This is a genomic window from bacterium, from assembly GCA_021108215.1.
Classification (GTDB): Bacteria; Oederibacteriota; JAAXVQ01; order JAAXVQ01; family JAUVAV01; genus JAIORK01.
The window spans coordinates 173,015-270,488 of sequence record JAIORK010000049.1; the positions used below are offsets into that span (position 1 = coordinate 173,015).

Consider the following 97,474-nt stretch of genomic DNA (forward strand, 5'->3'; position numbering starts at 1 on the left):
TCCGCTGAAAGCGGACTGTGCGGATATTTCTTCACAAATCGACGCGATGCCTCAATCGCTTTTTTATGCTCTCCCAATTGATAATAGGACCATTGAATCCCATACAGGGCATCCGGCACCAAAGGATCTGAAGAATATTTATTCACAAAAGCCTTATACTGAGTTATGGCCTTTTTATATTTTTTGTCATTATAATAACTAATCCCGACGCGTAAGTAAGCATCGGTCGCAAGATGGCTCTTGGGGTATTTTTCCTGCATGGCCGCAAAAAGTTTTCGCGACTCCGCAAAAAATCCTTGTCTGAATTTCGCCCACCCCGTCCAGTAGAGCGCCTCCCCGGCCAGCGCATGTTGGGACTGCTCTGCTTGCAAGCGTTCCCACCGAGCAATCGCCCGCGAAAATTTCTCCATTCGGTAAGCACTCCACCCACTTTGAAAAAGCGCTTCATTATATTCCACTTTTCCCGGATAGCGGCTGATGACGCGCGTATAATATTCATCCGCTTTTTCATAGGCTTTGCGATTAAAGGCAATATCACCCAAACGCATCAGGGCATCCGCCTGGACCGGTCCTGCCGGATAAAGCAAAATAATGCTTTTGTAAACCGGCTCTGCTTGCGCATACTCTTCCGCACGAAAATGAGTCCAGGCAATCCCGGATTGGGCAAGTGCCGCTTCCCGCCCCAGAGGATACTCCTGCAAAACCTTGGAATATTGATTACGGGCTTTTACGTCCTTTTGCAGTTTAAAATAGACATCTCCCAGACGCAGACAGGCCTCAGATACAATGGCATGGCCCGGAAACCCGGCAATCACGCGCTCGAATTCATCTCCGGCGTTTTCATAGCGCCCCAAAGCAAATTCACTCCACCCCGCCCAAAACATCGCCAGCGGCGCCCAAACCGACCGGGGATAATGATGATAGACATCCTGATAGACTTTGGAAGATGAATCAAAGCGTTCCATTTTATAGAATGCATTGGCCATCAGATACAGTCCCTGTGCGGCAAGTTCTCCACTCGGTTGGGTCGTCATCATTCTTTGAAACAAATTGATGGCAGGATTATATTTTTTCTGCTGCACCCGGCACCATCCGGCAGTATACAGTGCACGCGGGACCACGGTATTGCCCGGATAGCGAACCGCCACACTTATAAATTGTCTGACCGCCTCATCATATTTTTCCTGCTTGGCCAGTGCCATGCCCAAACGCAGATTGGCCAAAGGCGCAACCGCATGCTTGGGTTGTTTTTCCAACAATTGGCGCAGCGTCGCTTCCGCTTTTTCAGGTTGCTGATTAAGTAATTGCGCAACCGCGCTTCCATACCAGGCATACACAAACAGTGTTCGTTCCGGAAATTGCCGCATGCATTGGCGGTAACTCTCCCGGGCCGCTTTATATTTCCCCAGCGCGGCAAACGATTCCGCCCGGTAGTACAACGCCTGACAGCGCAACGTAATTGGCTGATCCTCGGTCACCAGCTGTGCAAAGCTCTTTTCAGCCATCCGGTAGTGTGCCTGACCTGCCGCGGTAGCGGTGGCGCCGGCGGCTTCAATCCGTGCTATTTCATAATGCGTCCAACCTTGCGAATAAATGGCATACGGCATCAAACGATGTTCCGGAAATTTGTTTCGAAATACGGCAAAATCCAGTGCTGCTTTTTCGAGTTGTTTGCTGCGATACCTCGCCTCAGCCAGCCAGTAATGCGCTTCGGCGGAAAGATAATTGGAAGGAAATTCCTTGAGAAAGATTTCCAGTTCATACACGGCTTCATGATGCCGTCCCAGTTCAATTTTACATCTGGCCAGGCGATACCGGGCTTCATCCCGGTATTGACTCAGGGTGTAGTATTCCAACACGCGCTGAAAACCAATCTCCGCGCGGTAAAATCCCCCCTCCTTATACCAGCTTTCCGCCAAAAGGTACTGCACATCACCGGCGCGCGGATGCTGGGGATAGCGCTCTAAAAAAGAATTAAACTGTGAACGCGCCAACTGAAAAGTACGGCTCTGAAATAATTTCACCGCAAAAGAAAAATGCTGTTCCGCCGGCATCATGGCAGACACCAAGGCCGGCCAGGCAAGCATTGCAACGAGGAGCACCAGGAGGCAGCGCAGACGCTGTTTAAAAGTCATGAAAATAATCCCATTTTCGTTTTTTACACCCATCCCCGTGACGCGAACGTTCTTAGCGCGCTTGCTGTGCTTTAAGCTTTTTTCCAACCGCCCATTTCATCAAAGGCGGCATCAGCAAGGTTGTTGCCATACACATGGCCACAATAATCGCATAAACATCCTGAGAAAACAGATTCATCTTGGCGCCGATGGAGGCAATAATCAGTCCAACTTCACCTCGCGGCACCATACCAATACCAATAATCATGCTCGAATGAATCCCGTCTTTGAACACGGCGGCGCCGCAACCGATCAGTTTGGTCGCAATCGCCATCAGGGTGACAATCACAGCCGTGGTGATAATAGAGACGGAACCAAAAAGGAAAACATTAACCTGTGACCCCATTACCACGAAAAAGATCGGAACAAATAAATCCGCCATAGGTTCCATTTTCTTCTCCAATTCATATTCTTCCCTGATTTCAGCAAAAATCATTCCTGCCAAAAACGCCCCGATAATTGCGGCCAAACCGATCATTTGCGCCAGCGCGGCCAGCCCAAAACATACCACAAGGGGAATAATAAAAGACATATTGCGGGTTTTCATTTTTTTGACCGGATGGAATATCTTATTCACCAGCCATGTACCAAGTACCAAAACAACCACCACAAATGCGACTGCCATAAAAGAAATTTTAATTAAGGCCCCCAGGGAAAACTCACCCTTACCGAGACCGGCCACAACTGCCAGCACAATCATGCCCAGAACATCATCAATCACGGCGGCACCTAAAATAATCCTGCTCTCGGTGGTTTTTAAAAATTTAAGATCCGCCAGTACACGGGCCGTGATCCCCACTGAGGTCGCCACCATGGCGGCCCCCAAAAACAGCGCCGTTTTATAATCATGGTTCAATGCGGCAAAATATGCATACCCGGCCATAAACGGCAGTACCACGCCCATTAAAGCGACCAAAGCCGACTTCTTTCCTACTTTGAGCATCTCGGATAATTTGGTTTCCAACCCGACTTGGAACAGGAGAAAAATCACGGCCAATTCAGAAATAATCATGAGAATTTCGCCTTCATGAATCCATCCCAGCGCATGCGGGCCGATCAGCATACCCACCATGAGTTCACCCACAACGGCGGGCTGCTTAATCTTCTCAAATATTTCCCCCACCAGCTTGGCAGCCACAATAATAATAAACAATTCCAACAATATTTTCACCAAGGCATCATGCATTATTTTTTCTCCTTATTTTCAAATACAATATCGTCAACGCTGTTACTTAAATAGTTGTCATCCCTCGAGCTGTCTTAGGTATTCAGAATAATCATGACTGGATCGTTTTGAGTGACATATTAATGCGCCGCACCGGATGTCTTAATCCTGGAAACGTTTTGTGAAAGCCAGGTCAGGAAACGGCTGACCTCCGCCCGGTTTTTCAATTGATAACCCGCCTTGGATCGGGCAGCGCGCGCGGTACCGCCCATGACAATGCCCATGCCCTCCCGACCCATTTGAGAAAAAATTTCTTCATCATTTTCATCCGCACCCATATACATAACAAACGGCCGGCGCCGCGGTGAAGAAAATTTATTCCATATAAACATCACTGCCCGGTTCTTGCCCCACCCCAGACGAGGACGCATAATCAATTCATGTCTTGCTTCATAGAGTGTAAAAGAATCCATCACCGGCGTCCATACCTGTTCTAAGAGCAGCCGGGTTTTTCTCTGAATAGGTGGTTTTGCCTTGGCAATATTCACCGAGAGTGAGTAAATCCGGTTATCCATGATGACTCCCGGCAACGCTTTCAAATCACCCTCTAATTTTTTTATCAGCGGAGTTAATTCCTGACGTACCCGTTTGGCTTCGCCATGGACCACATTAAGATCCGGTCCCGCTATCTCCATACCATTATTTGCTAAAAAATAAATCCCGGAAAAACCAACCATTTTTTTCAAATCTTGCTGAGAACGGTTGCTGACAACCGCCAGCGTGAGCGCATTTTTTTCCGAAAGCTCGCGCAATTGTTCGCGGTCCTCCGGTTCGAGCGCCATGGGCGCACCGACCGCACTGGCTGGAATTAAAATACTGTCATAATCAATAAACAATAACAAGCGGGTGGCTGCTTCCAGACGGTGTTTAAGAATTTCCAAAGTTGCCTTATTGATAAGTGCCTTCATGGTGCTCCTGAACCTTCGTATTTTATTACTAAATGATTCTACTGCAAAACTCAAAAAAGTCATTGCAAGCAGTTTGCCCCGCGTATGCGGGGTGCCCGCGACAATCTAATTTTATTCTTATAAAATCAAGATTGCGACCACAGGGAGTCCCGGACGATTTCCCAACTGGTCGGGACTTCGTCGCTACCGCTCCTCGCAAGGACAGCAACCAGAGTTTTGCAGTAGAAATATTAAATTACCATAAAACCCCAAAAATTTAAAGGTTTTTTCATCTTCTCACAAATTGACACTCTTGGCCACGGCATCCAGTTGACTTAATTTTTGGTCAACTTTTTCTAAAAATTCAACATCTTCCCGATTGTAATGCAGCAACAAATCAAGTGCCGGTTGATCCTGCTTTTCAATCCAGGCAGCCCACAAGGACATGGCCTGCATCCCATCCACACCCTCGGTTTCCCGCACAAATCCCAATTGCCGTTCAACCGACTTCAATCCGCCTTTTAAACGATGTTTCCAGCAGCGAAACATAATATCTTCATGCCGGTAGAGTGATTTTAAGTCCAGACCCAAGCGGCGTTTAATCACCGGCAAGTCAAACCGGTCGCCATTGTAGGTTTTAATGACCCCTACCTCAGCTACAATTTCCAAAACATTGGCAGATGTCACTTCACTGCCAACCAACTGCCGGGTGCCTTCTCCAGGGACATAGACACCCACAATGGTAATGCTGCCCTGATAGGATGTCTCGATATCCAGATACCCTATTTTCACCTGTCCCGCCATAGTTCTTAATTCCTTTTCCCGGTTGCCGTTAGATCATACGGCGGGTAATCCAGCGCTGAAAAAACATATCCTGAACAATATACTGATCACCCTGACGATCAATCACCTGCCTGATTAACAGACGGTTCAAAGATTTTTGCACTGTTGAAAAACTGCCCAATCCAAACCGCGCCACAAAATCCTGCGAAAATATTTTCTGACCGCCGCCTTGACAAATGGCGGCAATGAGATTTTTCTGATGAAGTGAAAGATCGGACCAGATATTTGAATAGTATTCCGCATTGACCTCTAAAATCGCCTCAATGGCTTGGGCCAAATTTTTATTGGTAATAATCTTGCCGCTATGTCCCTGGTTCCATAATTGACGGCATACCAGTTGGGTATAATTTGGATGTCCGCCTGACACTTCCAGAATTTCATCAATGATGCCTTCAACAATTCTAAAGCCGGTATTTTCAAAGCGGGTTTTAATGTAAGCTTTCATATACCGTTCTTCGATTTTCTCCAGAGTCAGGTAACCAAATGCTTTCAATTCCTCTTTTTTAGCGGGTTTTAAGCTCAGCAAGAGATATCCCACACCCTCATGCTCAGCAGCAATTTCCCGTAAACGACGCCGAAACTTCTCACTCAAATTCCCCCCCGCAGTGACCTCATCAAAACAAACCACACAGGGACGTTTTTTATAATTCACCGTATACTGCGCAAGCTCCAAAACCGAATTGGCAATACTCTCAATATCCCCGCCCTCTTCCAGATCAAGAATCAACTCATCATTTTCTTCCAGTTTCAACGGCAAGTTCTGTTTAATCGCGGGGTCCAATTCCTGGATAAAAGTTCGCAACTCTTTGGGTTGACGGAATGCGGCGCGCAACAACTCTGCTAAATATATTTCAATAAAGCGGGACGGTGAATACGCTCTTTCCAAATCAACATAAACCGTTATCACACCGCGATGTTCCATTTCACTGAGCGCCTTGCGCGCCAAGGACGACTTGCCATACTGAGGCGGTCCATAGACGATAACATTCTTTAAACCCGACAATTCTGAAATAAGATATTCCCGCTCACGATAACGATCTGTAAAAAAATCTCCGGTTACCGATTCGCCATATCGAAAAGGATTGCGATTCACTGTCTCAGCTCCCATTACTCTATTTAGTGTATGTTACGCTTTTAAGCATAAATATACACGATCTTTTTGTCAAGCACATTTCATCATTTTTTTAATATCAACCTGCTGTGCCGAGTGACCTTCTAAAAAAAAAGCGGCTGCTGTTATAAACAGCAGCCGCTTCAAAACATCAGGTTGCTTATTTCGCACCTAATACGTTGTCTTTCAAATCTTTACCAACTCTAAACTTAACAACGGTCTTTGCAGGAACCTTAACCATTTCACTGGTCTGAGGATTGCGAGCCATACGGGCATTACGTTTTTTAACTGTAAAAATACCAAGACCCGGCACTTTATATTTTTTCTCTTTCTTCAATACTTTGTAAAGCAGTGTGTTCTGAGCGTCGAGGAATTCCTGGACTTCTTTTTTCTTCATTCCAGTCACTTCCACTAATTTGTTTAACATCTCGGTTTTTGTCAGCACCCTTGTTCCTCCTTAAAATTTAGTTGACTTTCGGAAGGCCTTATTTATAAGGCTTTCCATATCACCTAGTGAGCAAATTATAGAATACCACCATATTTAGTGCAAGCTTTTTTTATACTAAACTTCATGTAGTACCCTTTATTTAGGGGTCTCATCGAATGCCGGATACATTATAGGCTATATTCCAGAGGATAAATTAGAGGTTACTGCTCAGAAACCATTATTTTAAAAGGGTTAATCAAATAATACTTCAAAACGAATATTTACGCCTGATCTTAAAAACAGGCAGTAAATTATTTCGTAAAAAGTAGAAAAAAATACATTTTTTTTACTTTTTTTCACTATCAACCGTGCTCAGGCTCTTTTTATCTACCTAATCTCCCCAAACAACGATTAAAATAATGAATTTTTGTAGAGACACACGGACGTACATCTCTATTGTAATTCTATCGCGAACCGGACTCTATCCGTCTTGATGGCAATTAAATGCCGGCCATAATCCGGGCGTTGATTAGCTCCTTCACTCCCGCTTGCCTGCGGATTTTTTGAGTTCCTGGAAAGCCGCTTCAACTGATTCCCAGCGCTTGTTCAAATTTTCACGATAGTCTATCCAGCTCGCCTGGTTCTGCGTACTGACCGTTTCTAATTGTGTCCGGAAAGCATCTTGGGTCTTCTCAAAAAGATCACTGCTCTCCAGCCATTTTTCTTTGGCCTGATCGGATAGTTTCAAGCCGCGCCCCTGGAGCATTTCCAAGCGCATTTCCAGATCCTGTAGTTGCGCCCGCATATCCGCCTCAAATACCCTTATTTTTTCTTGAAACCGCACTTCTGAAACTCTGTTGGTCTGCGGAGCAGGTCCGCAGCCTGCACCTAGTATCAAACCAACACACAAAAGTATCGTAACTGTTTGAGCCGCCTTTTTCATGATTTCCGCCTCCTGTAATCGGGGCAATTCCGCTGCCCCATACTTTCCTATTATGGCTTTGCGCTACTTCACTACCACTTTCAGTACTTCCTTTTCCTCGCCATTAATCATAAATACCCGGTGCAACTGCGGCGCACTGCCACGTCAAACACTGCCCATTGTCTTAGGTTAGTTAAATTATACTGCCGTGTATTATTAGTGTCAATCAGGGATGCCACACATGGAAAATAAATTATTAGTTTATACGCCTCAAATCAAGCTGACGTACTGGTTAATTTTTGCTTCCACTGTTTTTTAGGTACAAAAAATTTAATGTCAATTTTCACACCCTGCCCGGAAAGCAATTCCGTAATCCTGGCCAACCGGCGATTGCGCACCACATTGGCCGCAGGTTGTACAACCGGGGTGGCTTGCGCAAACAGACCGCTGCCTGGTTTGAATTCGACTTTCATCGGCATGCCCAAGGCAGACATGCAATCTTCCAATAAATAGCTTATACGCTCTTCCCTGATCTCCACCGGCAAATTCTCATCGGCTGCAGTATTCACGGCTGCCCGGAAGATTTCATCCATCAGCACGGTCGCCGCATGTCCGTACATCCAGGTCCGAGAGTGTGATTGCGCCAATTCATTCAAACTTTGGTACATACGATCTGTCATGAGTTGCCGCTGGAAATCCCTGCCTGGAGCTTGTGCCAGTACGCTTTGGAGCAAATACTCCGGTTCAATGCGTTGCAGGATAGCTGTCGATTGGGAATGCATGAACACCATGCCGGTTAAACCCACCAGTGCCGCACCGCCTGCTAAAACCGCAACAACCGGCAATGCACCGATACTCACCAGCAGCACGGCCGCGCCGGCTGCCAAGCCGCTTAATACACAACCTTGCTGTATCGTACGGTAAAGTGTTCGCGCGGACAGTTGTTTCCGCTGATCCTTCGGTACGATCCGTTTCAACAAACGCAAACCCAGGGGTTGACGCAGCATCTGTTTAAAATCCCTTATGGATACACCGTATTTATCCTGAAATTGCCAGGCCATTTGACGCTGTTTCCAGCCGCTCGCTTCCTGATGCGCCTGCAAGCGCTCCAGCATATTATTTTTTACTTCCGATTGCCTTTCACTTAAGGCTTTGGCAATACGGTCCCGATCATTTACATTAAATTCTCCGTCAAACGCCTTTTGTACCAGACCATAAACCGCAGCGGAAAGCTTCGCGGTTTTCTGCAATTTCGATTTTTCCACGGCGGAAGCCTCTTGGGCGCGCGTTTCCCATTCCCCGACCCGAATCCGAAGTTCACCGCCTTTCCAAATATAGGCCTGTAAATAGGCGCGCAGACGGTTGGCAGGTGATACATCGCGCAAGGAAGGTTCCAGCTCGGCCAGGCGGTCCAGTTTCCCCTCCAACAAAGTCTTTTCCTGCGCGCTCCACAGGTGATCAATCGCAATATCCAAAAGTTGTGCTACGAGCATTTCCGGAATTTGATTATCATAGACATGATCTGTGGCAGGTAGAATGACCTGGCCGACCTTGCGGTCTCCGACCTCAATCTGCTGTAACAATTCGGATTGGAGTACCTTATCCGGCAGCATGGACAGACCGGCTGCCAGCATGCGCATCCAACCCGTGGTGGCTGCTCCCTGTGAGAGAATCAATTCTTTGCCAACACCGTACTTTTTCCACACTTCCCTAAAAGCAGCCACTGCCTCGGCATCTGAAACCTGCCCCTGCTCATCACCCTTGGCTTCCATGAGGTCTTCCCATTGTGTATAAAAATCACTCTTTTCCTGATGCTTCGACCTGACGAAGGAACCCGCCGGATCAGTCTCTTCCTCTGAAATTCTTTTGACCACCACGTCTCTGGGATCCAGCCATCTTTTCTTGTTGGGTTCCGCACGGTAACTGCGGAAAACCGCAAGCACTTCAGAGAACATCGTTCCCAGCAAGGAGCCGGCTGCCAAACCCGGATTGCCTTTTAAAACACCCGGCACCACTGCCAATGCGGTCGACATCCAGGCATTGGGCGCTCCGGCTGCTTTCTTGCTGCCGGGGACAACTTGATATTTTTCCAACAGCGGCAGCAATAGTTTGGACCCGAGTGCCAGAACCACACCAATTCCCAGCGTTGGCAAATTCATACCGGCAATCCCGAAAATACCGGTGATGGCTACTGTCCCGGCAAAAGCACCCAGGAAGGTATTACTTTTTAACAAGCCGGACATGACAGGCAAATGCGGTTCCAGGCGGGACATGACCAGGCGAACCGCTTCGGAAATTTGATGACCTAGTAATAATTTTTTTTCGAATCCATATTGTGCTTCATACTCCATGGATAATCGCTGGTGATAATTCATAAATGACCGGGCTTGCAAATAATTGTATTCTTCTCCCTGATATTTAAAAACATATCCTTCATCCCTATTCGCGAGAGCTTTCTTCATGCGAATGGTGTTGTTATGCGCACGATAATATTCCTGTCCGGCATGACCAGGTTGGCGCCACATAGTCACCGTTGCAGCAATACTACCGAATAGAGATATGAGCTTGCTGGTAGAATTGACCATGCCGGCATATTTTCCCATCGTTTGATAATATCCGTGGTCTGGACCAAATTTTTCAAGCATGGCATATTGTATAAAATCATTGCCAGCTTCTTTATACGCCTGCTGCGTCTCATTAATAAAACTGCTGTTCTTATTTATCCAATTGCCAAATGCTTCTGGTCTTGCATAAGTTAGCCATGCTGTTTCACCATGCGTCGTTTTCAATTCTCCTGCCTTTTTTGGATTGCGTTTAGCCCAAGTATGCACAAAATCATCATCCATTAGAGCATTGGCCATTGCATACGCAAACCAGTTGTTGTCCCCGTAATCTTTTTTCAATTTCGCTATTTGATCCTGAGACGTCCCCAACCAGTCTGACATTTTTTGCCAAGTGGTCGTGTAAGCATGTATCAGCCCAATAATTTGACCATCCGCCTTGAATGCACTGCGCAAGTTGGCTGCCTGATTGGCAAACCATCCAAACAACGGCATGTTGCTTGCCTTGGTTATACGCGCCATTGTTTTTTCAGCCAGCACGGTTGCGGATACACGATTGGATGTCAAATCGGCAATCCCTTGAAATTCACGTAAACGCCCAGGCAATTCCTGCTTTACCTTTTTGGCCATATACTGCATGTATTCATCGCTACCTTTTTCCACACTTACTTTTTCTGTGGTTGGTACTTCACCGGCTTGCGTGCGTCGTACTTCTCCGGCTTTGTTGGTGTCAATCTCAACCAGATAATCCCGCATGATGTTATCAAAAAGACTGAAAAATTTCTTCTGCAGTTCAATGCCGTCTTTAAACTTTCCCGATTTATCATTATCCAGATCATCAAAGAATTTTTGGAAAACCGCACGTTCTGAATCTGTGATATTGCTGATACGATTGATGTCCAGATCCAAACCCGTATTGGAAAAAACACGTTTCCCCTCAACATTGCCACGTTTCATGGCCTGGGCAAAAACATCTGAGGGCGAAAGATCCAATTTATACAAAGCAGCCTTGAATTGCAAATCCTTAATCCCATGCGGCATCGTCGCAAAAATATTCAATCCCTCGCCAATGGCAGGCGCAAAGAAATATCGCTTTTGCGTACAACCTACCTGGTCAACAATCGCCTCGTAGAATTCCTTTACAATCCCCGGACTGGTTTCATGGGTCTCCGCCATCCACTTGGCCACACTGTCCTGATTCAAGGTTCCTTGTTTCGTAATAAAACGATCAAGTGAGGTACGACATTCCTTGCTCAGTACAAGTTTGTCAAAACCATGCACATCTCCAAATGATTTAGGCATAGTATGAATAGCATCTTTGATAGCATCCACTGCCACGGAATACGTGGCTGGTGTCATGCCGTCAATGAGAACCACCTGCGGTTTTTCAGTCCGGACACTGAGTATATCTGAAACAACAATCCGAATAACTTCGCTGTTGTCAACATTTGCACCTTCCCGCCATTCTAAATCAGCCACGCGTTTATCCGTCGCTTCCACCAGTTTTTCAAAATGCTGGCGTACCATCTTATCGGAAAGCTTAATTACCTCCGTACCAATATCTTGGGCTGTAAGTTTAGCCATCCGATCAAGTTGTTTGTTGTCATTACTGGTATAACCCTGCTGAGTCCGACCATGTTCCATCAACACAGCCGCACGCTCTACAAGATACTGATCATAAGACTTTCCTTCCAGCAGACGTAATTGCACATCATCCTCAACCTTATCCAGCACCACGATCCGGTCCCCTATGCGTGCGGAAAAATGAATTTCACCACTCGCAACACTGGAATGATCACCCATCAAAGTGATTTTAGGTTCACCTGATATTTCCACCACTTGTTTACCCAATTGCTTCATGGTTGCTTCCAGACCCTTCAGGGTTCCGGAATAACCAACCACCTTGTCCATACCCAAGAAATTCATAGCCTCCAGCATGGTCACCCGTTCAGTGGTGAAATGCGCCAAAGCTTCACCGACACTACGCGCATGCTGAGAATTTTTCTCAACATAGCTGCGCGCGTTAAACTCTTTGAAAGAAAATTCTATTCCCGCATCCTCGGCCTTTTTCATTTCATAACGCATGATATTTTCAATATGCGTAAGCGCAGACTGCATGTGGTCACCGTAAATGGTATTTAGCTTGCCAAGACCATTGGTGGCGGTTCCATAGTGAGAAACACCGTTTTCATCCACCCAGGCTTTATATTCCCGACCATTGGTGTTGTACATAACCTGGGCTATTTTTTCCAAAAATCGCGCATCGCCTGTGCTACGCACGCTTATTTTTTGAACTTCAAGTGCTTGCCTGATGGTTTTCCCTTGGAACTCCCCATTTATAATTTCATAGTCAAGATTGAATCGAAATTGGCTACGAATTTCCTGACCAGGCTGAAATTCCTGGTTACGAAAAATTTCACGGGCTGTATCTGACCTATCAAGATCTTGCCACAAAATGTCCATCACTTTGGTATATTGATCCATTAAATTAATGGTGGTTTCCGTCAGCTGTTTTTGTAAGGTCGTGGAGAGATAATCCCAAACCCCGGAAGACCCTAAAATGGTGTCAGTGGTATGAAATGCTGAATGTATTTCATCCCAGGCTGCTGTCCCAATTTTCTCAAATCGCGCGGTAATTTGCGCATCCGTGAATCCCTGACCGCGCATTTCCAACACAATTTTTTTCAAACCCTCATTGGACATGGTATAGACCTTGCCCTGCTCAAACCCGTTTGCAATGACATCCTTGACCGTATCTTCGTTAATCACCACGAGACGCTTCTTATTTTTCCATGTCTCCATAGCAGGTTGCTCCTGAATCTGGGTAACCAGAGTTTCATTAGCAGTAAGATACAAAACCGGTGGCGGTTCTTTTTTATATTCAGCACGATACACATCCATGGCCAATTCCAAAGACATCACAGCTGCTGACTTGCCACCGCCCATGGATAAAAGCAGGGCCTCCCCTGCAATTTGTTTGACAATACTGTCATCCTTGCCTGCCACTTTCAATTCCAGATTCAAAAGATGCAACTCAAAAGCGCGAGTGAGCAAACGCATCTGCATATTATTTGCTTCCCATCCTTTGGCGGCACCGTACTGCTTACGCCACTCCACGGGGATTTTAATCAAGGTATCACGAACTTGTTTCAATGCTTCTGAATCACCCGCATAGGTTTTGATGGCGTCATCCACAATCTTATCAATTATTTTACTATCAAGTTCCTGAACACTGCTGTTTACTTCTGCCTCGCTGGACTTAAGTTTTTCAACGATGTCAGTCAAGACATCACCCAATTTTTCGGATTCTATTTCCATACGGTCAATAAGCGTACTGCGCACTCCTTCTGCTTCCATGATCATGCGTTTAGCGCCGCCCTTCTGTATCTTGGCGATCACATCCGCTCGCTCTACTTGCAAATCTTGTGTAGTCATTACTTCACGCCCCAGTAAACGATCCCAAAAACTGCGCTCTCCTGCCTCAATCTTGGCAATACTGTCATTCACATCCAGCAACTCGCTCACAAGTTTCACCGCTTCGCCAGAATTCTCCATATCTTCCAATTTCGGGATTATTCCCCTTTGGCTGGGACTAAAACCCGCGCGTTGTATTTTATTTTTTGCTCGACCCAAGACCTTTTCCAACTTCTTTATTTTTGCCTGATCACCCTGGTTGCGTGCCATGTCCAATTTGTTCTCTAATAAATTGATCTCCATTTCAATTTTGATGAGTTTTTGCTGAGATTGTAAATTCTTGTCAGTGATGAATTTTTCCAACATAAAATCATCTATACGCTCAACTCCCGACTCATTCAAAGCTCGCGCAAATTCTTCCTGTGCTTTTGTATTGAGCATCTCTTTGTACGCATCCAATGATCCATCCGATTTTTTGTCTTTAAATTCCCGAAAATCATCAAGTTGCTTATACAACGCCTCACTGACGACAATTTTTCCCTGCAGTGCCAACGCGCTCTTGAGCGCACGAGACTCGCTGAACTCAACAGCACGTTTGTAGTCAGGATTTTTCAGAGCTTCGACGCTGTCTATACGTCCTGCCAGAAGCTCTCCGGCAACAGCAAGAATGCGAATTTCTTTTAAATTGAATTCAGCAACCACAGCATGCGCTCTTTCAAGCTGTAATGTCCGTAATTCCTTTTTCCGCGTTTCCAAAGCCCTGAATTCCATGCGCGCAATTTCAGAACGACCACTGTCTCTAGTCGCTAAAACTTCCTTCTTATCAATAAGTTTTTCTAAATCCTGAATTTTAGTATCCAGTTTTCTTACTGTTTCGCTTCCGGCACCTTCTTTGACCAATAACAAAGATTCATTAAATGCTATTTGTTCCGCCGCCCTGAGCTCCATGCTGCGGAGTCCACTATGCATTTTATGATCCTGTTCAAATTTCCGGTGTCTGGTCAACGTCTGCTCAAGAGGCGTTACTCTTTCCGACACAATTTTCGCCTCTTGGATACGCGCTTCCACCAATCGCGCGACTTCTGTATTAACCATACGCTCGGATATCAAACGCAATTGTTCGGTAGGCACTTTTTCGAGAATATTCGAAAGCCGAGTTGGTACTTTCTCTTCAATCATTTTAAAAATTGCCGGTTGTGTATTCTCCGGTGCACGTTCCATCACCGCTGCCACCAGACGATCTGTCCCGGGATGTTTCAACAATTCTCCGGCCAGCGCCAGGTGTTGACCGGTAATATCCACAGCATTAAAAGGTTCCGCTATCAATTTGCGGATCGTCTGCTGGGTACTTATTATTTTCTGCTCCAACGCCTTCTCTTTAGTTCGCAATTTCTCCAATTGCGCTTCCTCGTTTTTCAATTGACTGCGCAAAGAATCTGTATCCCCAGCCTTCAATTCAAGTACAGACTTGCTGAGCGCGTCAATTTCCGTGCTCAGGTTCGCGCGTTGGTTATAATCTTTTTCCAGTGGTTTTTCCAAAACCCGGGTATTCTCTTCGACTGAGCGCAATTGTTCCGCTGCCAAACGCGCAACTGCCAAACGCGCAACTTCCGAACTCCCGCCGCCGCGCGTCTGCAGGATTTCCCGCACTTGATCCCGGATGGTAACGAATGCTTTTTCAGCATGAATCACTTCAGCTGCGGTCCGGGCGAGTATCTCCGGAGCAGCACTTGCCGTGCTTTGTTCCTCATATTTTTCAATCGCCGTCTGCAAATTTTCACTGCGCTCAATGAATTTCTCTCCTGCCCGATGCAGGTTCTCTACTATGGCTTTGGCCAGCTCGGGCCCCACACTATAATCACTTTGCCGGGCAGCGATCACCTGTGCCCGTCCCTTGGATTGTTCGGTGGCGGATGCCAGTTCCTGCCGGGCATTGGAAAGGTTTGTTCGCGTTTCCATGGCAGACATCATTTTATTTTGAGACCGTTTCATGCGCATGGTATTCCAGGTATTGCCAAAACGCTGCTCGAGATTGCCAAAACGCTGACCGAGATTGCCAAAACGCTGACCGAGATTGCCAAAACGCTGACCGAGATGACTATCACCTTGCTTCCTGACTTCTAAATGTTGGTCCGCCAGGCGGGAATACTGATCCGCTGCCTGCCCCATCCGCGTTTCCGCACGTTCCAGGCGCGTGTTCAGCTTCCCAAAAGCGTCAGATACTTTTTCCGGATTGGTCAAATTTTTGGTACGCCGTGCGGACAGCCGGTTACCCACCAGGCGAGCCCCTGCCTCAAGCACCGACTGACCGGTCAGAATTCCCGCGATTTGCCCGGCACGCTGCCTGACTTTTTGCATGGGGCCGGTTTCTTTGCCAACTTCAGAACTGCCTGCTTTGGCAGTCGCCGGATCAACCGATTTAGGTCCCATCGCGTTTATCATGTTAACTGCAAAGCGTTGGATGAAAACCTGGCCGGAAATAATTTGCAAACTGGTCTCGAATCCGCGCACCAGCGTCCCGGCCGGATCTTTGTCCCAGGACATCATTAACTGCTCCCTGGCATTTGGCTTCGTATCAAAAGGACGTGCCCCTTCAGGGGATCCACCCTTGGCATCGGCGCCATCTGCCTGACCGGTCTTTACATCCTGACCACCGGCAAGATTTTTCATTTCCTGCGGATCCACATGTCTGAGCAAGCTATCGATAGCTGCATCATGAAAGCGCGAGCGTCCGGTCAGGCCCACGTCAGCTTTTTCTATCCCTTGCCGCGTCTCGGTTTTCATACCTTCAGCACCAGCACGCTGTGTGCCTGCCTGATCCATGACATCACGGTAGTGCTGCTGTACATCCGTTAATTTGACTGTTTCAGCCTTCGGCGCAAACATACGGTTCATAAGGCTGCTCGTACCGCCCAAAATACCGTTTTTCATACTCTTGAGCATACCGCCCCAATTTTTCGGCGCAAATCCCTGCAGCATACCGCGTGCCGCGTCTGCCGCATCGCCGGCCCATTGCCCGGCTTTCTGCGCCGGTGTATGGTGATGCGCGCTTCCGGAATCAGTCTCTGTCTGTCGTGTATTTTCGCCTTTTTCAGTCTGTTCGGATTTGCCGCCTTCAGCCGCATTGCCCTCCGTGCCGCCACCCTCTGCGGCAGCAGTGGTCACGTCTTTTTCAGCTTTTGGCACATCCCCATCCAGACGTTTGATACCTGAAAAGAGATTTTTAATCATATCCCTACCTGCGCCGGTTTTTGCAATATCCTTGATGGAAACTTCCAATCCGCGAATTTGTTGCAAAGGGGCATTCCGGAGCATATCCGGAATATGCTCCTGCATACGCAGTTCAAAAGGCTTGTTGTTCATACCGTCCAGAATCTTCTCCACACCCTGGGCATTCTCCGGTAAAACCCGGGTAAGCTCCCGGGCCAAACCATCCATGACTTTTGAATCCAGTTTGCCGTCATTTTGCATACGACTGACGGTTTCTCCGAACTGGCTCGCGGATTTTTCAGAACTGCTCGCAACGCGCGCCAAATCCTTCATGCTGCCATTACTTGCGGCTGCTTCCACAAAATGTTCCATGGACTGACCCGTCTTATCTTTTGCAATCGCATCTGCCAAAACACTACGCCCTGCCTCAGTTTTTTCGGCTGCCCGCAGCATTGTGTCGGCAGCACTTTTGCGTGTTCCCGAATCCATTTTATCCAACGCCCGGACCATGCCATCCACATTGGCATTCATCATGGTTTTCATAGACAGCATGCGTATATTTTGAGTCAACCCTTTACCATTGGCAATCTCCATGGCAACATTCTGAATTCTGGATGTCAAAGCAGTGTCTTTGCCATCTACGCCGGCAATGATATCCATCGCCTTTTGCCCACTCTCTCCTGATGCCAAATCAGCTACAAAAGTTGCACGATTTGTATTGGTCGCATCCGTACCGGCTTTCACAGTTTCCCGGATCATGGTATCAGACAATATATCGCGTGCCATATAATCACGCACCGTCATACCGTCTTTGGCAAGTGTCGAGGCAACTGTTTTCAATACGCCCCCGTCTTTGGGCAGGGATTCCGAGATGTGCCGGCTAAAAGAGTCCACACCTGCGACCCTTACATTGTTGCCGTCAATACGGATCATGGTTTCCAAAACCCGCGCGGCCTCTCCCGTGGCGAGTCCTTCCGTACTGGTTTTAAAAGCCGCGTCCGCCACGCGGGCATCCCCGAGCTGCGCCAGACCGGTCGCCATGCGATCCAGGGCCAGGCTCATCTTCTCTCCGCCTTGAAGCATCCCTCGGGTTGTTCCTGATTCCATTTTCGTACGCGCAAGATTGATTTCCGCACCAATGGCTTTAAAAACCTTGTCGAACTTGGGTAATAATTCAAAATTTTTAGTATCAAGATTCACAGATTTCAAAACATCCATACCCACGCCAAATTTACTCAGTACTGTACTCACAACTGCCGATTTACCCGATAATTCATGGAATGCCTCATACTTTTCGATGCTGGAAAGATCTGTCCGTGTGGCAATATATTCTGCGGCAACTTTGGCATTTTCGACTTTAAAATTCAATTCCGATCCCCGGACCATATTTTTCAAGCCTTCCCCCGCGCGTAATACCATGCTACCTTCACGCACTGTTGCCGCGTCAAAGCCTCTTGAAAAATCCATCCCCCTGATTTTTAGATTATTAGCCGTCTTTTTTACAAAGCTGGTGAAAGCCACACTCATTTCCTTGTACTCATTCCACTGGAACAAGGCCAGTAAGGCGGCGCCCGCCACCATGGCAACAGCATCCGCAATTTCAAAAAGATCATCCGGTACCTGGATGCCGTCTGAGAGCAGCTTCCCAAGATTTATGAAAGTATCTTTCAGATCAAAAAAATCACGAATATAAAAATCATAAAACCACATGGTGAATCCGGTTAAGCCTCGGTTTAAAGATGCCATCCCTGCGCCGTATAAAAATGATTTTCCCACAACACTGACAATAGTAGAAAGCGTGGCAGCCAGCACCTTGCCAATTTTTGCAATAATCACAGGATTTTGTAATAAAATACCGGCAGTGACCATGACCAAAATAATAAAATTATTCGCAACAAATTTGCTAATCCCGTACCATTTGGCCGCAGTGACCGCAACATAAATATCGATTTTTTCAGTCAACCAGGTTTCCTGACCGTCTGTCTTTTCCATCATCCAATTATGTATAGCATCCGGCGCCTCACGGAGCACATTATTTGCCAGCCAGTTAAACCCAGCCACAAAAGGAGAAGCAATCACCTGGATGGGCACCAATATGGCCGTACCCACTATCGCAACCCAAGAAGCAAACAACTTTGTACTTGTGTCCAAACGCGTCCAAAAATTTGATGAAAGCGATGTTTTATATGTCTCCCAATTTTCTCCGGCAATATTCAGGGAATCCGATACTGTAACCACCTGTGTATTCCAGGCATTTTCGACTTGTTGCCACCATCCGGTTTTTTGCTGACCCCGATAGTTGTATTGCTCATGCGAATTCATTTGGGTATTAAAGACCACAATATGTTCCTCAGCTTGATCAACACCCCAAACCAGGCGCCCTTCTTTCGACTGATCCACTTGTCCTAACACTTCACCATTCAATATCATATTCGTAATACCCTGGGTATCCGCATACCCATGCAGCGGTCCATCAATACCAACCGGCGGGTTCAGTACTGAAAAATGTATGGCGCGATTATTATTGGCATCCTGACTAAAAGAATACACACCATCTTGCGAATATACGACCTCCATGTCATCAATCACAGAAGACATGTTCCCACTTTCCACAGCACCAAGTATCTCTTCACCAATACCCGTGGCATGAATCGCCTCCGCTGTTCCGGAAAAAGCGGTTATAATAAATTGACTATCCATATTGAGAAAACCATGTTTTTGCACACCCGCAATGATGGTCATTTTTTGATCACCAACCACCACCGAGCCAACCAGTTGAGCATCATCATCCGCTTCGACGCCCATTTGCAAGGTGACATTGCCTTCCGGATCTAAATAGTTAACAGTATGTACAAGCAACTTCCCTTCCTGGTCTTGAAAGTCTTTGGCAATAAAACCGGCCTGGTTTTCCATATAAAAGGTGATGGTTTTTCCGCCGATACCATGTAACTGTAATACCTCCGGCGGGCCGATAACGGTATTGATGAGAAACTTCCCTTCCTCTGCATTCACGCCTGACACAACCGTCACATAATGCCCATCAATAGTGGTGTGTCCAACCAGGTTGAAAACCGATTGACCCTCACTTTGGCCGATACTGACAGTAAACTTCTCATTTTCTTGATAGGTCACATCAAATGACTCATACGGTGAGACCGCTTCAGTATTGGTCGCACCAAATGTTCCGTATGGTAAAACCGCTTCAGTATCGGTCGCAACAAATGCTCCATATGGCGAAACCGCTTCATCTGTCGGGCTTGACAACCTATACTGGGCAGGAATATACGGACGCATTCCACCTCCCAATACGGTCCCTTCGCCGTTTTGTACCCGGTTCATCTCATCCACAGCTATATTGGCGGCTCGCAAGGCTGCTTCCGTGCCGATGGCGCTGACAGCCTGCAGATTTTCACCTGTGGTGTCCAACGCTGCACTGACACGCACCAGACCTTTCGCTGTGACCATCACACCGGCCAGACTGTACATAGTCACACCGGTGACACTATCTTGCTGCACACCTACTGTGTAAACACTGCCGGGATTGTAGATAACTTCACCAATGGTACCCTCGATCTGACCTTGACCGGCTTGTTCAAAAATAATTTCATTGGACGCGATATTCATGGCTTGCAAGGCTTCGCCTGTGCCGCTATAGGACGTGGCTTCAAAACCAATTTGTTTATCCGTGTTGTCGGACATAACGGTAATCACACCCTGGCTGGTATGGATCATACCGATCAGGGAGTGGTTAATCCGGCCATCCGCATGCCGTCCAAAAGCCACGGTCATATTGCCATGGCCGTCCACAAAATCAACCTTACGACCTAACGACACTTTTTCAACGATGGTGCCGCCGTCTTCGCCTACGCTGATATTTTTTTTCACAGCGATTACGTCTGCATACCCGTTCTCATCCACATCACCCGCAATCAGGAGACCCAACGCGTACAGGACATCCGGCGGTCCTGAAGCTGAAGTAATGTGCATGCCCCGCAGCAGCACACCTTCCGCATTTCGCATATCGCCGGCCACGATGGTGATGCGCGGATCATCCTGTAAATGTCCGATTAAAGCGGTCGTGGTTACTCCGGTCTCGGTATCCAATCCCAATGACACGGTATACTGATTGTTCTCATCCGCAAACACCACCACGCCCTGATTACCGGCCTCATCCAAAACCATATCCGGTCCCAATACATTCAGCTGCGCAAACCGGGCTCCGGCAATCCCCAGCGCGATCAGTGATTCCTGAGAACCAACCGCCGTATTAATCACCAAACCGGCCAGATATCTCCCTGCCGCATCTTGCTGCCGGCCGGACACGAGGGTCACACCGGGATCAGCTACCGCGTGGCCTACCAGGCTGAAAGTCGTTTCACCGGTATGCTGATTTGTCCCGAAGGATGCTGTCACCGACCCTGTCTGATCGGTATACTTCACTTCGATATCCTCAACCGAACCATCTTCCTTCACAATGGTCGAAACCGCGGTGCCATCCCCTGCCAGTTCATCAATTTCATCAACCGCAATACCGTTCGCACGCAATGCTTCACACGGACCAACGGCGGTAGACACCATGAGTTCATCTTCAAGATTACCCTCGTGGTCCAGACGCCGCTCTACCATCATGGTCACACGCCGGTCATCTGCCAGGCGTGCAATTAAAGTATAGGTAGACTCACCCGTGGTGCTGTCCGTATTGAAATTAATCGTGAAATCGCCGTCTCCGTTTAAAAAATCAACCGCATAACCATCGACCGATGCCTGGCCGTCCATACCCACGCGTACCACTTCCTCAGCAGCAATGCCCGCACCAATCAAGTCTGCATAGGCGCCGGTGACTGTGGAGATCTGCATACCCGACACCCCTGTGCCGCTCTCATTTTGAACAGGTACGGCCACAACCGTCACTGCCGGATAATCCACCAAGCTGCCTTCCAAACTATACGTCACGGTCCCGGCTGCATTCTCACTCAGATTCATTGTGTAGAAACCATGGGTATCCTGATAGTTCACCTGGTGCGTCGTTGTGGTACCATCCCCATGCTTCACAACCGAAGCGGCCACACCCTGGGTCATCGCTGAAAATACTGTGGCATCCGCGTAACCGCGCGCAATAATTTCCGCTTCCGCCCCCCGTACCCGCTGTACGGTCCAAACCGGCTCACTGCCTAAGGATGCAATATCCAGGGTGGACGTCGTTTGGAATACCACCTCCCCAAACACATTGATCTCTGTTTCAATCTCCGTGACCTGACCATCTTCTCCCAACTGCACCACGACCGTACGCTTGCTTATCTCGCTGTAGGAAATCACCTGGCCGTGACGATTGTCATACTGGGCAATGTTCAGGGTAATCTGCTGCAAAACATCAAGTTCCAATACTTGCTGCTGCCCGCCGCCTTCTTCTCCCTCACCGCCCTCGCCGCCCTCGCTCGGTAAGGAGCGTCTGCCCGTGGCCGTATATTCCTCCCGCACACCCTCTGCGGAGATCAAAACGAATCCCCCTGACGACGAGTCTTCAAACGTAAAGCCCTCACTCCCGGCGGCTTGCAGGCTCTGCATACATGAATTTGTGATATTGCCGTCTGCGTCATATTGGAGTACCACACCGCCCATGTTATTCAAGGTGACCTCAGTCCCCAACAACTGGCCGGCATCATTATAAAAAGCCTGTGCCACACGCATACCATCCGTGCTGACCTGCCGGACCGAGAAAGCATACGCAATGCTTTCTCCATTCATTTGCAGCAGTTGATCGTTGGCATCCGTGGTGACAAACTCAAAAACCTTTTCCACACCGCCGTCCGCCGTGTCATCCAAAAGTATGCTGACGATTTCTCCATTTTCATAGTGAGCCAAATAAGAAACTTGCCGGGAATCGCCTGATGCATCTTCCGCAGTCAGGGTATTGTTGCCAAACACAAAATAACTACCGCTTTCAAAATCACTTTGTGTGCCAATAAAAACGGTCCCGGTCTCGGTTACATAAACAGGTTTATCTGCGAGATCATATTCCTGCAGCATCGCTTCCGGTATCATGGCCAATATCGCAGCGTCAATATCTAAAACCGGGGTAATCTTCTCCCCGCTTTCGAGGGAAATAGCTTCACCCGCCTCATTAAAACTGAAGCTGGTTCCCGGTTCGCCTGCGGCCGTCAACTCCGGCAGCGAACCACCCGACGGAACAATTTCCTGCACTGCCATAGCCTGTTGCGTCAGAATATCGACTTCCACCACATACAGGGTTCCCTCAAGATTCATAACGATGGTTTGTACAGGATCGCTTCCCGGTTGAATCATCATGACAGTTGAGATAACCGTATCCTCGACGCCATTCACACCCGGGACAGTGACCCTAATATCCACCTGTTTGGATGTCATAACCATCAATCCATCCTGGTTTTCATATATCTGGAGAATTTCCTGGGTCTCTGCTTTCGTGACCAGAACGTGTGCAACAGATAAGTCTCCGAATTCATTTACCGCTAGGGAGATTGTGAGCGACTGACTGCCGGAAGCAATTTGGATTGTATAACCGCTGTCCGCAGCGGGCATGATCACCGCCCCGGTATCCGGGTCCACAAAATACTGGGCGCCGCCGGCAAACGCGGCATCCAGCGCTGTCTGATCCAGGTTGGCAACCAACGGATCAAGTATGGGTGTGATATCTACATCCGGTAATTCGGTCAACGCGTTTAAGCGCACACGCAAAACCAGTGCCCCTGCCAGGTCACCTTGTTCAACCAAAGCGGCAATGCCGTCCTGCACCAAATGCACGGCCTGCACTTCACCCAGCAAACACACGTTCGCAATCGAAGGGGGAGCATTGGGCATGGAGGTAATGAGATTATAATTTTGCAAAGCACGCATGCCCACTCCGGCATGGATGCCGTTATTCTCCGTCAGCATTTGCATCGTATTGTCTAATATTTCAATGGCTTGAACCGGCTGACCACCGGCAGTAAGTATTTCGGCGCGGGTAATACTTGCTTGCGCGAATACCTCAACAGCACCTGATTGAAGCGCAAAATTCAGGGCTATATCGGAACAAACCATCGCAGTCGGCATGTCACCGGCAATCATGGTAAGCAAAGCCAGACCATTGTAGGCACGCGCCGCCACGTCAAACAAACCGGCTTCCGCCGCATTGACCGCAATGTCCTCTATCTGAGGAATAATAGATACGATGTCCAGTGCTTTAATTTCGGATACAGTCAAGGGCTGGTTTTCCGCATTCAACACCGACATCTGTCCGGAAGCTGTAAAAGCGAGATCATAGCCAAAGCCGCCCAGATCAATCATGACGGCCCCGGTTTCGTATAAAGTAATCGTATCCTCATTCCGAACCAGAGTAACCACCTGTTGGCCATTGACGTCATTTCCCTCAACATGAAAACCATTGATTCCGGCTTCCAGCGCTTCTGAAAATAAAGCCGCGCTGAAACCTTCGGGTGTTGACATGTCCGGGAGGGTTTGAAAATCCGGCGGGCCCGCAACTTCCATCGTCGCGGCAACCAAATCCGTTTCCAGTAAATAATCTGCCAGCGTCGATGAGATAGTGACCGCTGATACCGGTGTCGATAAAATTTCTGCAGTTCCCACGACCGCTATTTGCAATCCCGGCAAGTAAGTCTCGTATTCCGACAGCACATTTTGCGGAGTCCCCCCGGAACCGGGCTCAGCAGTATAACCATAATAGGCACTCTGTGCCCATAAGGGGATGGCATCCACCAGTGCCGCTACCGGAGATTCCGGCGGCGGCGCATAGACGTTCCAGTTTGAAGTCTCTTGCCCCATCGCATTATACTCAATCGCGGCAAAATGTTGACCCTGTGTACCATTATCATTTAGATGATACAATTGCTTAACCACGCTGCCATCTTCCCCGTAAGCAATCGTCCACGAGATGCCCTGCATACCATTCCCGGCACCGGCATAGGCATCCCAACCGGAAATCTCCCGGCCCTCACGATCATAGGTCAGGCTATGAAACAGCTCTCCGGCAGTCCGGTTCTCGTCCATGTGATGATAGTTCATAGCATAGGTGCCGTTCGGATTTTCTACACGTTCCCAGACCATCCCGACCGCACCTGTCGCGGTTTCCTGATAAAGGTTCCATCCCGAGATCACAGTAGCGTCCGCGCCGGTGCCGGAATAGGTAATACTCTGATACAACTCACCTTCCTTATTGGATTCCGCACTAGCATAAAAACTCATCGTATTGCCTTCACGTACTGAATACACGCCGTGTGTACCGTTGCCTGAAGCCTGATATTGGTTAAAACTCGCGACGACCCCCGATGATGAATACTGGACCCAGGAATACACAGCCGCTTGCACCGCAACCTCATAGGACTGGCCATTATTGGTTGCTGCCACCACAGCCATAAGATCGGACTGCTGCACCATCATACCGCTTCCGGTTTGCACATAGTGCGTCAACACACCATAATTTCCATTCCCAACCGGTGCCCCAAAATCGCAACCGGCTGCTATCTGTCCCCGGTTGTTATAGCTGATCCATTTCACAATGTTGCCTTCGGCATTGGAAAAATAAACAATGCGCTTGTCAGCATCCCGCACCCAGTGCTGTCCGCCGGTTTCATACCCTTCCGCAGTATAGTCCCAGCCTTCCAGTGGAACACCATCGACCCGGTGGAGGGACACTTGCAGCAGACTGCCGGTATCATCACTCCCTGCATATGTGGAGTACGTTATCGTGCCATCACCATTGCTTATGCCTTCGGTATAACTATTGGTAGCAGGATCATAGCCTTCTGACATTCTACTTTCCCACGGTTTTAAATCCGCATAGGGATTCACCCCGGAGTTCATCGCAGCTGCTTCCGGTGCATTGAGCTGAATTTCCATTGCAGTTTGAATGAGCTGGACCTGGTTTTGGTTTGGCATGGCAGCCAGTATCTCTGCAACTGCGACACTATCATACTGCCGCAAAATAGCCGCAGCCTGATGTACTGCCATCTGCTGGAGCAAGGAGACCTGTTCGGTGAGCGGCAAGCTGCTCAGCAACTCCATGGCCTCTCTTGAATCCAACGCCCCGAATGAAGACATAATATTTTCATAGCCGTTTTCTTTGTCTGCGTCGGCAATCTGACTAAACGCTTCTGTGGAGATATTTTGCAGGGTCTCCGCCGCATTGTCCGGATGCATGGCACCGATAATATTTACGGCCTGTGCAGGATCCATGGCCGTAAGAATCTGGACCGCTGTTTCCGGTGACTGGGTTTCAAGGTAGTCCCCGGCTGTCTGTGGTTCCATACTTGTAAGCAGGGTTGACACTTGCTCTGTGCCGATAACATTCAAAACGGCTGTGGTTTGCTCTGGTGCACATTGGGTAATAATCCGGTTTGCAACTTCCGGTTCAAGTTGCACCAATATATTCGCAGCTGCCTGAGGTTCCAGATTTCCTATAAATGCGGCGGCCGCTTCCGGCGCGACTTGTGCCAAAACTTGCGCCGCCTCGTCGGGTGATACATTTGCCACAATACTTCGGAATTGCTCAGTGGTGGCGCCATTCACAACAGCCAGCTTCTCTGTGGTCGACATCTCCGAGAGAATAACCTGCTGATTGGTTGACGGTAACTGACTGAGCAGTTCTGCCGCCACTTGTCCGGCTTCTGAAGTATTTATTTGTTGCGGCAAAGCAGCACCATTCTGGTTTTGCTGGGCCATGGTTAAAAGCAACTCCGCAGCTTTGCCGGTTTCTATATTCTGCAGGACCTGCCCGGCTGCATCCGGCTGCATTCCCGTAAGCAACCGGGCTGCATCCGACGGCTCCATAACATCACACGCATCTGCCATCGCCGGGGGTTGCATCAAATTGGCCACATCAACAGCTGTGTCCGGCGGCAAATTAACGAGCACCGCTGCGACCAAATTCGAATCCAAATTTTCCTGTGATAAAGTCGCCGCCAAATCCTTAGCACTGAAATCATTTGCCAACGCATCAATGACATCGGCATCCTCAAAGGGATTTGGACCCGTACCGTTGAGAAATGCATTGATCATACTGGATACTTCACCGACCTGCTCAGTGATCGTCTCCATGTCAATCGCACCGGGGTCTTCTATAAGCTGTGTACCTGCCACTGATTCCAGGTCATTGACCACCACAGCCAAATCCACCTCCGGAAAAGCCATATTTTCCGGCCCTACCTCCCAGGCCGTTTGAATGAATTCAGGTGATTCACCACCATTCTGCATGCCAAACGCAGCGGCTTCTGTAGTCAAATCCATGGACTGCAGGCTCATATCCTCTGCCAGCGGTTCAGTAAACGCAGTGAGACAAAAATCAGATACTGTATTCAGGGCACCTGTATTCATTTCAAAGTATAAAAAATTCATTTGACTCATGCTGCCAAAATTCTGGGGCGAGGGAATATTAACTTGTATGCGTGGAGCAGTATAAACGGGAATTATAACTTGAGGAATTTCAATTGGTTTCGGCGGGGAAGAAGTACTACCACTGCTGCCACCGCCGCCGTATCCTGGATCATAATAAGCATACACACTGCCTGTATTCGAGATAATAAAACTAATCATAATTAGGAAGCTGACAATAGCACGGCTTCTACGTTGAAGGTTTTTGGCAAACAATCGCCACCAACACCTGATGGTTTTCACAATATCCATAATATGACCCTTCATATTATCCAGTGATACTATAGTTAGGCATATCATAGAAATAGTAGGATGTCAAATTCCCCCATCACCCAAAAATCGTTATTTTAAAAAGGTTTTTTAAATTTTGCCGCCTTTAATGGGGCATAACTATATAACCTGGGGGAAGTCCAGATTATGTATGATTCCAAAGTGGAAATTGATGTAATTATGAACCGAACGACTGTTCGCGGCATACCTTAACGCTTTTATTTTATAAGCCGCAAATTAAGCGGATACCGGTATTGTTTTCCATCACTCGCAGAAATAGACGCAGCGATTGTAACAATGATATCAAAAACAACCAAAACCAGCATTATCAGCAATCCAATTAGAATTAAGGACAAAACTGCGGAAACTAAAAAATAGATCACAATGCTGATCTGAAAGTTGAGGGCTTCTTTTCCCTGGTCATCCACCAGGGCATAATCATATTTCTGCAAGGACCATAGGATCAATGGTGCAACAACGTTCCCCAGGGGAATAAAAAATCCGGAAAAAGTACTTAAATGACAGAGCATGGCCCAGGTATTTTCCGTTTTTTCGTCCTGCACCGGCAGCTTAACTTTTTTTACGACTTTTTTCTTCACAGGCATGTTTGCTCTCCTTTGGGTTTCACGGACAAATACGTTTGGCAATGGAAATAATCCAGTGATGATATTTTCCAATCACGCCGGAATGCGTTTCCAAGGTGGTATCATACTGATCATAGGGCGACTCAGACGCCACCGGTTTAATCCCCCATTTTTTTCTCGGAAAAGGCGCCGTGGCGCCATCCACAGCAGATCCGATGGGTTTTTCCAATATATGGTTAAACGCCAAAAAAGATTTCCTCTGGAAAACATTGTAACAGACAACACCGGGATTTCTGACAATCGGGAAAGAATCCCCGCTCAAGTGAATCCCGGGAATCTTTTCTTTCCAAATGATTTTCCATTTTTTTCCTTTTTTCACACTCCAGCCGGCGCAAAGACTGTCTGCCTCAGCCAATTCGGATATAACAGGGTCCAAGGTGACCAATCCCCGAATTTTAACCCATCCTTTAAGCTGCTCAACCAAACGAATGGCAAAAATTCCGCCACGGCTATACCCGGCGATAAAAGCATCCGGCAACTGCCGGCGCGCCTGCATGATCTCCTGAAATATCCCCTGGAGCATGAACATAATATTATCCACCGCTTTGATATTTTCAACTGAAAAATTCTGCCACTCATACTTAGGATTTAAAATATTCAGTATCAGACAATCATCCTTATACAAATCAAACAGCATGGCAGCTGTATTGGGAAACTTGCTGGCATTGGTATAAACCTTGCATTTTCCCAACCAGATATTTTTTTCAATAATCCGATGAATACCTGTTAATTGCTCCCCGAAAAGTTTATCGCGTTCGGGATTGGAATCTAATGTCGGAATTTGTTGACCATTAATGATGATGAATAAATATTTAATTTGTTTTTTTTGAACAAGTCTTTTTATTGTGGAGAGTCCATAGCCTTTTTTAGTGCTTAAAAATGAAAAAGTAGGCCACTCGGTATCCTTAAGCGTATCATAATAAATTTTCGAACTGAAAAACTCCCGAGGTTTGTCCATACCATTCCACTCTTATCCATTTTTAAGTATATTATCGGACAGATGATACACAGATGCAATTGAAATAAGGCAGGAATGTAGTCCCCTTCCGGTTGACGTCTGATCGTGGCCAAACGACCCTTACCAACTATACAAAGGCATCCTTGAACCATTCCGGCGATTGACCTGCAAGCAACGCAACAACATCAAACCGGCATGCCGGCAATAGGGGTGAGGTAATCTTTCCCCCGCTTTTATGATGTTTCTGAAGATACAGTTGTGCGGTCTTAATGATTTTTTTTTGTTTGATTTTATCGACAGTTGCCTGCGGTGTGCCAAAATCAGCATGCGTACGGCTTCTCACCTCAACAAAACAGAGGGTCTCACCGTCACGGGCAATAATATCAATTTCTCCGCAAACACAGCGATAATTGCGTGTGATAATTTCCAATCCCTGATCTTCCAGAAACAGCACTGCCTGCTCTTCGCCGCAGTCACCTTTTGATTTCATTTTTTTATTGAGAAAAATCCATCTGAAGAATCGGCGCAAAAGTTTTGCGGTGAAGTTCACAGATCCCATGTTCACGAATGGCTGTGATATGTGCCGCAGTACCATAGCCTTTGTGCTGTGCAAATCCCCAAGACGGATAAAGGTGATCATAATCTTTCATAATACGGTCACGGGTCTCTTTGGCAATAATGGATGCCGCAGCAATGGAGAGTGAATGGTCTTCACCGGACACAACGGTTTTGGCATTTCCGGCCCAGGCGGGCATGCGGTTTCCATCGATTAACAAAAAATCCGGTTTGTTGGCAATACTATTGACGGCCCGCTGCATGGCCAAAAAGGTTGCCTGCAAAATATTTACTTTATCAATAGTTTGCGCATCCACAATACCGACACCAATATCGCAGGCACGCTCGTGGAGCAGCATGAAAAGGTTTCTTCTTTTTACAGGAGATACTTTTTTTGAATCCCGGACATCTTCCAGACCTTGAATATTTTCCGGCAATATCACGCAAGCCGCCACAACCGGGCCGGCCAAAGGACCGCGGCCGGCTTCATCAATGCCGGCCACGTTCTGATGTCCTGCTTGTTTTGCCTGTTTTTCCAGTGCAAAACGGTCTAATAAATTAACCTCATCCAGCAGAGATTGATTCCCCACATTTATGCCTCGATTTTTTCTTCCGGTTTTGTTTCATTTTCCTGCTTGGCGGCCTCTTGCGCCTGGACCTGAGCAGCTGCTTCCAGAGCTGATGCTGCTTGTTCAGCCTCAATCGCTTTTTGTTCCGCCGCCTGGATTTGCATAAGTTTGTCACGACGCATTTGTTTAATCTTGGCACTCTTACCGGTCTTACCGCGTAGATAAAAAAGTTTCGCCCTTGCCACTTCACCGCGTTTGACAACTTTAATCTCGTTGATCATGGGTGAATTAATCAAAAAGGTACGTTCCACGCCGACACTCGAAGCAATCCTGCGCACTTTGATGGTTTCATTGATGCCGGCACCCTTGCGCCCGATCACGGTCCCCTCAAAAACCTGAATACGTTCTTTCTCACCTTCTTTAATCTTCAGGAAAACTTTGATAACATCTCCCGGATTAAAACCAGGCATGCGCTTTTTCCTCAAATGCTCTTTTTCAATACCTTTAATTGTTGCTCCAATATTCATGTCTTGGACCTCCTACCAGTCCTTCGCCGTCTTTTGGTTTCCTTCAATTTCCCAATAACCTCGAGATCGGCGGAATTCAATTCAACATTTTCAAGCAAATCAGGCCGGTGCATATATGTTTGCCTCAGCTGCTGCTCACGACGCCATGCACTTAGCTTCCTGTGATTCCCGGAAAAAAGAACTTCCGGAACTTTCCACGACCGGTACTTCGCAGGCCGGGTAAAATGCGGGTAATCCAGCAATCCATCTGAAAACGAATCAAATGCCGCTGAATCATCCGCGCCTAAAACTTCCGGAAGCAACCGCACCACGGCATCCACAACCACCACCGCCGCCGGTTCGCCCCCGGTCAATACATAATCACCAATTGAGATCACACCATCACACAACCGGTCTTCGACACGCTGATCAACACCCTCATAACGACCACAAATCAGTGTGAATTTTTTCTCCTGCGCCAGTTGTTCCGCCATTTTTTGGTCAAAACGTCTGCCGGTCGGCGAGAGTAGATAGACACTCCCGGTCCCGCCGTTTTTCTCCACTTTGCCCAAGGCACGTGCGATGGGTTCAACTTTCATCACCATACCACATCCGCCGCCATAGGGTTTATCATCAACAATTCGGTGTTTATTCCTTGAAAAATCACGAATATTAATCAGGCGTGATTCAAAAAGGCCCTTCATTCTTGCACGCTTCAAAATTGATTGAGAAAAAGATGCTTCTAAAAGTTCCGGAAACAATGTAAGAATATTCACGGTCAAAGACCGTTTCCGCATCATCATCAATACCCTTCCGGGATTTTCACAATCATCTTTTTTTGTTCAAGATCAATTTTCAGTATAATCTCTTTACGGGCCGGCAGCATCATTTCTTTTTTCCCGCTGCCTCTGATTTCGTAAACATCATTCGACCCTGTCTGATAAACATCGACAACATTTCCCAGAACCCGCCCTTGTTGATCTTCCACCGTAAGCCCGATGATATCATCAATAAAATAATTATCCGGTGAAAGTGTTCCCCGCTGGACTTTCGGCAATGCCAACCAACCGTTGGTTAACCCTGCCGCCTGATTCCGGTCCTGAATTTCTTGAAATCTCAGTATAATAAAACGCTCACAGGGTCTGCTGGATACCACTGTGAGTCGTTGCGCCTTTTTTTGTTTCCCGATCCAGTGCACACACCTAAGATTTTCAAAGCGCCCGGAAACATCGCTGAGTGAAAATATTTTAACCTCGCCACTCACACCATGAGGCGCGCCGACTTTGGCGATCATCACCCATTCTTCATCCGGCGACACTGCGATGGTTTCCTTAGTCATTCTTGAATGACTAAGGAAACCTTACTTTTAGTTTTAGTGGCTGCTGCTGTTAATAATTGCCGGAGTGCTTTGACGGTCTGGCCTTTTTGACCAATAATTCTGCCAAGATCCTCATTTGCCACTTTCAATTCTAAAACGGTCCCGTCGCCACTCGTTTGCTCAGTTACGTGTACTGCATCAGGATTATCCACCAACGATTTTGCGATATACTCAATCAGTTGTTTCACGCTTTCTTCTCAGCCGCTGCCAATTCTTCAGCCTTTTTCAAAACACCTTGCTTATGAAAAATCCTGTGCACCGTATCAGTTGGTTTGGCCCCACGGGATACCCACCACGCAGCCTTTTCTTCATCCAGCGTTAATTTAATTGGTTTTTTCAAATTATCATAGGTACCAAGTTGTTCAACGCATCCCTTGGGTTTTCTGGAATCAGTTACAACAATATGCCAAAAAGGTCTGTGAACTGCTCCTCTGCGTTGAAGTTTTATAATAGTTGCCATTTTTCTTAACCCACCTCTATATTAATATGTTGCATTAAATCTTCTGGAGCCGATGACCAGAGTCGAACTGGTGACCCACGGTTTACGAAACCGTTGCTCTACCACCTGAGCTACACCGGCCAAAAACCCATATATAAAAGGATTTCTCATCCTGTTATTTGTATGGTGCCGCAAGACAGAATCGAACTGTCGACACAAGGATTTTCAGTCCTCTGCTCTACCGACTGAGCTATCGCGGCATGTGATTTTCACAATGCCGAAGGATTGGAAAATCAGGTTCAAAATATTAGCAAATCAAGTTTTGAATGTCAACTCAATTTCATTTTCCCACTAACGAAAACATAATCCGGCCTGGCCTATTGTCCATGGCATTTCTTATATTTTTTCCCGGAACCACAAGGACAGGGATCATTTCTCCCGACTTTGGGTGTCTGGCGCCGAATCGGTTCAGTTTTAACCATGCCTCCGGCTGGAATAGCCTGACTCATATCCCGGGGACCACCTGGCATTGACGGCATAACGCCAGGCACATCGGATTGTTGATACCCTGATTTTTGTGTCGGAACAATTTCTTCCCTGGATTCTGTCCAGCGTGAAGGCATAGAAGCCCTCGGTCCTTGATCCGGATTCTGAAATGCTTGAATCTTCAACAAAAGTTGGATCAATTCCTGCTTAATCTGAAGAATCATGTCGGCAAACATATTAAAACCCTCGCGTTTGTACTCCAGGAGAGGATCTTTTTGCCCGTATGCCCTCAGTCCAATCCCTTCTTTAAGTTTATCCATATCATAAAGGTGTTCCTTCCAGCGCTGGTCCACAATCTGCAGCAGTAAGGCACGCTCCAACTGGCGCATCACGTCAGCTCCAAAAGATGTTTCCTGATCTGAAAAACCTTTCAAAACCTGCTTTTTAAACTCTTCAGCAACAATTTCCCGATTAACACCGGGGATATCTTCCTCACTCCAGGTGAATACAGCTTTATACTGCTGACCCCAGGTATGGATGGATTCCCAGTTCCATTCTTCCGGATAGATCTTTTCCGGGGTCATTTCAGGCAGTGCGTCATCGTGAATATCATCAATCATGCCCAGGATATGTTCATGCAAATCCGCGCCTTCCAGCACACGGGTCCTTTCGCCATAAATCACGGTCCTCTGCTTATTCATGACATCATCGTACTCCAACAAGTGTTTCCGAATATCAAAATTATGCCCTTCCACAGTCCGTTGAGCCCGTTCCAAAGCTTTTGTGATCCAGGGATGCTCAATAACCTCACCTTCCTGCAATCCCAATTTTTCCAACATCCCTCCCACCCGTTCGGACCCAAAAATCCTCATTAAATCATCCTGCAAAGAAACATAAAAACAGGATGATCCCGGATCACCTTGCCGTCCGGCACGTCCGCGAAGCTGATTGTCAATCCGCCGGCTCTCATGCCGCTCCGTACCGATAATATGCAATCCACCCAATTCACGGACACCTTCACCCAATACAATATCCGTTCCGCGTCCTGCCATGTTGGTCGCAATGGTCACAGAACCTTTTTGACCGGCCTGTGCAATAATTTCAGCTTCCCGCTCGTGCTGCTTGGCATTTAAAACTTGGTGCGGCACACCTTTTCTTTTAAGCAATGCGGAAAGTTTTTCGTTTTTCTCAATGGAGATCGTTCCGACCAAAACGGGTTGACCCAGTTGATTAAATTCTTTGATCGCCAAAGCGACCGCCTCAAACTTTTCACGTTCTGAGCGGTAAATCTGGTCCCCCCGATCCTTGCGCACCATAGGACGATTGGTCGGAATCACAATAACATCCAATTTATAAATATGATTGAATTCTTCCGCTTCCGTATCCGCCGTACCGGTCATGCCGCTAAGTTTGTTATAAATTCTAAAATAATTCTGAAACGTAATCGAAGCCAGCGTCTGGTTTTCCCGCTGGATACGGACATTCTCTTTGGCTTCCAGCGCTTGATGCAATCCTTCCGAGAAACGCCTGCCCGGCATCAGCCGCCCGGTAAATTCATCTACAATAATAACCTGATTATCCTGAACAACATAATCCCGATCACGGACAAAAATAACATGCGCCTTTAAACCCTGATTGATATGGTGAAGAATTTCTACATTTTTCGAATCATAAAGGTTGCCTACATTCATAAGTTTCTCGGCATGCGCAACGCCCTCTTCAGTCATCACTACCGTGCGGGATTTCTCATCCTTGGTGTAATCGGTTTGAGCACTTAACCGCGGGATAATTTTATCAATCCGGTAATACTTATCCGTCGACTCTTCGGTGGGCCCTGAAATAATCAACGGTGTCCGCGCTTCATCAATCAAAATCGAATCCACTTCATCGACGATACAAAAATTCAATTTGCGTTGAACACGTTCCTCCGGATGAATGGCCATATTGTCCCGCAGGTAATCAAATCCAAATTCATTGTTGGTCCCATAGGTGATATCACAAGCGTAGGCAGCCTTGCGTTCCTGCGAATCCAGTCCGTGCTTGATACATCCAACTGTCATCCCCAAAAAACGGTAAATCTCACCCATCCCGCGAAAATTACCCGTCCCCAACGAATCGCGTTCCGCCAGATAATCATTCACCGTAATCACGTGAACGCCATCGCCGCTCAGCGCATTGAGATAAACCGGCAATGTTGCCACCAGGGTTTTTCCTTCCCCGGTTTTCATCTCGGAAATTTTCCCCTCGTGGAGTACAATGCCGCCTTTCAGCTGCATGTCAAAATGGCGCATCCCCATACTGCGCACGGAAGCTTCACGTACAACCGCAAAAACCTCTATCAACAAGTCATCCAGGGTCTCGTCAGCCTGTAACCGTTTCCGAAATTCATCGGTTTTGGATCTCAGCTGTTCATCCGTTAATTTCTGCATCTCCGGTTCCAGGCCATTGATTTGTTCAACCAATGGCATCAGACGCTTTATATCCCGCGACGATTTAGTACCAAAAAATTTAGTCAAAATTTGATTTAACATCATAAACTCCCTTGATTATCCTGCCAGGGTAACGTGCTCCCTCAACAACAGGTTAAAAACACCCTCGAAAACAAGTGCTGAAAAACGACGGTTCTTTCCTGCCGGATAAGCCTGTTGATTTTTATTTAAGCTTGCTTCCGGCCAATGCTTTGGCAATTCTATCCAATCCTTTTTTAAGATTATCGAGAGAGGTTGCATAAGAAATACGCAGAAATTCATCCGCACCGAAACCATCTCCCGGCACAACCGCCACTTGCGCATTTTCCAAAAGATGATCCGCCAGTTGCATGCTGGTACTGATTGTTTTGTTCCCCAGTTTTTTACCCAGTAACCCGCCGATATTCGGAAAAACATAAAAAGCCCCTTGCGGCATTTCACAAGTAACACCGGGAATCGCATTTAATTTCCCGACCACAAATTCCCGTCTTTCTTCAAAAGACTTCTTCATTTCGCCAAATGCCGACATGGGTTTAGTCAATGCAGCCAGTGCGGCTTTCATGGAAATACTCGCAGGGTTGGAGGTGGAGTGACTTTGCAGCTTGGCAATCGTGGCAATCACCTCTTCAGGTGCCGCGATATAACCAATCCGCCAACCTGTCATCGAAAAAGCCTTAGAGACGCCATTGACCACAATTGTCCAGTCTTTGGCTTTTGGCAGGACGGCTGCCGGCGATACATGTTTTTCATTGTCATAAATCAAGTGCTCATAAATTTCATCTGAAAGCACAATGATTTTTTTAACAATCGCCACACGCATAATATCTTTGAGTTCTTCCTCGTTATAAACCGCGCCGGTAGGATTACTCGGCGAATTAAGAATCAGCATTTTTGTTTTGGGTTTAATGCGGCGGCGCAACGTAGCTGCCGTAATTTTAAAACCGTTTTTTTCCGTTGTTTTCATAACAACCGGCTTGGCGCCGGCAAGTTTCACCGCTTCAGGATAGCTGACCCAATACGGCGCCGGAATAATCACTTCATCGCCGGGATCCAGGACAGCCTGGCAAATATTATAAATCGAATGCTTGGCACCGCAATTAATAACCACTTGTTTCACGGAATAATCCAACCCATTCTCACGGCTTAATTTTTCGCAAACCGCTTCTTTTAATTCCATCGAACCGGAAGCTGGAGTATATTTTGTATACCCGGCTTGAATGGCTTCAATACCGGCTTTTTTAATGTAATCCGGCGTATCAAAATCCGGTTCACCTGCCCCAAAATTAATAATGTCCATTCCGGACGCTTTAAGCTGTTTGGCTTTGGAATCAATGGCCAATGTTGGTGAAGGTGATACCCGTTTCATCCTTTTAGCGATTTGCATACACGCCTCCTTCAATCTGGCTAACTATATGATTCAATAGTGCGAAAAATATTATCATAATCATCCTGACAAGTAAAGATTCCATTCCTTATACAACTGCATTGAAAAACAAGGTTTTTATGCTAGTGATCCCCTAGAAGCCCACAGGTTGGTATTGTGAAAAAAACCGGACATGCAATAATTAGATGCCGGCAGGTTGCAAATATTTATCCGCCAAAACTGCGGCAGCGGCACCTTCTCCGGCGGCGACAATGATCTGTTTGACGATATTGTCCCGGCAATCTCCGACTGCGAAAATTCCGGGTTGAGTTGTCATGAACCGCTGATCCGTTTTTATATAACCACCCTTATCCAGCGAAACCGTTTCTTTCACAAATCCCGTTTGGGGGGTAAGTCCGGTAAAAATAAAAACACCTTTTACCTCAATCACCTTTTCCTCTTTACCGTCGCGCGGCCCAATTGCAATACCTTGTACGCCCTGCTCGCCGCCTACAATGCGAAAAGGCACTTTGGGGGTCACCGTCTCAATCTTAGACATTTTCAATACATGGTCCTGAATAATCTGATCCGCACGAAAAGCGTCCCGCCGATGGATCAAATAGACTTTTGAGGCAAACCGGGTAAGAAATTCCGCCTCTTCCAGCGCGGTATTCCCACCGCCGACCACGGCCACCGGAACATCCTTAAAAAAAGCACCATCACAGGTTGCACAGTAAGAGACACCCCGTCCACGAAAAGCATCTTCACCCGGAACGCCTAATTTCTTTGGAATCGCACCGGTAGCAATAATAACCGTCCGCGCGGAATAATCCGCACCCGCGCAATGAACCGTATGAACATCCCCCGGGGTAACCTGGATCACTTGATCCAGCACAATGGGAACATTAAATTCCTGTATCTGCGTATTCATTTTCATCATTAATTCCGCGCCATTCACATGCGGCAGACCTGGATAGTTATCCACCTGCCATGTGGTGACTGCTTGACCACCCGGCGCGAGTTGTTCCAGCACCAATACGCTCCGTCCCGCCCGGATTGCGTACAACCCGGCAGTTAATCCCGCCGGACCTGCACCGATAATCACATTATCGTAAATTCGCTTCTCTTTTTCGCTCACACTTCCTCCCATACGTTGCCGGCAACAGAAATAATCTTTGATTTTGTACAGGCGCCGACGATCTGGTCAACCAAGCGGCCTTGCTTAAAAAACAATAATGAAGGGATTGAAAAAATCGCAAAGCGACCGGCAATGTTCGGATTGGCATCAACATCCAGTCGCAGGACCCGAATCTTTCCCTTGTATTCCAATGAAAATTCTTCAACCACCGGCGAGAGCATACGACACGGGGTACACCATGCAGCCCAAAAATCCACGATCACCGGAGTTTCCGATTTCAAGACTTCCGACTCAAATGTCTGGTCTGTCACATCCATATTCATCCCCTGCCTTTCACCGCAATCTGTGCATGTTGGTTGGCCCAACCAACATGCTTAAATAAACAGCTTCAAAACTATATAAACAATCATTAATAACCCATAAATAATCCCCAGGACTGTCAAATGCCATTGGGGGGAGAAGTGAATTTCCCCGCACTGTTCACGATCACTTTGTTTATCAATCATAACCGTCTTATTCACGTCAAATTGGAAAGCTTGAATTTGTCATGAATTGCCTGCAACGCTTCTTCAACACGCTCTTCTTTTAAAATGACTGAAATTTTAATTTCCGAGGTGGAGATCATCTCAATATTAATCCCTTTTTCAGACAACGCCTGAAACATAGCCGCCGCGACACCGCTGTGGGTTTTCATGCCGACACCTACCACACTGACCTTTCCTATATGTTCGTCCGCCTCAAACCCCTTTGCACCGAGTTCCTGCACCAATTGTTCCACAATGCCTTTGGCTCGAGTCAGCTCATCCTGATGAATGGTAAAGGAAATATTTGTCGTTCCTTCTTCTGAAACGTCCTGAACAATCACATCAACATTCAAATCCTCTCCGGCCAAACGTCCGAATATTTTCGCAGCAATTCCCGGCTGATCCGGAACCCAGAGAATGGTGATTTTCGCTTCTTTTTTCGTATGGGTGACACCTGATACCAATACGCCTTCCATCTGTTCAACCTCCTCCATAATGAGAGTGCCGGAATCAGGTTTGACACTTGACCGGACATGTAAAACAATACCGTTTTTTTTGGCAAATTCAATTGACCGGTTATACAGTACTTGCGCCCCTAAACTTGCCATTTCCAGCATTTCATCATAGGAAAGCCTCGCAAGCTTGGATGCATCCCGCACAATTCTCGGATCTGCTGTAAAAACGCCGTCAACATCTTTGTAAAATTCACAAATATCAGAATCCAAGGCAGCCGCCAAAGCAACCGCCGTTAAATCAGAACCACCCCTGCCCAGCGTTGTGATTTCTTCTTCTGCTGTTTCACCCTGAAATCCGGCAACAATCACGACTTTCCCTAAGTGCAGCGCTTTATGAATTTTCTCTCCGCCCATTTTAACAATCCGCGCCTTATTATGAACATCATCCGTTACAATGCCAACTTGCGGCCCGGTAAAGGAAATAGCATCGCATCCCAGCGATTTGAGTGCAATCGCCATGAGTGCGATGGATTGCTGTTCACCGGTAGCCAACAGCATGTCCATTTCCCTTTCATCGGGATACGCTGTAATCGCTCTGGCTTTGGCAATCAATTCATCCGTCATATCACCGGGCGCCGAAACAACCACCACCACATTGCGCCCCTTTTTTTTCACTTCAACAATTCTCTGCGCAACACCTTTCATCAGTTCGGCCGATGCCAAGGTGGCACCGCCGAATTTCATGACTGTAATATTCCCTGCCAATTCCCTAAGCCTCCTTGGCCTTATCCGGCTCAGATGATTCGCCTTGCCCGGCACCTGCCACATCGTCTACCGGAGTGGGCAGACCTTGCTTATCACTGTTTTCCGGCCATTTCCCAGTAATAAAAATATCCATCAAATGCCAACCCTCTTCAATATGCAACCCGGTTGCTTTGGCTTGTTCTTCATCATAGCCGTTTTGGCCATGGGTTATTTCCCGGCCGGGTTGATAAATAATAAACGGTACAGATTCATTGGTGTGCGTCCGTACATCCAACGGTGTGGGATGATCGGGCATCACCATTACTTTATAGTCTTGCCGGCCTTCCAGACCCTTGAGAATCGTCCCAATAACTTTGACATCAAAATCTTCAATCGCTTTGACTTTCCCCTGCACGTCCCCATTGTGGCCGCATTCATCCGGCGCCTCAACATGCACAAAAACAAAATCATGTTTTTTCAACACCTTCAACGCAGCTTCCGCTTTGCCGACATAATTGGTATCCAAATACCCGGTAACACCGGAAACTTTAATTACCTCCAAACCGGCATACAATCCAATTCCTTTAATAAGATCAACTGCCGAAATAACCCCGCCGGTGAGATGATATTTATCCGTCATTGTCGGCATGTTCGGTTTTGTCCCCTGCCCCCACAGCCAAATCATATTCGCCGGTGGTTTACCGTCATGCCGTCTTTCGCGGTTCACTTCATGTCCTTCCAAAAGAAACCGGGAATCCTCCATCAGCCGGCTGACATCCTTTTGACCTGTGCCTTTAGGCATATGCTCCGTGATTTCCTTACCGCTAATATCATGCGGCGGGGTACAATTTATTTTTAAAGGACCACTGCGCCATACCAGCAGATGACGGTAGCTGGTGCCCAAGTAAAATTTAATTTTGTCTGAACCTAATTTCTGTCCCAACATTTTAATCAACGGTTTTGCATCTTCCGTTGAAATATGTCCGCTGGAAAAATCTTCCATAATATTCTTTTTGATATTAACCAGATTGCAACGAAACGCAACATCTTTGGGCCCTAAATCAACGCCGATATTAGCAGCTTCCAAAGGGGCGCGGCCTGAGAAGTACTTCCGCGGATCATATCCCATCAGCACCAAATTTGCCACATCCGACCCCAACGGATACCCATCCACCAATGTATGCGTGGTCCCCAAGGTACCCTTTTGGGCAAGAAAATCCATATTCGGTGTCTTGGCTGCTTGCAGGGGTGTTTTCCCTCCCAAATCGGGATGCGGATGATCCGCCATGCCATCGCCAACTAATAGTATATACTTCATAATAATTACTTCCTCTTAATCGTTTTTTTCAAACCCATTAATTTTATAACCTCCGCCATTTTAGGTTTGCAGGTTTTAAACTGACTGGACTGATCAATGGCCCGATCCGGATCCTTCAAACCATGTCCGGTTAAAATGCAAACCGCCACAGAATCCTGAGAAGCATTTTGCTTGAAATAGCCCGATTTGGCTATTTTCATAAAACCGGCAACCGAGGCCGCTGAGGCAGGTTCACAGAAAACCCCTTCCACTCGGGCCAGATGCCGATAGGCAGCTAAAATCTGATTATCCGTAACCATACCAATCATACCCTTGGATTCATCCCTGGCTTCTTCCGCTGATTGCCATGAAGCTGGATTGCCGATTTTTATCGCAGTCGCGATGGTTATCGGATCTTTGATGGGCTTGCCTTTTACGATGGGTGCCGACAATGCTGCCTGCCATCCCATCATACGGGGCAAACGTGAAATTCGACCGCTTCGCTTATATTCTTTATAGCCCTTCCAATACGCTGTGATATTACCCGCATTTCCCACCGGAATAAAATGAAAATCAGGGCCACGTCCGCCAAGTTGATCGACAATCTCAAAAGCACTCGTTTTCTGACCTTCTATGCGATATGGATTTATTGAATTTACAAGAGTTACGTTGTGTTTTTCAGAAATTTCTTTAACAATGTCCAGGGCTTGGTCAAAATTTCCTTCAATTGCAATAACTTTCGCACCGTGCATCATAGCCTGGGCAAGCTTTCCCAATGCAATGGCACCTTTGGGCAAAACCACATAACAATCCAATCCGGCACGCGCAGAATACGCAGCAGCAGAAGCTGAGGTATTTCCTGTTGAAGCACATATAACAGCTTTTGAGCCTGCTTCTTTGGCCTTAGAAATCGCCATAGTCATTCCCCGGTCTTTAAACGATCCGGTTGGATTTGCCCCTTCAAACTTCAAATACACTGCCATCCCTGTAACTTGCGATAATTTCCCCAACGATGGTGCCGGCACAAGCGGTGTGTCCCCCTCATGTAGCGACACAATGGGTGTGTTACCTGTCACGGGTAAAAATCTTCTATATTTTGATATAAGTCCTCTATTAATCAATGGTCTCTACCCTTATCTTAAGCGTTGGCTGAACAGAAAATGACAATTTATCAATCGTCTCCAAAGCATCACAAACATCCTTTTCCTTGGCCGTATGCGTCATAAAAACAATTGGAACGCTGTTTTCTTTATTCGTGTCCTTTTGAATGACCGATTCAATCGAAATACCCTTCTCACTTAAAATACCGGCAATTTTAGCGATAACGCCAATTTCTTCTTTCACTGTAAACCGCAGATAGTATTGCGATTGAATTTCTGTAATCGGTTCAATAACGAGTTTCCCACTATTATTCTGAGGTAAATAATACACTGCCGGCACCTTATCCGCCACACCCATATGAATATTTCTGGCAATGAATATCACGTCCGACATCACTGCCGAGGCAGTCGGCATCTCACCGGCACCTTTACCGTAAAACATTGTCGGCCCGACTGAATCCCCAATGACATAAATACCATTGTAAACCCCATGCACAGAAGCCAATAAATGTTTTTCCGGAATCAAGGTGGGATGTACCCGCACTTGAACTTTCCCATTTTCATCTTGCTTGGCAATTCCCAGAAGCTTTATCTCCTGTTCCAATTCCTCACGTGCATACAGAATATCCTGTGCCGTAAGCTCTGTGATCCCTTCCAAATAGACATCTTTGGGTTCAATCCGTTTCCCAAATGCCAGCGAGGCCAAAATAACCAATTTATGCATGGTATCACCGCCGCCGACATCCAGTGTCGGATCAGCTTCAGCATAACCTTTTTCCTGCGCTGCTTGCAACACCTCATGATAATTATGCCCTTTTCCCATCTCAGTCAGGATATAATTCGCTGTTCCATTAATGATTCCGTAAATAGCCTTTACATGATTGGCCGCCAACCCATCATTCAACCCCTGCACCACAGGAATACCGCCGCCCACTGCCGCCTCAAAATAAATAGCTGCTTTTGATTCCCGGGCGGTCTGCTGGAGCTCGTCCCAATGCTCTGAAAGTAATGCTTTATTGGCTGTCACAACATGCTTCCCGGCTTTCAAAGCCCTAAGCACAAATGTTTTTGCCGGTTCAATACCTCCGACCAGCTCAACAACAATATGGATATCCGGGTCATTAATGACATCATCCACCTGTGTGGTTAATAATTCCGGATCAACGCGAATCCCACGGTCGCGGGTAATATCCAAATCCACAATTTTTTTCAATTTCAAATCAACACCAGCGCGTAATTTTAACAGATCAGGACTTTCAAGTAATATCTTGGTGACACCCGTACCGACCGTCCCCCAACCAAGCAAGCCTACATTGATTGATTGCGTCATCATTTAAAAACAGCTCCTTCCCAGAGTACCAAATTCAATCCCGGCATTATACTGATGTCCATAACGACCTGTCAAGTGCCAAGTCCTGCCAACTTTACATTTTTTCCTTTGTTTTAAGGGTCTTTTGGGTTATCAACAAAACCGGCAACCATCACGTGATGATTGCCGGTTTTGTTGATAAAAAAAACGATAGGATAAAATTCCAGCCGCTATTTTGATAAACCCATTGCTTTAAACAACCCGGAAATAGAGGTATAGTAATCCGCCAATGCCTGAACATAATTAACCCGTTCTTCGCCCAACTGAAGCTCAGAGGTCAAAACCTGCGAAAGTGGAATTTCATTCATCATCTGCTTGGCACGATTGATCTCCAAATCCTTTTCCCGAAATTTAATTTTTGATAAAGATGCCGTGACCATGGTCATGGCCTTTTGATAATTAAAGTAATTCTCTTCAACCTCATTGGCAACATTGCCGCGCAGCTCAATAAGATCAGCTTCGGAGGTCGCTTTTTCCACCCGGCTTTTGGCCAGATTGGAAAAATTCTCCAGTTTATCAAACAATCCCATGGTAACACTTTGCGTTTTGGAATCCTTGGTATTATCCTGCTGACCAAACTCCGTGGGAACACTCTTCTTGTTCTCCCATGAATATTGCGCTGAATTGGCTCCCAGAATCCAGGATAATTGGAGTTTCATCGACCATTCATCACTGAGTTCAAGGCCTTCCCCTTTTTGGCTCTGACCGTTTTTTCCCACCTGACCAACAAACTCCAGTTTCGGCATATCCTCTGCCATGGATATCTTGATACCGTATAGATCCGCCAGCGTCGTGTACTCATTCACCGCAAGATCCGGCCGGTTCTTAAAACTCAGACCAAGGCACTCATCAAGTGAATAATTAAAATCAAAATCAGTGAATGTCAATACTGCATTAATCTGAATGCCGATCGAAGCGTCTACATTGCAGGCCTGACGCAATTCCAGTTCAGACAATGCAATATCCTGCTGAGAGGAAAGCAGCTGATAATAGGTCTGGTCCGTCTGTGATTGAACATTCAAAAATTCCTGATAGGAATTAAGTCCTTGCCGGTATGCTTCACGGGAAAATGAAAGCGCAGACTCGGCGGCTTTTGATAAATCAGCCTGAATTTCAAAAACCATCTGAGTTTTTACCAATTCATAATAAGCTTTTTCCACTTTGTAGATGGTTTCCTGTCTGGCTTGTTCATGTTTTTTCTTAGCAACCACCAAATTGGTCTTATTTTGCTTCAATTCATAGATAAGTTTTCCGCCATTAAATATAATTTGTGTTGTTTCCAGACCATATTTCAAACCGGAAAAATCATCGTCGCCGCCTTCGCCGCCTTCACCGCCTGAACTGCCTTCCTGTTTTTCCCAATTCGCTTTGACGGCCGGCAAAAATTCCCTTTCCGATTCAAGCACTTTGTATCTTTCATACTCATGTTCCCGCAGTGCCACCTGCACACGCGGATCATTCAGAAGCGCGACACGTTTACAATCTTCCAAATTAGTCAAAATTGTCGGAATTTTCTGCGATTCCTCCCAGGCACTTTCTATTTCCTCAAGCTCCGCCAAGTCTTCGTCAGCATATTCATCTTCCCAATACTCATCCTCGTATTCCTCAACAACCTCTTCATAGTCATCCTCATACTCTTCATCCTCCCCGCCACTATCTTCTTCAAGTTCACCCAATTCACCGGTTTCAATTTCAAATTCTTCTTCCTCTTCAATAACTGCCGGCAACAATTCCTCATCAGATAATTGTTCACCTTCCAATATTTCTTCTTCAAACTCCGGTTCCGGAAAATACTCTTCAGCACCCTGCTCGATGTCCTCAGTCGATTCAGTTGGCACCTCGCCTTCACCAACATCGTCTTCCACCACCACTTCTTCATACTCAAATTCTTCGCCTTCCGGCGCGAATTCAGCCCAATCTTCTTCATCCTGGTCTTCATAAATAACTTCGTATTCTTCCTGATCATCCGCTTCCTGTGCCGGACTCTGAACAGGTTGCAGCATGATACCGCCCAAAACGACCATCATGATCAAGAGAAATAACTTATACTTCTTCCACATAATCTTCTCCCTATAAAGGATAGTTAAATTTCCCCGCTTCAAAAACTGAAAAACCGCTATAAGCTGTTACAAATTATACTTGCCATCCCGCTGCCTTCCCGGCTTCCCAGCCAAAATGCAATGGGTTTCTTATTCAGTTTCCCCGCACCGGGGAATTCGCGGTTAACCTATTAAACCGATTCTTCCTGTGTTGGTTGCACACGCGGCGCACCAAATAATTTTCGGCTGATCCATGCAAGTACTTTTTGAGAGCTGGATTTAATGTCTTCAAAAATCACATAGACACAAGGAATGAATAGTAAGGTTAATACCGTACTGGTAATCAATCCACCCACTACCGTGATTGCCAGGGGCGACCATAAATTCGAGCCCTCGCTGCGATCAAGTGCCATGGGCAGCAATCCCAACACTGCGGTTGAAACTGTCATGAAGATCGGTCGCAGACGGCTTTGCGAAGCCGCTAGAATCGCGCTAAACATACGTTTTCCCCGGGATACCAGCAGATTAATCGTATCCACCAAAATAATCGCCGGATTGACCACCATGCCGGCTAACATCAGCATACCAATAAAAACCCCCACACTTTTCGGCTTGCCGGTAATGTATAGAGCAACGACCACCCCAATAATCGCCATGACCACGGAAAACATAATAATAAACGGTTGGTAATAAGATTCAAAAAAAGCGGCCAATACCATATACACCAATATGACGGTAAGAATCACCGCCAGACTTAACTGCCGGGCACTCTCGATCATTTTATCGTAGTTACCGCCAAAACGGTAATAATAACCCTTGGGAAAATCGATCCCGGTTAAAGCGTCACGGACTTTTTCAACTGCCGAACCAAGATCCGTTGATACACTGGCTGAAGTCTGAATCATGCGTGATTTGTTTTTACGCCATATTTCCGACGGACCCAAACCGGCGTAAGGTAAACTTGATCACCGTTGGGTGCCGTAACCGTCAATTTGTTAATATCATCAAGCGTCTTGCGGAATTTCTCCTGCAAACGTACGATGGTCTCAATCTCAATTCCGGCATTCGTGTGAAAATCAGTCCCGATAACCCCACGCATTTGCGTATTGATTTCTTCCGCCATGGTCTTGACATTTATATCAAACTGCGCCGCTTTGGCTTTGTCCACATGGAAACGCATTTCAGGACGCCCTTCTTTCATCCGAATACGGACATCTGTCATGCCTGGCAGGGTCTCCAGCTTGTTCGCAATCGAGATCGCAAGCTGTTTCAATATGACGTAATCATATCCAAATAAATCCAGCACCAACGTCTTCGTGCCCACTTCCTGTTTTTCTTCAAAATAAACGTAGGCAGGTCTAAACTGGACCAATTGAGGACGCAGATCATCCAAAATTTCTTTGGTAGACCGTTTACGCTGATAGGCAGGTTTGAATTCAACATGGATTTCCGAACGGTTTTGTTCCACCAATGAAGATAAATTTTTCACTTCCGGAACTTTTGCCAGGAACCGTTCCACCCGTTTAACAATATCATTGGAAATATCCAGTTTGGTACCGGCCGGCAGTGTCAAATTCACAGTCACCTTATTTTGCTCCACACTCCCCATGAATTCCGATCCCAGCTTGGTGTTTAAGTAAACCGCCAGACCGAGCAAAATCAGGAGAACCAGGGAAAAAAGATACCGATAACGGATGGCCAGGGTAAGCAGCCGGCGATAAATCCCTGCGAAAGTTTTCCCCAAAGGAACCCGTGCGCCCTCCACCCATTTTTTCTCTTCCACCTTGACCTCTTTCAGCATTCGGCTGGCCATAACCGGCAGCAATGTCTGGGCAACAAACAGTGATGCCGTGAGCGAAAAAATAACTGTCATGGCCAGTCCTTCATACAGCATGCGAATTTCCTTATTCACAAAAATAATCGGAATAAAAACCACTACTGTCGTAATCGTGGATGCAATAATGGCAAAACCTACTTCTTCACTGCCAACCACTGCAGCTTCGCGTACCGGCATGCCCTCCTGGTTTTTCTTAAAAATATTATCTAAAACAACAATACTGGCATCCACCAGACTTCCCGAAGCCAGTGCCAATCCGGAAAGCGTCATGGTGTTGAGGGTGATATCCAAAAAATACATAGCTGTAAAAGTTGCAATAATTGCTAAAGGAATCGAGAGTGCAATAATCAACGGGCTGCGTAAATTCCGCAAAGTAATGACCAATATAAGCGAAGCCAATATCGCACCGCTAAACAAAGCACTTTTCACGGTTGATATGGCCGTTTTAATGCTGACTGATTGATCCATCACGGTTACAAAACGGATCCCTTTTTTCATTTTTGGTTTCATTTCTTCCAGTGATTTTTTAATCCCTTCGCAGACCTCGATGGTATTGGCCTGACGCTCTTTATGCACATAGATCGAGACCGTGGGCGCGGTATCATAACGCGCATAGCCGGCAGCTTCCAGGAAGGAATCCCTTACGCTGGCCACATCTCCGACTCTAATAATCATGCCTTCCGGAGAGGCTGCCAGACCTATTTTTTTAATACCTTCCACGGTTTTAAACTGACCAATCGCCCGCACCAAATAACGGTAATCACCTTTTTCATAGTTTCCCGCCAACAAGTTCACATTGTTGTCATGCAGTACTTTTACAATATGTTCAATGGAAAGACCGTATGATTGCAAGCGGCTCTGATTTATCTCGCATAATATTTTACGCTCCCGTCCACCGGAAACTTCTACATTGGAAACACCCGCCACCCGGTTCAAGGGCTCTTTAAGCTCCTTATCCGCCACTTCCCGCATATACTCCGTCGGAATGGTTTCCGAGAGCATGGCCACAATCATAACCGGCGCATCCGCCACATCATATTTTCCCAAAATCGGTTTGCGAATGCCTTTGGGAAGTTTATTACGAACTTTGGAAAATTTTTCCCGAACTTCCAACGCAGCAAAATTCATATCAATCCCGGGTTCAAATTCCAGGATCGTCTCGGATTTTCCATCCTCGGACGAAGATTCAATATTTTTCAGATGGGCGCAGGTGGAAACGGATTCTTCCACTTTCTTGGTCACCATATTTTCAACTTCGGTGGGCGGAACGCCCGGATAACTGATATTGATGGTCACAACCGGATAACTTGTATTGGGCATTAATTCAACCGGTAGCTGTGACAATGAAACAGCACCCAAAATACTGATGCCGGTAAAAATCATAATAATCGTAACCGGTTTTTTAATAAAATATGCCGGTAATCCCATATCAGGAAACCTCCTCCACCGGCTTTTTCAGCAGTACTGCCATACGATGCTGAGCATTGTCCACCAGCAAATAAATCACCGGAATAACCACTATCGTCAGAAAGGTGGAAGATGCCAGTCCGCCGATAACCGTAACCGCTAAAGGTGCCATCAATTCTCCACCCATTGACAATGGAAACAGGGCAATGATGGTGGAAAAAGCAGTCATCAGAATCGGACGCATCCGCACCCGGCTGGCCCGAATAATCGCATCCTCTGCCTGCACACCTTGTTCACGTAACAAATTGGTATAATCAATTAAAATAATCCCATTGGACACAACAATCCCGATCAGCATAATCATACCGATAATAACCACCAGTGAAACCGGGGTTCCGGTCATAAAAAGAATAACCGTCACACCGATCAGAGAAAGAGGTACGGTAAACATAATAATGAACGGCTGGATCAGGGACTCAAACTGTGAGGCCATAATCATGTAGACCAGCACCACGGCAAGAATCAGGGCAAATGCCAGACTCTGGAAAGATTCATTCATTTGTTCGCTCTCGCCTCCCAGATAAATAAAATATTCATCCGGTACCGGGTACTTGGCCAGTCGCCCCCTTATTTCATTGATGACTTCATTTAAACTGCGTTTATAAATATTCGCCGTCACCATGATATAACGTTGTCTGTCCTGCCGCTTGATTTCCGAAGGTCCGACGCCCACACCAATATAGGCAACTTCATTTAAAGGCACCTGAAGTTCAAGCGGTGAATGGATATATAAATTGCGTAAATCAGTTACGTTTTTCCTGTCCTCCGGACGCATACGAAGTCTAATGTCGACCTCATCTTTTCCCGGTTCCTTATATTTCGTATCCACAGCACCTTTAATCGCAATTTTAGCTGTCCGTGAAATATCATCTACAGATAAATTATATAAGGCCGCTTTATCGCGCTGGATATACACTTTGGTTTCAGGTGCTTCCTCCACCATTGTATTTTTGATTCCATAGAGACCTTTTATCTCCAGTAGGAGTTCTTCCACATCTTTGGTCATTTTTGCCATCAAACTAAGATCAGTCCCCTTAATGATCACAGCTATCGGTGCCCCGCCGGTAAAGGCTGAGACCTTCAAAGCACTGTCCTGTACCAGATACTCAAATCGGGCCGGCCCGGTATCCAGTTTTTCCACCTTATCCTTGACTTCCTGCACCACATCGCTGGTTGAACGTTTCCGCTTCTTTTTCAAATTGATCATCAGGGTCGCCTGGTGCGATCCCATTGCATCCGCCACCTGCCCGGCATCCTCATCCTTGGAAGATCCAATATTGAGAGTCACATTATATATTTCCTGAATAGCCAGCAGGATATCCTCCACCTGCCGGGAAACCCTATCCGTCACATCAATCAACGCCCCGGTGGGAAGATTAATTTTAATGACAAATTGTCCTTGGTCAACTTTGGGCATAAATTCTTTTTTGAGTGGAATAAATAAAACCATCGCAGCAATAAAAAGAAATACAACCAACCCCATACTTACGCGTTTATTTTTCATAAACCAATCAAGCGTTTTCATAAAAAACATTTCAAATGCTTTAAGATGTTTTTCAAAATAACGAAGAAATTTCACTTCATCCAGCTGGCTCTCGCCGCCCTGCGAGACCAACATCGGAATCAACAACATGGCACCCATGGTGGATGCGAGCAGGGAGAAAGTCACTGTCAAAGCCAGATGTGAAAAAAGCTGTCCGGCAACCCCTTTCACAAACACCATTGGCAAAAACACAACAATCGTCGTCAATGTCGAAGCGACAACTGCGGTAGACACTTCACTTGCACCGATCACAGCCGCTTCCTTGGGTTTCAAGCCCAATTGACAATGACGATAAATATTTTCAATAACGACAATCGCATCATCCACCAAACGACCAATGCCCAGCGCCAAGCCACCCAATGACATCATATTCAAGGTAATATCCGAAAAATACATCAAAGAAAATGTGGCCAAAATCGCGATCGGAATAGAGGTAACCACGATGATGGAAGCGCGCAAATTCCGGAGAAAAATCAAAATAACTATAAAGGCTAAAATCCCTCCAACCGCCGCATCCTTAAATACACCGTTGATGGATTTTTTTACAAAAACAGACTGATCATAAACCGTGATGATCCGGATATTACGCCCGCGGGGCAAATCAGCTTTTAATTTTGTTAACGCCTTTTTAACATTATCAACTGCTTCCAGCGTGTTACCGCCGGCCTGTTTTTGAATGGTAATTGAAATGTTTTCCCTGCCATTGTAACGGGAAATCGAGGTTTTCTCCTTAAACGTATCGTATACTTTTCCAATATCTGAAAGCAATATCACCCGGTTATCTTTATATCGCTTCACATCATCCGCCGGCTGCGTCAGCGGCATCTGGTTGAGTTGCAGCAACTGCTGTTCCTGTGCCTCATATTCTTCGCTTTTATCAAGACCTACCGGCGATTTTTCAATTTCATCCAACGAGGTATACTCACCCATCGTACGGATCAGATAATCATAAAAATGCCCATGAATCGTACCTGCCGGATAATTCACATTTGAATTTTTAATCGCCTCCATCACCGAAAGTGATGAAATTTTGGCGGCATTCAAACGTCCCAGATCCAGGTCAACCAAAATTTCCCTGTCCAAGCCGCCTGTGATCTGAACAGAAGCAACCCCTTCTGATTTTTCAATCTGATTTTTGATGATTTTTTTGGAAATTTCCCGAACCTCATGCAACGGCATATCAGCAGAAACCGACAAAGTCATCACCGGCAGTTCAAAAGGATTATATTTCATGACAATGGGATCTTCTGATTCACGCGGTAATTTTTCTTTGACCAAATCGATTTTTTCGCGGACATTCAATGCGGCAAAATCCATGGACGTTCCCCAGGCAAATTCAAGCATGACCAGCGAAACACCCTCGCGCGATGTCGAATTGATCCGTTTGACATTATTTACAGAACTACAGGCGTCTTCAATCGGTTTGGTTATCAAAACCTCAATTTCTTCCGGCGCAGCATTCTCATAATTCGTCAGTACAGTGAGTTGCGGAAAGGTAATCGGCGGAAACAATTCACGCGGAAGCCGCAAATAGGAAATAACGCCCAATAATATGACTGCCGTAAAAATCATCGCCACGAAAACAGGCCGGCGAACAGCAAATTTCGGTGCATTTTCAATCAATTTCTTATCCTCGCTGTTGTTTTGTTCATTTGCCTGATCCTAAAACGCGGCGCTTTGATACTCCATGATTTGAACCTTGGCACCATCTTTTAATTCTTCCATCCCTTCAACAACCACCAATTCCCCTTCATTGAGTCCCTCGGTAATCTGAACATTATCAGTGGTCACATAACCCAATTTGACGGTTTTGAATTCAGCTTTATTATTTTGGTTCACCGCAAACACATGATAAGCGCCCTTGACTTTCTTCAAAGCCGGACGCGGTATAATAATTGCATTTTTGGTTTCAAATATCTTAATCCGGACACGAACAAACATGCCCGGCAACAAAAGACGATACGGATTGGCAATTTGAACCTTAACATTGAGTGTTTTGCTCTTCCCCTTCACCATAGGAGCAACATTGGTCACTGTGCCGCCAAAATCAAGATCAGGATAGGCATCAACACTAATTTTTACTGATTGACCCAGAACAACTTTGTTGATTTCCCTTTCCATAATTCCAACTTCTGCAAAAACATCATCAATATCAAGAAATGTCCCGATTTTCATATTTGGATTTATTGCGCTGCCTATTTCAACATCCCGGCTCCCCAAAATTCCGTCCGAAGGGGCAATAATTGCGGTCTTACCCAATTCTGTTTCAGCCAATTCAACATTAATCCGTGCTTCTTCAAGTTTAGAGGGAATAATGGCGCCCAAATCATAAAGAGATTGCGCATTGGAATAATTCACCTTGGCTTGTTCATATTTCAGCAATTGCTCCTGCGGATCCAACTGAGAAATAATCTGGCCTGCCTTGATTTCATCTCCTTCACGAAAATAATAAGCTGATACGTTTCCAGCAAGCTGAAAGCCGAGATTGACTTGAGCAAACCCTTTAATATTTCCCATGGCTAAAATAGAGTCCGAAAAATCGGTTTTGCTTATTTTTAAAACATTAACACGTGTTCCAACATCCGCAACTGCAACACCTGTGGTTTCAGCCGCCTGTTTTTTCTCCTTGAACAGAAGTTTGGAAACTCCCCATGCCAAAAACATCCCCACAACAACAATACTGATGATGGCAACCAGTTTATGTTCCTTAAACCAGCCAACCAAACCGGAAACATTCCCTTCTTGCTGTTCGCGAATGGCCTCAACCTGTCCTTTGACATCCACTTTTTTAAATTGCGTGGCCAGGCGGGAAAAACGAGTGGCAGCCTTTTTCTTATCCGGCTCAGCTGTTTTTGCCGCATCGGATTTTATTTCCTCGGCCGTCTTTTCCTCTTTAGAACCACCCATTTCCTGTTTCTTAATCTGATCATATGTCAGATTATAAGAAGATACTAATTTTGATTCTTTCCGCTCCTCATCCGGAGATTTTTTATCCGGATCTTTATCCTCGTCTTTTTTACCTTTACCAAACAATGGGCTCATTACACCCTCCAGAATTCAATTTCCCCGCTCGCTTGTCCGGCGGACTTGCCCAGCTTGCCCCGCGTATGCGGGGCAAATGCCGGTGCCGAATCAGCACAGGGATTTGGCTATAATCTATAAAAACGCATTATGCCGCTCCCGCTTCATTCCCGTGATATTATCCAGGAAAAACCCGGACTAAAGCGACTAAGCGATCAAATACTTTACAGCTCATCTTTTTGTACATAATCAATTTCCTGATTTAATCAAACGTATGCGCACCCTGCGATTTTTTGCACGTTTTTTCTTATTACTATTGCTGACAACAGGATTTTTATCACCAAAGCCTTTAACCGAAATTTTATTACTGGGAATACTTTTTATTTGTACCAAATATTTCTTAACTGCCTTGGCCCGTTTCAAAGACAAGGCTTTGCTGCTTTTTTCATCTGATGATGTATACCCATGTACCAATACCGTCCGTTGTGGATAGCGATCAAAAGATAGTGCAATTTTATCCAGAGCAAATAAATAACGATCATTTAGTTTACTACTGTTACGCGTGAAATAGACGGTAGTTTTCGTGACCAACCTCGCGGACTTTTTCTCCCCGCCGCGCACCTCTTTCTTGGCTGCCGCTTCGACATCATCCATCGCTTTATTTTTCATTTCCGTTTCACGACGCGCTTGTCGAATCACATCTTCCTTTGAACGGCGAACATATTTCGTGCGCGTACGGCTGCTGCCTTGTCGATCTTTTCCACGCGCAATTTTTGCAATTAACGCGCTATCAATCATCTTCGATTTTTTCAAAACCTGGCTGCCGACACTCCGTTTGGATTTCCCAACTTTAATATTGGCACCCAGTGTCTTTGATTCCTTCGCAACTTCCTGATCTTCCGGTTTTTTTGCCTCCACGGTCGTCATGGAACGCTTGGCATCCTTGGATTTTTGAATCACGACCTTACCTTCCATGGACCGCTTGGATTTCATCATTTTTTTCGCCCGTTCATTCAGCGAACGCTCGGAAGCTGTTAACTTTTTCTTCACAATGCGTTTACGCTTCGATGCTGTTTTATCTTTAAGCATTTCACCCCAGGAAAATTTCAAAGAAATCCTATGCGTATCCCCTAAATCGCCAAACGGCATATACACATAATCCAACCCCAGTGATGAATATCGTACCCCGGCACCAAAAGAGAATCCCGGTGCTGCGGTGGAATCATACCCGGTACGAAAACCGGCACGCACAGCCACATCCAGCGTTTGATTGGGTGCGCTGCGAATACCGGTATGAATCCAGTATTCAGCCCCCGCATTGATCGACATCATGGCTTCCACAGTTTGATAGTTAAAATCAAGTGCTGCAGATAGATCATCATCCAAAAGTTTGTAGGCCAAACCGATACCTGCAGAAAGCGGGAGTGGATCGTTTTGATAAAAAAACTTGACCGGTGTTCCCAGATTTTTTACGGAAATCCCGATCGTACTGGGAATGAAATAGGCAGCTGGATTTTCTTTGGCGAGATTGCGATACCAGCGGGTTTGTGAAAGCAAAAACTGATTGCCGATATCCAGTCCGAAACTAAATGATTGATTATCATCTATGCTTTCACTGATGATCTTCACACCCACACCAATCTTATGCTCGCGCAGCCCTAAATTACCCGCCCAGGCAAAATTCATAAGCAAATCCGACGCCCCAAAGGTGCCTCCGCTATTAAGTTCGTCATAATCCCCGGATGCCGACTCCACTGTTTTGGGTATCTCCCCTAAATAAAGAAACCCCACACTGATTCCAACTGCACCAATATAATCATACTTATCAGCGTATGAAATATATTCATAACGAATATCTTCAAACCATTCCAAGTGAGTCAATCCAATACCGCTCCGTTTCAATTGCATGAGTCCGGCAGGGTTCCAATAGGTCGCATCAACATCATCCACCACTGCTATATACGCGCTTCCCATGGCTTCAGCTCTGGAGGATGTCCCGATTTTTAAAAACGGTGCACCGGAAGTTCCTTCCCCTTCCGCCCAGACTTGTGACAATCCCAAAAGCAACATCATTACCATGCCCAAGGACAGAAGCAGTCCTTTTTTCAGAATTCCCCTTTTCGTCTCAGTCATCATCTTTTCCTCCCTCTCGGAACACACTTAAAATTAACAAAAATTCGTAAGTTTTCCAGTTTTCCATTCTTCATTGTCGTTATTATCACCCAATCCGTTGTCTCAATCCGATGCGCCCCAGATTCATCCAATCCCGCGATAACGGTTGATTTCCCGAGCGCTGCTATTAAACTTTTACACCTTTTTCCAAACAAACTCTATCTATCAAAATTTGCTAATATCATTTGATAAGGGTCCGTAATGCAGAATCAGGCTTAAGCGGTGGACACCACCTAAATCAGCATATGGAACATAGGCATAATCCAGTTGTAAATCCGCCCACTTAATGCTCGCGCCCGCTGTCAGCCGCTGAATGACATTATCTGATTGAAGATCATTTCCGCCTAATTGCTGCCGATAGCCAATGCGTGCTGAAAACGTTTTAACGTACCAGTATTCAACCCCTAATTGCAGATTGAGCTTATTATCCAGGGGTTGGTTTATTTCCAAGGCAGCATTTAACCCATGTTCTTTTTCCTCACCATAGGTTTCTTTAAATGCAAAACCACCTCGGATATTGAGTGGCAAAGAATCACTTTTAATATCCGGACCTAAATTTTGGATTGACAAACCTACTACCAGTTTGTTTTCCATAAAATTAACCAGCATTCCCAAATCTGCCGCCTCACCGGTTAATTGTTCCGTCCCCAGCTGACTCAACACAAATTTCAAGTTAATACCTACGGAAAAATTAGAAATTTGCAATCCGTACCCTATAATGCCTGCGAAATCATATACTTGCAGGGGCTTTTCATCGCTTAAGTCATTATCAATATCCGGCATGTGACGATACCACAACTGGAGTCCGGCTCCATAGGTATCACCTAAATTTTGTGCAAATGTAAAAATTTCATATTCCACATCATCAAACCAAAAAACATGTTCAAAACCCGCATCGAAATAATCAGGTTGTAAGGTTGATAATCCGGCAGGATTCCATTCAATACAATTGATATCATCTGCCAAGGCGACAAATGCGCCTCCCATGCCGTTCGGCCGGGCTCCCTGACCAATCTTTAAAAAATTGGCAGCAGATGTTCCGACTCCGCGGGCAAATGAATAGCCAACCGGCATCAGCAACATGCATAAAAGCAGAATGAAAATCTTGCGCATAAGTATCTCCTTTATTATTAATACACGCCATAAACGCGTTTACTGTTTAAATACAACTACTTTTCTTGTTTTATGGGTATTACCCGAATTATACTGAATAATATAAACACCATTTGCTACAATTTCACTATTTTCATTGGTACCATCCCAAATCCATGACCCGGTTGCAGGTAAATTAACCCCGGCCGGGATATCAATATCCTGTCTTTTGATCAATTCCCCTTCGAGGTTGTAAACTCGAATAATTATGTTAGCCACTGAATGATCCCGGGTTTTATAGGTAATCAATAATTGATCAATTTGGGGATCAAATTTATTGTGATTAATTTGAAAACTATCATTACCAATTCGCTTGGATTCCGCATAATCAACATACACCCGGTTAATTGAAGGTGAGCGGGCAATACCGGTACGATCATTGGTTCTGGTTTCATAAAAAACCTTGTAATGAATATAGCGTGCAAACTGCTGAACCGTAAAAGGCCCAATCGCTTGGGGTATTGTCCAGTCAGACCAGCATCCTTTTTCAATCGCATACCGGCATTTCATATCCATAATTTCCATATTTTCATTGCCATCCCAACCGACCATCTCAATAAGTTGGTCACGGTCAAGATCAATAAACCGCTCATAGGTTCCCTGCCAGGCATAGACAATATCCTGATCCTGGAACATATCAATAATACTGGTCATATACGCGCTCGATGTGTGCGGATCCACCATATTGTAGCGTCCGCCTAAGACGTATAAAAATCCATTGTCCCCGACTGAGGAATGCCCGGCGACCGCATATTCTAATGTTGTATTAGAAAGCGCCCATGACCCGGGGTTGGGAAACGCGGGAATTCGACCTGTGGTTGGATCAAGTGTGCAATAGTAGACAGTGTTTCGCAAAGTCCCACTATTATTAACACCCCCGATAACATAGAATTTACCATTCATAAAGACCACTTGATGTTCTGCCAAAGCTTCCGGCAAGGGGGATAATGTCATTTCTTCCCAATCATTTAACGTAGCATCTGAATTAATTTGCGCATAAAATATCTGGTCTTGCGGCACACCGGCAGCATCACGGCCGCCAAAGAGATAAACTCTGTTATACGCCACGCAGGCTGCCATATCATAGCGAGAACTGATACTTGGGGCTGCCGAGGGCGGATTACTCAAAGGCGCTGTTTCCGTCCATCCTCCGGCACCTCCGACTTCATTGATCGTACCACCGGGATTGGGCCGGCAAAACCACACCCGGTCTTCAAAAACCGGGGTGCTTTCTCCTGCAGGCTCACCCGCTGCATTCCAGCCGTTGTTTTGACGCGAGATCCCCCCCATAACATAAATATTGCCATTATGCGCCACTGTCGTATGTCGAATAAGCGGTTGATAAATCGGCAATGCCGTGTTGGATGTATAACCGCTGGCACCACCTGCCTCCCAGGCAGGATCATAAATGGGTAAAGAGGCCGTAAATTCAAATGATCCAACACCACTACTGGCACTTCCCTGGCCAACCTCTTCATACATAACGACTGTCCTACCCGCTTGAGTGGGCCGTCCTAAACTGTCACCGACTCCCGCCGCTGTTACTGAACGAGATGCCGCACCAGCCCAAATCCAGGCGTTCATAGAATTGGCGCCACCCACAACATAGATTGCGCCATTGGCAATTGTTGAAGCGTGTAAAATCGAGGCCATAGGTATAGACCCGCCGGTATCCGGTGCCGCCCATGTCTGTAGCGAACCATTGGTATCCACTTCAGAATTATAGACCGTTGAATAGGCGGATGGTTGAGTATCAGTTGTATAATGAATGCCACCGGCATAAGCGGAAAATGTATTGGGTCCGCCACCGATAACAAAAACCATGGGTGAACTGCTTGAGGTCCCTACATCATCACCTGGAAGCGGAACGCGCAGCACACCTGAATGCCCTCCCCAGGTATCATAAATATTGCCGCCATAAGCCGATCTAAACAGCGGAGTCGTCGGAACCCAACGGGAAATATTGGTCTTGGGCGTTGCCAATGTGGATGTATAGACCATATTTTGAATACCTGTACTGTTATAGCCGCCTATTAAAAACAAATGTCCATTAAAAGAAACCAGATTGTGGTTATAAACCTCAATCGGCAAATCCGTTGAACGGCTCCAGGTATCACGCGCTCCGGGACCGGGAATAAGCCCATTGGGAGGCTCAAGCCGCGCGTAAAAAACATCTGCCCTGGCATTGCCGGATGTCTGACCACCGGCAACCCATATTTTCCCGGCAGAAATCGTTGCAGAAGCGGCATACATCGGTTCCGGCAAGCTGGTGGTTTGCGTCCAGCCGGCTATATCACCTGTGGTAATGTCAATCGCACCCACATAAACATCTGCAGTCGTATCTAAGGGTTCACCTGTTGTCGACCCGCCCAAAACATAAATATTCCCATTCGAAATCGTTGCACAATGCCCGGAAATATTAATCGGCAGCGGTGCCGTAGTTGTCCGCCATGACCAAATATCACCACTTGGCTGGACATCCGCATAATAAACCGTATTCTGAGCAATATTTGATCCGTCCTGACCGCCAATAACATAAATTCTACCCTCAAAATAGGCTGACTTGGCCCTAAAGATAGCTTGCGGCAAGGATGCCACAGCGGTCCATGTATTGGACTTGTAGTGAGCTTTGATCGTCCCATCATGGCCAAGAATACGGGCCCAGTAAACTGCTGATAAAGTGGTATCCGCTGTGGACCTTCCACCAATAATATAGTAACGGCCATTCACTACTGTCGATGTGTGCCCATAGGTCGGCTGCGGAAGCACCGAAGTATCATCAGCTTCCTTCCACTCATCGACCGACCCGTCACTAAAAACTGTTCCATACCAAATTTTATTAAGCGAATTTGCTACAGTAGGACCGCCAAAAGAAGTGCTGTCGTCACTGCCATAACCACCACTCAAATAAATTTTTCCATTATAAGTCGTTGCCGAGGAAAGATAGAGCGATGTATTGGACGGACCGCTTACCGTAGCCCAATTTCCCAACATCGCATAGGGCGCCAATTTCAGATCACCATCAAGATTTTGGCCAATCTGTATATTGTCATCTTTCCCAGCATAGAAATCTGTTGAGAGATTATCTACAAATTGCTTGGCTGATACATGACCCGGAGCCGACAGCAGACTCAAACAAAAGATCAAAAAAAACATTTTAACAGCGTAACCAAAAAGAGGGATAATGGACTTTTGCTCAATAGGACTAACCGACATTTTTTTCATAAAAAAGAACCCCTCCTGAAATTGAGTATAATAAAATTAGCGAATATCTCGTTTCGTTGACTGAACACTGCTTTCAATTATTTGCAATCGTTGATCAACGGAAATAAACAAACGAATAATTTCAGCTGCCAGATATAAAATCAAAAAATAAATACCCCCAATAAAAAGAACCCCCAGACTGGCTAATTTTCCGGATCCAGGGGTTTTACCAAATAAAATTATCAATGCGCCTGCCAATCCAAGACCACCTAAAATATAAGAAAGAACCTTAAGAACCGAGATAGAAATCCTGAGAAAAGAATATTGACTTTGCAAGAGTGTCTCCTGTTTTTAGTATTAGATTTGTCAAGGCAATACTTAATGCCTATATCTTACAAAATATATATAAATATACCATTTTCACGCGCACGTGTCAACATCCGTGAACATTTTACTACTTCTTTTTTAATGTATTGGCTGCTTCATCCCTGTTTTTAGAATAAAGCGGGAGAATAATAATGATCTTTTACAGATCATATTTCTACCAAACGGATAGATATTTGAAGAACGGGACTTCCATAGATCGCCGGATCAGAGCGGAAAAATTTGATTATAGTCTAATAAATTCATGCAATAGAAATGCCAATAACAAAACAGTAATCACTGTTAAAATAAATTTTATGCTTCTCTTTAGCGCGGCAACTCTTTTCCATTTTATATTAAGCAGCAAAGGAATACTGAAAAATGCGTACCCCAAAAACACATAAGTGAAAAATACGACCCCTTGCATTCCCGGATATTTCCCCATGACCAAAAAGCATGCAATCCATAGGGGCGCAATTAAAATCACAGTTGAGAGCAAACCCATCAAAAACAGCGGTATACTTAAATGTCTGGGATTGATGGTCTCTGCCAAGGGTAATTCAGGAGAATGATTTGTGAAAAAAAATAACAGCACAAACAGAAGTAAAATACAGGATACGGCAAACAGTAAACGCTGAATCAGAGAATTATCCAGTATGCTCCCCAGCCACCCACAAAAAAACCCCAACAGACAATATCCAACCCACCGGCCTGCCAGGTAATGTGCGATCCTTACAAACGTAGGTCTAACTGCAAACAGTCCGTCAATATTCGGAAAAGTGAAACCAATTGCACGAGAATGTAAATACATGTATCCGGCAATTATCATCCCGATGAGGAAACCCACCATCATGAACAACACCTCTTTGGATTAACCCTACATTCACTGCTCCAAAAACGGTTACTATTTTCAAGTTCAATTGCTCTGCATTGGGGCGTGATTATGCTGTCGGTTGCTGCTGCGCAATGACCCGATGAGCAAGCAAAATTCCACACTATTATTTTTTCCCCGGTGCCGCCTGTTCAAAGGTGAGTACGCGAAAAACAAAAAGTTCGGTCCGCTTATCCCGCCAACTATCCATCGGAAGCCTGGCTTTTTGCGAACACAAATTGTTCAGGAATTCCTCTTTGCTCCATCCTGTATCCGTGGCAACTTGCGGAAGAAACAAACCCGTACGGTCTCCCCGTTTTACCATCACACCATGAACTCCCAAAATAATTTCAGAAGGATCAGCAATTTTTTCCAATGGCGACAACACAGAAATTTCGATATCCGTAAAAGGCAGTTCTGCAACCTCAAGTGCCTGAAACCGCGGATCTTCAAAAGCCGCAGCACATGCCATTTGAGAAACCGCTTGATAAAGCGGTAAACGTGATTCCGTCATTCCGACGCAGCCCTGCAACATGCCATTGCGCTTCAATGTTACATAAACAGGATAACGCTTCAACAGTGATTTTTGTGAAGTTGTTGGCATCAATTGATTGCCGGTCGCCAACCCCTCAGTGATGGCAGCCCGCGCTATATTCAACAACTCTCTTTTTTCCTGCTGCGCTAACTGAATCTCCGCCGAGTCCTTAATTTTATTAATTAGCTTATCGGGTTTTGCGGGATTTGCCACCATTGCCATCGCCGCATATCCAACAACTCTTTTTTTATCCTTTGTGACATCCCCGGAATTGGCATAATGTAAAAGTTGACTTTGATTGGCGCCATTGATATTTGCCGCAATCATTGTTGTTTTCAATGCAGACAGCCCGCAAACCGTACATACTAAATCTGAAATACCGCGTGATAAAACTTCGCGATCAAACCGATCCAACTGGTAGGGGTCCATTTTTTCTACCGCGCCCAGCATTTTTTTATCAATCACCTTCGCATCCGCCCAGGTGGGATAATGCGATAGATCCGTCGAACAAATAATCACGGCATTGCGCATACTTGCCTGCGCGGCAATCGCTTCTGCAACCGACCAGCATTCGTCCCAGGTTGAGGTCCCCATAAGAATCGGAACCATCTTTGCACGGGGTGCAATTTTTTGCAAAAAAGGAACCTGCACTTCGACCGAATGTTCTTTCACCCATGCCCGCGGTAACAAGTGGACATCAGGACAACTTTTTAGTAATTCACGCACCGCTTGCAAATCAACCGGGTAGTCTCCCAGCGGCGTATGAAAAGCCTTGCCTTGCCAGACAATGGCCCCACCCACATCTGCATAATGAGACGTGCCGATAATGTAGATGGTATCGATCTTTACCTTCGCAAGTGCTTTCATCGCCATCGCCGTGATAACTCCGGAATAGACATAACCGGCGTGCGGGACCACCAATGCTTTCAACTCCCCTTGCAATTTGGGTGGCGGTGCATTATAAAACGCTTTTTTTAACAACGCCGTCAACTCCTTTGCAGAATCAGGATAAAAGCTCCCGGCAACCGCCGGTTGACGTATTTGTCTCACCTGGTTCCCCGCCGAATTGCACCCCGTTATGACAGGCGCTAAAAAAATCATCATCACAAATAAAAGCATCGGCCGAAAAACGGATATGTGACTTCTTAATACCCATAACATCGCAACACCCTCCTTGATCTACCTACTACAATCTTCTTACTTATTTACACACGTAACTGTATTCCCGTTTTTTCATTCTCTTTAAAATAGCACAACTTGATTATTTTTTTATATATATTTCTTCCTCTCAAAGGAAAATCAATTGCGATAAAAATCCACGGGCTTACCCGGCATACGCCTCCGCATACGCCGGGCAAGCTGGGCAGGCTGCCCGTGGTATTTTTGTCGGGAGATGTTCGCCTGCGGCGATATTTTTACTCGCTTCACCGATGGACTTACCCGGCATTCGCCCCCGCATACGCCGGGCAGGCTGGGCAGGCTGTCCATCGTGTTCGCGCCGGCACGATAAAAAACTTTGCATTTGTCATTGCGGGCGAAGCGAAGCCCCGACCGGATGGGGGATCGTATGGGACTTCCGTTGGTCGCAATCCCGTTTGTATCATCATTTTGCAATCAAAACAGATTGCTTTGTCGCAAAAAACGCTCCTCGCAATGATAAATGCAAAAAAGTGTTGGACGCACGACACTGCCTGACAAAGCAATAACTGATTAATCACATGTGTTCATCCACTTTTTTACTTTTCCGGAATTTACTCGCAAATAGGTTTGCCGTCTTTGAGTAACTTGTAGACCACCCTGAGTCGGCCTTCGCGTTCCTGACAAATAGCGATAAACTGATCTACTGTATTTTTCAGTTCTTTGCCGGCCTGCGAGTCTCCGGGTTCGTATTGATAAGCTGGTGTTTTCCCAACTTTTTTTTCTTTTAAAAACATGCTTTCCTCGAGTTCCTGCATTTCATTTTTAAGTGATTTTAATGAACGATTCAAACCTTTGACAAGTTCATCCAATCGATACCAGGTATCAGGATGATCATGATAAAACTGAATGACTTCCCACTTAACAAACGAATTGGCATAGCGTTCGACAAAACTCTCGATGGCTTCATCCATTTTCATGATATCAGCTATATTTTCATCCATATCTTTTCCTGTGCCTCCCAGGGAACCCCTTTAGGCACCGCTGAACAATCGCGAATCGCATACCCATTTGGCAGGGGAAATTCTTACCGCAGTATTTTTTCGAAATTATTATTAATCTACAAACTTTAAATGTCAAGTATTCCTGAATTTATTATTGAACCGTATCGAAAATCACCGTATAATCTCAACGTTTTCGATGGCGGCTATCCTTGTTTTATTACTATTCCCGCCTTTGCTTTTATCAACAGCATTCAGGAGCACACGATGCCGGCCTCTCTACGAAACCTCAATACTGCCATTTCTGAAATCCACGCGAGTCTTTCCCCGCGCCACGTTATTGACATTGCACTTAAATGGTCAAAAACACTGCTTCATTGCAAAGCCGGCGCTATTTTTCTCCCACATCATTCCAGTGAAGGATTAAAAGTTTACTTTCACCTGCCAACCTGCGAACCGGAACAACTCAAAACATCGGTGGCAACAAACTCACAAAGTCTTGAAAATTGGATAATTTCATCTGGAAAACCGCAAATCATACATAACAATTTTCAAAAAAATCTTTTAAAAAAAACCGAAATTCCGGCACTGGAACCCATCCACAATTTGATGGCCCTGCCTTTGAAACACAAGACCAAACCAATCGGTGTTCTGGAAGTCATGAACCACCGAACGCATTCGCCTTTTTCCCCCAAGCAGCTCCACTTTTTAGAGATGCTTGGCCAACAAATCGCCACCGCCCTCCACAACGCCCAAGTGTACAGTGCACAGCAAGCTTTCGCAAAAGAACAAAAACGCCAAATCAGTTCCACAACCGAACAGTTACGCAGCGCCAATGAAAAACTCCGCGAAACCGACAAAACAAAATCCGAGAGTATTTCCATGATCGCCCACGAACTCAGGAGTCCCATTACTTCCATAGCCGGTTTCGCTAAAATACTTTATTCCGGCAACACGGGACCCTTAACCCGCGACCAAAAAGAATTCTGCGGCATTATCCAAAAAAACACCGAAAACATTGACCGGCTTGTTGGAGATCTATTGGATATGACCAAGCTGGAATTGGGTAAACTTGTTTTACATTTCGATATACTCGCATGCCGCGAATTGCTCAAAGAAGCATTTTTTTCCATCCGCGGAATTTCAGAAAAAGACAACGAAAGAATCCACCTTAGACTCCCGGAAGAAAAAATGTTTGTTTCCGGTGACCGGCTGCGTCTTGTCCAGGTATTGGTTAATCTTTTGACCAATGCTCTAAAATATTCCCCGACAGATAAACCGATTCGCGCCTATTATTTTTCTGATGAAACCCATATCACTTTTGCCATTGAGGACCAAGGAACCCCGTTGTCCGCCGAGCAGCAACAAAAAGTTTTCGAAAAATTTTACAGAGTTAAAAACAGCACCATCAAAACGACCGGCAGCGGTTTAGGCTTGGCAATCTCCAAAATCATCCTCGAAAAACATGACGGAAAAATATGGGCGGAAACACTTCCCGGACCCGGCAATCGTTTCTGTTTCCGTTTAAAAAAAATTGCAGGTCCTGTTGTTCCTCCGTTGTAGCGGCCTTCTCCCAGGACTTGCTTACCACCCTGCCTGCGCGCCACTCCAGCCGGCATGGCGGTCTACCGTACCAGCGGCCAGGTGACTGCAAAAAAAACAACATATAAAATAGCAGCCAGACTTCCGCCCAAACCCATCACGGAATGTCTGGAAAAAATAAGAAACACTGACGCTAAAATACCTACTGAAAAAGAAATCAATGCATACGAACCAGCAGACGTAGACGCTATCGGCATGACAAACATCACCCAAATATACGAAAGTAAATAAATCCCCATAAAAATCGCCAATCCCAATATAAATTGTTTTCGTTCGCCCGTTGCCCGAATTTTAATCTTTCTTCCCATCGTCGCTACACTCCTTTTCGTAAATTACTCTTTTTTTCGCACAAAACCGGCAGACTCAATTACCGATCATTATTTCGATCCTCAGGTAATCGGGCCTGCTAAAATTCCGCTTACTTTTTCCTGCAATGTTTTCAAACTAAAAATTTTCGGAATCCTGTCTACTTCCTGATAAATTTTTTCATGTTCCGCGACGGCAGTCACCACCAGAATTGGAATGACAATGTTTTCTTCCTTCAACGCTTGTCCAAGTTGCTTCCCGTCGATATACGGCATTTTAATATCCAATATAATAAGATCATATCCATTCAAACGCAAATAATTAAGCGCCTCAATACCGTTTTCAGCCGCTTCAACGGCATAACCCAGATATTCCAGGTACTCCACAACCGGTTCCCGAATCACAGTTTCGTCGTCCACAACCAATATGCGTTTTTTTTTCATCCCCATTTAGGTCTCACCCTCTTGGACTGGAAGTAAAATCGTAAAAATCGTCCCAACACCTTCACGGCTCTCCACCTCGACAGAACCGCCGTGTTCATTCACGATACCGTAACTGGTCGCCAACCCCAATCCGGTCCCATGCCCTCTTTCCTTGGTGGTAAAAAAGGGTGTAAAAATATTTTGAAGATCCTCTTTTTTTATCCCGATCCCATTATCTTCAAATTTCACAACAATCTTATTCTCTTTTACGGATGTGATGATTTTAAGATAACCGTCTTTTTGTGCCATGGCATCACAAGAATTATTCAGTAAGTTGATAAATACTTGTTCCAGCCGATAACGATCGGCGGAGATTTTCGGGATATCTTTTGCAAAAAAAGTCTCTATGTGTACACGGTGAAATTGCTTAAAATTAACCGCCATGGTCAACGTCTCCTGCAAAACTGCATGAATATCCACTGTCTGTTTCTTCGGTTGGTCTTGACGTGCAAAGGATAAAAAGCTCTTAATAATACGATCAATACGCGTCACACCCTCCGAGAGTGCATAAAAAACCTGTTCACGTTTATCCGGACGGGCCAAACCATATTCTAAAAGTTCCAAATTTAACTTAATACCTGTCAGTGGATTATTAACCTCGTGGACAAGACTGGCCGCCATTTTACCCATACCGGCCAAATGGTTGGTCTGGACAAGTTTATTCCGGATATTTTCCTCCCGGGTGATATCTTCTGTGATCAACACCAACCGGGTTATATCACCTGGTTCATCCGTCAACTTAACACAGACATACGAGTAACGAATAATTTTTTTTGTTCCCTCCAGCGTCGTATACTCCATCCGCAGCCCGATTAAATCCTCACCTTTTTCAAGCAGCATCGCTGCCTTGGGTCGAATAAACTGCTCGGTCAACATTTCCAAAGGAAGTTCGCTGCCGGGTTGTTCCTTCAGCGTCCCTGCCAAAAAAGCAAACCGAAAATGTACGCCATTGCTATAAAGCAATTTAAGACTCTCATCAATGATAACGACACCTACCGGAATATTTCTCAGGATACTTTCCAGTTGTACTTGCGACTGCCGGGCAGCCAAATTTGCCTGCTTGTACTCTTCGATCTTCTCTTTCACCCGTTTGTTCAAGGTCAAATTCAAATCCCTTAATTGATTCTCCGTCCTTCGTTTGACAACAATCATCCCTGTGCCCAAAATAATAATCATCGCGAAATAAATCAAAATTGCGGATATGGTAAAGGAAGCATCCAATCCCTGACTCTCCAGGGATTTCAAAAACCCACTTTGCGGAATGTATACAATTCCCAATGCCGCAATAAAAATCAATGCATCCAAAATTGCCACGGCAGGCCATGCAACCAAAATTACATTGAATATTATTATGAATGTATATGTAATGACAAAGGTTGCCATAAGATATTGCGGTGCATGCACCACAACGGCAACCGAATCCGCCGCCAGATGACAAAGAATAAAAATATAGGCACACAGCTGACATTTTTTTTGTCGAATGTTCAGAAAAAGCGCCACGCTATAGACCAACGAAAATAGGATTACGCCATAAATGAGAAAACGCTTTTCGACCGGCACAAAAAACGCTTCCAAAGGCCAAACACTAAGCGCTGCCAAAAATGTAACCAGCAGACTAATTTTCAATAGTTTAAATTCCTGCGTCAATGACTTATCCACAATCATCCATTCCAAACTACCGTGTTTTTCAGACAGTTAGTTTTATGCAGTATTTTCCGGTTGCCAATAACGAACCATCCAGGGAAAGGCCAGAGAAAAAAACAAAATCGCAACCACACCCTCCAGCGGATAGTGAAGCACAGGCAGTATTGTGTTCCACCGCAGGTTTTCATTATATTGCCAGACCTTTAAAACATGCAAGCCAATTAATTCACTCCCCAAAAAGTACGGTACGCCTATGAGTACATCGGTTAAAAAAAGGCGTTTGTCACCCCGCATTCCAGCATGTTTTCCAAAAAAGATGCTGCATAATTTTTCCGAAAGCAACACAACCCAGGTAAGATTGATTCCCCAGCCTATCACCACAAACGGCGAGATATCCCGCCAAATATAAAATTGCATGAAATAGGTCCATGCCGGTTCTGTCATGTATTCCACGCACAGACCGGTTAGCATGCCGGCAAAAACCAAAGACCAAAAAGGCTTGTGCCATAGTCTGCTGATGGCAACCCACGAAACAGCAAAAATAACCCCAGTTAATAATTCAGCGCGCCATGCAACCAGCCAGTCCCAAATCACCGCTTTGCCACGCCCAATTTATCCAGCAATAATTGGAACCAACTCTGAAAAACCACCAACGAAGGCACTACCAGAAAATACAGCAAAAATTCTTCCAGCGGAATCAAACCAATTTTCACGCCCCAAATTTGATTTTCGTTCCATATCCACCAACCCCAATGAAGTGCAATCGTTTCAGAGATAGTCATAATCACAAGAAAAACAAGCGTAGTCCACAAAAGTGATTTCCATTGTATTTTCTTCAAACAAAACGGAAGACCCGCGATTACTTGAATTAATACTCCCAATAACCACCAAACGAGATAAAGGCGCCTTTGACCATGACGGTAGGAGAAGGAGCCTGGTTTTCCATCCACATTATTTTCAGGCATTTCGCCTCCTTGACATATCCAATTTGGCGGACAATCCTGAATAAAGAAAGGTAATCATCCAGGCAAATGGAAACCAAAAAAGATATTCTTCCAGGGGGGCTCCCCATACATTCACACCGATTAAGCTGCTGTATTGTTCAGAAAATTCCCATGCCTTAAAAATATGCAGACTCAATAATTCATTCAAAACCTGTAGAATCATAACTGTAATGGCTGTCAACAAAGCACTCCAACGCCAATAGCGATTCATTTTCGGCCACGCCCAATAAACTGCTGCAATTGCCATGCCGCATAACATCAAGTCCATGATCATATACCAGGGCAGCTTCATTTCATTGCCGCTTCCGGTTGAAACACTCATACAGCGACATTGCCGCCAAGGGGGCGAAAATAAAAAAATTCCAATCATCCACAGGAACCCCGGGTGGAAACATCCATCCCAGCGTGGCATGATAGGACCACCATGTTTGAGTAAAAGCAATCCAGTTCCAGAAAAAACCAATCACTGTCATCACCACAACTGTTAACCATGCTGCTTTTAGAATGACTCGTCTTTTTTGAAAAAACCATATCCCGATACTCAATCCATTGAACAATACAAGTTGGCTGATAATATAAAATGGATTTTTTTGAAATTGAACATAACTGATTAAAACCGCAATCATAGCCCCGACAGTTATTCCCGCAATTGACAGCAAATATCCTTTTCCAGCTCGCGAAGTGAAGTGGAAATACTGTCCCAGTGCCAAATACACGAGAATGCTTAGTGCTCCGCCTAATGGATAAAATAAAATTTCCTCCAGCGGCAAATGCGGCAGCACCTCAAATCCCAACATAGTATCAGGATTAAAAACCCACCAGCCGCTTAAGGTAACCAAAAAACTCCAGGAATAGCCAAGAAGCATTACCAGACCCACTGACTTAAAAAAAGCGGCATAGTCTATATTTTTAGTGTATTTAATCAGAAAAATAATCGGAAACACAAAAAACGAAAGGATTGTCAGAAAATACCATGGTACTTGGCGGGCATTGCTATCAGGACAATTCGGCATACGACCGGTCATTTCCCCACCCCCCCCCGTTATTACTCTTACTTGTCAGATCACCTCTTCATTCCATTAGACGCATAAAAGTCAATTTTTATAATAATATTATACACTATTTTTTTTTATATATTTTTAGCAATTTTTCGGTAATTTTTTAGTTAGGTATCGTTGCTTTTTCTTTTTTCCGCCTTTTTTTTTATTCTTTTCTCAATAATATCTCTAAAGTCCCCCTCCCACCCCAGTTCACCAGGCTCAAAAAATCTCATTGTCCTAATTTTATCTGGCAAATAGTCATCCGCAACCCAGTGCCCCTCATAATCATGAGCATATTTATACCCTTTTCCATAACCCAGCGTTCGCATTAATTTTGTCGGAGCATTTCGTATGTGCAACGGAACCTCCAGTTCGCCTTCATCTCGAATTGCTTTCTGTACTAAAAAATATCCTGATTCCAAAGCATTGCTCTTCGGAGCAAGACTTAAATAAACCGCTAGTTCAATCAGAGCCAATTTCCCCTCAGGCAAACCTACAAAATTAAAAGCTTGCTGGGCACTCACCGCCATCATGAGCGCACGCGGATCAGCCAACCCAACATCTTCACTCGCCATGCGCGTCATGCGCCTCAATAAATATTTAGGATCTTCGCCGGCTTCCAACATTCTCGCCAGCCAATAAACCGCCGCATCCGGATCCGAACCACGAATACTTTTGTGTAAAGCGGAAATAAGATTATAATGCTCATCACCTTTTTTATCATAACGCAGTGCTTTACGCTGCATGGCCTCTTCCGCAATTGCCAGCGTAATACAGGTATTCTTTTCCTCCCCGGCCAAAGCAACCGCCTGCTCAAGCACATTCAATGCAGCTCTTGCATCCCCATGGGATTTTTGCGCAATGTGCTGCAACGCGCTTTCCTCCGCGCTCACGGCCTGCGCCTCCGTGCCCCGGCCGGCTTCGACCAGACCTTTTTTCAGAATACCGATTAAAGACTCTGCGGAAATAGCATTCAACACATACACTTGGCAGCGGGACAATAATGCAGCATTCACTTCAAAAGATGGATTTTCCGTCGTGGCACCAACCAAAACAATATCACCTTGTTCGACAAAAGGTAAAAAAGCATCCTGCTGAGCCTTGTTAAAACGGTGAATCTCATCAACAAATAAAATCGTCTTACGCTGATGATACCGCATCAAATCCTTCGCAACCGCCAAAACTTCCTTCAACTCTTTTATCCCGGAGGTGACTGCCGAATAGGACCGAAATTCCGCTTTAGAATATTTCGCAATAATCATGGCCAGAGTTGTTTTCCCGGAACCCGGCGGTCCCCATAAAATCATCGACGGAATCGTGTCCTTTTCAATTGCTTTTCGCAAGACACGTCCTGATCCCAAAATATGTTCCTGGCCGACAACATCATCAATCACATGCGGACGCATCCGATCCGCCAAAGGGACCAGCCCCATATTCCGGTTGTGTGCTGTGTCAAAAAGATCCATTTTCCCAACCTCGAAAATTAATTTATTTTCACTGTAGGATACCATGGTAAGCGGGAAATGCCATAGACGGAATTTTTTACTCAAACTGATTTGGCAAACTGGTATTTTGTCTATGTTTACTGGATATAGACAACCCCGAGTACTTCTCGCATATCGTCAATGCCCATTTCTTTTTTCAATACTTCATTAACCAGGATATCTATTTTTCTTGGCGGAATAATCCGGCTCTCAGACGCGGTCACATTGCCTGATTGAATTATTTCGATAACTTGCCTGCCAACATCACCAAAGTCAACTGTAAAAGCCAACATAGCACCACTCTTCACATGAAACCGGGATAGCCCCACAAGCGGAATTTTATTCTTTCTTGTGTAGTCGGCAATAATTTTTAACGATGCAGGATGAATAACGGTTGGATCGGCAACCAATAAAAGCAAGTCAACCGCATTGCTGGTAAAACGCCGGCAAGCTGTCTGGATTTCATCACGCGAGCCGACCGGTACCGCCATAAGCTGAAACTGATGGCTGCCGCCTATTTTCCTGACATGATTCACCAGGGATCCTGTCAATCCGGGATTAAAAATAACTCCAATACGGTTCCGCTCCGGAAACAACTCACGCAACAGCTTAATTTGTTGCTCGATTTTTATTCCCACAAGAATCCCGGAAGCGCCGCGCTTTTTAAAATGAACCTGATCATAAACCAAAGAATAATATACCGGAATATCCAAATGTATGTTTTTTGCTAATCCAACAGCTTTTTTTCCCATGGCAATCACCAAATCCGTCTTCTCCGGTATAAGACCCAATACTTTCGAGGACGCGATGTTGTGATTTTTAGATAAAATTATTTCTTCCAGATCTTCTCCCAGTACTTTTACAATCGGGGCTCGAACTTCCTGGTACGGCCCTTTATCATGGCTGAGCACCATGACAACCTTCCCGGCTTCCACCGGGCCTCCCAAAAAAACGATTTGACCCATCATCATCGTGACAGTGAAACCCATCCAAAGCGCTTTATGCAATTGCTTCCCCAGCATTCGTCACCTCATGGCAGACTAAATTTTCTTTTAAAAACGATATTTAATTTGTCCAAAGAAATTTGTCCCGCCGTCCCCGGGGACCACATCGATATTTCTCCGTACATGTTCCGGATACAATACTTCCTGTCCAAGAATATTTGTAATTACAAGACTAATCTCAAGGTTTTGAAATATCTGATATGTGGTTTTCCAATTGAGCAACACATGTGCGGGAACGACCACTTCCTGACCGGGTGTGAAATCCGGCGATAAGCTGCCGTCAGAAATCGTCCCCTTGCGTTCCCCAATATAGTTTATAGTGAGTACATTGGTGAATCCGCTGATCCGATTTTCCAGGGAAGCATTAACAACGACCTGATCAAGATACTGGATGGGACTCCAATCTGATTTTTCCTTTCCTTCTTTATATGAACAATTCATTATGTATCCGAGCAGTTTTTCACCTAAAATTTCTCCCCGAATATCAAATTCCACACCATAAATTCTTTGGCCCTCCGCATTTCCATAACCCGGCGTAGCCCGCGATGGTGTGGTATCGCTTTCCCGATCTTCTAATTCTGTAATTGCCGGAATATCGCCTGATTGATAGGTTACAATACGTCCGATCATATCGTCGGTTTTCAAACCAAAAAGCGTCAACCTCAGTCCCTGCTTGGCAACACTCCAATCCGCACTCAACTCCAGGGTAGCGATCCTTTCAGGGTTCAAATCAGGATCACCATATAAAACGTTACGCGTATTCACATACTTTTCAAAAAATGTCGGATTACGAAAAGCCGATCCGTAAAGTAATTTAACAAACAATTTTTCTGTGGCTGAATACACCATACTCACGCGCGGCACATAAGTCCCGCCATATTCACTGTTATTGTTATAACGAACGCCGCCCACTACTTTAAGCTTTTCCAGCATGCCAAACTCCACCTGTGAATAAACAGAAATATCATCCGCAGTATAATCACTTAAAAATGCTGATGCCCAGTGGGATTCATTTAACGCCAGATCATAAAATTCATACGGATCGGTTGCTTGTCTTTCATAGGAAATTCCCGCGCTTACAAATGCCGCCGACCAGATCTCATAGATACCATCAACATCCATCCCGTATTTGGCCCCGGAATATTTCATATCAATTTCCGTTCCTGCAAATGAATCCATATAACCATCATAAGACGAAATAGCATAATGTACCCGCGCGTTGAGTTGTACTTCCTCCAGTTTTTTTTCATAATGCAATGTTGAACCACTGGCTGACGTTTCCACCTCACCGGTCATGGCATGTACCGGAACGATCCCGAATTTATCTTTCTCCTGCTTAAAATGATAGATATCCAACCGGAAATCACCGGCGGAAATATTCCCAAACAGGTTATAAAAATCATTTTCATAGGCATCCTGGTCCAGATCATAATAACCCAGCTGCGCTGTGATTCCTGTTTCATCAACCGCATCGACCTTGTAGCCCTGGTGCTGATTGTACGAACCTCCGACTAAAAAATCAACCATCTCAAATTTCATCCCCAAAGTCAGCTCACCATTGGTCGTTGTCTTACTCCCGGCAGTAACACCAACCTCCATGATGTCTGTGGCTGATTTTGTAATAACACTGATCACCCCGGCAAATGCACCGGTCCCGTATAAAACCGAACCGGGACCGCGAATAATCTCGATTTTTTTAATAATATTAACCGGGATGGCTTCCAACCAGTGAGTGCCGACAGTCGCATCGCGAATCGGCGTTCCGTTGAGTAACAATAGCGTCCGGTTGTTATAGTGACTTTCTTTAACACCTCGAAACGCGAGCGACGTATATCCAAAAAAAGATTCGGAGACAGTGACACCGGGAATACTTTTAATAACATCATATAGGGTTTCGGACGGTGTGCGCGCAATATCTTCAGCAGTAATAACCGAAATAACGCCGGGTGCCTGATGAATACTTTCCACTTTTTTAGTGGCAACTGAAACACCCAGGTAAATGAGGTCCTCAAGATCTACATTCGTCTCCTGCGCGCCGGCATTCCCAACCAAAACAGCGCCAACAAGCACCGCATAAAATATCAACCAACTTTTTTTCATATCCGTCTCCTTTTTTATTGGAATCTTTAAAAGTCAGTTTTCAGTTGTATGTATCTTCGGCATTCATTATAAAAAGTGAACCAGGTTTAATTATGTTAGTCGTTTCATCCCCGGCTTTTAAGCCGGGGACAGTTTGTTTGAAAAACAAACTGTGGAATAGTCATAATGGTATTTTACAACTCAATTTCATTTCCCCGATCTTCAGAGCGGGGAAATGAAATTGAACTTGACAGGTTGAAGAAAACCACCCACAAAAATCAATCTAAACGTACCGGGTTCATCACCATTCCGGTAATCAATTTTGGCAGGAAGTATGTTGTTTTCTGCGGCAGGGTCTCACCCTGTTTGGCCAGGTCCCAAATTGCATCAATGTTCGGTAACCCGGGTAAAAAAGCAGCCTGGGCATTGCCGCGACTTACACTCCGGCGTGCTTCATCGAGATTTTTTGTATATTGAACACGCCCTTTTTCTTCTCCCGGTTGAATGTTCAACAGATGTCCCAAGATCATTTGATTGAGGATAACAATATCCAAACGATGGTAGATGCGGGAATGCCTAGTATCTTGCGATTGAAAAAACTCATCCATAAAACTTTGACGGATTTTCAACAACATTGCCTGTTTCCCGCCTTTTTCCAAATAGCCGATCACTGCGCTGCGGGTCTTCTTCGCCAAATCTGCCTGGGCGGCTTGCAGCTTGGAAACCGCCCCGACTTTTTCCACTTCAAAATAATCACCCATTTTTTTCTCAAATGTTTTCCATCTGGCCGCCGGAACATCACTCACCAAACGAAAAACCGGAAGAACGCAAAGACCGGGATCATGGATTTCAGAAAGACACATCATAATGTACTCCGCATTGGGAGCCGCCTGAGATCCCATTTCCTTCTGGTAACGGATCGCGGTTAAATAACGATGGTGTCCATCTGCAATCAAAAGTTTTTTTCCTTGAAAAGCATTTTGAATCAATTGAATTTGCGAAGATTGTGTGACCGTCCAAAGTTTTTGCCCATCACCTGCCCAATCTTTGAAATCCAATGCCGCTTTCTTTTGGGTTACTTTCTTTAAAATACCGCTAATTCGTTTGGACGGATCGCGATAGAGAGAAAAAACCGGAGAAAAACTGACCCCGGTTTCTTTCAGAAGATTAAACCTATCTTCTTTGGGTCCGGCATACGTTTTTTCATGCGGCAGAATTTTACCCTCACCAAATTTCTCCAATTTGATATAGCCGATTAAACCGGTAAATTTTTTTAAGTTTCCGTCAGGATCAATGTAATCATTTTGAATGATATAAAAAGCGGGTTTGGCTTCCTTTTCCAAAACACCCCGGTCAATCCAGTCTCGCAATGTGGCATGTGCCCGGGTATACCGGTTATTATTGTCAGAATCCGTTTGCTTGGTCTTACCATATTCCAGACGAATAATATTATACGCGTGTGCACGGTAAAAACGATTTTGGTCATGCGGAGAAATAATATCATAGGGTGGTGTTACCAACCGCTGAATTTCCGAAACATGTTTTTTTTCATATCTCAAGCCACAAAAAGGAATGATTTTTGCCATCAGCTATTCGAATCTTGTTTCTTTTTAATTCGGTCTTTCCAACTCGTAATCGCCACCAATTCTTCATTGGTGTTCCGAAGCCGCTGCGAAAGAATTGTAATAATCTGGGTTAATATTTTATAAGCCAATTCAAGGTCCTGCTTAAGCATTTTATCAAATGATTCTTTCTGAATAACCATACAGCGGGTTTCTTCCATCGCTATAATATTGGCGGAATAAGGCAGATTGTCAAACAATGACATCTCGCCAAAAATTGCTTGCGGACCAAATGTCGTGATAAGTTTGTCTTTTTTTCCTTCCATACGTTTGGTAACCTTCACCTTACCCTTAATAATCACATGCAGCGCGCCGCCCAAGCGGCCCTCTTCCAGAATCATTGCGCCTGTTTGATAAAGCTTAATCCTGGCCAGCTTGAAAATTTTTTCCAGTTCGCTGTCATCCAGCCCTTCAAAAATATTGATTGTCCTAAGTAAACTGACTTCCATGGAATGCCTCCAGCGGTTCGTTCATTGACCGGGGTTTCCGATCCACAACATATTCAATAACGAATTCTCACCACTTCAAGTTTACCGAGCGCATGAGATTTTTTTTCCTCCGTCCCCATCAAATCCGGAAGTATTTCCTGCGTCCGGTGGATTGATTGGTCCGGGACTCGGTTCACACTCCCCAGCGCAACGGCCAAGGAACTCCCTATTGCAAAACCCACTATCATCCATATATCTGCTTGATAAAAATCGGGGGTGAATTTCCCCTGCACCATCGCATCAACCGACATCACAGACACATAACTAAAAAATGCTGTAAACGGCAATGAAATGAAAAAATGCACTTCAAAATCCTGCAACCAATTATTGTCTGTATAGACAGTTCCCGCCTCTTCTTCCGGCACGGCAAGTATTGCAGTTGTACTGTCTCCTGCCGGCTCAACCTCACCGCCGGTATCGGATACGTAGTCGCTCAATTCCGACATATCTGAAAATCCGGAAGCGGCAAAACTGTTCTGCGAACAAACAAAAACAACCACCGGCAAGAACAGGAACAACAAAACAGGTCGGCGCTTCACTTTTTATAGCACAACTTTGTTCAAAGGATATTCAATAATCCCCTGAGCACCGGCTGCTTTTAATTTAGGAATAATGTCCCGCACAACTTTTTCATCAATAATCGTTTCTACGTCCAGCCATTTTTGATCGGTTAGCGCCGAAACGGTGGGTTGCTTTAAGGCCGGCAACAATGCCAATATTTTTTTTAGATCTTTTTGCAAAACATTCATCTTCACGCCGACTTTCACTTCAGCAATCAAGGCCCCTTGCAGAAGCATATTTAGCGTCTCAATTTTTTTTCGCTTTGCCTGATTTTTCCAGGAGGTTTTATTGGCAATCAAAACCGTAGTCGAGGATAAAACGGTCTCAATAATCTTTAGTTTATTGGCACGCAACGAACTTCCCGTCTCGGTCAATTCTACAATCGCATCCGCCAATTTGGGCGGCTTAGCTTCAGTGGCACCCCAGGAAAATTCAACATTAGCTTTTACTTTTTTCTTTTTCAAGTAATCCTTAACAACATTCACCAATTCCGTTGCCACCCGTTTTCCTTTCAAATCCCGCACGGAACGAATTTTGGAATTTTCGGGCACTGCCAAAACCCAGCGCACCGGACGCAACCCCTGTTTGGCATAAATAAGCTCAGCGACATATTCCACTTTGGCGCGATTTTCCCGGGTCCAGTCGGCACCGGTTAATCCGGCATCCAAGGCGCCGGATTCAACATAACGCGGTATTTCCTGGGCACGCACCAACATCAATTCAATTTCCGGATCATCAATCGTCGGATAATAAGAGCGGGATGTCCCGCTAATCACAAATCCGGCTTTTTTCATAAGTGCAAACGTTGATTCTTTCAAACTGCCTGCAGGTAAGGCCAATTTAATCGTCACCTTCAATAATCTCCTGTTCTCTATATTTCTGAAGTATACTATATATCATCCTCAAACCCGTTTCGCAAGAATTTTATTTGACTTTTAGATATCAACCGTTATACTTTTCAAATTGTTTTATCGTACCATGTGAACACGATGGACAGCTTGCCCATTGTCGTGTCCACTAAATAAGCAGATGCCAATTTCATTCTAAGGTGCCCGGATTTATATAAAATGGAAAACATCTTCGATTTTTCTCCACAAAAATTAGAGGCCCTGCTCCTGCAATGGGGTGAACCGGCTTACCGGGCCATCCAGATCATTGCCGCCGGTTGGACACCCGGCCGCCGCCATTTCATGAGTGCCTCAACGCTGACCAAAACTTTGCGCGCCAAGTTAGATGACCATTTCAATATTCCACAGCCGCTTAAACCCATTCACAAGACCACGGATACCGACGGCACTATAAAGGCGCTCTTTGAAATTTCCACAGGGATACACATCGAGAGTGTCGCCATTCCAAAAAACAACCGGCTAACCTATTGCTTGTCCACGCAGGCCGGTTGCGGGATGGGATGTGTTTTTTGCGCAACATCCCAATTAGGTCTCATCCGAAACCTTACGCCCGGAGAAATCATCGCACAAATCCATGCGCTTAATGCCATCACAGGACGCAAACCCAGCAATTTGGTTTTCATGGGCATGGGTGAACCTTTGCACAATCTGGCAGCAGTAAGAGACACGCTTGAACTTATGACCCATCCCAAAGCCATGAATTGGTCACCTTCAAAGAGCATGGTCTCCACCTGCGGTTTTATCCCTGGTATTCAGGAAATCACAAAACAACCGCTCCATGCCAAACTCGCCCTTTCTCTCAATGCCGTCACCAACGAAATACGGTCCCAACTTATGCCAATCAATCGCCGCTATCCACTGGAAGTTCTGCTGCCGGCAATCCGCGACTATTCTCAGGCAACCGGTCAGACAGTCAGTATTGAATACATTTTAATCAAAGGAATCAATGACCGTATTGAGGACGCACTTTTACTTGGCAAGCTTTTAAAAAATTATAATGTCAAAATTAATTTAATCCCCTATAATCACATCTCGAACACCATTTACCACCCGCCGTCAGAAGCTGTGGTAACTGCATTCTTAAATTCAGTTCGAAAAAGCAAATTAGTAACAACGCTCAGAATTTCGCGCGGACGAAACATCCAGGCAGCGTGCGGACAACTGGCTGGTCAGCCCAACAGGAGTAAGCTATGAAAATAGAGGTTCATACCGCCCCACCAAAACGAGCTCACTATATTTGGCTGGTCATCGCCATTTCCCTCTTCACGCTGACCGCGAGCACACTGGCGACCCGCCATCTGTTGCACCAGGTCTCAGTTGTCGCCACACCGGATCTCACAAATAAAAGCATCGAGTCTGCAAGAAGCATCGTACGTGTCAAACGACTCGAGATAAAAATAAGTGAATATCGGTTTGATCAACGTATTGCGGCCAACCATGTTTTGCAGCAGAATCCCCTCCCGGGAGAAATGATTGAAAGCGATAAGACCGTGACTGTCATTGTATCGCGCGGGTTAAAATCGCAGGAAGTACCTGTTCTCAGCGGACTGTCACTTGATGAGGCCATCCGGACTTTATCTGATATTGGATTCAATGTGGGGCGTACCACTCGTTTCTATACCTCCGAGGCGGATAAAGAAATCGTGCTTGACCAACAGCCCGCAGCCGGATCGGCAGCTTCCCGCAGCGCCAACATCCATCTGCTTGTTTCGCAGGGACAGCGTCCTGTCTGGTTGATTATGCCTGTTTTAAAAGGCTGGCAGGTAGATGATGCGGCCAATGTTATTAAATTCATTGGTATGCAGCTTCAGGAAATAAAGCGGATAACCACCACAGACCACCCCCCCGGCATCATCCTTGATCAAACACCGCATGCCGGTATCCGCACCAAAGCCGGTGACCCGGCAGGTTTGGTTGTCTCCTACCAGGCTGCCGAAACAACCTTCGAAACACGTTTGCTAACACTCGACTATCTGGTGCCTGCTTTGCAAAAAGAAGTGCGTATCAAGTTTTTCATTCGTGACGATACAGGTTTACATGAAGTTTACAATGCCATGGAAAAATCAAGTTCAAAAATTTCCATCCGTAGAACTGTCAGCGGCGAACAGGTCAAACTCTTTATTTACCTTAACGGCAAACTGCAGGAAGAACGCGATATTTAGCCAGTCCTGAAAAAGCAGCAATCGTGTCATTGCCAAGATCGAAAAGACAGTTTCTCAGTATCGACTATTTAATATATTCGCCGCTCAAAAGAGCAAAAAAAAACAAACAAGTCTCCTTCAACCGAGGTGAAAGTATGCAAACCATAAAAATCGCCCCCTCATTACTGGCTGCTGATTTTACAAAGCTTGCTGAAGAAATTAGTATGATTGAAAAAGCCGGGGCTGATCTTTTGCACCTGGATGTGATGGACGGAAATTTCGTCCCCAACATTACATTCGGGCCACCCCTGGTCCGGTCCATCCGCCCGGTCACACGCCTGTTCCTGGAATCACATTTAATGATATCCAATCCCGCCATATTTATCGAACAATTTGCCAAAGCCGGTTCCGACAGCATCATTATCCACGCAGAAGCGGTTGATGATCCCGGTGTATTACTGGACCGGATCCATGCATTGAATATTAAAGCCGGCATATCCATCAAGCCCAAGACCCCGCTCGATCTCATTCTTCCTTTATTCCCCAAACTTGATGCTATTTTATTTATGTCAGTTGAACCGGGCTTTGGCGGACAATCCTTCATGCCTGAAATCCTCCCTAAAATCACGCAAGCAAAAAAAATCATTGACCAAAAACAATACCCCATTGATCTTGAAATCGATGGCGGCATCGGTCTTCAATCGGCGCCGCAGGCGATTGCCGCCGGTGCAAACGTCCTCATTGCCGGAACTGCCATATTCGGCCAGCCTGATCCGGCAGCAATCATTCGTCAACTTAAATCAAAAAAATAATTTTTTTTCGAAAAACCAAAAAGGCACTCCTTACAGAGTGCCTTTTTGGTTTTCGTGAGGTGTTTACTATATAAACAAGGCGGCACACAGCCGTCCTGGGAAACTATGCCACTTGGGTTTGCGAAACCATCGCATACGCTGTTTGATCTTCTTCAGCTGCTTGCAATTGCTCCTCAGGCTGGTGCCACGGCAAAACAAATGTAAATTTGCATCCCTGCCCGAGGCGGCTCTCAACCCAAATTTTCCCGCCCATAAGACCGACCAACTTCTTGCACAAAGACAAGCCAATCCCCATGCCACCCACCTGACGAATATACAAATCTTCAATTTGATAAAATTTTTCGAAAATTTGAGATAATTTATCTTTGGGAATACCCGGGCCTTCATCCCTGATCGAGATTTCAATATAATCAATGGGTTCTAAATCCGACAGCTCAACATAGGACATGGGTACATCTTCCATTTTCATGCGTTCGACACCTTTCCAACTATCAACCGAAAGCCAAATTCTCCGATTGGGCCGGCTGAATGCAATGGCATTGTCCAAAAGAAATGTAATGATCTGTTTCATACGATAGGAATCTACCATGATCGGCCGAAGCGAAGTTGCCAGATTAATTTCCAAATTCAAATGCTTTTTCTCATAAGACTCTTGAACTTCTTCAATTGCTTCCCAAATAACCCCCAAGGTACTGGCTGACGTGGTATCGAGATTAAAATCACTCATCTCAAGATTCCCCATATCAATCATACGGTTGGTAATCTCATGGAGATTTTCGGAATTTTGATGAACAACACCCAAATATTCTTTTTGCGATTCATTTAATTCACCCACCATACCGGAAAGCACCAATTTAAGATATCCTTTCACCGCAGTCAACGGCGTCCTTAATTCATGGGCAATCATCGTAATAAACTCTTTTTTCATACGCTCTAATTCATGGAGCTTTTTATTTTCTACAGAGAGTTCCCTGATCTCCAAAGCACGGTCCACCGTAACGCGAAGTAACTCATTGGAGAAGGGTTTTAAAAGAAAATCCCGGGCGCCGTTTTTCAAGGCTTGAATCGCGGTTTCTATTGTGCCATAGGCAGTCATCACAATGACTTCCGGCGCACCGGGAAGCTGAGTAATTTCATCCAATAATTTCAATCCATTGATGCCGGGCATACGAATATCGGTTATGACCAGATCATAGCCGCCCCCGCGAACAATGTCCAAAGCCTGAATACCATCCTGGACCGTCTTCACTTGGTGTCCTTCATATTCAAGCAATGTAGTTAATGCGGTTCTGATGCCGACCTCATCTTCGGCAATCAATATCTGCGCACTCATTAAGCCCCCCCGGCTAATTCATGAAATAAAGTTTTAAATAAGTAAATAAACCAAAAATTTCCAACCCCAACATCATGCAACTCTCCTCTCATCGTGAACTTTGACAAATAACCGGACGATGTCAGGATCGAATTGTTTGCCTGAAAAACGATGCAATTCATCAATGGCAGCTTCCTCAGTCATGCCCGACCGGTAGGGCCTTTCACTAATCATGGCATCAAAAGCATCCGCAACTGAAATAATCCTGGAGAATAAGGGAATCTGTTCACCGGACAAACCATCCGGGTAGCCGTTTCCGTCAAACCATTCATGATGGTGACGAATCGAGGCTTCACCCTCTACTAAAAATTTGATCGGCCGGATAATACAGCCTCCCAATACCGGATGATTTTTTACAATTGTCCATTCTTCGTTGGTTAACTTGCCGGGTTTTCTTAAAATATCTTCATCGATACCGATTTTTCCAATATCATGCAACAATGCCAAATATTCCAACTGACGCAACTCGCCGGATGATAAATTCAGCGACTCCCCAATCATCATAGAATATTTTGTTACCCGGTCGGAGTGGCCATGCGTATAAGAATCCTTGGTCTCCATCGCCGCCACGAGCGCACGAATTGTATCAGCAAAGTGATTTTGAAGTTCTTCGTAAAGTTGTGCGTTTTCAATCGCAATTGAGGCTTGATTGACCAGTGTTGTAATAAACTGGAAATCTTTTTCATTAAATTTTTTATTCCCGGCAAGATTCGTCAACAACATAAGACCAATCAAATTGGATTTTCGCTTAATGGGCGCAACCATCAATGCACCTAATCCGGAACGCGTCCATAAATCCGAGTCGGATAATTTCATTTTCTCAATATCTTCCAGCAAAAGTCCTTCTTCACGTTGCGTGACCCAATCCATCGCGTATTGGTCTAATGCCATAAATTTTTTCGAATTGGCTTCATCAATCGCATAGGAAAGATCCATCATGATATGACTACTGTTTTTTTCAAACAAAACAACCCGGGCACGGTCTGCATTGACCGATTGACGCGCCATTTCAAGAATAATTGATATAATTTTATTAATTTCAAGCGTCGAATTGATGGTCTTACCGGTTTCATGCAGTACTGCCAGTTCAAAAATAGCCTGATCCAATTTTTTATTCGCCATCTCCATTCGCTGCGAGTACTCTTTTTGCTCTTGAAGATTGGCTTTCAGGCTTTCGCGTTCCTTCTTGAGCGCAACATTGACTGCATTGCGCAGATGCTCAATTTCAAAGGGTTTAATGATATAGTCACTGGCACCGTCTTTAACCGCCCGCACTGCAGTTTCCACGCTCCCGCAAGCCGTGAGCAGGATAACCGGAATCTCATGATTCCAGTTATCCCTTATTTGTTCCATCAATGAGAGACCATTCATATTTGGCATTCGGATATCAGTTAATACCAGGTCATAGCGCTGCTTCCGCAGCAATGTCAAGGCTTCCGTGCCATCGCAGGCCATATCAATCTCATGCCCTTCCTCAGACAAAAGTATGTTAAGAGATTCACGTACACCTCTTTCATCATCCACGACAAGTATATGGGACATAATTTCTCCTTTAACAAAGTTAACTTCCCTTAATATCAATGCAAAACCTTTGCCAACTTCTGTGAATAACTTTAAACTTGATTTAAAATACCCCAAAATTATACGATACTCCATCTAGTGTTATATTCATGATCGAGGTACTCTAAATTGTGCAAATTAATAAGTGAGTTTTGTTGAAAATTATGTGAATAACCTGTTAGGTGCTGTTGAAAACTCTCCAAAGAAAACATGAACAATATTTAGGGCAATCTGCATATATTTATTTCGTTGAAAAAAAAATGAACTATCCCACAAATTTCATTTTTTTAGAACCATTCTTATCCAAATAAGATCAAAACCCTATCCACCCTACTCTCTGATATTAAAGCAGATGAATCGCAGGACCGGCAGATTGCACAGATTACACCGATTTTAAAAAAATGTTAAAGCAGTCGCTTTTACGTTTAATCCTTTAGACCTAATCCAAAAAAACTGCCGGTCCTACGATTCTAATGCCCTCATGTAAAACGCAGGGCGAAATCTACCGGTCTTTTGCCGTACTCCTTCAGAGAGCAAAGGGTGGACCATGCCTTTATTTTCAAACTTTTATAAATTTTTTTTTATTAATTTAGACAGCACTGTCTTAATTTGGAATAATTGGAAAAATTGGATACGATTTTTTTTGGGGGGGCTATTTAAAAATCAAAAAAAATCTACTAAACACATTAAAAACAGGCATCATCTCAAAGCTGACCGCCTTTGATCACTTCCGGTGTAAGAGAAAGCGGAAGAACTATGGTAAACATAGTGCCGCTTCCTTCCTCGCTCTCTACAAGAATTTCACCGCGATGCGCCTCAGCGATGCGCTTGCAAGTTGCCAATCCCAATCCTGTGCCTTCACTTTTCGTTGTAAAAAACGGCTGAAAAATAGAAGTCAGATCCTTGCGCTTGATACCCATCCCCTGATCCGTGATTGAAATCAAAATACACTCACCGGTTTTACCGGTCCCGGATGGCAAGTACTCCTTGATCTCTGCTTTTATCCGGATCAGCCCCTCAGCTTGCGAAGCCTGGATACCGTTGAGAATAATATTCAAAAACACCTGGAAAAGCTGCTGCGGGTCCGCCTGAAACGCTGGGACATTTGCCAGATCTTTCTCAATTACCATGCGCTTTTTACGGATTTGATTGTTCAGCAAGGAAAAAACCCGGTCAATAATCTGCGGTAATGAAATGGATTCAAGACTTGGTGAAGACGGTTTGGAAAAAGCCAGTAAATCAGCGGTAATGCCGGAGAGACGCTCAATCTCAGAGGGAACGATTTCATTGAAACGCTTCCGGAATTCCAAATGTTCATATTTATCCGGCAGCATCTGGATAAATGTTTTAATCGCAGCCAAAGGATTACGGATTTCATGCGCGATCCCGGCTGACATGGTTCCGATAATTGTCAGCCGCTCATTATTCAGCATCTGTTCGTATAACTGTATATTTTCCAATGCTGTTGCCATTTGCGAGCTCAGTGTTTCCAGCAAAGCCAGATCGCGGTGCGTAAAAAGGTCCTGGGAACGTTTCTCCCCCAAAACCATAAACCCGATCAGCGTCTTTTTCAAAACCAGTGGAATAATCAGACCACCGCCGAATTCCTGATCCATAAAACGCTGCATCTCCGCTTTGACCAGATCAAGGATATTTCCTTCCTGATACAAATGACCGAAACGGTGCCGAAATTCACCACTTTCCAGAATTTCCCTTTTCTCCATCAGGTGCTCAACGACAGGATTACTTTCATCCACCTGATCCGGCATCATGGATGAAACCTCACCCTCTTTTTTATGACAGGCATAAATACCTGAACCGACCTTTTCCCGCAAAAACACTGCCACACTTTTCATTTGCATTTCATGCACCAGGCTGTGCGCAACAACACCCAATGCCTCTTCCAGCTTAAAAACCGAATTCAGCCCGCGTGATACCTTTTCCAGAAGCAGATAGTAATCATATTTTTTTTGAAAAAAAATCCGGTCGGTCACATTATCCAGCCAGTTATGTAACGGTTGAATGGTTAACGCCGAAACAACCGCAGCGAACACAACCAAAACAACAGAACTTGACCCGGAAGGTACTATACGCAGTGGAAGCAAAAGAAGAAAAACATACAGCCCTGTCAAAATACTCGTCAAAAACAAATAAAGCGTTGTTCTTTTAATGATAATGCTAATATCAAGAAGACGGTATTTAAATATGGCATAACTAATACTACTTACAAAAAAAATACTTCCATAAGGAGCCAGCCAAACAAAAGAACTATTCCCCATTGCAGGAAGTAACGCACCGGTAATTATACTGGAAACCAAAAAAAACAACATACCGAAAACCACATATGCAATCTGAGTACGTACTATGGATGTCGAATGTAAATATGCGTATATATAGTTAACTATAGTATTAACTATGACATAAACCCAAAACAATAACACAATAAAAAAAAACGAGCCTGCAGGCGCTTTTTCTAAAACGCTTTTCCCTACTGCATTAATTTCACCCAGAAACACTCCATTAATCAAAAATCCGACCAATGTTAAAAACGTAATAATCAATACGCTGAAATTTCTATATTCCAGACTTTTACTTGACTTTCCAATAAATTCCAACGAAAGAAAATACATCGAATAAACAATAGCACTCGCAGAAAGAAGCAACGTTTTAGCAACTATGGCAACAATAAAAACAGAAGTCGCGTTTTTTAATATTTCATAACTTATTATCCAAGAAAATGTTGACAGCGCAATAAAACTGACTTTCCAACGCGCAAGGTTGCGTTTTGCCCCAATCATTAACATTATGGCAAAAAATCCAAATAAGCCTATCAAACTATATAAAATAATTTTCTCAATACCCATGGGTATATACCCGCCTCCAAAAATCCAGGACTACAAATAAAAAACATTACTTTGAAAGAAACTAAAAAATATTTACAAAAAAATTATTTTTTCCGTGCCTGAATCAGGAAATGATTATAATATGTTTTCTCTTTTTCAACAATTTCAAAATCTTCATTTTCTAATGCTACAACTATTTCATTCATACTCGGCTGGTACTTCATCCCGCCCATTTCAAACATCCGTTGTTGAAAGCCCCATATTTCTTCACGAATATCCTCTGGAATACTACTTCTATCACACTCCAAAAGAAAAAAAGCGTACGCCTTATCCGTATTCATTTCACCTTCGAGCATACTTACGACAATAAACATACCGCCGCTTTTCAATACTCTTCCAGCTTCCTGGATGGCCTTTCGCGGATTCTCAAGATTAAAAAGAACATTTACAGATACCACAATTTCAAATTCTCCTACGGGAAAATCAATCGCAGTAATATCACCCATCTCCACTCGAACCGATTTGATATTTTTAAGTTTTTCCTTTGCTTTTCCTAACATAACCGCACTACTGTCAATTGCGATAATCCTGTTATCTGCTGCCAGTCGCATAGCCAAATTCCCGGTTCCGCATCCTGCATCCAGTATATATTTATTTTTTCCAACTATTTCAGCAACTCGCCGCAAAAGTTCTGAATTGATATTCAATTCCGAAACATAATCATAATATTTTCCAGCATATTCATCCCAAAAAACAGGCCATTCCATATTCACGACTTGATATTTTTGAGTATAAAGATCACTGGTCGTGACTTCAGGAACCGTAACCAGATTTTTCTTACTCGTTAAATGAAAAATAACTTCTGCTGACAAAAGTGCTCCTGATAATGTTGCAGTCACACCCATAGAAGGTATGGAACGTTTCTTTTGCAATATCTCATCCAAAACTTCCGCTTCAATATAATTAGGCCATAGAGGAAAAAGTCTGAAAGGATCTAAGTGGCTGGTTTTCTGCAAATCAAAATACTCCTCAAATGTCATCCCATGGGGTGAAAAAGCAAACAGGGATGTACAATATCCAAATATCGGAGCAGAAAAAACATATAAACCATTACTGCGAGCTTTCTGGTATAAGGCTGTTTTTTCTTCTAATGCAAAATATTCTATTGCATCCACCACAACATCAACGCCACTCAGAAATTCTTCAAGATTTGATTTTTCAACACCTTTACGAAACATCTTTATTTCAGCATGAGGATTAATATCCTTAATGATTTTTTCCATAACTTCAACTTTACTATAACCTAAAGTTGATTCCAATGCTCCATATTGCCGATTTCGATCAGATGCTCCAAACACTTCAGGGTCTCCAATATGAAAACACCCAATCCCTGATCGCGCCAGAGCGACTAATTGTATGCCGCCAACTCCTCCCACACCTGCGATGGCAACACAGCTATTTTCCAATCTATCCCGTTCTTTTTGTGTGAGTATTCCAATATTTCTGGAAAACAATTCAGCATAACTCATATCGCTAATAACAATCCTCCGCTTCCTTCTCAGTTCTTTATCGCTCTGTTATTATATTTCTACGCTGCCAAAGAAACAACTTTTTTTTCACACTGTATATTTAATTCTGTTTTTCTCGTGGTATCAACCACTTCACGATTTATAATCCTCTCCGTAGCTCTCATATTTACTATGCCTGACACAAAATACGCATCCCGATCGCAAAGTCCGGAAAACAATTCATTCACTTTTTTATATTTACCATTTGTTCCAGTTGGTAATCCCGCCGGGTACACATTGGGCGCGATACCTGTATTAACATCATAGGTGCTTTCCAAAATACTAGCCACATCTGTATACAGCCGTTTGGTTTCCAAAGATATATTCGAATCACCTGAAATATCCACTTCATCTAAAACATGGTGCATAACTGAGGCTCCATTTTTATTTCTGGTACGTATAATTATTTTCAAATCCTGCTCATGCCCAAAATATCTTTGACGAATAATTTTGTCCCATACATAAAGTTGTATCAAAATTCCAAAAGCACCGCTCCCCTGATATTTAGGATCGACCATGGCCGAATTTAAATACAGCACATCTTGCGCAAGATAACTCTGCGACCCATATGCGACAATCATCCCATCCTTCCGAATCACTGTAAGCCAATCTGAAAATATTGCATTTTTCTTAATCACGTCCATTGGCGCATACACATCAACATCATCCATCGGTTTCTCGAATGCTTTCATGGTTACACTCTGCAATTCATATACAGCCCTTTCCACAATACCGTGTTCAATAAATTTTATCATTGGATTACGAATAAGCTCCGCTTCGAATCCACCTCGTATTTGATAGAATTCGCTATCCTGAAAATAATAGCGCTTGTTGGTTGACTTCGAATAACTCAGAATATTTCCTACAAAAAAACTTCCCTGCTTTTCAATAACATTGCTTATCAAGTTCATCCCCCCCAAAAAGATCACTCCGACTTAGATGCACGCCATCCGCAAAGTTTCATCAATCAAGTCATTGACTTCATTTTGCGAAATAACTGCGGATTGTTTTGTCTGAATATTTTTCATGGCAATGGTTTTTTCGGCACTGCCGGCCGCATGTTTGACCACATCCTGGACCTCGTGAATGTCAAAAGGCTTGCCGACAAAATCACTGGCACCACCGCGAAAACAATTAGCCACCATGGCCTGGTCGTCGTAAGCGGACATGACAACCATTTGTGAATCCGGTGAAAATTTCTTCACCATCTGCATGGCTTCAATACCGTTGATTCCGGGCATTTTGTAATCCATCAGAATAACCGAAGGCTGTTTGGCATAAGAAACTTTAACAGCATCCTCACCGGTGGCTGCAAACAGCAGCTCATAATCTTCTTCAAACACAAGCTTGAGCGCTTCTTTTAATCCGTGATTGTCATCGACAATCAGCATTTGCTTCTTCATTTCCTTTCCTCCTTTTTTGGGTGTTTCAACGTGCTCTGGTACAAAAAACGCCTAGTCTTTTTTCTTCCACCTCCTTTTCCTCCGATTGAATCATCCCCGCACTCCCCCGGCATCCGGCATCCGCCGGACAAGTACGCCGGACAAGTGCGCCGGGCAAGTGCGCCGGGCAAGAGCACGGGGATTCCTTTAATCGTAATATTCCGGACAAATGCCTCTTGGTATATGACCCACAAGGCATAGATTTCTTGCATTTTTTTTACAATTTTTTTTGGGGGGGTTCTTAGAAGTGTCCTTGAAAGCAATTTTTTTAAATAATCTTGTTTTAAAAAAATCGTCTTCCCAGATACGGTACAAGAAGAACTGTTGAGAAACAATATGAAGTGGTTACAATGCGTCGTGGAAGGAAAAACACCATAGAAAGCTCTTCGACAGTCAAAACAACTGCCGCCAAACAATTCGGAATTGTATACCAACGTACTACAGCTTCCCAAAGCCCCCCCTTCACTATGAGAAACGTACTATCACGATTGGTTATGCAATCTTATTGACGGCGAATACCTAATTCATCCATTTTAATAATAAGCGTATTGCGATGGATTCCCATCACCTTGGCTGCTTTGGTTTGGTTCCAACGCAATTTTTCTAAAACACGCAAAATAAATTGCTTTTCAAACTGGTGCCGGGCTTTCTTAAGTGAAATCGCCTCACCTTCGCTATCCATTGTTTCTGTCAATGCCTGATTTGTCAAGATATTTGATGGCAAATCACTGGCTGCAATCGTATTACCATTGGAGAGCAACACAACCATCTCCAGCATATTCTCCAATTCTCTGACATTACCTGGCCAGTTATAATTCACCAAAAGACTCATGGCTTCCGCTTCAATTTTTTTTAACGGTTTATTGTGGCGTTCCAAACTAACCCTAACGAAATGCTCAACCAAAAGCGGAATATCCTCACGGCGTACTTTCAACGGCGGTATTTCAATTGGCACAACTTTCAAACGGTAGTACAAGTCTTCACGAAAACGGCGCTGTTTGATTAATTCTTTTAAATCCACATTGGTGGCAGCAATCACGCGAACATCAACCGGAATAACCTCATTGGAACCCACGCGGACAATTTCTTTTTCCTGAAGTACGCGCAGCAGCTTTGCTTGTACCGGCAGGGGCAATTCCCCAATATCATCAAGGAAAATAATACCATTACTGGCATATTCAAATTTCCCGATTTTACGCGACACTGCCGAGGTAAATGCGCCGCGTTCATGCCCGAAAAATTCACTTTCAACAAGTTCGCTGGGAATCGCGGCGCAATTCACTGCAACAAAGGGATTTGTTTTCCGGTTCCCTCTTTTCCACAACTCCCGGGCAACCAATTCCTTGCCCGTACCGCTTTCACCTTCAATTAAGACTGTGCTGTCGGCATCCGCCACTTTATCAATCAATGAAAAAACACTCTCCATGGCCGCGCTCTTGCCAATGATATCATACGCAGCCAGCCGTTTAATTTCAGTACTGAGAACCTCATTCATTTTAGTAAGTTTTCTTTTTTCCAATGCGCGATTGATAATGACAGTTAGTTCTGCAATATCAAAAGGTTTGGTAACATAATCATACGCGCCATATTTAATGGTTTTGACTGCTGCTTCCGCTGTGTTATTGGCGGTCACCATAATAACATCGAGTTGAGAATCATGCTGTTTAAGTTGACGCAGGGTTTCAATACCATCGGTGTCAGGCATATTCACATCCAGTAAAACCAAATCAATATCGGGAGATTTTTGAACACGCTCAATCGCTTCAACTCCGCTGGAAACAGGAATGGGATTATAATTATCCTGCAACATTAGGCTTAGTGCTTCTAAAACGGGGGGATCATCGTCAACAACCAGGACATTCGCTCTCATCCGGATCACTCCTAAATAATTTTCTTTTACTTTACTATATATTTTTTATTTGTCAATGATAAATATGAAGTATCCCCACATTTTTTTGTTCAATTTGCACATTTTATTGTAACTTAACTCTAAAAAAGTTGCACTTTTCGACTTTTGCTTTTTTCAATTATACTGTTTGGGGTATTTGGATATTAAAAAACAATTGCTTAGCACCAATTTGTTGTACGCAACACACACCAACAATACTATATCTGGCATACGTCAATACTGCTTGAATTCAGGCAGGGACACAGCATCCCACATGCGCCCAGTATGCGCCGGGCAGGCGGGACAAGTTGCTGTGCCCTTACTGTTATCTATTTAATAACTGCAATTCTGTGTATCTCCGCATCCCGGCCTTTCAGCTCGATGCGCACAATATAAATGCCTGCCGCAACCGAAACACAATCCCAGATCACCACTTGCCCCCGTCCGGCAGGTAGGGCCTGCTCCAAAGATGCAATACGCTCTCCGGAAAAATTATAAATATCGATCTTCACCTGCGCCGGATTATCCAGATGCATAAGAAACCGCACTTCATCCCTGGCAGGGTTGGGCCATGGTAAAACTAACTTTCCACGTAGGTCGACATCGCCAAGTCCAGGTGTGGGTGTGAGTGTAACAGTTGCTGTCAAAGTAGGTGTGCTCGTCTTTGTAATAAAAATAGTTTGGGTCGGTGTGGGCGTCGGTGTGCGTGTTCCTGTTGGTGTTACTGTCACAGTTGCTTCTGCCACAGAAAAGGAAATGGATGCAAATCGTGAGTTGCCTGCCCAATCACTTGCCATCACTTCCAAAAGATGCCCGCCCGAGGCAGTAATTGGCATCTCAGACACATAGGCAGCGCCATCCAAAGTCCATACGGTTTCCCTCAGATAATCATCTGAAATTGTAATACTTGGATTCAAAGGCGGCGCATAGACACCCTCCTCCACCGGCAGCACAACATCAATCACAGGCTGGGTATTATCTATAACCACATCCCCGGACTTGGCTACCTCCGAATTCCCCACATTGTCAAAACTACGATAATATGCTTGATTGAGTCCCTCTATTGTCAGGATTACCTTGTCCCCTGGAATATAACTAAACCATTCACCGCTGCCGGCACTATTAATTATCTGATACTCCGTATGGTTGACACCCGATCCCTGGTCTGTTGCAGAAAAAACATACATGGTTGCGAAGGTTGCAAACTGTTGATCATCCGGCCCGATAACAATTTCCGGTCCCTCGGTTTGAATGCGTGTTTCCGGCAAGCTGGTATCCACATAGAGGGGACCCATCTGCTTCCAGGCTTCCACATTTCCGGTGACATCAATGCTTCTATAGTACAAACCGGCTTCAGTGTCTGTCAAACCACTCAACGTAAATGGTTGATCGTAGGTGCTGAATATTTTCACCAAATAGGGTTCGCTTGGTTGCGGCACCTCAATCGCCCACTCGATTCTCTCAATATCAACCGCAGTGCCGCCCTGTTCATCTGCTGCCAACACGACTTTGGTTTCAGCATTCACATAAACAAGCGTATCCGGTTGATACTGTATCCCCTGTATCAGCGCCGAGGTTGTGGGTGTCAAATTATTAAATACAACTGCCTTTGTGTGAATGGCTTCCTGATTATCCAGATGATCGACTGCATAATACTGAACAGTATGTTCGCCCGGATCAGTTATATGCAGCGGTGCCGTATACAGTTGCCAGTTCCCGTCAATCGCCGCATGAATGTCCTTGACCCCGGTTGACGCCGGACCCGTGTCCTGTGCTGAAATCTGTATCGTATGGCCGTTTCCACAAATGATTTTATCGGCTGTTTCAACCGACTCACCCTGAACAGTGATCTGGCTTGCCGGAGCTGCCGTATCAATATTGAAATAAATCCCTGCAGTACTTTCTACACCTGCTTGGGTGCGAACCACCAAGGACGCAATATAAAAACCATCGTCAGGCGCATCCCATTCCCCCAAAACATCCCCGTTCACTGCGATATCATTTTGAATAATCTCTGTCGGCGGTATCCCGCCTGACAAACTCGCAACTATAATCACATATTCATCAAAATCATATCCGGCAGCGATTCCTTCAAAAATTACATGCCCGGTCATTTCGGCATTCATCACAGGTGATGAGAATACGGCAATCGGCTGACCATGGGTGACCGTGATGGTTCCCTGTTTTTCAATAGCCACACCTGCGCCCTGTGCGGAGAGAACAAAAGTATAGGTTCCCTCTCCCACAGGATTATTGCCATTGTCCGTCGCATCCCATGCCGCATTAAGCGTAACCGGATAGGTACTGCCCGGGTCTTGCGTTGGCGAAAGCGTTTTAACCACCGCATTGTTTTCATCATACATTGTCATGACAATGCTGCTGACACTGCCATGCAGGGTGTAATAAATGGTTGTGCTCTCCTGACCCGCGACATCGAGCAGTATCACCTCCGGATCGGCATGCACATCAAAGATCAAATTTGGTCCCAAATTGGCTATATCCACCTTGCGCATCACAATTTTCCTGTTCTGCGCTTTGTCCCAGACCTCAAGCTTGAGCCAGTACCCGCCCGGCATCAGGCTGGAGGTATCCCATTCACCTAAGGTATTGTTCTTCACTTGAAGTGCAGACGTTTTCAGCGTTGTCCAGGTCAGCGCATCTGCTGAAGTGCCAAAGGACAACGTATATCCCTCAAAATTCAGGTCAGCAGCCGATCCTGTGATATCCGTATCCCCATCCAAGGGCATATTCAAAACAGCGGTCAGATTGGCATACTGGTCCGGCCGGTCCAAATCAGAAACAAAGGTTTTGCCGTCAAGATTGACATACGCAATCAGCGACACATCCGGTGACCAGACTACCATGCGCCGGACATTGGTATCCACCAGCGTGCTGATGGTGTCGCTATTATCCAACACCTTGATCAAAAAAGGCCCGGATTGAAATGCCGTCAAATTGCCATCACTGCTCAACTCCGGATATAACCCTTGCATGATCGGTCCGGTAACCTGCTTGGTATCAATGTTCACTTTGTATACTTGACTGGTGTATGGATCATCGTCATTGCAATAATATATGTACTGTGAATCCGGCGACCAGCTCGGGAAATAACCTGGCTGGAATGATATAGTACTGCCGTCATCAACGGTTTTGTATGTTATTTTTCCGTCGGCGTCATTGATATACACAATCTTTGACCCATCCGGTGACCAGTTACCATAAAATCCATACGCAAATGGTGTCGTCAAATTTGTTGTACCGATATCATTGACAAAAATCCGCACACCCGAATCGTGTGTATCAAACAATATTTTTTTACCATCCGGAGAAATATCCGGCCTAAATATATTGCTAATCGCGCCTCCTGGAATATCCGTAATTTGCACCGGATTTCCGGTGCCATCAACATTTTTCATAAAGATATTGCTGATCCCGCTAATTTCATGAGCATACACAATTTTTTGATTGTCCGGCGTCCAGCATACTTTATAATTAGAATCCGTCGCTCCCAGTATCTGGGTTGTAGCAGTAATATTAATATTCTCCGGATAGCGGTTGGCATCCAATACCAGTTGAACATCTTTGGTGGTCTCATTGTTGCCGGCATCTGTGGCAATCAAGCGGCAGGTGACCATGCCGTCCTCTACTGCAAATCCATTATAGTCACTCCCATTCCATATTCTTGTCTGCGCGCTGGAATCAGTAGCCAGAGTCAAGTCATTGCGCGTGGCGGAAAGCTTATCAATCACAATGATCTTGTTCTCATGGTGATTGGTCTCGTCAATCTGCAAGGAAAAGGTAGTTTCTGTCTGAGGACTGCCGGTAGACGTTGCGGCCGGAGAAATAAACTGGGGTGAGAGGCTGAAACCATTGATCCGCGGCGGGATATTATCCACCAAAACTAAAATAGTCACCGGTGTTGTGGACACGCCCGCTTGGTTTTGGGCTGTCAAACGCAGGCTATACGAGATCGTCTCGCTCTGCTCAAGAGTAGATGTATCCCATTGGAACAACTCTCCACTAATTGCGTCATTGCTGACATTCGTATCATGCAGAATACTCCAGCCGGTGACTCCCTGCTTTTGATACTCAATTTTATAGGAATCCAGTAGAAATCCGGTAACACTGCCGGATATTGCAGCATCAAGCCCATAGGTGCTATTCAAAGGCATATCCAGCGTAACCACAGGCGGTGCATTGGCCAGGGCAACCTGGGTATCCTTGGGCAATGACCAGTATCCTTGCCCATCTTGCGCCTTGATTCTCAAAGTGTAATATCCATCCATTGGGGTAAGCGCTGCTCCGTTGCCGGCCTAGGCAATGGTATTGTTGCCTTCCACACCGGTTGATGTAACTGTCTGGACCACTGTGCTGTTTTGGTCCAGCACTTCCATCTGTACACTGCCCGGCTTGCTCAATGTATAATTCACCACCGCGCTGGTGCCAATTGCGATCACTGATGGCGCTACAGACTGTATTGTCACAATCGGCGCTTCATGGATCTGGACTGGAAAATATTTATAATCCCACTTGATGGCATGACCATTGGCATTGTTGTCAAATGCGATCAACTCAAATTGATACCACCCGCCGGGACAGATATTTCCGTTGTTGTCCCTGCCATCCCAAACTTCCTCATGACGCCCCAAACCTTTTGGTTGATCCACCAGCAATGTCCGGACCGTATTACTATTGGCATCTTTCACATGCAATTTCACAAACCCATTCTCAGTTAATGTATATTTTAATTTTGTAGTATTATTCTCAAGTGCCAAGGGATGGAAGTACGCAGGTTCCGCCGAAAGATTGATTGCTTCCATGCCGAGCCGGAAACTCTGGATACGTTTTTTCTCTACTGTCACAGCTTGACTCAAAGACCCAAACCCACTTGAATTTGGTACAAATGTAATATCACGCAATTCATTAAATGGATCACCGGGATTTCCCTGATATGACTTTAAATAGTCAAAATCCTGGCTCACAAGATGAATTTGATTATTTCTTTCATCAACAATGTACAAACCACCGTTACCCAAGGCAACATCCGTAAACAAAATATCCGCAGGAAGCTCCCCACCCTTAGATAATGCTGATACAAATACATATCCAGCATCCGAGACATTTAATTTTTGTATTCTATTATTTCCCGTATCTGCGACATACAACACATTCCCTTGTGCCGCCATACCGCGCGGGGTATTGAATTGACCATCACCTGACCCTACTTCACCTATTTTAAGGATAAAATTACCAGCCGAATCAAACATTTGTATGTCCTGACGCGATAAATCAGAGACATACACCCTGGTCACTCCTGAATTATTCTTAGTTATTTCAATATGAAATGGATCAACAAATTGTGCATTACCGCTACCAATTTCACCAAATGAAGCTACATACTGCAATCGATGTCCATCACCGCTTACATCAACCCTATATTTCACTATTTTATAATCATAGACATCTGTCACATAGATATATCCATCCCCATCTGCTGCAATCGCCCGGGGATATTTCATGGTTTGATACATGTCACGAATACCATATTTTTCATTCTGGGGATTGTAATGATTCCATATCAAACGGTTAAAACCAGGATCGACTATGACCATAGTACCATTCAGAAACTGCCCTAAGTACGGTGTCGGATCACCTGCTAATTTCAATGTCGTTATCGCTGTTGCATTATAAATAAGATCGCCAGTAGTATTGAAATCATGCTTATATCGCGCATTGTCATACCGCTCATCAAAATATAATCCCGCCCAACAAATATTGTTAGCCGACCCGTTTTCTCAGCGATAGTGACCTCAAGCCCAAGGGAGAATTAACTATTCAGGA

General features: G+C 45.1%; 64 protein-coding genes and 2 tRNA genes (1 of these 66 only partly in view). 4 read left to right on the forward strand and 62 right to left on the reverse strand.

The features are described from left to right. The 39 genes from K8S19_11605 to K8S19_11795 form a co-directional block, all read right to left on the reverse strand. A protein-coding gene (locus K8S19_11605; protein ID MCD4814324.1) for a tetratricopeptide repeat protein crosses the window boundary here: on the reverse strand, positions 1–2,135 show its 5' portion. Its footprint begins 886 nt before the window's first position; only the first 2,135 of its 3,021 coding nucleotides appear in the window; the start codon lies at positions 2,133–2,135; its stop codon lies off the left edge, out of view. Positions 2,136–2,187: 52 nt separating this feature from the next. Further along, complete coding sequence (locus K8S19_11610) at positions 2,188–3,360, reverse strand: cation:proton antiporter (protein ID MCD4814325.1); 1,173 nt, start codon at positions 3,358–3,360, stop codon at positions 2,188–2,190. Positions 3,361–3,479: 119 nt separating this feature from the next. After that, positions 3,480–4,307 carry an HAD-IIB family hydrolase gene (locus K8S19_11615; GenBank protein ID MCD4814326.1) on the reverse strand — a complete coding sequence of 276 codons (828 nt, stop codon included), beginning with the start codon at positions 4,305–4,307 and terminating at the stop codon, positions 3,480–3,482. A gap of 276 nt (positions 4,308–4,583) precedes the next feature. After that, on the reverse strand, positions 4,584–5,090 hold the full coding sequence (locus K8S19_11620; protein MCD4814327.1) for a ribonuclease H-like domain-containing protein: 507 nt from the start codon (positions 5,088–5,090) through the stop codon (positions 4,584–4,586). 28 nt (positions 5,091–5,118) lie between these two features. Then, positions 5,119–6,222: an ATP-binding protein gene (locus K8S19_11625; GenBank protein ID MCD4814328.1), complete on the reverse strand. Its 1,104-nt coding sequence runs from the start codon at positions 6,220–6,222 to the stop codon at positions 5,119–5,121. A gap of 178 nt (positions 6,223–6,400) precedes the next feature. Continuing rightward, positions 6,401–6,685, reverse strand: a complete 285-nt coding sequence (locus K8S19_11630; GenBank protein ID MCD4814329.1) for an HU family DNA-binding protein — start codon at positions 6,683–6,685, stop codon at positions 6,401–6,403. Between the two features lie 520 nt (positions 6,686–7,205). Continuing rightward, positions 7,206–7,610 carry a hypothetical protein gene (locus K8S19_11635; protein ID MCD4814330.1) on the reverse strand — a complete coding sequence of 135 codons (405 nt, stop codon included), beginning with the start codon at positions 7,608–7,610 and terminating at the stop codon, positions 7,206–7,208. A 254-nt stretch (positions 7,611–7,864) separates the two neighbouring features. After that, on the reverse strand, positions 7,865–27,151 hold the full coding sequence (locus K8S19_11640) for a hypothetical protein (GenBank protein MCD4814331.1): 19,287 nt from the start codon (positions 27,149–27,151) through the stop codon (positions 7,865–7,867). 515 nt (positions 27,152–27,666) lie between these two features. Beyond that, on the reverse strand, positions 27,667–28,053 hold the full coding sequence (locus K8S19_11645; GenBank protein ID MCD4814332.1) for a DUF4870 domain-containing protein: 387 nt from the start codon (positions 28,051–28,053) through the stop codon (positions 27,667–27,669). Between the two features lie 19 nt (positions 28,054–28,072). Further along, the gene (locus K8S19_11650; protein ID MCD4814333.1) at positions 28,073–29,050 is read right to left on the reverse strand and encodes a hypothetical protein; all 978 of its coding nucleotides are present in this window, start codon (positions 29,048–29,050) and stop codon (positions 28,073–28,075) included. A gap of 127 nt (positions 29,051–29,177) precedes the next feature. Then, positions 29,178–29,540 (reverse strand): YraN family protein, encoded by a 363-nt coding sequence (locus K8S19_11655; GenBank protein ID MCD4814334.1) that lies wholly within the window; start codon positions 29,538–29,540, stop codon positions 29,178–29,180. 4 nt (positions 29,541–29,544) lie between these two features. Beyond that, the gene (locus tag K8S19_11660) at positions 29,545–30,180 is read right to left on the reverse strand and encodes a ribonuclease HII (GenBank protein ID MCD4814335.1); all 636 of its coding nucleotides are present in this window, start codon (positions 30,178–30,180) and stop codon (positions 29,545–29,547) included. A gap of 17 nt (positions 30,181–30,197) precedes the next feature. After that, a complete protein-coding gene (gene rplS / locus K8S19_11665) occupies positions 30,198–30,695 on the reverse strand; it encodes a 50S ribosomal protein L19 (GenBank protein ID MCD4814336.1) in 498 nt (165 codons plus the stop codon). A gap of 2 nt (positions 30,696–30,697) precedes the next feature. Further along, entirely contained in the window at positions 30,698–31,462 is a 765-nt protein-coding gene (gene trmD, locus K8S19_11670) for a tRNA (guanosine(37)-N1)-methyltransferase TrmD (protein MCD4814337.1), read from the reverse strand. A 20-nt stretch (positions 31,463–31,482) separates the two neighbouring features. Then, on the reverse strand, positions 31,483–31,998 hold the full coding sequence (gene rimM, locus K8S19_11675; protein MCD4814338.1) for a ribosome maturation factor RimM: 516 nt from the start codon (positions 31,996–31,998) through the stop codon (positions 31,483–31,485). A gap of 17 nt (positions 31,999–32,015) precedes the next feature. Next, complete coding sequence (locus tag K8S19_11680; protein MCD4814339.1) at positions 32,016–32,246, reverse strand: KH domain-containing protein; 231 nt, start codon at positions 32,244–32,246, stop codon at positions 32,016–32,018. Beyond that, the gene (gene rpsP, locus K8S19_11685; GenBank protein ID MCD4814340.1) at positions 32,243–32,518 is read right to left on the reverse strand and encodes a 30S ribosomal protein S16; all 276 of its coding nucleotides are present in this window, start codon (positions 32,516–32,518) and stop codon (positions 32,243–32,245) included. Before rpsP ends, K8S19_11680 begins: the two co-directional genes overlap by 4 nt. Positions 32,519–32,562: 44 nt before the next feature. Continuing rightward, a tRNA-Thr gene (locus tag K8S19_11690) sits at positions 32,563–32,638 on the reverse strand. 43 nt (positions 32,639–32,681) lie between these two features. Then, a tRNA-Phe gene (locus K8S19_11695) sits at positions 32,682–32,757 on the reverse strand. A gap of 117 nt (positions 32,758–32,874) precedes the next feature. Then, the gene (gene secA, locus K8S19_11700) at positions 32,875–35,514 is read right to left on the reverse strand and encodes a preprotein translocase subunit SecA (protein ID MCD4814341.1); all 2,640 of its coding nucleotides are present in this window, start codon (positions 35,512–35,514) and stop codon (positions 32,875–32,877) included. 121 nt (positions 35,515–35,635) lie between these two features. Then, positions 35,636–36,835 carry a pyridoxal phosphate-dependent aminotransferase gene (locus tag K8S19_11705; GenBank protein MCD4814342.1) on the reverse strand — a complete coding sequence of 400 codons (1,200 nt, stop codon included), beginning with the start codon at positions 36,833–36,835 and terminating at the stop codon, positions 35,636–35,638. Between the two features lie 181 nt (positions 36,836–37,016). Continuing rightward, on the reverse strand, positions 37,017–37,964 hold the full coding sequence (trxB, locus tag K8S19_11710; protein ID MCD4814343.1) for a thioredoxin-disulfide reductase: 948 nt from the start codon (positions 37,962–37,964) through the stop codon (positions 37,017–37,019). Next, positions 37,949–38,275 (reverse strand): thioredoxin, encoded by a 327-nt coding sequence (trxA, locus tag K8S19_11715; GenBank protein ID MCD4814344.1) that lies wholly within the window; start codon positions 38,273–38,275, stop codon positions 37,949–37,951. The genes trxB and trxA overlap by 16 nt, the downstream gene beginning before the upstream one ends. Before the next feature lie 194 nt (positions 38,276–38,469). Continuing rightward, the gene (locus tag K8S19_11720) at positions 38,470–39,759 is read right to left on the reverse strand and encodes an aspartate kinase (GenBank protein ID MCD4814345.1); all 1,290 of its coding nucleotides are present in this window, start codon (positions 39,757–39,759) and stop codon (positions 38,470–38,472) included. Then, complete coding sequence (locus K8S19_11725; GenBank protein ID MCD4814346.1) at positions 39,701–40,993, reverse strand: cofactor-independent phosphoglycerate mutase; 1,293 nt, start codon at positions 40,991–40,993, stop codon at positions 39,701–39,703. Before K8S19_11725 ends, K8S19_11720 begins: the two co-directional genes overlap by 59 nt. A 5-nt stretch (positions 40,994–40,998) precedes the next feature. After that, positions 40,999–42,090 carry a threonine synthase gene (thrC, locus tag K8S19_11730; GenBank protein ID MCD4814347.1) on the reverse strand — a complete coding sequence of 364 codons (1,092 nt, stop codon included), beginning with the start codon at positions 42,088–42,090 and terminating at the stop codon, positions 40,999–41,001. Next, on the reverse strand, positions 42,086–43,402 hold the full coding sequence (locus K8S19_11735) for a homoserine dehydrogenase (GenBank protein ID MCD4814348.1): 1,317 nt from the start codon (positions 43,400–43,402) through the stop codon (positions 42,086–42,088). Before K8S19_11735 ends, thrC begins: the two co-directional genes overlap by 5 nt. 209 nt (positions 43,403–43,611) lie before the next feature. Beyond that, complete coding sequence (locus tag K8S19_11740) at positions 43,612–45,501, reverse strand: TolC family protein (GenBank protein MCD4814349.1); 1,890 nt, start codon at positions 45,499–45,501, stop codon at positions 43,612–43,614. 170 nt (positions 45,502–45,671) lie between these two features. Continuing rightward, a complete protein-coding gene (locus K8S19_11745; GenBank protein ID MCD4814350.1) occupies positions 45,672–46,385 on the reverse strand; it encodes an efflux RND transporter permease subunit in 714 nt (237 codons plus the stop codon). After that, on the reverse strand, positions 46,382–48,745 hold the full coding sequence (locus K8S19_11750) for an efflux RND transporter permease subunit (GenBank protein MCD4814351.1): 2,364 nt from the start codon (positions 48,743–48,745) through the stop codon (positions 46,382–46,384). The genes K8S19_11745 and K8S19_11750 overlap by 4 nt, the downstream gene beginning before the upstream one ends. A gap of 1 nt (position 48,746) precedes the next feature. Next, a complete protein-coding gene (locus K8S19_11755; GenBank protein MCD4814352.1) occupies positions 48,747–51,950 on the reverse strand; it encodes an efflux RND transporter permease subunit in 3,204 nt (1,067 codons plus the stop codon). Between the two features lie 39 nt (positions 51,951–51,989). Beyond that, entirely contained in the window at positions 51,990–53,369 is a 1,380-nt protein-coding gene (locus K8S19_11760) for an efflux RND transporter periplasmic adaptor subunit (GenBank protein ID MCD4814353.1), read from the reverse strand. Between the two features lie 228 nt (positions 53,370–53,597). After that, on the reverse strand, positions 53,598–55,484 hold the full coding sequence (locus tag K8S19_11765; GenBank protein ID MCD4814354.1) for a PorV/PorQ family protein: 1,887 nt from the start codon (positions 55,482–55,484) through the stop codon (positions 53,598–53,600). A 201-nt stretch (positions 55,485–55,685) separates the two neighbouring features. Further along, the gene (locus K8S19_11770; protein ID MCD4814355.1) at positions 55,686–56,633 is read right to left on the reverse strand and encodes a PorV/PorQ family protein; all 948 of its coding nucleotides are present in this window, start codon (positions 56,631–56,633) and stop codon (positions 55,686–55,688) included. A gap of 39 nt (positions 56,634–56,672) precedes the next feature. Beyond that, the gene (locus tag K8S19_11775; GenBank protein MCD4814356.1) at positions 56,673–59,897 is read right to left on the reverse strand and encodes a hypothetical protein; all 3,225 of its coding nucleotides are present in this window, start codon (positions 59,895–59,897) and stop codon (positions 56,673–56,675) included. Between the two features lie 36 nt (positions 59,898–59,933). Then, positions 59,934–60,212, reverse strand: a complete 279-nt coding sequence (locus K8S19_11780) for a hypothetical protein (GenBank protein ID MCD4814357.1) — start codon at positions 60,210–60,212, stop codon at positions 59,934–59,936. A gap of 274 nt (positions 60,213–60,486) precedes the next feature. Then, on the reverse strand, positions 60,487–61,092 hold the full coding sequence (locus K8S19_11785; protein MCD4814358.1) for a hypothetical protein: 606 nt from the start codon (positions 61,090–61,092) through the stop codon (positions 60,487–60,489). Positions 61,093–61,237: 145 nt separating this feature from the next. Next, entirely contained in the window at positions 61,238–62,695 is a 1,458-nt protein-coding gene (amrB, locus tag K8S19_11790) for an AmmeMemoRadiSam system protein B (GenBank protein ID MCD4814359.1), read from the reverse strand. A gap of 701 nt (positions 62,696–63,396) precedes the next feature. After that, positions 63,397–63,786: a hypothetical protein gene (locus K8S19_11795; protein MCD4814360.1), complete on the reverse strand. Its 390-nt coding sequence runs from the start codon at positions 63,784–63,786 to the stop codon at positions 63,397–63,399. Positions 63,787–64,050: 264 nt separating this feature from the next. Between K8S19_11795 and K8S19_11800 the strand changes: the two genes are divergently transcribed. Further along, a complete protein-coding gene (locus K8S19_11800) occupies positions 64,051–65,346 on the forward strand; it encodes a GAF domain-containing protein (protein ID MCD4814361.1) in 1,296 nt (431 codons plus the stop codon). Positions 65,347–65,408: 62 nt separating this feature from the next. Here K8S19_11800 and K8S19_11805 read toward each other — a convergent pair whose 3' ends face one another. From K8S19_11805 to hisG, 14 genes are all read right to left on the reverse strand, one after another. After that, complete coding sequence (locus K8S19_11805) at positions 65,409–65,693, reverse strand: hypothetical protein (protein MCD4814362.1); 285 nt, start codon at positions 65,691–65,693, stop codon at positions 65,409–65,411. Positions 65,694–65,774: 81 nt separating this feature from the next. Continuing rightward, positions 65,775–66,140, reverse strand: coding sequence for a response regulator (locus tag K8S19_11810; GenBank protein MCD4814363.1), 366 nt, complete (start codon positions 66,138–66,140; stop codon positions 65,775–65,777). Continuing rightward, the gene (locus K8S19_11815) at positions 66,141–67,832 is read right to left on the reverse strand and encodes an ATP-binding protein (GenBank protein ID MCD4814364.1); all 1,692 of its coding nucleotides are present in this window, start codon (positions 67,830–67,832) and stop codon (positions 66,141–66,143) included. It lies immediately after the preceding gene. 42 nt (positions 67,833–67,874) lie between these two features. After that, positions 67,875–68,411: a hypothetical protein gene (locus K8S19_11820; protein MCD4814365.1), complete on the reverse strand. Its 537-nt coding sequence runs from the start codon at positions 68,409–68,411 to the stop codon at positions 67,875–67,877. After that, on the reverse strand, positions 68,408–68,782 hold the full coding sequence (locus K8S19_11825; protein MCD4814366.1) for a lycopene cyclase domain-containing protein: 375 nt from the start codon (positions 68,780–68,782) through the stop codon (positions 68,408–68,410). Before K8S19_11825 ends, K8S19_11820 begins: the two co-directional genes overlap by 4 nt. Next, positions 68,775–69,143, reverse strand: coding sequence for a hypothetical protein (locus K8S19_11830; GenBank protein MCD4814367.1), 369 nt, complete (start codon positions 69,141–69,143; stop codon positions 68,775–68,777). Before K8S19_11830 ends, K8S19_11825 begins: the two co-directional genes overlap by 8 nt. After that, complete coding sequence (locus K8S19_11835) at positions 69,115–69,846, reverse strand: hypothetical protein (GenBank protein MCD4814368.1); 732 nt, start codon at positions 69,844–69,846, stop codon at positions 69,115–69,117. Before K8S19_11835 ends, K8S19_11830 begins: the two co-directional genes overlap by 29 nt. Before the next feature lie 140 nt (positions 69,847–69,986). After that, positions 69,987–71,327, reverse strand: coding sequence for a replication-associated recombination protein A (locus K8S19_11840; GenBank protein ID MCD4814369.1), 1,341 nt, complete (start codon positions 71,325–71,327; stop codon positions 69,987–69,989). Between the two features lie 116 nt (positions 71,328–71,443). Next, complete coding sequence (locus K8S19_11845) at positions 71,444–72,367, reverse strand: hypothetical protein (protein MCD4814370.1); 924 nt, start codon at positions 72,365–72,367, stop codon at positions 71,444–71,446. Between the two features lie 30 nt (positions 72,368–72,397). Further along, positions 72,398–74,449: a TonB-dependent receptor gene (locus K8S19_11850; protein ID MCD4814371.1), complete on the reverse strand. Its 2,052-nt coding sequence runs from the start codon at positions 74,447–74,449 to the stop codon at positions 72,398–72,400. A 257-nt stretch (positions 74,450–74,706) separates the two neighbouring features. Continuing rightward, positions 74,707–76,014 carry a DUF1015 domain-containing protein gene (locus tag K8S19_11855; protein MCD4814372.1) on the reverse strand — a complete coding sequence of 436 codons (1,308 nt, stop codon included), beginning with the start codon at positions 76,012–76,014 and terminating at the stop codon, positions 74,707–74,709. Continuing rightward, positions 76,014–76,499 carry a cyclic nucleotide-binding domain-containing protein gene (locus K8S19_11860; GenBank protein ID MCD4814373.1) on the reverse strand — a complete coding sequence of 162 codons (486 nt, stop codon included), beginning with the start codon at positions 76,497–76,499 and terminating at the stop codon, positions 76,014–76,016. The genes K8S19_11855 and K8S19_11860 overlap by 1 nt, the downstream gene beginning before the upstream one ends. Positions 76,500–76,552: 53 nt before the next feature. Continuing rightward, a complete protein-coding gene (locus K8S19_11865) occupies positions 76,553–77,077 on the reverse strand; it encodes a hypothetical protein (protein MCD4814374.1) in 525 nt (174 codons plus the stop codon). 3 nt (positions 77,078–77,080) lie between these two features. Beyond that, positions 77,081–77,950, reverse strand: coding sequence for an ATP phosphoribosyltransferase (gene hisG, locus K8S19_11870; protein MCD4814375.1), 870 nt, complete (start codon positions 77,948–77,950; stop codon positions 77,081–77,083). A 216-nt stretch (positions 77,951–78,166) separates the two neighbouring features. On the opposite strand from hisG, the gene rlmN reads away from it, so the two are divergent. From rlmN to rpe, 3 genes are all read left to right on the forward strand, one after another. After that, positions 78,167–79,201, forward strand: coding sequence for a 23S rRNA (adenine(2503)-C(2))-methyltransferase RlmN (gene rlmN / locus K8S19_11875; protein MCD4814376.1), 1,035 nt, complete (start codon positions 78,167–78,169; stop codon positions 79,199–79,201). After that, on the forward strand, positions 79,198–80,169 hold the full coding sequence (locus K8S19_11880) for a PASTA domain-containing protein (GenBank protein MCD4814377.1): 972 nt from the start codon (positions 79,198–79,200) through the stop codon (positions 80,167–80,169). Before rlmN ends, K8S19_11880 begins: the two co-directional genes overlap by 4 nt. A gap of 134 nt (positions 80,170–80,303) precedes the next feature. Further along, positions 80,304–80,960: a ribulose-phosphate 3-epimerase gene (gene rpe, locus K8S19_11885; GenBank protein MCD4814378.1), complete on the forward strand. Its 657-nt coding sequence runs from the start codon at positions 80,304–80,306 to the stop codon at positions 80,958–80,960. Positions 80,961–81,063: 103 nt separating this feature from the next. Here the strand turns inward: rpe and K8S19_11890 are convergent, their stop codons facing one another. From K8S19_11890 to K8S19_11930, 9 genes are all read right to left on the reverse strand, one after another. After that, positions 81,064–82,293, reverse strand: coding sequence for a response regulator (locus tag K8S19_11890; GenBank protein MCD4814379.1), 1,230 nt, complete (start codon positions 82,291–82,293; stop codon positions 81,064–81,066). 72 nt (positions 82,294–82,365) lie between these two features. Beyond that, a complete protein-coding gene (locus K8S19_11895; protein MCD4814380.1) occupies positions 82,366–83,874 on the reverse strand; it encodes a response regulator in 1,509 nt (502 codons plus the stop codon). 722 nt (positions 83,875–84,596) lie between these two features. After that, complete coding sequence (locus K8S19_11900; GenBank protein ID MCD4814381.1) at positions 84,597–86,756, reverse strand: GAF domain-containing protein; 2,160 nt, start codon at positions 86,754–86,756, stop codon at positions 84,597–84,599. A gap of 83 nt (positions 86,757–86,839) precedes the next feature. Then, on the reverse strand, positions 86,840–88,264 hold the full coding sequence (locus tag K8S19_11905) for a ThiF family adenylyltransferase (protein ID MCD4814382.1): 1,425 nt from the start codon (positions 88,262–88,264) through the stop codon (positions 86,840–86,842). Positions 88,265–88,323: 59 nt separating this feature from the next. Next, entirely contained in the window at positions 88,324–89,208 is an 885-nt protein-coding gene (locus K8S19_11910) for a hypothetical protein (GenBank protein MCD4814383.1), read from the reverse strand. A 30-nt stretch (positions 89,209–89,238) separates the two neighbouring features. After that, on the reverse strand, positions 89,239–89,706 hold the full coding sequence (locus tag K8S19_11915) for a response regulator (GenBank protein MCD4814384.1): 468 nt from the start codon (positions 89,704–89,706) through the stop codon (positions 89,239–89,241). A 541-nt stretch (positions 89,707–90,247) separates the two neighbouring features. Then, the gene (locus K8S19_11920) at positions 90,248–91,615 is read right to left on the reverse strand and encodes a sigma-54 dependent transcriptional regulator (protein ID MCD4814385.1); all 1,368 of its coding nucleotides are present in this window, start codon (positions 91,613–91,615) and stop codon (positions 90,248–90,250) included. Positions 91,616–91,962: 347 nt separating this feature from the next. Beyond that, positions 91,963–95,919 (reverse strand): hypothetical protein, encoded by a 3,957-nt coding sequence (locus tag K8S19_11925; protein ID MCD4814386.1) that lies wholly within the window; start codon positions 95,917–95,919, stop codon positions 91,963–91,965. Between the two features lie 27 nt (positions 95,920–95,946). Then, complete coding sequence (locus K8S19_11930; GenBank protein ID MCD4814387.1) at positions 95,947–97,245, reverse strand: hypothetical protein; 1,299 nt, start codon at positions 97,243–97,245, stop codon at positions 95,947–95,949. Between the last annotated feature and the right edge of the window lie 229 nt (positions 97,246–97,474).

Excerpts from the sequence above, each read along its gene's own strand:
- K8S19_11610 (MCD4814325.1), bottom strand. The coding sequence starts at position 3,360 with ATGCATGATGCCTTGGTGAAAATATTGTTGGAATTGTTTATTATTATT.
- K8S19_11615 (MCD4814326.1), bottom strand. The coding sequence starts at position 4,307 with ATGAAGGCACTTATCAATAAGGCAACTTTGGAAATTCTTAAACACCGT.
- K8S19_11620 (MCD4814327.1), bottom strand. The coding sequence starts at position 5,090 with ATGGCGGGACAGGTGAAAATAGGGTATCTGGATATCGAGACATCCTAT.
- K8S19_11635 (MCD4814330.1), bottom strand. The coding sequence starts at position 7,610 with ATGAAAAAGGCGGCTCAAACAGTTACGATACTTTTGTGTGTTGGTTTG.
- K8S19_11640 (MCD4814331.1), bottom strand. The coding sequence starts at position 27,151 with ATGAGTCAAATGAATTTTTTATACTTTGAAATGAATACAGGTGCCCTG.
- K8S19_11645 (MCD4814332.1), bottom strand. The coding sequence starts at position 28,053 with ATGCCTGTGAAGAAAAAAGTCGTAAAAAAAGTTAAGCTGCCGGTGCAG.
- K8S19_11650 (MCD4814333.1), bottom strand. The coding sequence starts at position 29,050 with ATGGACAAACCTCGGGAGTTTTTCAGTTCGAAAATTTATTATGATACG.
- K8S19_11655 (MCD4814334.1), bottom strand. The coding sequence starts at position 29,540 with ATGAAATCAAAAGGTGACTGCGGCGAAGAGCAGGCAGTGCTGTTTCTG.
- rpsP (MCD4814340.1), bottom strand. The coding sequence starts at position 32,518 with ATGGCAACTATTATAAAACTTCAACGCAGAGGAGCAGTTCACAGACCT.
- secA (MCD4814341.1), bottom strand. The coding sequence starts at position 35,514 with ATGTTAAATCAAATTTTGACTAAATTTTTTGGTACTAAATCGTCGCGG.
- K8S19_11705 (MCD4814342.1), bottom strand. The coding sequence starts at position 36,835 with ATGCAAATCGCTAAAAGGATGAAACGGGTATCACCTTCACCAACATTG.
- trxB (MCD4814343.1), bottom strand. The coding sequence starts at position 37,964 with ATGGGAGGAAGTGTGAGCGAAAAAGAGAAGCGAATTTACGATAATGTG.
- trxA (MCD4814344.1), bottom strand. The coding sequence starts at position 38,275 with ATGAATATGGATGTGACAGACCAGACATTTGAGTCGGAAGTCTTGAAA.
- K8S19_11720 (MCD4814345.1), bottom strand. The coding sequence starts at position 39,759 with ATGTGGCAGGTGCCGGGCAAGGCGAATCATCTGAGCCGGATAAGGCCA.
- K8S19_11725 (MCD4814346.1), bottom strand. The coding sequence starts at position 40,993 with ATGAAGTATATACTATTAGTTGGCGATGGCATGGCGGATCATCCGCAT.
- K8S19_11735 (MCD4814348.1), bottom strand. The coding sequence starts at position 43,402 with ATGACGCAATCAATCAATGTAGGCTTGCTTGGTTGGGGGACGGTCGGT.
- K8S19_11740 (MCD4814349.1), bottom strand. The coding sequence starts at position 45,501 with ATGTGGAAGAAGTATAAGTTATTTCTCTTGATCATGATGGTCGTTTTG.
- K8S19_11745 (MCD4814350.1), bottom strand. The coding sequence starts at position 46,385 with ATGATTCAGACTTCAGCCAGTGTATCAACGGATCTTGGTTCGGCAGTT.
- K8S19_11750 (MCD4814351.1), bottom strand. The coding sequence starts at position 48,745 with ATGGGATTACCGGCATATTTTATTAAAAAACCGGTTACGATTATTATG.
- K8S19_11760 (MCD4814353.1), bottom strand. The coding sequence starts at position 53,369 with ATGAGCCCATTGTTTGGTAAAGGTAAAAAAGACGAGGATAAAGATCCG.
- K8S19_11765 (MCD4814354.1), bottom strand. The coding sequence starts at position 55,484 with ATGATGACTGAGACGAAAAGGGGAATTCTGAAAAAAGGACTGCTTCTG.
- K8S19_11770 (MCD4814355.1), bottom strand. The coding sequence starts at position 56,633 with ATGCGCAAGATTTTCATTCTGCTTTTATGCATGTTGCTGATGCCGGTT.
- K8S19_11775 (MCD4814356.1), bottom strand. The coding sequence starts at position 59,897 with ATGAAAAAAATGTCGGTTAGTCCTATTGAGCAAAAGTCCATTATCCCT.
- K8S19_11785 (MCD4814358.1), bottom strand. The coding sequence starts at position 61,092 with ATGATGGTGGGTTTCCTCATCGGGATGATAATTGCCGGATACATGTAT.
- K8S19_11795 (MCD4814360.1), bottom strand. The coding sequence starts at position 63,786 with ATGGATGAAAATATAGCTGATATCATGAAAATGGATGAAGCCATCGAG.
- K8S19_11800 (MCD4814361.1), top strand. The coding sequence starts at position 64,051 with ATGCCGGCCTCTCTACGAAACCTCAATACTGCCATTTCTGAAATCCAC.
- K8S19_11805 (MCD4814362.1), bottom strand. The coding sequence starts at position 65,693 with ATGGGAAGAAAGATTAAAATTCGGGCAACGGGCGAACGAAAACAATTT.
- K8S19_11810 (MCD4814363.1), bottom strand. The coding sequence starts at position 66,140 with ATGGGGATGAAAAAAAAACGCATATTGGTTGTGGACGACGAAACTGTG.
- K8S19_11825 (MCD4814366.1), bottom strand. The coding sequence starts at position 68,782 with ATGCCTGAAAATAATGTGGATGGAAAACCAGGCTCCTTCTCCTACCGT.
- K8S19_11830 (MCD4814367.1), bottom strand. The coding sequence starts at position 69,143 with ATGAGTGTTTCAACCGGAAGCGGCAATGAAATGAAGCTGCCCTGGTAT.
- K8S19_11835 (MCD4814368.1), bottom strand. The coding sequence starts at position 69,846 with ATGACCGGTCGTATGCCGAATTGTCCTGATAGCAATGCCCGCCAAGTA.
- K8S19_11840 (MCD4814369.1), bottom strand. The coding sequence starts at position 71,327 with ATGGATCTTTTTGACACAGCACACAACCGGAATATGGGGCTGGTCCCT.
- K8S19_11845 (MCD4814370.1), bottom strand. The coding sequence starts at position 72,367 with ATGCTGGGGAAGCAATTGCATAAAGCGCTTTGGATGGGTTTCACTGTC.
- K8S19_11850 (MCD4814371.1), bottom strand. The coding sequence starts at position 74,449 with ATGAAAAAAAGTTGGTTGATATTTTATGCGGTGCTTGTTGGCGCTGTT.
- K8S19_11855 (MCD4814372.1), bottom strand. The coding sequence starts at position 76,014 with ATGGCAAAAATCATTCCTTTTTGTGGCTTGAGATATGAAAAAAAACAT.
- K8S19_11860 (MCD4814373.1), bottom strand. The coding sequence starts at position 76,499 with ATGGAAGTCAGTTTACTTAGGACAATCAATATTTTTGAAGGGCTGGAT.
- rlmN (MCD4814376.1), top strand. The coding sequence starts at position 78,167 with ATGGAAAACATCTTCGATTTTTCTCCACAAAAATTAGAGGCCCTGCTC.
- K8S19_11880 (MCD4814377.1), top strand. The coding sequence starts at position 79,198 with ATGAAAATAGAGGTTCATACCGCCCCACCAAAACGAGCTCACTATATT.
- rpe (MCD4814378.1), top strand. The coding sequence starts at position 80,304 with ATGCAAACCATAAAAATCGCCCCCTCATTACTGGCTGCTGATTTTACA.
- K8S19_11890 (MCD4814379.1), bottom strand. The coding sequence starts at position 82,293 with ATGAGTGCGCAGATATTGATTGCCGAAGATGAGGTCGGCATCAGAACC.
- K8S19_11895 (MCD4814380.1), bottom strand. The coding sequence starts at position 83,874 with ATGTCCCATATACTTGTCGTGGATGATGAAAGAGGTGTACGTGAATCT.
- K8S19_11900 (MCD4814381.1), bottom strand. The coding sequence starts at position 86,756 with ATGGGTATTGAGAAAATTATTTTATATAGTTTGATAGGCTTATTTGGA.
- K8S19_11905 (MCD4814382.1), bottom strand. The coding sequence starts at position 88,264 with ATGAGTTATGCTGAATTGTTTTCCAGAAATATTGGAATACTCACACAA.
- K8S19_11915 (MCD4814384.1), bottom strand. The coding sequence starts at position 89,706 with ATGAAGAAGCAAATGCTGATTGTCGATGACAATCACGGATTAAAAGAA.
- K8S19_11920 (MCD4814385.1), bottom strand. The coding sequence starts at position 91,615 with ATGAGAGCGAATGTCCTGGTTGTTGACGATGATCCCCCCGTTTTAGAA.
- K8S19_11925 (MCD4814386.1), bottom strand. The coding sequence starts at position 95,919 with ATGGATGGATATTACACTTTGAGAATCAAGGCGCAAGATGGGCAAGGA.
- K8S19_11930 (MCD4814387.1), bottom strand. The coding sequence starts at position 97,245 with ATGGTCATAGTCGATCCTGGTTTTAACCGTTTGATATGGAATCATTAC.